This is a genomic window from Flavimaribacter sediminis (assembly GCF_019492055.1).
Classification (GTDB): Bacteria; Pseudomonadota; Alphaproteobacteria; order Rhizobiales; family Rhizobiaceae; genus Flavimaribacter; species Flavimaribacter sediminis.
Genome location: NZ_JAICBX010000002.1, coordinates 567,271 through 681,985, shown reverse-complemented (window position 1 = coordinate 681,985; position 114,715 = coordinate 567,271). Strand labels below are relative to the sequence as shown.

At 60.5% G+C, this 114,715-nt stretch carries 103 protein-coding genes and 1 tRNA gene (2 of these 104 running past the window's edge); 56 read left to right on the top strand and 48 right to left on the bottom strand.

The genetic code is table 11. The annotated features are described in order from the left end of the window. Nucleotides 1–7 carry the 5' portion of a LysR family transcriptional regulator gene (locus K1W69_RS11400; protein ID WP_220228472.1) on the bottom strand. Its footprint begins 875 nt before the window's first position, so 7 of the gene's 882 nt are visible here — the first part of the coding sequence; the start codon lies at nt 5–7; the stop codon falls past the left edge of the window. 143 nt (nt 8–150) lie between these two features. Here K1W69_RS11400 and K1W69_RS11395 point away from each other — a divergent pair, with 143 nt between their 5' ends. Both K1W69_RS11395 and K1W69_RS11390 read left to right on the top strand, forming a co-directional pair. Next, complete coding sequence (locus tag K1W69_RS11395) at nt 151–1,647, top strand: CoA-acylating methylmalonate-semialdehyde dehydrogenase (RefSeq protein ID WP_220228471.1); 1,497 nt, start codon at nt 151–153, stop codon at nt 1,645–1,647. A gap of 176 nt (nt 1,648–1,823) precedes the next feature. Next, nucleotides 1,824–2,309: a contact-dependent growth inhibition system immunity protein gene (locus K1W69_RS11390; RefSeq protein WP_220228470.1), complete on the top strand. Its 486-nt coding sequence runs from the start codon at nt 1,824–1,826 to the stop codon at nt 2,307–2,309. Nucleotides 2,310–2,351: 42 nt separating this feature from the next. Here K1W69_RS11390 and K1W69_RS11385 read toward each other — a convergent pair whose 3' ends face one another. The 3 genes from K1W69_RS11385 to K1W69_RS11375 all read right to left on the bottom strand — a co-directional run bounded on the left by K1W69_RS11385 (nt 2,352) and on the right by K1W69_RS11375 (nt 6,277). Further along, nucleotides 2,352–2,795: an EVE domain-containing protein gene (locus tag K1W69_RS11385; protein ID WP_220228469.1), complete on the bottom strand. Its 444-nt coding sequence runs from the start codon at nt 2,793–2,795 to the stop codon at nt 2,352–2,354. A 5-nt stretch (nt 2,796–2,800) separates the two neighbouring features. After that, nucleotides 2,801–4,426 carry a glucose-6-phosphate isomerase gene (gene pgi, locus K1W69_RS11380; RefSeq protein WP_370688257.1) on the bottom strand — a complete coding sequence of 542 codons (1,626 nt, stop codon included), beginning with the start codon at nt 4,424–4,426 and terminating at the stop codon, nt 2,801–2,803. 126 nt (nt 4,427–4,552) lie between these two features. Then, on the bottom strand, nt 4,553–6,277 hold the full coding sequence (locus K1W69_RS11375; protein ID WP_370688234.1) for a long-chain-fatty-acid--CoA ligase: 1,725 nt from the start codon (nt 6,275–6,277) through the stop codon (nt 4,553–4,555). A gap of 248 nt (nt 6,278–6,525) precedes the next feature. Here K1W69_RS11375 and K1W69_RS11370 point away from each other — a divergent pair, with 248 nt between their 5' ends. The 9 genes from K1W69_RS11370 to K1W69_RS11330 all read left to right on the top strand — a co-directional run bounded on the left by K1W69_RS11370 (nt 6,526) and on the right by K1W69_RS11330 (nt 13,868). Further along, entirely contained in the window at nt 6,526–7,290 is a 765-nt protein-coding gene (locus K1W69_RS11370) for a TetR/AcrR family transcriptional regulator (RefSeq protein WP_258570997.1), read from the top strand. 12 nt (nt 7,291–7,302) lie between these two features. After that, a complete protein-coding gene (locus tag K1W69_RS11365; protein WP_220228467.1) occupies nt 7,303–8,364 on the top strand; it encodes a C4-dicarboxylate TRAP transporter substrate-binding protein in 1,062 nt (353 codons plus the stop codon). A gap of 9 nt (nt 8,365–8,373) precedes the next feature. Continuing rightward, the gene (locus K1W69_RS11360; RefSeq protein ID WP_220228466.1) at nt 8,374–8,946 is read left to right on the top strand and encodes a TRAP transporter small permease subunit; all 573 of its coding nucleotides are present in this window, start codon (nt 8,374–8,376) and stop codon (nt 8,944–8,946) included. Next, entirely contained in the window at nt 8,943–10,253 is a 1,311-nt protein-coding gene (locus K1W69_RS11355) for a TRAP transporter large permease (protein WP_220228465.1), read from the top strand. Before K1W69_RS11360 ends, K1W69_RS11355 begins: the two co-directional genes overlap by 4 nt. Nucleotides 10,254–10,271: 18 nt before the next feature. Continuing rightward, nucleotides 10,272–11,048 (top strand): cyclase family protein, encoded by a 777-nt coding sequence (locus K1W69_RS11350; protein WP_220228464.1) that lies wholly within the window; start codon nt 10,272–10,274, stop codon nt 11,046–11,048. Between the two features lie 34 nt (nt 11,049–11,082). Then, nucleotides 11,083–12,021, top strand: coding sequence for a 3,5-dioxohexanoate:acetyl-CoA acetone transferase (gene kce / locus K1W69_RS11345; RefSeq protein ID WP_220228463.1), 939 nt, complete (start codon nt 11,083–11,085; stop codon nt 12,019–12,021). Then, a complete protein-coding gene (locus tag K1W69_RS11340; protein ID WP_220228462.1) occupies nt 12,021–13,046 on the top strand; it encodes an SMP-30/gluconolactonase/LRE family protein in 1,026 nt (341 codons plus the stop codon). The genes kce and K1W69_RS11340 overlap by 1 nt, the downstream gene beginning before the upstream one ends. Before the next feature lies 1 nt (nt 13,047). Further along, complete coding sequence (locus K1W69_RS11335; RefSeq protein WP_220228461.1) at nt 13,048–13,545, top strand: OsmC family protein; 498 nt, start codon at nt 13,048–13,050, stop codon at nt 13,543–13,545. A 71-nt stretch (nt 13,546–13,616) separates the two neighbouring features. Further along, nucleotides 13,617–13,868, top strand: coding sequence for a hypothetical protein (locus K1W69_RS11330; protein WP_220228460.1), 252 nt, complete (start codon nt 13,617–13,619; stop codon nt 13,866–13,868). Nucleotides 13,869–13,909: 41 nt separating this feature from the next. Here K1W69_RS11330 and K1W69_RS11325 read toward each other — a convergent pair whose 3' ends face one another. The 4 genes from K1W69_RS11325 to K1W69_RS11310 all read right to left on the bottom strand — a co-directional run bounded on the left by K1W69_RS11325 (nt 13,910) and on the right by K1W69_RS11310 (nt 19,061). Further along, nucleotides 13,910–14,614: an NAD-dependent deacylase gene (locus K1W69_RS11325; protein ID WP_220228459.1), complete on the bottom strand. Its 705-nt coding sequence runs from the start codon at nt 14,612–14,614 to the stop codon at nt 13,910–13,912. A 130-nt stretch (nt 14,615–14,744) separates the two neighbouring features. Then, on the bottom strand, nt 14,745–15,176 hold the full coding sequence (locus tag K1W69_RS11320; protein ID WP_258570996.1) for a universal stress protein: 432 nt from the start codon (nt 15,174–15,176) through the stop codon (nt 14,745–14,747). Next, complete coding sequence (locus K1W69_RS11315) at nt 15,173–17,977, bottom strand: TRAP transporter permease (protein ID WP_220228458.1); 2,805 nt, start codon at nt 17,975–17,977, stop codon at nt 15,173–15,175. The genes K1W69_RS11320 and K1W69_RS11315 overlap by 4 nt, the downstream gene beginning before the upstream one ends. Before the next feature lie 112 nt (nt 17,978–18,089). Beyond that, a complete protein-coding gene (locus K1W69_RS11310; RefSeq protein WP_370688233.1) occupies nt 18,090–19,061 on the bottom strand; it encodes a TAXI family TRAP transporter solute-binding subunit in 972 nt (323 codons plus the stop codon). A gap of 336 nt (nt 19,062–19,397) precedes the next feature. Between K1W69_RS11310 and K1W69_RS11305 the strand changes: the two genes are divergently transcribed. From K1W69_RS11305 to K1W69_RS11295, 3 genes are all read left to right on the top strand, one after another. After that, nucleotides 19,398–20,195 (top strand): beta-keto acid cleavage family enzyme, encoded by a 798-nt coding sequence (locus K1W69_RS11305; RefSeq protein ID WP_258570995.1) that lies wholly within the window; start codon nt 19,398–19,400, stop codon nt 20,193–20,195. 77 nt (nt 20,196–20,272) lie between these two features. Further along, nucleotides 20,273–20,614 carry a ferredoxin gene (fdxA, locus tag K1W69_RS11300; RefSeq protein WP_220229306.1) on the top strand — a complete coding sequence of 114 codons (342 nt, stop codon included), beginning with the start codon at nt 20,273–20,275 and terminating at the stop codon, nt 20,612–20,614. 5 nt (nt 20,615–20,619) lie between these two features. After that, nucleotides 20,620–21,489: a dihydrodipicolinate synthase family protein gene (locus K1W69_RS11295; protein ID WP_220228456.1), complete on the top strand. Its 870-nt coding sequence runs from the start codon at nt 20,620–20,622 to the stop codon at nt 21,487–21,489. Nucleotides 21,490–21,507: 18 nt separating this feature from the next. Here K1W69_RS11295 and K1W69_RS11290 read toward each other — a convergent pair whose 3' ends face one another. From K1W69_RS11290 to K1W69_RS11255, 8 genes are all read right to left on the bottom strand, one after another. Further along, a complete protein-coding gene (locus tag K1W69_RS11290) occupies nt 21,508–22,416 on the bottom strand; it encodes a LysR family transcriptional regulator (RefSeq protein ID WP_220228455.1) in 909 nt (302 codons plus the stop codon). A gap of 63 nt (nt 22,417–22,479) precedes the next feature. Then, nucleotides 22,480–23,253, bottom strand: coding sequence for an enoyl-CoA hydratase-related protein (locus K1W69_RS11285; protein WP_220228454.1), 774 nt, complete (start codon nt 23,251–23,253; stop codon nt 22,480–22,482). Further along, on the bottom strand, nt 23,250–24,410 hold the full coding sequence (locus K1W69_RS11280) for a CaiB/BaiF CoA transferase family protein (RefSeq protein WP_220228453.1): 1,161 nt from the start codon (nt 24,408–24,410) through the stop codon (nt 23,250–23,252). Before K1W69_RS11280 ends, K1W69_RS11285 begins: the two co-directional genes overlap by 4 nt. Then, entirely contained in the window at nt 24,407–25,768 is a 1,362-nt protein-coding gene (locus K1W69_RS11275) for an FAD-dependent oxidoreductase (RefSeq protein WP_220228452.1), read from the bottom strand. Before K1W69_RS11275 ends, K1W69_RS11280 begins: the two co-directional genes overlap by 4 nt. 58 nt (nt 25,769–25,826) lie before the next feature. Beyond that, nucleotides 25,827–26,645, bottom strand: coding sequence for an ABC transporter permease (locus K1W69_RS11270; protein ID WP_220228451.1), 819 nt, complete (start codon nt 26,643–26,645; stop codon nt 25,827–25,829). Between the two features lie 2 nt (nt 26,646–26,647). Then, nucleotides 26,648–27,454 (bottom strand): ABC transporter ATP-binding protein, encoded by an 807-nt coding sequence (locus K1W69_RS11265; RefSeq protein WP_220228450.1) that lies wholly within the window; start codon nt 27,452–27,454, stop codon nt 26,648–26,650. A 5-nt stretch (nt 27,455–27,459) separates the two neighbouring features. Then, nucleotides 27,460–28,494 (bottom strand): ABC transporter substrate-binding protein, encoded by a 1,035-nt coding sequence (locus K1W69_RS11260; RefSeq protein ID WP_220228449.1) that lies wholly within the window; start codon nt 28,492–28,494, stop codon nt 27,460–27,462. Between the two features lie 221 nt (nt 28,495–28,715). Continuing rightward, complete coding sequence (locus tag K1W69_RS11255; RefSeq protein WP_220228448.1) at nt 28,716–29,795, bottom strand: glycosyltransferase family protein; 1,080 nt, start codon at nt 29,793–29,795, stop codon at nt 28,716–28,718. Between the two features lie 262 nt (nt 29,796–30,057). Between K1W69_RS11255 and K1W69_RS11250 the strand changes: the two genes are divergently transcribed. The 3 genes from K1W69_RS11250 to K1W69_RS11240 all read left to right on the top strand — a co-directional run bounded on the left by K1W69_RS11250 (nt 30,058) and on the right by K1W69_RS11240 (nt 33,372). Continuing rightward, nucleotides 30,058–31,353 carry a 3-deoxy-D-manno-octulosonic acid transferase gene (locus K1W69_RS11250; protein WP_220228447.1) on the top strand — a complete coding sequence of 432 codons (1,296 nt, stop codon included), beginning with the start codon at nt 30,058–30,060 and terminating at the stop codon, nt 31,351–31,353. After that, complete coding sequence (locus K1W69_RS11245; RefSeq protein ID WP_220228446.1) at nt 31,350–32,111, top strand: DUF2334 domain-containing protein; 762 nt, start codon at nt 31,350–31,352, stop codon at nt 32,109–32,111. Before K1W69_RS11250 ends, K1W69_RS11245 begins: the two co-directional genes overlap by 4 nt. A 64-nt stretch (nt 32,112–32,175) precedes the next feature. Next, nucleotides 32,176–33,372 carry an MFS transporter gene (locus K1W69_RS11240; protein ID WP_220228445.1) on the top strand — a complete coding sequence of 399 codons (1,197 nt, stop codon included), beginning with the start codon at nt 32,176–32,178 and terminating at the stop codon, nt 33,370–33,372. Between the two features lie 21 nt (nt 33,373–33,393). On the opposite strand, the gene K1W69_RS11235 is transcribed toward K1W69_RS11240, so the two are convergent. From K1W69_RS11235 to K1W69_RS11220, 4 genes are all read right to left on the bottom strand, one after another. Beyond that, on the bottom strand, nt 33,394–33,951 hold the full coding sequence (locus K1W69_RS11235; RefSeq protein WP_220228444.1) for a phosphatase PAP2 family protein: 558 nt from the start codon (nt 33,949–33,951) through the stop codon (nt 33,394–33,396). Nucleotides 33,952–33,972: 21 nt separating this feature from the next. Continuing rightward, nucleotides 33,973–34,686 (bottom strand): hypothetical protein, encoded by a 714-nt coding sequence (locus tag K1W69_RS11230; RefSeq protein ID WP_220228443.1) that lies wholly within the window; start codon nt 34,684–34,686, stop codon nt 33,973–33,975. Continuing rightward, nucleotides 34,680–35,408, bottom strand: coding sequence for a GNAT family N-acetyltransferase (locus K1W69_RS11225; RefSeq protein WP_220228442.1), 729 nt, complete (start codon nt 35,406–35,408; stop codon nt 34,680–34,682). Before K1W69_RS11225 ends, K1W69_RS11230 begins: the two co-directional genes overlap by 7 nt. Nucleotides 35,409–35,564: 156 nt before the next feature. Next, a complete protein-coding gene (locus K1W69_RS11220) occupies nt 35,565–36,713 on the bottom strand; it encodes a DUF3095 domain-containing protein (protein ID WP_220228441.1) in 1,149 nt (382 codons plus the stop codon). A gap of 198 nt (nt 36,714–36,911) precedes the next feature. Between K1W69_RS11220 and K1W69_RS11215 the strand changes: the two genes are divergently transcribed. Both K1W69_RS11215 and K1W69_RS11210 read left to right on the top strand, forming a co-directional pair. After that, complete coding sequence (locus K1W69_RS11215) at nt 36,912–37,916, top strand: zinc transporter ZntB (RefSeq protein ID WP_220228440.1); 1,005 nt, start codon at nt 36,912–36,914, stop codon at nt 37,914–37,916. A 68-nt stretch (nt 37,917–37,984) separates the two neighbouring features. Then, complete coding sequence (locus K1W69_RS11210; protein WP_220228439.1) at nt 37,985–38,311, top strand: hypothetical protein; 327 nt, start codon at nt 37,985–37,987, stop codon at nt 38,309–38,311. Nucleotides 38,312–38,321: 10 nt separating this feature from the next. Here the strand turns inward: K1W69_RS11210 and K1W69_RS11205 are convergent, their stop codons facing one another. Genes K1W69_RS11205 through K1W69_RS11195 form a run of 3 tightly spaced genes read right to left on the bottom strand, consistent with a single transcriptional unit; the run spans nt 38,322 to nt 40,770 of the window. Continuing rightward, a complete protein-coding gene (locus tag K1W69_RS11205) occupies nt 38,322–38,933 on the bottom strand; it encodes a LysE family translocator (RefSeq protein ID WP_220228438.1) in 612 nt (203 codons plus the stop codon). Between the two features lie 15 nt (nt 38,934–38,948). Beyond that, nucleotides 38,949–40,334 carry a metallophosphoesterase family protein gene (locus K1W69_RS11200; protein ID WP_220228437.1) on the bottom strand — a complete coding sequence of 462 codons (1,386 nt, stop codon included), beginning with the start codon at nt 40,332–40,334 and terminating at the stop codon, nt 38,949–38,951. After that, on the bottom strand, nt 40,327–40,770 hold the full coding sequence (locus K1W69_RS11195; RefSeq protein ID WP_220228436.1) for a MarR family winged helix-turn-helix transcriptional regulator: 444 nt from the start codon (nt 40,768–40,770) through the stop codon (nt 40,327–40,329). Before K1W69_RS11195 ends, K1W69_RS11200 begins: the two co-directional genes overlap by 8 nt. A gap of 99 nt (nt 40,771–40,869) precedes the next feature. Between K1W69_RS11195 and K1W69_RS11190 the strand changes: the two genes are divergently transcribed. Next, nucleotides 40,870–41,403 (top strand): cytochrome b, encoded by a 534-nt coding sequence (locus K1W69_RS11190; protein WP_220228435.1) that lies wholly within the window; start codon nt 40,870–40,872, stop codon nt 41,401–41,403. Between the two features lie 21 nt (nt 41,404–41,424). Here K1W69_RS11190 and K1W69_RS11185 read toward each other — a convergent pair whose 3' ends face one another. Continuing rightward, the gene (locus K1W69_RS11185) at nt 41,425–42,783 is read right to left on the bottom strand and encodes an MmgE/PrpD family protein (protein ID WP_220228434.1); all 1,359 of its coding nucleotides are present in this window, start codon (nt 42,781–42,783) and stop codon (nt 41,425–41,427) included. A 642-nt stretch (nt 42,784–43,425) separates the two neighbouring features. Here K1W69_RS11185 and K1W69_RS11180 point away from each other — a divergent pair. Together K1W69_RS11180 and K1W69_RS27035 are read left to right on the top strand one after the other, a co-directional pair. Next, nucleotides 43,426–44,007 (top strand): VOC family protein, encoded by a 582-nt coding sequence (locus tag K1W69_RS11180; RefSeq protein ID WP_220229305.1) that lies wholly within the window; start codon nt 43,426–43,428, stop codon nt 44,005–44,007. Then, nucleotides 44,004–44,180, top strand: a complete 177-nt coding sequence (locus K1W69_RS27035; RefSeq protein WP_258570994.1) for a L,D-transpeptidase family protein — start codon at nt 44,004–44,006, stop codon at nt 44,178–44,180. Before K1W69_RS11180 ends, K1W69_RS27035 begins: the two co-directional genes overlap by 4 nt. A gap of 16 nt (nt 44,181–44,196) precedes the next feature. Here the strand turns inward: K1W69_RS27035 and K1W69_RS11170 are convergent, their stop codons facing one another. The 3 genes from K1W69_RS11170 to K1W69_RS11160 all read right to left on the bottom strand — a co-directional run bounded on the left by K1W69_RS11170 (nt 44,197) and on the right by K1W69_RS11160 (nt 46,656). Beyond that, entirely contained in the window at nt 44,197–45,315 is a 1,119-nt protein-coding gene (locus K1W69_RS11170; protein WP_220228433.1) for a YihY/virulence factor BrkB family protein, read from the bottom strand. Nucleotides 45,316–45,478: 163 nt separating this feature from the next. Continuing rightward, nucleotides 45,479–45,554: transfer RNA gene (locus K1W69_RS11165), tRNA-Thr, on the bottom strand. Between the two features lie 115 nt (nt 45,555–45,669). Continuing rightward, nucleotides 45,670–46,656, bottom strand: a complete 987-nt coding sequence (locus K1W69_RS11160) for an NAD(P)H-dependent flavin oxidoreductase (RefSeq protein WP_220228432.1) — start codon at nt 46,654–46,656, stop codon at nt 45,670–45,672. A gap of 219 nt (nt 46,657–46,875) precedes the next feature. Between K1W69_RS11160 and K1W69_RS11155 the strand changes: the two genes are divergently transcribed. The 8 genes from K1W69_RS11155 to phoB all read left to right on the top strand — a co-directional run bounded on the left by K1W69_RS11155 (nt 46,876) and on the right by phoB (nt 56,744). Beyond that, nucleotides 46,876–48,645, top strand: coding sequence for a hypothetical protein (locus K1W69_RS11155; RefSeq protein ID WP_220228431.1), 1,770 nt, complete (start codon nt 46,876–46,878; stop codon nt 48,643–48,645). Between the two features lie 315 nt (nt 48,646–48,960). After that, complete coding sequence (locus K1W69_RS11150; RefSeq protein ID WP_441713348.1) at nt 48,961–50,265, top strand: ATP-binding protein; 1,305 nt, start codon at nt 48,961–48,963, stop codon at nt 50,263–50,265. A 184-nt stretch (nt 50,266–50,449) separates the two neighbouring features. Then, on the top strand, nt 50,450–51,484 hold the full coding sequence (locus K1W69_RS11145) for a PstS family phosphate ABC transporter substrate-binding protein (protein ID WP_220228430.1): 1,035 nt from the start codon (nt 50,450–50,452) through the stop codon (nt 51,482–51,484). Nucleotides 51,485–51,567: 83 nt separating this feature from the next. Next, nucleotides 51,568–53,052 carry a phosphate ABC transporter permease subunit PstC gene (pstC, locus tag K1W69_RS11140; RefSeq protein WP_220228429.1) on the top strand — a complete coding sequence of 495 codons (1,485 nt, stop codon included), beginning with the start codon at nt 51,568–51,570 and terminating at the stop codon, nt 53,050–53,052. Then, a complete protein-coding gene (pstA, locus tag K1W69_RS11135; RefSeq protein ID WP_220228428.1) occupies nt 53,049–54,362 on the top strand; it encodes a phosphate ABC transporter permease PstA in 1,314 nt (437 codons plus the stop codon). Before pstC ends, pstA begins: the two co-directional genes overlap by 4 nt. 55 nt (nt 54,363–54,417) lie before the next feature. Next, nucleotides 54,418–55,236, top strand: a complete 819-nt coding sequence (pstB, locus tag K1W69_RS11130) for a phosphate ABC transporter ATP-binding protein PstB (protein ID WP_220228427.1) — start codon at nt 54,418–54,420, stop codon at nt 55,234–55,236. A gap of 22 nt (nt 55,237–55,258) precedes the next feature. Then, nucleotides 55,259–55,996, top strand: coding sequence for a phosphate signaling complex protein PhoU (gene phoU, locus K1W69_RS11125; RefSeq protein ID WP_220228426.1), 738 nt, complete (start codon nt 55,259–55,261; stop codon nt 55,994–55,996). Between the two features lie 64 nt (nt 55,997–56,060). Beyond that, nucleotides 56,061–56,744, top strand: a complete 684-nt coding sequence (gene phoB / locus K1W69_RS11120) for a phosphate regulon transcriptional regulator PhoB (protein WP_220229302.1) — start codon at nt 56,061–56,063, stop codon at nt 56,742–56,744. A gap of 430 nt (nt 56,745–57,174) precedes the next feature. Here the strand turns inward: phoB and K1W69_RS11115 are convergent, their stop codons facing one another. After that, the gene (locus tag K1W69_RS11115) at nt 57,175–57,693 is read right to left on the bottom strand and encodes a GcrA family cell cycle regulator (protein ID WP_220228425.1); all 519 of its coding nucleotides are present in this window, start codon (nt 57,691–57,693) and stop codon (nt 57,175–57,177) included. A gap of 413 nt (nt 57,694–58,106) precedes the next feature. On the opposite strand from K1W69_RS11115, the gene K1W69_RS11110 reads away from it, so the two are divergent. The 4 genes from K1W69_RS11110 (at nt 58,107) to K1W69_RS11095 (ending at nt 62,547) form a co-directional block, all read left to right on the top strand. Next, nucleotides 58,107–59,294, top strand: a complete 1,188-nt coding sequence (locus tag K1W69_RS11110) for an aspartate aminotransferase family protein (RefSeq protein ID WP_220228424.1) — start codon at nt 58,107–58,109, stop codon at nt 59,292–59,294. 60 nt (nt 59,295–59,354) lie between these two features. Then, nucleotides 59,355–60,281 (top strand): ornithine carbamoyltransferase, encoded by a 927-nt coding sequence (argF, locus tag K1W69_RS11105; RefSeq protein ID WP_220228423.1) that lies wholly within the window; start codon nt 59,355–59,357, stop codon nt 60,279–60,281. Further along, nucleotides 60,278–61,273, top strand: a complete 996-nt coding sequence (locus K1W69_RS11100) for an Hsp33 family molecular chaperone (RefSeq protein WP_220228422.1) — start codon at nt 60,278–60,280, stop codon at nt 61,271–61,273. Before argF ends, K1W69_RS11100 begins: the two co-directional genes overlap by 4 nt. A 131-nt stretch (nt 61,274–61,404) precedes the next feature. Then, nucleotides 61,405–62,547, top strand: coding sequence for a DUF3095 domain-containing protein (locus K1W69_RS11095; protein WP_220228421.1), 1,143 nt, complete (start codon nt 61,405–61,407; stop codon nt 62,545–62,547). Between the two features lie 59 nt (nt 62,548–62,606). On the opposite strand, the gene K1W69_RS11090 is transcribed toward K1W69_RS11095, so the two are convergent. Further along, a complete protein-coding gene (locus tag K1W69_RS11090; protein ID WP_220228420.1) occupies nt 62,607–63,092 on the bottom strand; it encodes a fasciclin domain-containing protein in 486 nt (161 codons plus the stop codon). 256 nt (nt 63,093–63,348) lie between these two features. Between K1W69_RS11090 and K1W69_RS11085 the strand changes: the two genes are divergently transcribed. Together K1W69_RS11085 and K1W69_RS11080 are read left to right on the top strand one after the other, a co-directional pair. Continuing rightward, nucleotides 63,349–64,716 (top strand): efflux RND transporter periplasmic adaptor subunit, encoded by a 1,368-nt coding sequence (locus K1W69_RS11085; RefSeq protein WP_220228419.1) that lies wholly within the window; start codon nt 63,349–63,351, stop codon nt 64,714–64,716. Next, nucleotides 64,713–68,099: an efflux RND transporter permease subunit gene (locus K1W69_RS11080; protein ID WP_220228418.1), complete on the top strand. Its 3,387-nt coding sequence runs from the start codon at nt 64,713–64,715 to the stop codon at nt 68,097–68,099. The genes K1W69_RS11085 and K1W69_RS11080 overlap by 4 nt, the downstream gene beginning before the upstream one ends. Nucleotides 68,100–68,108: 9 nt before the next feature. On the opposite strand, the gene K1W69_RS11075 is transcribed toward K1W69_RS11080, so the two are convergent. Both K1W69_RS11075 and apaG read right to left on the bottom strand, forming a co-directional pair. Continuing rightward, nucleotides 68,109–69,566: a TrkH family potassium uptake protein gene (locus K1W69_RS11075; RefSeq protein ID WP_258570992.1), complete on the bottom strand. Its 1,458-nt coding sequence runs from the start codon at nt 69,564–69,566 to the stop codon at nt 68,109–68,111. Beyond that, nucleotides 69,563–69,955 carry a Co2+/Mg2+ efflux facilitator ApaG/CorD gene (gene apaG / locus K1W69_RS11070; RefSeq protein WP_220228417.1) on the bottom strand — a complete coding sequence of 131 codons (393 nt, stop codon included), beginning with the start codon at nt 69,953–69,955 and terminating at the stop codon, nt 69,563–69,565. The genes K1W69_RS11075 and apaG overlap by 4 nt, the downstream gene beginning before the upstream one ends. Before the next feature lie 190 nt (nt 69,956–70,145). On the opposite strand from apaG, the gene K1W69_RS11065 reads away from it, so the two are divergent. Further along, on the top strand, nt 70,146–70,757 hold the full coding sequence (locus tag K1W69_RS11065) for a CDP-alcohol phosphatidyltransferase family protein (protein WP_220228416.1): 612 nt from the start codon (nt 70,146–70,148) through the stop codon (nt 70,755–70,757). A gap of 42 nt (nt 70,758–70,799) precedes the next feature. On the opposite strand, the gene K1W69_RS11060 is transcribed toward K1W69_RS11065, so the two are convergent. Both K1W69_RS11060 and K1W69_RS11055 read right to left on the bottom strand, forming a co-directional pair. Further along, entirely contained in the window at nt 70,800–71,471 is a 672-nt protein-coding gene (locus K1W69_RS11060; protein ID WP_220228415.1) for a response regulator transcription factor, read from the bottom strand. Between the two features lie 268 nt (nt 71,472–71,739). Beyond that, a complete protein-coding gene (locus K1W69_RS11055; protein WP_220228414.1) occupies nt 71,740–72,153 on the bottom strand; it encodes a hypothetical protein in 414 nt (137 codons plus the stop codon). Between the two features lie 180 nt (nt 72,154–72,333). Here K1W69_RS11055 and K1W69_RS11050 point away from each other — a divergent pair, with 180 nt between their 5' ends. The 4 genes from K1W69_RS11050 to K1W69_RS11035 all read left to right on the top strand — a co-directional run bounded on the left by K1W69_RS11050 (nt 72,334) and on the right by K1W69_RS11035 (nt 76,222). Continuing rightward, on the top strand, nt 72,334–72,678 hold the full coding sequence (locus K1W69_RS11050; RefSeq protein WP_220228413.1) for a DUF952 domain-containing protein: 345 nt from the start codon (nt 72,334–72,336) through the stop codon (nt 72,676–72,678). Then, nucleotides 72,678–73,778, top strand: a complete 1,101-nt coding sequence (locus K1W69_RS11045; protein WP_220228412.1) for a quinone-dependent dihydroorotate dehydrogenase — start codon at nt 72,678–72,680, stop codon at nt 73,776–73,778. Before K1W69_RS11050 ends, K1W69_RS11045 begins: the two co-directional genes overlap by 1 nt. 108 nt (nt 73,779–73,886) lie before the next feature. Continuing rightward, nucleotides 73,887–74,798 carry a 3-dehydrocarnitine:acetyl-CoA trimethylamine transferase BcoG gene (gene bcoG / locus K1W69_RS11040; protein ID WP_220228411.1) on the top strand — a complete coding sequence of 304 codons (912 nt, stop codon included), beginning with the start codon at nt 73,887–73,889 and terminating at the stop codon, nt 74,796–74,798. Next, nucleotides 74,795–76,222: a carnitine 3-dehydrogenase gene (locus tag K1W69_RS11035; RefSeq protein ID WP_220228410.1), complete on the top strand. Its 1,428-nt coding sequence runs from the start codon at nt 74,795–74,797 to the stop codon at nt 76,220–76,222. Before bcoG ends, K1W69_RS11035 begins: the two co-directional genes overlap by 4 nt. A gap of 3 nt (nt 76,223–76,225) precedes the next feature. Here the strand turns inward: K1W69_RS11035 and mgrA are convergent, their stop codons facing one another. From mgrA to K1W69_RS11020, 3 genes are all read right to left on the bottom strand, one after another. Next, nucleotides 76,226–77,254 (bottom strand): L-glyceraldehyde 3-phosphate reductase, encoded by a 1,029-nt coding sequence (gene mgrA, locus K1W69_RS11030; protein ID WP_220228409.1) that lies wholly within the window; start codon nt 77,252–77,254, stop codon nt 76,226–76,228. Nucleotides 77,255–77,350: 96 nt separating this feature from the next. Continuing rightward, nucleotides 77,351–77,989: a peptide chain release factor H gene (prfH, locus tag K1W69_RS11025; protein WP_258570991.1), complete on the bottom strand. Its 639-nt coding sequence runs from the start codon at nt 77,987–77,989 to the stop codon at nt 77,351–77,353. Continuing rightward, on the bottom strand, nt 77,986–79,173 hold the full coding sequence (locus K1W69_RS11020; RefSeq protein WP_220228408.1) for an RNA ligase RtcB family protein: 1,188 nt from the start codon (nt 79,171–79,173) through the stop codon (nt 77,986–77,988). The genes prfH and K1W69_RS11020 overlap by 4 nt, the downstream gene beginning before the upstream one ends. A 358-nt stretch (nt 79,174–79,531) precedes the next feature. On the opposite strand from K1W69_RS11020, the gene K1W69_RS11015 reads away from it, so the two are divergent. Beyond that, nucleotides 79,532–80,428 carry a cation diffusion facilitator family transporter gene (locus tag K1W69_RS11015; protein WP_220228407.1) on the top strand — a complete coding sequence of 299 codons (897 nt, stop codon included), beginning with the start codon at nt 79,532–79,534 and terminating at the stop codon, nt 80,426–80,428. Here K1W69_RS11015 and K1W69_RS11010 read toward each other — a convergent pair. Then, complete coding sequence (locus tag K1W69_RS11010; RefSeq protein ID WP_220228406.1) at nt 80,421–81,788, bottom strand: MATE family efflux transporter; 1,368 nt, start codon at nt 81,786–81,788, stop codon at nt 80,421–80,423. The genes K1W69_RS11015 and K1W69_RS11010 overlap by 8 nt on opposite strands. A 15-nt stretch (nt 81,789–81,803) precedes the next feature. Continuing rightward, nucleotides 81,804–82,073 (bottom strand): DUF6460 domain-containing protein, encoded by a 270-nt coding sequence (locus tag K1W69_RS11005; protein ID WP_220228405.1) that lies wholly within the window; start codon nt 82,071–82,073, stop codon nt 81,804–81,806. Nucleotides 82,074–82,239: 166 nt separating this feature from the next. Between K1W69_RS11005 and K1W69_RS11000 the strand changes: the two genes are divergently transcribed. Together K1W69_RS11000 and pdeM are read left to right on the top strand one after the other, a co-directional pair. After that, the gene (locus tag K1W69_RS11000) at nt 82,240–84,783 is read left to right on the top strand and encodes a ligase-associated DNA damage response DEXH box helicase (RefSeq protein ID WP_370688232.1); all 2,544 of its coding nucleotides are present in this window, start codon (nt 82,240–82,242) and stop codon (nt 84,781–84,783) included. An 18-nt stretch (nt 84,784–84,801) separates the two neighbouring features. Further along, the gene (gene pdeM, locus K1W69_RS10995) at nt 84,802–85,533 is read left to right on the top strand and encodes a ligase-associated DNA damage response endonuclease PdeM (protein WP_220228404.1); all 732 of its coding nucleotides are present in this window, start codon (nt 84,802–84,804) and stop codon (nt 85,531–85,533) included. A 4-nt stretch (nt 85,534–85,537) separates the two neighbouring features. On the opposite strand, the gene K1W69_RS10990 is transcribed toward pdeM, so the two are convergent. The 3 genes from K1W69_RS10990 to K1W69_RS10980 form a co-directional block, all read right to left on the bottom strand. Beyond that, nucleotides 85,538–86,326, bottom strand: coding sequence for a TIGR02186 family protein (locus K1W69_RS10990; RefSeq protein ID WP_220228403.1), 789 nt, complete (start codon nt 86,324–86,326; stop codon nt 85,538–85,540). Then, on the bottom strand, nt 86,323–87,252 hold the full coding sequence (locus K1W69_RS10985; protein ID WP_220228402.1) for a sulfite exporter TauE/SafE family protein: 930 nt from the start codon (nt 87,250–87,252) through the stop codon (nt 86,323–86,325). Before K1W69_RS10985 ends, K1W69_RS10990 begins: the two co-directional genes overlap by 4 nt. A 172-nt stretch (nt 87,253–87,424) precedes the next feature. After that, nucleotides 87,425–91,000, bottom strand: a complete 3,576-nt coding sequence (locus tag K1W69_RS10980; protein WP_220228401.1) for a peptidoglycan-binding protein — start codon at nt 90,998–91,000, stop codon at nt 87,425–87,427. Between the two features lie 335 nt (nt 91,001–91,335). On the opposite strand from K1W69_RS10980, the gene K1W69_RS10975 reads away from it, so the two are divergent. The 5 genes from K1W69_RS10975 to K1W69_RS10955 all read left to right on the top strand — a co-directional run bounded on the left by K1W69_RS10975 (nt 91,336) and on the right by K1W69_RS10955 (nt 98,560). Next, nucleotides 91,336–93,129, top strand: a complete 1,794-nt coding sequence (locus K1W69_RS10975) for an acyl-CoA dehydrogenase C-terminal domain-containing protein (RefSeq protein ID WP_220228400.1) — start codon at nt 91,336–91,338, stop codon at nt 93,127–93,129. A 79-nt stretch (nt 93,130–93,208) separates the two neighbouring features. After that, complete coding sequence (locus K1W69_RS10970; RefSeq protein ID WP_220228399.1) at nt 93,209–94,381, top strand: acyl-CoA dehydrogenase family protein; 1,173 nt, start codon at nt 93,209–93,211, stop codon at nt 94,379–94,381. An 11-nt stretch (nt 94,382–94,392) separates the two neighbouring features. Beyond that, nucleotides 94,393–95,601, top strand: coding sequence for an acetyl-CoA C-acetyltransferase (locus K1W69_RS10965; protein WP_220228398.1), 1,209 nt, complete (start codon nt 94,393–94,395; stop codon nt 95,599–95,601). A gap of 11 nt (nt 95,602–95,612) precedes the next feature. Further along, complete coding sequence (locus K1W69_RS10960; protein ID WP_220228397.1) at nt 95,613–97,823, top strand: FAD-dependent oxidoreductase; 2,211 nt, start codon at nt 95,613–95,615, stop codon at nt 97,821–97,823. A gap of 119 nt (nt 97,824–97,942) precedes the next feature. Continuing rightward, nucleotides 97,943–98,560: a 2-hydroxychromene-2-carboxylate isomerase gene (locus K1W69_RS10955; RefSeq protein ID WP_220228396.1), complete on the top strand. Its 618-nt coding sequence runs from the start codon at nt 97,943–97,945 to the stop codon at nt 98,558–98,560. A 282-nt stretch (nt 98,561–98,842) separates the two neighbouring features. On the opposite strand, the gene mtnA is transcribed toward K1W69_RS10955, so the two are convergent. Further along, complete coding sequence (mtnA, locus tag K1W69_RS10950) at nt 98,843–99,958, bottom strand: S-methyl-5-thioribose-1-phosphate isomerase (RefSeq protein ID WP_220228395.1); 1,116 nt, start codon at nt 99,956–99,958, stop codon at nt 98,843–98,845. Beyond that, entirely contained in the window at nt 99,955–101,244 is a 1,290-nt protein-coding gene (mtnK, locus tag K1W69_RS10945; protein WP_220228394.1) for an S-methyl-5-thioribose kinase, read from the bottom strand. Before mtnK ends, mtnA begins: the two co-directional genes overlap by 4 nt. A 165-nt stretch (nt 101,245–101,409) precedes the next feature. On the opposite strand from mtnK, the gene K1W69_RS10940 reads away from it, so the two are divergent. From K1W69_RS10940 to K1W69_RS10925, 4 genes are all read left to right on the top strand, one after another. Next, nucleotides 101,410–102,975, top strand: a complete 1,566-nt coding sequence (locus tag K1W69_RS10940) for a sugar ABC transporter ATP-binding protein (protein WP_220228393.1) — start codon at nt 101,410–101,412, stop codon at nt 102,973–102,975. A 2-nt stretch (nt 102,976–102,977) separates the two neighbouring features. Beyond that, nucleotides 102,978–103,955 (top strand): ABC transporter permease, encoded by a 978-nt coding sequence (locus K1W69_RS10935; protein WP_220228392.1) that lies wholly within the window; start codon nt 102,978–102,980, stop codon nt 103,953–103,955. A gap of 88 nt (nt 103,956–104,043) precedes the next feature. Further along, nucleotides 104,044–105,075 (top strand): substrate-binding domain-containing protein, encoded by a 1,032-nt coding sequence (locus K1W69_RS10930; RefSeq protein WP_258571081.1) that lies wholly within the window; start codon nt 104,044–104,046, stop codon nt 105,073–105,075. Between the two features lie 210 nt (nt 105,076–105,285). Continuing rightward, complete coding sequence (locus K1W69_RS10925; protein WP_258570989.1) at nt 105,286–106,200, top strand: transporter substrate-binding domain-containing protein; 915 nt, start codon at nt 105,286–105,288, stop codon at nt 106,198–106,200. Between the two features lie 16 nt (nt 106,201–106,216). Here K1W69_RS10925 and K1W69_RS10920 read toward each other — a convergent pair whose 3' ends face one another. Next, a complete protein-coding gene (locus tag K1W69_RS10920) occupies nt 106,217–106,636 on the bottom strand; it encodes a tellurite resistance TerB family protein (protein ID WP_220228390.1) in 420 nt (139 codons plus the stop codon). 204 nt (nt 106,637–106,840) lie between these two features. On the opposite strand from K1W69_RS10920, the gene K1W69_RS10915 reads away from it, so the two are divergent. Continuing rightward, a complete protein-coding gene (locus K1W69_RS10915; RefSeq protein WP_220228389.1) occupies nt 106,841–108,505 on the top strand; it encodes a lysine--tRNA ligase in 1,665 nt (554 codons plus the stop codon). A gap of 40 nt (nt 108,506–108,545) precedes the next feature. Here the strand turns inward: K1W69_RS10915 and K1W69_RS10910 are convergent, their stop codons facing one another. Continuing rightward, nucleotides 108,546–109,412: a hypothetical protein gene (locus tag K1W69_RS10910; protein WP_220228388.1), complete on the bottom strand. Its 867-nt coding sequence runs from the start codon at nt 109,410–109,412 to the stop codon at nt 108,546–108,548. Nucleotides 109,413–109,983: 571 nt separating this feature from the next. Continuing rightward, nucleotides 109,984–111,717 (bottom strand): adenylate cyclase, encoded by a 1,734-nt coding sequence (locus K1W69_RS10905; protein ID WP_220228387.1) that lies wholly within the window; start codon nt 111,715–111,717, stop codon nt 109,984–109,986. Nucleotides 111,718–111,892: 175 nt separating this feature from the next. Here K1W69_RS10905 and K1W69_RS10900 point away from each other — a divergent pair, with 175 nt between their 5' ends. Next, nucleotides 111,893–112,153 carry a hypothetical protein gene (locus tag K1W69_RS10900; RefSeq protein ID WP_220228386.1) on the top strand — a complete coding sequence of 87 codons (261 nt, stop codon included), beginning with the start codon at nt 111,893–111,895 and terminating at the stop codon, nt 112,151–112,153. A gap of 48 nt (nt 112,154–112,201) precedes the next feature. Then, nucleotides 112,202–113,674, top strand: a complete 1,473-nt coding sequence (locus K1W69_RS10895) for a DUF1254 domain-containing protein (RefSeq protein ID WP_220228385.1) — start codon at nt 112,202–112,204, stop codon at nt 113,672–113,674. A gap of 47 nt (nt 113,675–113,721) precedes the next feature. Here K1W69_RS10895 and K1W69_RS10890 read toward each other — a convergent pair whose 3' ends face one another. Continuing rightward, nucleotides 113,722–114,606, bottom strand: coding sequence for a class I SAM-dependent methyltransferase (locus K1W69_RS10890; protein WP_220228384.1), 885 nt, complete (start codon nt 114,604–114,606; stop codon nt 113,722–113,724). 13 nt (nt 114,607–114,619) lie between these two features. Beyond that, a protein-coding gene (locus K1W69_RS10885; RefSeq protein ID WP_220228383.1) for a tautomerase family protein crosses the window boundary here: on the bottom strand, nt 114,620–114,715 show its 3' end. Its footprint extends 132 nt past the window's final position; 96 of the gene's 228 nt are visible here — the last part of the coding sequence; its start codon lies off the right edge, out of view; it ends in the stop codon at nt 114,620–114,622.

The following is a 114,715-nucleotide window of genomic DNA, read 5'->3' as shown; positions in this document are numbered from 1 at the left end:
AGTTCATTTTACCCTTGCCTCCGCATCCCCGGCGCCTGACAATTGCGCCAACAATGAACTATAAAATATGCACAACAGATACGCTGGATTGCGCATTGATTTTCATAAATTAAAGCGCAATGTGCCGGCAATCAATCAAGGAGGACTTCCATGCGCGATATTGGACATTTCATTGGCGGCAAGAATGTCGCCGGAACAAGCGGTAGGTCGGCTGATGTGTTGATGCCGATGGACGGCACTGTGCAGGGCAAGGTCGCCCTGGCAAGCAAGGAAGAGATGCGGGCAGCGGTCGAAAACGCCAAGGCGGCGCAGCCCGGCTGGGCGGCGACCAATCCGCAGCGGCGGGCCCGCGTGCTGATGAAGTTTCTCGATCTCGTCCAGCAGGAATACGATTCCCTGGCGGAACTGCTTGCCAGGGAGCACGGCAAGACCGTTCCGGATGCGAAGGGCGACATCCAACGCGGCCTCGAAGTGGTGGAGTTCTGCATTGGCGCGCCCCACCTTCTGAAGGGCGAGTTCACCGATGGCGCAGGCCCTGGCATTGACGTCTACTCCATGCGCCAGCCGCTTGGCGTCGTCGCCGGCATCACCCCGTTCAACTTCCCGGCCATGATCCCGCTCTGGAAGATCGCGCCGGCCATTTCCGCCGGCAACGCCTTCATCCTGAAGCCGTCCGAGCGCGATCCGGGCGTGCCGATGAGGATCGCCGAACTCTTCATCGAAGCCGGCCTGCCTGAGGGCATCCTCAACGTCGTCAATGGCGACAAGGAAGCAGTCGACGCGATCCTCGACGATCCGGACATCAAGGCCGTCGGTTTCGTCGGCTCGACGCCGATCGCCGAATATATCTACAGCCGCGGTTGCGCGGCCGGAAAGCGCGTCCAGTGTTTCGGCGGCGCCAAGAACCACATGATCATCATGCCCGACGCCGACATGGAGCAGACCGTCGACGCCCTGATTGGCGCCGGCTACGGCTCCGCCGGCGAACGCTGCATGGCGATCTCCGTCGCCGTTCCTGTCGGCCAGCAGACGGCGGACCGCCTTGTCGAAGCCCTGATCCCGCGCGTCGAAAGCCTGAAGGTCGGACCCTCCACCGATCCGAGCGCGGATTTCGGTCCCCTCGTCACACAGCAGGCGCTTGACAGGGTGAAGGGCTATGTCGATCTCGGCGTCGAGGAAGGCGCGCAGCTCGTCGTCGATGGCCGTGACTTCAAGATGCAGGGCTACGAGAACGGCTATTACATGGGCGGCTGCCTGTTCGATAACGTTACGCCCGACATGCGCATCTACAAGGAAGAGATCTTCGGTCCGGTCCTGTCCGTCGTGCGCGCAGACACCTACGAGGACGCGCTGAAACTGCCGACCGAGCACGAATATGGCAATGGCGTCGCGATCTTCACCCGCGACGGCGACGCCGCCCGCGACTTCGCATCGCGCGTGCAGGTCGGCATGGTCGGCGTCAACGTGCCGATTCCGGTTCCGATCGCCTACTACACATTTGGCGGCTGGAAGGGTTCCTCATTCGGCGACCTCAACCAGCACGGCCCCGACGCTTTCCGCTTCTACACCAAGACCAAGACCATCACCTCCCGCTGGCCGTCCGGCGTGAAGGAAGGCGCGGAATTTGTCATCCCGACGATGAACTGATCGACCGGATCAGCATTGCCCGAGACATCAACGCCTGGCGAAAGCCGGGCGTTTTTGGTTTTTGAGTTATTGCGCCGTGTTCTATAGCTCAAAATTCCTCCTATTATGAGTTATAGGCGCGCGATCCAGAACGAGCTGAACCGTTTCGCGATTAGTTTTTGGACCATATTCGAGCCATGGCTACACTCGAACAGCTTGAAAATGACGACTGGGGCGAGACTGACGCTCCCACCTGGCTTGTTCAGGAGTGTCACCGCCTGCGTCGCAAGCCGATAGAGGAATTCAACAACGAAGATCTTCGCATCATGATCGGTCAGAACATTGGACTGAAATATCTTGTGCCCAAGGCGCTGGAGGTCTTGCGCAAGGATCCGCTTGCCGCTGGAGATTTCTATGAAGGCGATCTGCTCAGGGCGGTTATCCGATGCAAGCTTGTCAGCGAACAGCAGAAGGGGTCTGGATTCATTGAGGAGTTGCGCGCGCTTTGCACATCAGCACTGGCTGAACTGCCAAACCAGACGCGGCAGAATATTTTCGGGAATTACAGCCCGGAGGACCTTGGCATGAACCCAGAGGCAGTCAAGGTCGCTGTGGATCAGGCGGTCGAAAAGGAATACCGCCAGTCGCCCTGGAAGGAATACAGGGAATTTACTGGCCACTAATCCTGCTGCAGCAGGCTCCGGCGGAGCACACCAACCTGCTGCTTATCCAAACCTCTCGCCCACACCCATCGCCCCGGCAATGAGCAGGAAATCCTCTTTCGGGATGGCGAAGGAGCCGCGTCGGAACGGCATGCCCCATCGCGTGCGGTCGGATATGAAGGAGAGCTGGTCGAGAAGCGGGCGGATCGGCGCTTCGCGGCACGGAAAGTAGTCGACGTCGCGCCGCACCGGGTGAAAATCTTCAGACTGGTTTGCGCGATAGGCGCTCCCGTCCCTGATCCGGCCGATGGTGACAAAGGCCTGCACCGGGTCGCCGTCGCCCAGTCGTTCGCGCGGCGCGTAATAGACGATGCCGTCGCCGGGAGACAGTCGCTCGACCGGCGCAGCCTTGCCGTGGCCAAGCTGGCAGAAGCCGCCCGCCTCGCCTGCCTTGGCGTGGTCGCGGCTCGCAACGCCGATCCAGTAGCGTGGCGCTGGCTCGGCCATTGCGCTCAACCCTGTTCGAGTACGTACCCGACGAGACCAGCGGTCGAGCTGTCGTGGCCTGCCGCGCTCTCCTTGCCTTCGACGACGGGAAGCAGCGCGGTCGCAAGCTCTTTGCCCAGTTCAACGCCCCACTGGTCGAAGGCGTTGATGCCGAAGAGCTGCGCCTCGGTGAAGACGCGGTGTTCGTAAAGCGCGATCAACCGGCCCAGCGCATATGGGGTAAGCTTTTCGTAGAGGATTGTGATTGAAGGCCGGTTGCCCGGAAAGACCTTGTGCGGCGCAAGTGTCGCCGCGTTCTTGACGCCGGCCGCGTCGAGCATCGCGCGGGCTTCTTCAAGCCTGCGCCCTTTCATCAGCGCTTCCGATTGGGCGAAGCAATTGGCAAGCAGCAGCGCGTGCTGGTGGGCGAGATCCGGCTCGTGGCCGCGGGCGGCCGCGATGAACTCCACCGGAATAATGTCCGTGCCCTGGTGCAGCAACTGGAAGAAGGCGTGCTGGCTGTTCGTGCCGGGTTCGCCCCAGACGAGCGGCCCGGTGGGCGTGTCGACCGCAACGCCGCCGATTTCCACGCCTTTGCCGTTCGATTCCATGTCGAGCTGCTGCAGATAGGCGGGCAGGCGGGCAAGTCTCTGATCGTAGGGAATGATCGCGCGCGAAGGATGGCCGCAGATCACCCGGTGATAATATCCGAGAAGTCCCAGCATCATCGGCAGGTTTTCAGTCGCCGGCGCTGCGCAGAAGTGCCGGTCGAGATCATGCGCGCCTTCAAGGAAATCGACAAAGCGCTCGTGGCCGATCGCGATCATCAAAGGCAGCCCGATCGCCGACCAGATGGAATAGCGGCCGCCGACGAAATCCCAGAAACCGAAAACGCGGTTCTCGTTGATGCCGAAGGCGGCGACCTTTTCGAGCGCCGTGGAAACGGCGACGAAGTGATGTTGCACGGCCTCTTCACCCAGCGCGTCGGCCACCCAGCGCCGCGCCGTTGCAGCATTCGTCATGGTCTCGATGGTGGTGAAGGTCTTCGATGCGACAATGACGAGGGTGGTTTCGGGGTCGAGCGGACCAAGCGTGTCGGCGATATGAGCGCCGTCGATATTGGAGACGAAATGCGTCTTGGGACCGTCGGCGTAAGGGGCAAGCGCCAGAGCGCACATGGCTGGTCCGAGATCCGATCCGCCGATGCCTATGTTGACGATATCGGTGATCGCCTTGCCTGCCGCACCCTTGATTTTCCCGCTACGGACTGCCTCGGCGAAATCGCCCATATCGTCGAGCACGGCCAGAATATCCGGCATGACGTCCTGACCGTTGTCGTAAACGGCTTCGCCGGAACGGTTTCGCAGCGCGGTATGCAGTACAGCGCGGTCTTCCGTCGCGTTGATATGCGCGCCGGAAAACATCGCGTCGCGTTTCGCGTCGATCTCCGCGACAGCAGCAAGTTCGGCCAGCAGCGCCACTGTTTCGGCGTCAATGGCGCATTTGGAAAAGTCGAGAAGCAGGTCGTCGAGGCGAATGGAAAATTGCTCAAACCGCTGAGGGTCGGCGGCGAAGGCCGCGCGCATGTCCATTGGCGCGTTGGTTGCGCGATGATTGCGAAGTTGTTTAATCGCCTGCTCTGGATTGCCCATCATCTGCATCCTGTCCGGAAAAGTTAGACCCAGCTCACGGGTCTAACCCTGCCCGTCGTGGCAATCAAGGTCGCGCGCCGCTGCGCCGCATCAGCGGCGTAGCGGTTGAAAATCTCCAGTCGTCTGTCAGGCTGATTTCTTCTGTTCGCCTTCACGCAGTTCGCGGCGCAGAATCTTGCCGACATTGGATTTCGGCAATTCATCGGAGAATTCGATGTATTTCGGACGCTTGTAGCCGGTCAGGTTTTCGCGACACCATTCGCGCACGTCGGCTTCGGTGAGCGCCGTGTCCTTCCGCACGACGAACAGCTTGACCACTTCGCCGGAATGTTCGTCCGGGACGCCGATCGCCGCCGCCTCGAGCACGCCCTCATGGCTCACCACGACCTCTTCGACCTCGTTCGGATAAACATTGAAGCCGGACACGTTCACCATATCCTTTTTGCGGTCGACGATGCGGATATAGCCCTGCTCGTCCATCGTGCCCATGTCGCCGGAGCGGAAATAGCCGTCTTCCGTCATCACCTTGGCGGTTTCTTCCGGACGGTTCCAGTAGCCGGTCATCACCTGCGGGCCGCGAATGCAGATCTCGCCGATCTCTCCAAGCGGAACCGACTTGCCGTCTTCGTCGCGAATATCGACGTCGGTCGAAGGAATGGGGAGGCCGATAGAGCCGGTGAATTCCGGGCTGTCGAAGCGGTTGGACGTGGCGACCGGCGACGTTTCCGAAAGCCCGTAACCCTCCGAGATCTTGCAGCCGGTCAGCTTCTGCCAGCGTTCGGCCACCGGCCGTTGCACGGCCATGCCGCCGCCGATCGTCAGCAGCAGGTTGGAGAAGTCGAGTTTCTGAAAGTTTTCGTCGGCCAGCAGCGCGTTGAACAGCGTGTTGAGGCCGGGCAAAACGTGGAACTCATACTTTCCCAGTTCCTTCACGAAACCCGGTATGTCGCGCGGATTGGGAATGAGCACATTCTCGGCGCCGCGATCCATGCCCATGATCATGTTAATCGTGAGCGCAAAGATGTGATAGAGCGGCAGGCAGCAGATATAGACGAGCGGATCGGGAATTTCCCGCTTCAGCTTCAGCGCGTCCAGCCACAAATCGTTCTGCACCATGTTGGACAGAATGTTGCGGTTGGTCAGCGTCGCGCCCTTCGAGACGCCGGTCGTGCCGCCGGTATATTGCAGGAACGCGACGTCATCGAGGCCGACATGCGCCGGCTGGAATGTCTTTGAATGGCCCTCGGCAAGGGCTGTGCGGAAGGTGACGTGGCCCGGCAGCGACCATTCCGGAACCATCTTCTTGATCTTGCGCACCACGAAATTGACGAGGTGGCCTTTGAGGCCGAGCATGTCGCCCATCGAGACGACGCAGACATGCTGCAGGACACTGTGACCGATCGCGTGTTGCAGGGTGACGGCGAAATTCTCGATCACGAAGATCGCCTTGGCGCCGGAGTCCTTGAGCTGATGTTCCAGTTCGCGCGGCGTGTAAAGCGGGTTGACGTTCACGACCGTATAGCCGGCTTGCAGGATTGCGGAGGCGATGACCGGATATTGCAGGATATTGGGCATCATCAGGGCGACGCGATCGCCCTTTTCCAAACCGCGCGATTGCAACCAGGCGCCGATCGCGCGCGCGTGGTCGTCGAGTTCACGATAGGTGATCGATTTGCCCATGCAGGTAAAAGATTTGCGATCAGCAAACTTCTTGCATGATTCCCGAAACAGCTCGCCGACCGAGGCGTATTGCAGGGCGCCGATTTCAGCCGGCACGTTTTCCGGATAGGTTTTCAGCCAGACTTTGTCCAGCGTAGCCGTCGCCGTGATATCGGATGATTGAACAGACACTGCTTCCTCCCGAGAAACGACCGTCAAAAAAGAACAGGATACACTGCTTGCGGTTCGAGCGATATATCCCTTTTGCAGTGGGTATACTGCACTGCGCGAATGCGGCAGGCCATAAAGCATGATCCATCTTACGTAAAGGTAAGAATAGGCGGTCTGGCGCACAAGATGCGCGTCACTTGTTCGCATCATGGAATGAAAACAAGCTCCGAATAAAATCCGCTTGACAATTCGATGAATTTATCAAACGTTTGATTAACAGGATCGCCGGGAGGAGCCGCGATCCGCCAGACGCGACGCCAAGCTCGCGCTGCAAGGGAGGCCCGAAACTGTCGAAGTCGCTCAAGAAAGACGTGCGCAATCCGCAGAAAGCTCGCGAGTCGATACTCGACGCGGCAGAACGCGCATTTGCGGAATTCGGCTACGGCGGCGCCTCGATTAGGGGCATTGCCCGCGACGCCGACGTCAATCAGGCGATGATTCACTATTATTTTCAAAACAAGGATCAACTCTTTGACGAGGTGATCGACCGGCGCGCCGGCGCCGTTAATGCGCAGCGCAACGATGCGCTCGACAGGCTGTTCGCCGAAGGCGTTCCCACGCTCGAGGAGCTTATGGAGGCGCTGCTCAGGCCGACCATCGAGATGGGGCACGATGAAAGTCGAGGCGGCAGCGCGTATGCGCGTCTCGTCGTGAGTTTCAGCAATTCCGCGGATGAGCGTTCCAGGAATATGGCTATCGAGCACTATGATCCGATCGCTCGGCGCTCAATCGCGGCAATGCGCCAGGTGCTGCCGGAACTCGATACGGCGGCCGCTGTGCGCGCCTATCTCTTTTCGATCAGCGTCGCCCTCTCCGTCATGGCCCGCACAGGGCGCGCCGCACGGCTGTCGGGCGGGCTGTGTAATGATTCCGACACGGAAGAAACGGTCAGCACAACCGTCGCATTTTCATGCGCCGGCATCAGGGCGCTGGCGAAGCAGGCAGTCAACCAGTTCGACGAGAATGTTGAATAACAGGAGGAAAACATGAGAAAGCTTATTCTGACTGCGCTTGCAACGACATTGTTTGCAAGCGTCTCGGCCGTCTCTCAGGCCGAAACCATCAACGCCACGGTCGTAGCCGGACACCCGCCGGTGTTCCGCTGGGTCAGGCTGGTGCCGGAGGTCTTTATTCCTTCGGTCAACAAGCAGCTCGAAGGCACCGAATACACCTTCAACTGGGATGAACAGTATGGCGGTTCGCTGGCCAAGGTCGGCGACGAGACCGAGGCCGTCGAGGAAGGCTTGGCCGAGCTCGGCGTCATTTCGTCGGTGTTCGACCCTGCGAAACTGTCGTTGCAGAACGTCAGTTACTACACCCCCTTCGTCTCGTCCGATCCTGATATTGTCGTCGAGACCATCGACAAGCTTCACGACGACAATCCGAAGATGCTCGAGACATGGCTCGAAAACAATCTGCAGTATCTCGGCGCGCCGTCCGGCATCGACGACTATCTGCTGATGACCACGTTCCCTGTCAATTCCATGGAAGATCTTGAAGGCAAGAAGATCGGCGCGCCCGGTCCGGCCGTCAACTGGCTGGAAGGAACGGGCGCTGTCGGCGTTTCCGGCAATCTCACCACCTACTACAACGAGATCAAGACGGGTGTTTACGACGGCGTGATCGTGTTTGCGACGGCTGCGCTTCCGGGCAAGCTCTACGAGGTTGCTCCCTATATCACCAAGGTTGGTTTCGGCGCGCAATACGCCGGTTCGCTCGCCGCTAACAAGGAGTGGTTCGACAGCCAGCCGGAAGTCGTTCAGCAGGCGTTGTTGAAGGCGGGCGACGACTTCAAGGCCGCCTACCTCGCCGATCTCAACAAGGCGATGGTCGCAAGTCTCAAGGCCATGGAAGAGCAGGGCGCCACCATCACGGAAGTCGACGACGCGTTCCGCAAGCAGTGGGCTGACGGCATGGACAATGTCGCGCAGACCTGGGCCGCCCAGGTTGACAGTGAAGGCAAGGCCGGCACCGAGATCCTGAAGGCTTACATGGACGCCGTGCGGGCCGCCGGCGGCGCGCCTGTTCGCAACTGGGACCAGGAGTAACCGGTCACCATGACAATGGAAACCACGCCGGAGCCTTCGGGCTCCGGCACGGCCGCAAAGATTCGCAGAGCCGCTGACGGAATTTCGAACACGCTGAACGTGATTGGCACGATCATGATTCTTGGTCTCGTAATTCTCGTCAACGCCGATGTTATCGGCCGCAACGCCTTCCTGGCGCCGATATCAGGCGTGCCTGAAATTGTCTCGATGTCCATTGTCGCCATTGTTTTCCTGCAGGTGTCGCAGGCTTTTCGCATGGGGCGCTTCACCCGCACAGACGCGCTGCTCGACGCCGTCGCCCGCCGCTCCAAACGTGCGCGCAACGCGATGGAATTTATCTACGTCATTGCGGCCTTCGTGTTGATCTGGCTGCTGTTCTCGGCCAGCGTGCCGCTTTTTGATAAGTCATGGCAACGCCAGTCCTACGTCGGAACCGTCGGCGACTTCACTTTTCCGGACTGGCCGGTCAAACTGGTTATCCTGATCGGCTGCGCCGCTCTTTTGATGCAGCTTGCAATTTCCGGCGCTGTCGCGCTCTGGGGCATATTCCATCCCGCTGAAGACGACGGAGCCGGCCAATGACGTCTTTTGAAATCGGCCTGGCGACGCTCGGCGCCATGATGGTGCTTGTCTACGCCGGCCTCTGGGTGCCGATCGCCCTGATGTTGTGCTCCTATGTCGGCGTGTGGATGATCAAGGGGTCTCCGCTCCTCGCCGGCAAGCTTCTGGCGCTCGCCGCGTCAGAAACCATCTCTTCCTATTTTTTCGGCGTCGTGCCGTTGTTCGTCCTGATGGGCTTCCTCGTCTCGGTGACCGGCCTCGGGCGCGACGCCTACGACGTCGCCAACCAGCTCTTTCGCCGGGTCAAGGGCGGTCTCGGCGTTTCCACCGTCGCCGCCAATGCAATATTCGCCGCAATCACAGGCATCTCCATCGCATCCGCCGCCGTCTTTACCCGCATCGCCGTGCCGGAAATGGTGCGTCATGGCTATACCGGGAAATTCTCCGTTGGCGTTGTCGCTGGGTCTTCCGTCCTCGGCATGCTGATCCCGCCGAGCCTGCTGCTCATTCTTTACGGGCTTCTGACCGAGCAATCCGTTGGGGATCTGTTCCTCGCAGGGGTCCTGCCGGGCATCCTGCTGGCGATTGTCTTTGCCGGCGGCGTCATTTCCATGGCGTATTTCTGGCCCTCCTTTATCGGCGAGAACCTGTCCGAGGATACCGAGCACGATATGGGTTCGGCGGAAATGGCGAAGAAGGGCCTGCCGATCCTCGCGCTTATCCTGCTTGTGCTTGGCGGTATCTACGCCGGCGTGTTCACGCCGATCGAGGCCGGAGCGGTCGGATGCCTCGGCGCCATCATCATCGGCCTGTTTCGCCGCACGCTCACCCTGCCCAATTTCTGGGAGGTGTTGACGGACACTGGTCTGGTGACCGCGTCGGTCTGTTTCCTCATCATCGCCGCGCAAATGTATTCGCGCATGCTTGCGCTGTCCGGCGTGCCGCATGAATTCGGGGTCTTCGTCGCGACGGCCGATATCGGCTTCTGGGGCGTTATCATCGCCTACGTGGCGTTACTTGTCGTCATGGGCACGATCCTCGACTCCTCGTCGATCATGCTGATCATGGTGCCGCTGATGCTGCCGGTGATACAGCCGCTCGGCGTCGACCTTGTCTGGTTCGGCATCGTGACGGTGATCGCTGTTGAAATTGGTCTGCTGACCCCGCCCTTTGGCATATCGGTCTTCGTCATCAAGTCGACCCTCGATGACGATTCCATAAGCCTTGGAGAAATTTTCCGTGGCGCGGCCCCCTTCGCCCTGATGATGGTGGTCGTGCTTCTCGCGGTTCTCGTCTATCCGCCGCTCACAACGGCGCTCATACAATAGGTTCCGGAAGGACATTCAATGGCAAGACGTATTATCGACCTCTCAGTTCCGCTTGAAACCGGAATTGCTTCCGACCCGCCGATGGCGTTGCCCGAAATAGAGTATTTCGATCACCAGGCGACGGTCGAGCAGATAACGACTTTCTTTTCCGGTCTGACAAAGGAAGGTCTGCCGGGCGGCGAGGGCTGGGCGGTCGAGCAACTCACCATCTCGACCCACAACGGAACGCATCTTGATGCGCCGTACCATTATCATTCGACGATGAACAACGGCGAACGCGCCATGACCATCGACGAGATCCCGCTCGACTGGTGTTTCCGTCCGGGCGTCAAGCTTGATTTCCGCCACATGGAAGACGGCTATGTCGCGACCGCAAACGATGTCGAGGCCGAACTGAAACGCATTGGCTACGAGTTGCAGCCGCTCGACATCGTCGTCGTCAACACGGCGGCGGGCGCACGTTACGGAGAGAGCGATTTCCTTCTGCGCGGTTGCGGCATGGGGCGCGAGGCGACGCTTTATCTGCTGGAGCGCGGCGTCCGCGTTACCGGAATCGACGGATGGAGCTGGGACGCGCCTTTTGTTTACACCGCAAAGAGATTCGCGGAAACGAAGGATCCCTCAATCATCTGGGAGGGCCATCGCGCCGGCATGGAAATCGGCTACTGCCACATGGAAAAGCTGACCAATCTCGATCAACTTCCGCCCTTCGGATACGAGATTTCCTGCTTTCCGTTCAAGATCAAGGACGCCTCCGCCGGGTTCATTCGCGCGGTAGCGATTTTCGAAGACTAGCGTTCACAAAAACAACTGAAAGGGAGGAGCCGTCATGGCCCGAAAAATGGATAAAGTCATCATCACCTGCGCCGTGACCGGAGGCGTGCACACGCCAACGATGTCCGACGCTCTGCCGATCACCCCGGATGAAATCGCCCGTCAGTCGATTGATGCGGCCGAGGCCGGCGCCTCGATCATCCACCTGCATGCGCGCAACCCGGAGGACGGCCGCCCGACGCCCGATCCGGAGGTCTTCATGCAGTTCCTGCCGCGCATCAAGCAGGCGACGGACTCTGTGATCAACATCACCACCGGCGGCGGTCTCGGCATGACCGTCCAGGAGCGGCTGGCGGCTCCCTTGAAAGCCGAGCCCGAAATGTGTTCGCTCAACATGGGCTCGATGAACTTCGCGCTCCATCCGCTGGCGGGCAAGTACAAGACCTGGAAGCATGAATGGGAGCAGCCCTTTCTGGAAGCCAGTGAAGACTTCATCTTCCGCAACACCTTCAAGGATATCCGCTACATCCTGCAGCACCTTGGCGAAGGCTGCGGCACCCGTTTCGAGCATGAATGCTACGATATTGGCCATCTCTACAATCTCGCCTATTTCGTCGACGCCGGCATGATCAAGCCGCCTTTCCTGGTGCAGTCGATCTTCGGAATCCTTGGCGGCATCGGCGCCGAGATGGAAAACGTCATGTTCATGAAGCAGACGGCCGACCGTCTCTTCGGCGATGAATATGTCTGGTCGGTCCTCGCCGCCGGCCGCTACCAGATGCCGTTCATCACCCAGGCCGCCATGCTCGGCGGCAATGTGCGTGTCGGCCTTGAGGACTCGCTCAATATCGGCAAGGGCCAGCTTGCCGATTCCAACGCCCAGCAGGTCAGAAAAATCCGCACCATCATTGAGGAACTCGGCCTTGAAGTCGCGTCGCCCGCCGATGCGCGCGCAGCGCTCGACCTCAAGGGCGGCGACATGGTCAAGTTCTGATGGGCGACAATCCGATAAAGGGTTTCGTGGTCGATCCGGCGGAGATCCGCACGATCGGCCACGACCTGCAGCGGCCTGAATGCATCCTCGCCGAGCCGGACGGATCGCTCTGGTCGGCGGACGCCCGTGGCGGCGTCGTTCACATCTTTCCGGATGGCCGGCAGGAGATCATAGCCCAGACCGAGCAGACGGATTTTGCGTCTGCGACCGACGACGCGGCGCGCTTTACGCAGGGCACCCTGCCAAATGGCCTCGCCTTCGCCCGCAACGGCGACATCCTCGTCTCCAATTTCGGCACCGACCGGCTGGAGTTGATGAAGCGCACCGGCGAGAGCGAAGTGCTCTACGACACGATCGACGGCCGGGCGATCGGCAAGGTCAATTTCGTGTTGCGGGACAGCCGCGACCGGGTCTGGCTGACCGTCTCGACCACCATCCCAAACTGGATGGAGGCGATAAGCCCCGATCTGAAAGACGGCTTCGTCGCCATGGCCGACGAGAAGGGGCTGCGCATCGTCGCCGACGGGTTCGCCTTCACAAACGAGATCCGCTTCGACGCGAAGGAAGAGTGGCTCTACGTCGTCGAGACGACCGGCAAGCGCATAACCCGCCTGCGGGCGCACGAAGACGGCTCGCTGACTGACCGGGAAACCTTCGGGCCCTCCGATCACAACGCCTTCATCGACGGCATAGCCTTTGACGCCTTCGGCAATCTCTGGGGCACCCATGTGATGACCGACCGCATCTTCGCCATCACCCCTGAAGGCGACTTGCAGATCATTCTCGACGACGATCACGGATCGGCCGCCGGCAAGGAACTGCTCAAGGCCTTCGGGGAGGATCGCGTCACGCCCGATCTGCAAATGGCGTGCGGCGGATCGATCGCGCCCTGGATGGCGAGCGTCACCTTCGGCGGTCCGGATTTGAAAAACGTCTATATCGGCAGCCTGCGCGGAACGACGATCCCGTATTTCCGCTCGCCTGTCGCAGGTCTTCCCATGGTTCACTGGAATGAAGGACAATGACATGAGCGATTTTTCTGCAATGCCCGACCGTACGGTCGTCCAGTTCGACTGCCAGGGAAAGGCCGTCGGCAAGATGCGCAACGAACTGGCCGTCCAGATGGTCAAACCGTCGCTGGAGGAATTTGAACTCGCCACCGACGAAGGACCGTTCCACGGCGGAGATGCTTCCGCGCCGCCGCCGCTTGCCCTGTTCGTCGGCTCCATTACCGGCTGTATCATGACGCAAATCCGCGCCTTTGCGAAACGGCTGGGCGTAACGCTCAATGATCTCGACGTGCATACCCGTGTTCAGTGGAACTGGAAACAGGCGGGCCGGGTCTATGAGACGGCGCCGAAGAGCTTCGAGATCGACGTGCTGATCGACAGTCCCGATCCGGAAGACAAGGTCATCGAACTGATCGAGACAGCGAAGAAGGGCTGCTTTATCGAGCAGACGCTGGGTCAGGGCAACGCCATCCACCACCGCATGAAGACGCCGGACGGCTGGAAGGAAGTCTGATTGCTGCGCGCCAGGTGGTTGAAGGCGCGCAATTCCCGTGCTTTGATTGATCTCCTTTCAAGGAGATCAACATGCGATCCTGTCAAACCGCCTGCGCCTTGCTTTTCCTGCCTTTGGCAATCGCCGCGTCGACGGAGGCTTTTGCCGTAACCGACGACCAGAAACAGGCTTTGCGAGCCAACTGCCGCGGTGATTTCATTGCCCACTGCAGGGGCGTTTCGCCGGGCGGGGTGGAAGCCTTTCAGTGCCTTGCGAAAAATTCGCAGGAGCTGTCTTCAGCTTGCCATGCCGCCGTCAAGGATGTCGATCCGGATGTGAAATAGCGGATGCGCCCGGCCAGCTGGCCGATTTCGTCCAAAACTGGTCACGTAGTCAGCAATCGCTCCACATAGGCCGGCACCACCTCGGTCGCCTTGCCGTGGATCGCCTCGTCGAACATGGAAATGCCGGATGACGGCTCCAGATTGAGCTCGACCGTGTGAGCGCCTGCCGAGCGCGCCTCGGCGACGAAGCCCGCCGCGGGGTAGACGTTGCCGCTGGTGCCGATGGAGATGAACAGATCGCAATCGGCCAGCGCCGCATAGATCTCTCCCATGCGGTAGGGCATCTCGCCAAACCAGACAACGTCGGGGCGTATCCCGCCGCTCATGTCGCAGGCCGCGCATACCATATCCACCGCCAGATCGGTTTCCCATGGCGCGCGCGAACCGCAATGCATGCACAGGGATTTGGCAATCTCTCCATGCATATGGATGAGGTTTTTCGTGCCCGCCATCTCGTGCAGCGGATCGACATTCTGGGTGACGGTGAGAACCTTGCCCGGATACTCCGCCTCCAGCCTGGCAAGCGCCCTGTGGGCCGCGTTTGGCTGCACGTCGCCATGACTGCCGCGGCGGGTGTTGTAGAAGGTCAGGACCCTTTCGGGATCCCGCTGGAAGGCCTCGGGCGTGGCCACGTCCTCAATCCGGTGTTTCTCCCAAATGCCGCCCTTGTCCCGGAAGGTGGAAAGTCCGGATTCCGCAGAAAGCCCGGCGCCGGTCAGGATCATGATGCGTTCAAAGAGTGCCATGGCGTCAGTGTTAGCATCGGGGGATGACAGGCAAAAGACCGGCTTCAATCAAACCGTCTTTCCGGGCTCGCGGTAAATTACGTATCTAAAAAGACATTCTGTCTCTTTTAGACTGGAATCGAATGCGTCTTCAGTTCCTCACCACCAGCACCGACTGGTCGGCGTGGCGCATGACGCGGGCTGCATTTGGGCCGAGCAGGTAATCCTCCAGCGCCGGGCGGTGCGACCCCATGACGATGAGATCGACCTTGAGTTTGTTTGCGGCCCTGATGATCTCCTCATAAATGCTGCCATGGGCGATCACATGCTGCAGCGGCGTTCCCTCCGGAACTGTCTTCGCGGTGAAGGCGTGCAGTTCGGTCTGTGCGTGTTCGATGAGCTCGCTTTCGTGCCCCTTTGGAAAAAAGGTGCCGACGATGCTCAACCCGTAATCCGGCACCACGGTGATCACATGCAGCGTGTCGCCGTTGCTGAATACCTCCAGGGCGCCGTCGATCACTTTTGTCGAGGTTTCCTGATCGCCGAGATCGACGGCGGCAAGGATGTTGCGGAACATGGTCATGACGAAGCTCCCTGTCCGGCGGTCTTGGATGTGGTTTCCGGTTCCGCGCGTCGCGTCTGAAGCATGTAGATCAGCCCCAGCAACAACAATGCGGGAATGTAGAACAGGTATTTCGACGGCTGGTTGGACGGCACAAGCACCGAGTTGATGACCTGGTCGAAGTCAAAGCCCGCCGCCTGGGCCGGTGAATCGTAAATCGCGTTGTCGACCAGCACCTTGCCGTCATCGTCATAGGTTTCGAGCCCGAAGGCTTCCAGCCGTTCCTCGCCGGTTGGCTCGTCGCCCACATGGATGATCATCGTCAGGGTAATCGGTTCGCCGACATCGTCCAGACCGTCGACGATCGCCCTGATTTCGGACCCGGGCGGCGCCGCGCCCATGGCTTGCGCCAGTTCGGTTGGCGGGACGGGCTTGTAGGGCGGATAGACGTAGTCCATCCAGAAGCCGGGTCTGAAGAGGGTGAAGGCGATCACGATCAGCGCAATCGATTCCCAGATCCGCGACCGGGTCATAAAGAACCCTTGCGAACCGGCGGTGAATATCAACATCGCCGCCGTCGCCACAATGAACACGAACACGCCCTCGTACCAGGTCACGTCGATCAGCAGGATGTCGGTGTTGAAGATGAACAGGAAAGGCAGCAACGCCGTTCTGAGCGAATAGAAGAAGGCGACGAAGCCGGTGCGGATCGGGTCGCCGCCGGAGACAGCCGCCGCCGCGAAAGAGGCGAGCCCCACCGGCGGCGTCACATCCGCCATGATGCCGAAATAGAAGACGAAAAGATGGACGGCGATCAACGGCACGATCAACCCGCTCTGCTGGCCGAGCGCCACGATCACCGGCGCCAGCAAGGCCGAAACGACAATATAGTTCGCTGTCGTTGGAAGGCCCATGCCGAGGATGAGGCTAAGGATCGCGGTAAAGATCAGGATCAGCATGATCTGGCCCTGGGACAGGAACTCCACAAGGGCTGCAAGCACGGAGCCAACGCCGGTCTGGGACACCGCGCCGACAATGATGCCGGCGGCGGCCGTCGCAATGCCGATGCCGATCATGTTTCGGGCGCCGGTGATCATGCCGTCGATCAGTTCGCTGAAGCCGCGCTGCGTCGTGCCGGCCGTCGATTCGCCGCGGAACATCGCGAAGAGCTGCCTTTGGGTGATCAGGATGAAGATCATGAAGGCGGTCGCCCAGAAGGCCGAAAGCGAAGGCGAAAGACGCTCAACCATCAGGCACCAGATCAGGACGAGAACGGGAAGCAGGAAGTGCAGACCCGATTTGATGGTCGGTCCGGGTTCCGGCAGTCTCACCACCGGCTCGTTCGGGTCATCCAGCTCCAGTTCAGGAAAGGCCGAGCAGAACCGCACCAGTCCCACATAGGCGACGCCAAGGAGCACAGCGATGATCCAAGGCGTTGCGTCGCCGGCGAAGCCGCCGATGAAGTCGAGCAGGTAGAAAACGAGGAAGGCGGTGATTACTGCAAAGCCCAGAACCATGGCGCCGGTGGACAAGAACCGGCCGCGCCCTTCCTCGCCAAGCCGGGACCGGATCATCGCGAAGATGGCGATAATGATCGCCAGCGCGACGATTGTGCCGATGAGCGAAAGACCGGCCGATTGCGCGGCCTGGAAGGCGGCGAAGAGATAATAGACCGCGCTTGCGGCGGCCAGGATCACCGCCATCGTTATGCCGAACGAGATCAGACCCCATTTCAGTGGCTTCGGTTCGCTTGCCCGCGGCAGGCCGGCCATGTTCTGCTTCTTGGCTTCCAGGTGAACGATATAGACCAGAGCGATATAGGAGATGATCGCCGGCACGAAGGCGTGCTTGACCACCTCGAAATACGAGATCCCGATATATTCGACCATGAGAAAGGCGGCGGCGCCCATCACGGGCGGCATGATCTGGCCGTTGACGGAGGAGGCGACTTCGACGGCGCCGGCCTTTTCGGCGGAAAAGCCCACCCGGCGCATCATCGGAATGGTGAATGTTCCGGTCGTCACCACATTGGCGATCGATGAACCGGAAATAAGGCCGGTCATGCCGGAGGCGACGACGGCCGCCTTGGCCGGTCCGCCGCTGAAGTGGCCCATCATCGAGAAGGCGACCTTGATGAAGTAGTTGCCGGCGCCCGCCTTGTCGAGCAATGCGCCGAACAGCACGAACAGGAAGACCAGATCGGTGGAGACGCCGAGCGCGATGCCGAACACGCCTTCAGTGGACAGCCACTGGTGATAGGCGACGGCGTCGAAGCTCGCGCCTTTCCACGCCAGGAACCCCGGCGCATAGGGGCCGAGGAACGTGTAGCCGAGAAAGACGATTGCGACGATCATCAGAGGCGGCCCGAGCGCCCGGCGCGTGGCTTCCAGCAGTAGAATGATGCCGACGACAGAGACCGTCACGTCGAGCGTATCGGGGTTGTTGGGCCGGTCGGAGAGCCTGGTTCCGAGGATCCCGTCCATGAAGTCTGTGTCGAACAGGAACAAATAGAAGGAGCAGAAGGCGGCGACGATTGCGAGCACCCAGTCTGACACGGGCACAACGTGACGCGGCGAATTCTTGAAAGCGGGATAGGCGAGATACGCTAGAAACAGCGCGAAAGCGAGATGGATCGGTCGCGCCTCGCCGCTTGAAAACACCCCGAAACCGGTCGTGTAGGGAACCGGCGAAGCGATCCATATCTGGAAGATCGACCATGCGAGCGCCACGCCCGCGATCAGAAGCACAACGATTCGGTTATCCGGACTGCGGCCGCCGGTATCAGTCGACGCAACGAGATCGTCGAGTTCGTCACTGTTCATTTTTGTTGTTGCGGACTCGGATTCCTGGCTCATCGTAACGCCCCCGTGGCCTTCCCCGTTTTATTATTTTTGCGGCGGGCGTCCGTGAAAGACGCCCGCTGCTGGCTGAGGATTACATCCAGCCCTGTTCCTTGTAGTATTTGGCCGCGCCGTCATGCAGCGGCGCCGACAGGTTGTTCTTGATCATGTCTTCCTGATTCAGATTGGCGAAGGCGGGGTGCATCTTCTTGAACCGGTCGAAATTCTCGAACACCGCCTTGGTGATTTCATAGACCACTTCATCAGGCGTATCGGTGGAGGCGACGAAGGTTGCGCCGACGCCGAAGGTTGTCGTGTCGTCGTCGGTTCCGGCGTACATGCCGCCTGGAATGGTCGCCACCGCGTAGAAGGCGTTGTCGTTTACGAGCTTCTTGGTTGCGTCATTGTCGACGCTGATCAGCTTTGATTCGCAGGAGGTAGTGGCCTCTTTGATCGAACCGTTCGGATGGCCGACGGTAAAGACAATGGCGTCAACCTTGTTGTCGCAGAGCGCCGCCGACTGCTCGGAGGACTTCAGCTCGGAGGCGAGGGCGAAGTCGTCCATCGTCCAGCCCATCTCCTTCATCAGCACTTCCATCGTGCCGCGCTGACCGGAGCCCGGATTGCCGACATTGACGCGCTTGCCTTTCAGATCATCGAAGCTGTCGATGCCGGAATCGGCGCGCGCGACCACGGTGAACGGCTCGGGATGCACAGAAAAAACAGCCCTCAATCCCTCGAATGCTCCGTCGGGAAACTGTTCGGGCGCCGTGCCGTTATAGGCGTGGTACTGCCAGTCGGACTGGGCGACGCCGAGGTCAAGATCGCCGTTGCGAATTCCGTTGATGTTGGCGACGGAGCCGCCGGTCGTGTGCGTGCACTTGATGTCGTGGTCCGACGTGCCGCGATTGACCAGCCGGCAGATGGCGCCGCCCACCTGGTAGTAAACGCCGGTTTGTCCGCCAGTGCCAATCGTCACGAAGGTCTCGGCGGCTGCATAACCGCTTGAGAAGGCCAGTGTTGCGGCGAGCGCCGATCCGGCCAGAATTTTACGTGCTAACATCATATGTGCTCCCTGATTGATGTTCGTTGTGACGCTGGCCGGTCATTTCCGGGCCGGCGCCTATGTGTCTTCGCCTCCGTTGTCAGCTTTCTGGCTGGACGCCTTTCGCGACAGGGGAGAAAAAGAACCGGGTGTCGTCCTTCCGGACAAAAGGGGGGGCTGGCTTGGCAGGCTATTTCTGTGTGCGATCTGGTGGTTAACGGAAAAAAGACTGTCCACACTCCCGCTCCTGCGAGTTCCCTTATTGGTAGGGAGGAAGTCTTCCAAACAAATCATACGTTGTCAATCAAAGGAACTTGAGTATGATCCGGCGCTGTTCCAGAGCCTGATGTCCAAAAAATGGAGTCCTCTCTGCCCCTGCACAGCCTTCCGCGCATCATGGTCGCGCCCACCGGGGCGAGGCGCACGAAAGCCGATCATCCGAAAATCCCGATCATGATAGACGAAATCGTCGCTTGCGCGCGCGCCTGTTTTGAAGCCGGCGCAGGTGGTCTTCACGCCCATGTGCGCGACGCCGCAGGCGCTCATGTTCTGGACGCCGGTCTCTACCTGGAACTGATCGCCGAAATGGCGCAGGCGGTTCCCGAGATGCAGGTTCAGATCACCACCGAGGCGGTCGGCCGCTATTCGCCGGATGAGCAGCGCCGTCTTGTGCGCGACGTCATGCCGAAATCCGTATCCGTCGCCTTGCGCGAAATGATTCCTGTCACGGAGGATGTTTCCGCCGCTTCTGAATTCTATCACTGGGCAGCGGATGAGGGCGTGCAGGTGCAGCACATCCTGTACGATGCTGAGGATCTCGGTCGTCTGATAGGCCTTTTGGACTCCGCCGTTCTCCCGGCAGGTAATATTCAGCTGCTCTTCGTGCTTGGACGCTACACCGTCGGTCAGCAGAGCGCGCCGGAAGATCTCGATCCGTTCCTGTCGTTGTTCGAGGGATCAAGTCTTCAGAACAACGGCGCCGAATGGGCGCTGTGCGCCTTTGGATCAGGAGAAACCGACTGTCTCCTTGCGGCTCTGAGCCGTGGTGGCAAGGCGCGCATCGGCTTCGAAAACAGTCTCTGGAACCGCGATGGCGCGGTGGCGGAAGACAATGTCGAACGCATCCGGGAGCTTGTGTCGCTGGCCGGGAAGTGATCGGATTGCCGAAACGGCAACAGATTTAACGAAAATTGGCTCTTTATTGGAACGGTTTCCAGTGCCATGGTCCGGACATGGCCTATATCATTACCGAACCCTGCGTGGATGTGAAGGATGGCGACTGCACCGACGTGTGCCCGGTCGATTGTATCTATGAGGGCGGCCGCATGTTCTATATCCACCCGGACGAATGCGTGAATTGCGGCATTTGCCTGTCTATCTGTCCGGTCGACGCCATAACCTGGGACGGCGAGATCACTGCGGACATGCAGCATTACGAAGCCATCAACCGCGAATATTTCAACGAGAACGTCTCTGGTCTGGGCTCGCCAGGCGGCTGGGATTCATCTAACACCACCGCCAGTGATCACCCGCTCGTTGCAGCACTTCCCATCCTCCACACAGCGCAGGCATAGAAATCATGACTTTACACCGGCTGAAGGGCGTTGTCGCTGCCGTTCCGACACCGCTCGATTCCTCCTTCCATCCCGACCTCGAAGCCTTCACGGCGCATTGCCGCTGGGCGCTCGACAACGGGTGCGACGCGCTGAACGTTCTCGGCTCGACGGGCGAGGCGAATTCCTTGTCCGTGGTTGATCGCAAGGCCGTGATGACGGCCGCTTCGCGGGCCTTTGACGGATCGAAGCTGATGGTCGGCGCCGCAACGCCCGATCTGGCGACGACGGTCGAACTCACCCGGTATGCGCATGAATGCGGCTTTGCGGCGGCGCTCGTCCTGCCGCCCTGGTACTACAAGCCGGTGACCGATGACGGCCTCTACGCCTGGTTCGCGCGGCTGGTGGAGGAAACGTCTGCAACACCGATTGCCATCTATCTCTACAATTATCCGCAATTGACCGGGATCCGCTTCAGCGAGGATCTGGCGCGTCGCCTGTCGGCTTCCTTTCCTGAAAGAATTGTCGGAATGAAGGATAGTTCCGGCGATCTCGACTATGCGGCCGCCATGGCGAAGATCGACGGCTTCGATGTCTTCCCCAGCAACGAGGCGGCGTTGGCGAATTGCGATCGCGACGGGTACGCCGGCTGCATTTCCGCAACCGTCAACATCGATCCCGCCGGCTCTGCCGCGCTCCTTGCAGACCAAGGCAATTCGGATCTGCTGGACTCCGTTCGTCACGTGCGCACGACAGTGTCGTCCTTCCCGCTTGTACCAAGCGTGAAATACCTTGTCGCCAAACGTCTTGGGAAAGCCTCTGCGGCCATGCCGCTGCCGCCTTTCCTGCCGCTGACCGACGCGCAACAGGCTGATCTCGTCGAGCAGATTGGGTAGGCGCTGCGCGCCGCCTGATCAGGGAACGGATTTTTCGAGTTGGGCCAGCGCGGCGCCTATTTGCTCGATCATGGCGTGGGATGCCCGGGTCATCTGACGGCGTTTCGGAACGAGAATGCCGAGCCGCAATGCGCCCAGACGCGTTCCCTTGAGCGGCACCCCGACGATCTCGCCGGAACTCAGTTCCTCGACCAGGCCGATCGGCGTGTAGAAGGCGACCCCCAACCCGTCCTTCACCAGTTGCCGCAGCAGCATAATGTGGTTGCTGGTGACGAAATTGCGTCCGCTGCGGTGAAGCACGGACAGCTCAACCTCGATCAGGGAGCGGATCGGCTCCGTATCGAGTTGGAGAAGCAGGTTGTACTGCGCGCACTCGCTCAGTGTCACGGCCGGCGAACGCGCCAACGGATGGTCTTTCGCAACCATGGCTTTGAGAGGCATGGAGATGTCGTGGATGAGCTGCATGTCGTCGGGCGGCGAGATGTTGAAGGTGATCGCGAAATCAGCCTCTCCATCGGCCACCAGGCTGGTCACCCGGCCATGTGCGCCGGTTTGCACACGAAAATTGACGCCGGGATGCGCCCTGTGGAACCTGCGGATTTCAGCCGGGAGAAAATGCACAAGCAGACTGTCGAGGCAGGCGATCCGCACCTGGCCGGTTTTCATGCCCTTCAGCGCGCCGAGTTCGCCGGTCAGAACATCGAATTCCTGCAGGGTGCGGTCTGCGTGGGCAAGCACGATCTCGCCGGCGCGCGTCAGCCGCAGACCTTTCGGCAGTCGCTCGAAAAGCGGCGCGCCGAGTTCGTCTTCCAGTTTCTGGATTTGCCGGCTCAGGGCCGATGTCGCGACATGCAGTTCTTCCGAGGCCTTGCGGATCGAACCTGACCGCGCGACTGTCGCGAAGTATCTGAGAATGGCTGCGTGCATGAATCGGCCTCCGGGTTCACGTTAGTTCCGGAGGCCGGGAATTGGAAGCGGCGCTGATCCGTATCAGCGACCGCGCCACACTGGCGCGCGTTTTTCGCGGAAGGCTGCGACGCCTTCCTCGGCGTCCTCGCTGGTAAGCGCCGCAACCAGCGCCGGCGTCTTCAGCGCCTGCGCTTCCGCAGGCGTCAGATGCGCCGTTCGGTTGACCGTCTGCTTGATTGCGCGCAGAGACAGCGGCGCGCCGGCGAGAATGTCCTTGACCCAGGCGTCGACCGCGTCGTCGAGCGCTTCAGGTTCGGTCACTTCATTGACAAGGCCGTAGCGATGGAGTTCTTCGGCGGAAACCTGCCGACCGGCGAGCATGACTCCCATGGCGAGATTGTGCGGGATTTTGCGCTGCAGGAGCACCATGCCGCCGTCGAGCGGCATTCGTCCGACGCGCGCTTCCGGCAGTCCGAAACGGGCTGTTTTCGAAGCGACGACGATATCGCAGCCCATCACCATCTCGAAACCGCCGCCCAGCGCGTAGCCGTTGACGCGGGCGATGACCGGAATGTCGAGGCTTGTTCGGAAGCTCAGTCCTCCAAAACCGTTCGGGCGCGTCTCCGCCCAGTATTCCAGTCCCGAGGATCCGGTTCCCTTCATGTCCGCGCCGGCGCAGAAAGCCTTCTCGCCGGCGCCGGTTATGACCACGCAATAAACATCCGACCGGCTTTCCAGATCAAGCCAGATCGCCTCCAGCTCCGCCGCGGTTGCGGCGTCGACGGCGTTAAGCCGTTCGGGCCGATCGAGTGTCACGCGGGCGACGCCGTCCTCAACCGAATAAAGGACGTTCATGACGCCTTTGCCTCGGCCAAATTATCCTGCCGGGAAAGGTACTCGTCATTGTGCTCGCCGAGTTTCGGAGGCTTCAGCCGCACAGTGACTTTGGCGTCCGACATGTCGATCGGCGATCCGATAAGACGGACCGGTCCCGCCGGTGTTTCGCCGGCTTCCAGGATCAATCCGTTGACGATGGTCTGTTCGTCTTCAAGAGCTTCAGGCAGTGTCATGACCTTCGAGCACAGGATATCGACGCCTTCCAGTCTTTCGATCCAGTGTGCGGATGATTCCTGGGCGAAACGCTCCCGGAAGATCGCCTGCAGTTCCGGACGATGCGCCATCTGAGAATCGAAATCGGCGTAGCGTTCGTTCTTCGACAGGTCATCGATTTCCAGCGCTTCGCAGATGTCGCGCAGAGGGTTTTCCTTGAACGCGCCGACCATTGCGACGGGACGATCCGTCGTCTCGAACACGCCGGTCAACGGAAACGCCGCCCAGTTCAGGTCCTTGCCGCGCATCATGTGGACGGCGGCTTCCTGCATCTGCATGGCGATCATCGACGAATAGAGGCTGACGGAGAGAAGCTGGCCCCGTCCTGTCTTCTCGCGTTGAAGGATCGCCAGCAAAATCCCCTGGAAGAGGTGCATCCCAGCGGAATAATCGCACAGCGTGGTCGCATAGATCGCTGTGGGATGCGTGGGATCGGCCTTGCGCGCCATTGCGCCGGACATCGCCTGGGCGAGCACGTCCTGTCCGCCTTTGTGGCGGTAGGGACCGTCGATCCCGTAGCCGGTGCCGACGGCGTAGATCAGTCGGGGATTGCGCTCTTTCAGATCCTCATAGCCGAATCCCATACGCTCCATCACGCCGGGCCGGAAATTGCTGACCACCACGTCGGCGCTGTCGATCAGCTCCAGAATCTGCTGGCGAACCGTCTCGCTCTTCAGATCGACCGCGACGCTCTTCTTGTTGCGGTTCAGTGAACTGAAAACCGGATTGTTGAGGCCGTCCGGGTCGGAGCCAAGCGACCAGCGCGACAGATCGCCGATCTTCTGCTTCTCGATCTTGATGACCTCGGCGCCATAGTCGGCGACCATCTGCGTGCAGCTGGGGCCAAGCATGACCTGCGTGAAGTCGATCACCCGGATTCCGTCGAGTGGCAATGGGGTCATTCTGCGGCCTCCTGCAGGCTGGCGTTGGTCGAAGGCGCGTCGCCCGGATCGGCGCCCTGGGCGCGCATCTGCTTCTGGATCGCACGGATATCGGCCTTGCGCACGGATGTTCCGGCGTTGAGCGCAACGGTGGCCGCCACGCCGGCTGCTTCGCCCATGGCCATGCATGGCGGGATCTCGCGGCTGGATTTCTGCGCCTGCGGCGTGGCCGAATAATGCCGGCCGGCCACCAGAAGCTGTTCGATATCCTTCGGCACCATGGCGCGATAGGGCGTGTAATAATCGCGGCCGCGACACACCGTGTCGGGGAAATGCCGGCGGGTCATCACGTCGTCCTTGGTCACCACATACTCGCCTTCGAGCAGGCGCGTCTGGCGTACGCCGGTCTGCGGCGCGAAATCCACTACATAGGCGTTTTCGAAGCCGGGCAGGTTCTTGCGGGCAAAGTCCAGCAGTTCCTCCATCCGGCGGCGTCCCTCGAATTCCACGCCGGTAAGATCGTTCACCTTCAGGCCGTCGAGCTTCGGAATATGCGGGCAATTGAGCCAGACCACGCCCGGCAACGGCGTTTTCAGCCACCAGTAGTTCCAGCAGCCGCCGATAATGCGCTTTGCCTCATGGTCGAGTTTGGCGAATTCTTCGACGTGTTCATACTGGAAGCGTTCGGCCTTGTCTGTGTCGACGCCGCCCCAGCGCGAGACCGGGGTGAGAATGAAGGAGCCTTCCTGGAAGCGCGCGCCGGCGCTTGCGGCCACGTCGAGGTCGCCGGTCGTGTCGATGACCACGTCGCCCATGATCGCCTGACGACCTTCCTTGGATTCCACGACGACGCCCTTGATTGCGCCATCCTCGATGATCGAGGAGGAAAACCAGGAATGCAGCCGCAGCTTGACGCCGGATTCCTGGATAACGGCGTTGGCCGCGCGCTTGTAGCCGTCCGGATCAAACGCGGCGGAATAGCAGACCGGATGCGGCATGGAATGGGTGTGAAAGTCGAACACGCCCCAGCGCGACCATTTCTCCCACATCTGCTGGGTTTCCCGAACGTCGGGCTGGCGATCGCGTTCTGGCGGCGCCACGCACAGCCCCATCTTTTCCATGCGTTCGATCATTTCCATGCAGATCCCCTGCACGGTGATTTCCAGATCGTTGTGCATGTCGTCCAGCAACAGCACCATGCCGCCGGAGGCGAGACCGCCGAGATGGTTGTAGCGTTCCAGAAGCGTGACGCTGGCGCCGTTGCGCGCAGCAGAAACCGCAGCCGATATGCCGGCGGGGCCGCCGCCGACCACGACCACGTCGGAGCGGTCGACGACCTTTGCGGCGCGTGGCGTTTCCTGAATGATTATGTCTTCCATCTTGACCTCCGGGGGCTGTGGCGAGTCTGGTTCTGTAGCGGTTTTTCGGGACGCCGGCTCAGTGAACGGCCGGCGTTTTCCATTTGATCATGCGACGTTCGGCAAAGCTCACCATAGCGAACAGGAACACGGCAAGCAGCGAGGCCGAGAAGACGGACGCATAGAGCAGGGGCGCGTGATAATTGTAGGAAGCGAGCAGGATCAGCGCTCCGAGCCCATAATTCGAACCGATCCACTCCGCCACGATCGCGCCGACGACACATGTGGTGGCGGCGATCTTGAGCGCCGCGAAGAGGAAGGGCAGGGAACTTTGCAGCCGCACTTTCCAGAAGATTTCCGCGTCGCTCGCCGACAGCACCCGCATCAGGTCCAGCGTCGCAGGGTTTACGGCCTTCAGGCCGCGCACCATGTTGACCAGCGTCGGAAAGAAGCAGATCAGCGCCGCGATGATGATCTTCGGGGAATAGCCGTTGCCGAATATCAGTACGAGGATCGGAGCGACGGCGATGATAGGTATAGTGTTGATGAACACCGCGATGGGGAAGAAAGCCCGTTCCGACGTGCGGTTATGGACAAAGGCGACCGCCATCAGAATGGCTATCAGGTTACCGAAGACGAACCCGAGCGCTGCTTCAAGAAAGGTCAGCCAGAAATTGAGCCAGAGCTTTGGACCGTCTTCGATGAATGCGCCTAAAACTGCAATCGGTCCCGGCATGATGAATGGCCGGATCGAAAATATCCAGATGATGAGTTGCCAAAGAACCAGCATGCCCACGGCTGTGAGCAGCGGCAACAGGCGGTCGCCGCTCTTGGCCAGCCAGGCGGAGCCGGATTTGCGATCATTGGCGCTGGCCTGGCTCTGTGCAATATCGGCCATTGTCAACACTCCTCGAGCATCTTGCGCAGATGCGCGGTGATCTTGATGAATTCCACCGTATCGCGAACCGGCAGCTGGCGCGGATAGGGAAGGTCTACCGTCATGTACTCCTTGACGCGGCCGGGGTGCGCTGCAAGCAACAGCACCTTTTGGCCCAGGAAAACGGCTTCGGGAATCGAATGAGTGACGAACAGGATCGTTGTCCCGGTCTCGTTCCAGATGCGCAACAGTTCTTCATTGAGATTGTCGCGGGTGATTTCGTCCAGAGCGCCGAAGGGTTCGTCCATCAGCAGGATGCGCGGCCGCGTGACCAGCGCCCTTGCAATGGCGACGCGCTGGCGCATGCCGCCAGAAAGTTCGCCGGGAAGCGCTTTTTCGCGACCCTTCAGGCCGACGAGTTCAAGCAGCTCCATCGGATCCGCATGGGCGGGTCCGGGTTTTCCGACTTCCAGCGGAAGGCGCACATTGTCGATCGCGCTGCGCCAGGGCAAAAGCGTCGCGTCCTGGAATACGAAAGCGAAATCGCGCTCTTTGCGGGCTTCTTCCGGCGTGCGCCCATGCACTTCTATTCCGCCCCGGGAGGCCGGGACGAGATCGGCGATTGCACGCAGCAGGGTGGACTTTCCGCAGCCGGAAGGTCCGAGCATGGTCACCAGTGCGCCTTCGGGGATGTCGACTTTGACGTCCCGGAGCGCGGTCACGGCTGTTTCGCCTTCACCGAAGGTTACGTCCAGTCCGTCGACGCGCACCGCGAAGGCTGTTTCTGCATCTGCGGAAACAGCATCCTTGACTGCGTGCATGGTCGCCATGTCGATTATCCGACTTTCTTGCGCGTCTCGGCCGTAGCGTCGAGGATCGCCAGCGTCATTACGTCGTCGACAGTCGGAACGTCGCCCTTGAACTGGTCGAGCGACGCATAGGTCTCGATCTGCTCCTGCCAGTTTGCCTTGGTCATGGCGCCCCAGCCTTCCTTGGCGGTGACGTCATTGAAGTTGAAGCCAATGACGCCTTCGACGGCCGCCAGTTCGCTGGGCTTGTCCAGATTCGGATATTCGGCGACCAGCATGTCGACAGCTTCTTCCGGATTCTCCCTGGCGTATCCCCAGCCGCGGGCGGAGCCGCGCAGGAAGCTGGCCAGAGTGTCGGCGTCATTCGCCAGCGAGTCGTCTGTTGCGAAATAGACGTTGGCGTAGAGCTGGATTCCGGTGTCCCAGAGCATCAGGTCGACGCGGTCGTCGCCGAGAACCTTCAGGGCGCTGGCGTTGGTCAGCCAGCCGGTTACGGCCTGCGCCTGGCCTGTCATCAGCTGATTCATGTCCGAACCCATGTTGACGATCGTGACGTCGTCTTCGGAGATGCCGTTCTTCGCGAGCAGCGCCCGCAGCAGGATGTAGGCGGTCGGCTGTGTCGCGATCGTCTTGCCAACCATGTCCTTCGGTTCGCGGATGGCGTCTGCTTCGAGCGAGAAGTAGGTGAAGGGGTGCTTCTGATAGCCGGCTGCGAACGCCTTGATCGGGATGCCGGCGGAACGCGCGAGCATGACGGACGGGCTTGAGGACGTCTGACCGAGGGTGGACTGGCCGGCTGCCACGCCGCCAACGCCGTCGACGTTTGGTCCACCCGGAATGACTTCGAGTTCGACGCCCTCTTCCTTGTAGAAGCCTTTGGATTGGGCGACGACTTCACCCAGGATGCCGTTGGATGCAAGCCAGCCGAGCTGCATGCGCACGGTCTTCATGTCGGACGCCTGTGCAGGAAATACGCTGATAAGGCTCTGCGCGGTCGCCAATCCCCCGATTGCGCCCATTCCTGCGAGCAGGCTGCGACGATTCAGTTTCAGATCATTCATGTTCCAACCTCATTTTTGGGTGCCTGTCATGTTGCGGAATGCGAGCGTGCCGGACAGGCGAATGGAAAGAATGACTCTGAGTTGTGTTCGAATAAAGAACTATTTTTCGCAATAGTGATTGCCGAAACGGCAACGCTCACCGCACCGTCAATCCGAATAGGCGTCGGTAGTCAAAGAGCGGCGACGCAGCGGGAAAACGATATTTTCGCGCATCAGAGCAATTACGCCCGGATAACTCTTCCGGCTTCGCGCATCTTTACTTGGCTCCAGAGTGTTTGCGATAGCTCGGCCAGGCGGTCATGGTTCCACTCCTGCCGTCCCTGGAGGATCCATTCCGCGATTGCGCCGGCCGTGTCGGGCCACTCCACAAGAGGTCCGGCCTCCGCGAATGTCTCGGCAATCCATTGTTCCACGGAACGGGATGTGAGCTGGTGCGTGACTGAGGCAAGGCCAAGGTCGTGAAGCACCATCGCGTTGGAGAGTTGCTCATGGTGATCTTCGACGGGAACGAGGAGCAGTCTCTTGCCCGCGCCCAACGCTTCCGTCGCAAGAAGAAATCCTGCCGAACATATGACGCCGCTCGCCGATGCAAGAGCGCTTTTGAAACCCTCGCTGTCAAAGGGCCTTGTCTCTACATTGCCGTGCCTTTGCGAACCGGTTGCATGGCGTGAGTAGATGACAAATCGGCCGAAGTCGACCAGCCGAAGGATGTCGACGATCCGCTCCGGTGAGAATGTATCCAGATAAACGACCACGCTTCCGTCCGGTTCGGAAACGTCAAAGTCCGATTTCCGGTAAATAGGGGGAACGATGTCGTTCTGTCCGTAACAGCCCCAGTGGGGATGGATCTTGAGGCCTGCGGGACTGATGAAAGGGAGGCGATCTCCCAATCCCAATTTCTTCTTGGGAATTGGCTTCTCGTAAACCGTGAGGTGTGTGACGCTGATCGAGAAAGTATTCTTCAATCGCGCGGCAAAGGCGGTCACATATTCGGAGTCAGTCAGTACGAGATCATAGTCAGTGAGCTCCAATCGACCAACCTGGCGCGCGACCTGCGCCACATTCGCAGCGAGGCTGGCGTAATAGCCCATCTGGTTGAGCTTTCCGTCGGTGAAAGGCACATCGGCGCCGCGGTGCGTCGTGTAAGGCCTGAGTTGCGGCAGGTCCGGCAGCTGCGACGGATCACGTCCGCACAGGTAGCAGGTTACGTTGGCGCCCCTTTGTTTCAGTTGCGGAACAAGAGCGAGCGCCGCCGAAAGATGGCCAAATCCGATTGTATGAACGCCGTACAGGATTTTCATTCTTCAGTCTCTCGACAAGGTGCGTTCGGAATGGTTCCGCGCGACGGAACCCGGTCATTAATCTGCAGGCGGAATCGGGAAAGCGGCTCTGTTAATTGATCGGCGCCATGATATAGTATTCTCGTTAAGGTTGTCGATAACGCCAGAAGCGGAATCTCGGCCATGAGGCCAAAATCAATAATGTCGGTGTTGTGGTGAGGTGCGAAGCCGCCATTGCCGATGGCGCAGGCAGGCTGGCTCCGGAGTTTGCGGATCGGTTTTCATGAGTCTCGCCCTGGCAGGATGGAGATTGTGCGGGCCGGCCTTGGCGCCCCTGCTCGAGCGCATCGATTACCCGAATGACCAGACGCGCAAAGCTGAAAAACGCGGCGTTCCCGGTTTGCAGCGCCCGGTCGGTCGCGTCATCTGGTTTCACGGCGTCAGCGCGGGCGAAATCCGGGCCTTGCAAACGCTTTGCGACCGGGTGGAACGGATATTGCGTTCGCGATCCGGAGATCCCGTGACCATTCTGCTTACGACCCGGACGATTTCCGGCGCCCAGATGGTCGCATCTTTCGCAGGCGCTGGCGTAATTCACCAATACGCGCCGGTCGACGTCGACGCCTGTGTGGAGCGATTTCTCGACTACTGGGACCCGGACCTCGCTGTCTTTGCCGAAAACGAGATCTGGCCGGCGACCAAGCTGGCGCTTCGCCGTCGCGGCGTTCCAATCGCCATCGTCAACGCCGCGCTGGACCCGCGATCTTCCCGCGTCTGGCGAACATTCGGAACATCGGCCAGGCCGGTCTTCGAAGCCATCGACCTCGTGGTGGTCAGGCATTCGGACGAAGCGGCCGCCTTCCGGCGGCTCGGCGTGCGCAATGTTCTGGCAGGCGCAGAGCTCAAGGTCGACGCGCCGGACCTGCCTGCCGATCCGGACGAGTTGGCGCGACTGAAAAAGATCATCGGCGATCGCCCGGTCTGGCTGGCGGCTTCCGTCCATCCCGGCGAAGAGATCGCCATCGCCCGAACCCATCAATATCTTCTTGGCTGGCATCCAGATCTGCTGACGATTGTCGCGCCGCGTCGTCTGGATGAAAGCCGGCGGATGATCGGCAAAATCGAGAAACTGACCGGTCATTCTCTTTGTGTGCGTTCGGTGTCGGGGCCGCCCGGCAAGGGCGCGAGCATCTATTTTGCCGACACCTTCGGTGAACTCGGGCTGTTCTTCCGGATCGCGCCCATAGTGTTGATGGGCGGCTCATACATCCCGAAAGGCGGGCACAATCCGTATGAGCCGGCCAAGTTCGGGGCCGCCCTCCTGCACGGTCCGCATGTCAGGAATTTCGAGCGAGCCTATCGCGACTTCGGGCGGGCCGATGCCTGTCTTGAGATTTCGAAGACGTCGGACATCGGGCCGGCAATCGACAAGCTCCTCACGGACAGCGATCATTTGAGACAGATGGGAGAGGCGGCGAAATCCGCCGAAGAGACACTCCGGCAAGCTGTCCGGGAGACGACGAATACGATCGCCGATCTACTCGTGGATCTTTCGCTCTCAAAGGCCGCGGGTTCATGACACGATCACCGCAAAAACGTTTCCTCGCGGAACTCCATGACGTGCACCCGTCGATGCCCGTTTCGATCGGTGATATCCTCAAGACATTTCCGGATGTTCCCGAAGGTTTCTGGGCGTGGCTCGTGGTGCCTGACTGGTACGACGAGGAGCCGTTGCAGGAATACCGTTCCTTCGTCAGTCGACTGCAACAATCTCCGGCGGCCAAGGTGCTGCATGGATGGTCGCACCTCAGGGGTCGAAGTCTATGGCACAAGATCCTGTACGATATGGAAGACCGGTCGGAATTCGCTGCATTGAACGCGCAGGAGGCGCAAGAGCGCATAGAGCGGGGAAGGGCGCTGCTCAGCACCGCTATGGGCGTGAGGCCCGACTGGTTTTGCGCTCCGCGCTGGACGCTCGGCAAGGCGGCGCGCCGCGGGCTCGCCGCGTCGAACCTGCCGGGCGTGATGGGATTGCGCGACCTGACCTGGAAAGGCCAGGGCATGTCTGCGCCCGTGCTCAATTTCGATGTCGGCGGGCGACTTGCGCTTCGCCGGCTAAATCATCGAGGCCTTCAGCGCAGGCTCTCGCAGATGCTGGGGGATCACAGTCTTGTGCGGTTTGTCGTTCACCCGATCGATCTGACATTCCCCGAGACCCGTGACGTCATGCTGAAGGTGTTCAGCCGACTGATCGACGAGGGATGGGCGCCAATCTCGCTCGACGAGATCGAGAAGATGATTGTCGGTCGCAATACTTTGCCGCAGTCGGGCCGGTAAGGTGTCGGGGAGCAGCGCCGGGATGTCGAAATCCTTGCAAAATCGCCGGTCGTTGCGATTGCCAATGATCGGATATCTGCTTGCGAACCTGTTCGAGGCGCTCGGCGCGTCCTTTCTCCAGCTCTCGCTTCTGTGGTGGGTTCTTGAAGTAGCTGACGCCGGTCATCTCGTCGGCGTGCTCGCGGCATGTGTGATTGTTCCAAAATATGCAGGCGCGTTGATCACGGGGTTGGTCGTATCTCGCTTCGGGGCGCGCCGCACCTTGGCGCTGTCGATGTTCGGGGCGTCCGTCGGTTCCATCATCCTGTTTCTGTTGCTTGTTTCCGGCGCCTTGAACAGCGTCGCCCTGATTGTGTGTTGCCTGTTCACCTACGGATTGATTGCGCCGTCCATTGGAGCGGCCAGTTCCCGCGCCGCCGTGATCGCCAGAGCCGCCCGGGTCAGATTGTCCTCCATGGCGGCGGTGAGCAGCGTGCTCATGCTGTCGAGCTATATTATCGGCCTTGCTGGTGCTTCAGCGGTGATCGAACTCCTGTCTCTTTCAGGCAGCGTAGCAGTGGGAAGCCTCTTCATCGTTCTTTCATTCCTCACCATTGCGATGACATTCCCGCGGGACGGCACACCAGTAAAGGGCAAAGCCGAATGGCCGAACTGGGTCGCCTCCACGCACAAGTCAGTCGCTGAACTCCATCGGCTCAAGGTCGCTGGCGCAATGCTCATCGCCGCCGCCCTGATAGCCGGCGCCCAGGACGCCATGGTTCAAGTCGCCATGCCGCTTGCGGCCTCGGCGTCCGGCGCGTCGCCCATGGCCCTGTCGGCTGCGTTGAGCCTTTGTGCTGTCGGGACAGTTGGCGGCTCGATCGCCTACCGGTTCGTGGAGGGCAACGTCGCCACGGAGCGGATGATTGTGCTCGGCGCCCTGGCGACGCTGGCGACGTCATCGGCGGCGATGATTCACTCCGGATATGAAACCTTCGTGGGCGCTGCGGTTTTTGCAACCATAGTCAGCAGCCTGCTTCGAACCGGCGTAAGGGTCCAGCTGGAACTCGGGATGCCGGCTCCGCTAAAGGCCCATGCGATCGGTCTCTGGCGCAGTGTTTTGTTCGTTGCGACATTGCTCGGTTATATGTGCATATCCCTCGCTAACGCGATTCCGGGACTGCCGCCGCTTGCAGGAGCTGTTTTTCTGCTGGCGGCGGCAATCCTTGTCGCCCTCTTCCGCCGGTCGCAAATGCGGGTTCCGTTGCGGCGAGGCGTATAGACAGGCGTAAGGCAAAGCGTCTCAAAAGATCGCAAGACCTGCTGCGGCGGTGGCGGCGCCCAGCGTCCAGCCGGCGATGATGTCCGTCGGATAGTGGTGTCGCAAATAAAGTCTCGACCAGCCGACAGCCGCAATGACGGCGAGCGCCGGAAGCCATGCAGCCTCCGATCCGGCTGAGGCGGCAAGCCAGCCCCATACGGCTGCGCTCAGTTGGGCGTGTGCAGAAGGAAACGCGAATTTCCCTTCTATCGTTTCAACCGGCGTCGACGACTTCGGCGAGGGTCTTGGACGGCGGATCCGCCGCTTCAGAACCCAATTCAGGATCTCCGACGCAAGGACCAGACAAAAGACAGCAAACGCTGCTGGCGGATCAACAAAGGCGAGCCCTGCGGCGAGCCAGAGGTAGCTGAAAGGCTTGCCCAGCTGCGTCAGGACCTTGGCGATGCTGTCAGGTGCGGCCCCGTGCGGGATCGATCGTCCGAAAGAATGGCTGGCCAATTGAATCTGATGATCGAGGTGCTGGAGCCAGGTCAGAAATCCTGGCGCGGTGGGGAGGTCGTCTGATCCTGCGTCGTTCATTTCAGATGGCCTCATCCCGTTTCAGAATCTCGAGCGTCTTCCATAGTAGTTGATGAATTTTCTGATCTCGTCGATCTTCCAGCCCATGATGATATTCGATGCGGCGATATCCCGGTTTTCTACGGCGGAGAGAAGGGTAGTCGGCTTCGTGACGTGGACGTCCCATTGCCAGCACCGCCTGCGAAGCGCCATTCTGAGGTAGATACTGCGGTCGTCCGGTTCGGTGACGGCCGTCTGGACGCCACCAACGCCGATATCGTCGAGTTTATCAAGGAAACGATTGACTAATACTGTCTGGAGGTTCTGGTTCTGTGCGGCTGGGCCGAGATTGATGTGCCATTGCGCCGGGTAGTCATCGGAAGGGAAATCAGGAATTTCCCGCCAGGATCGGGTCAGCACCCAGCGGGCAAACCGGTAGCTCGCCGCTGTGCGATAGCGCCTGCCTGTGATTTGCCATATCAGCGTTCCGACGACGCGCGGCCCGATATGCCGGGACATGTATCTGAAGAACGCCCTGTAATCCGTACTGGCGAGCCAGTATCCGACAACGTCGCCATGGTGTTCGACGACAAGAGAGTGCTCTGGATTCACGTCGGTGTAGTATTTGGTCCAGTAGTCCGCGAATAGCTCACGGTCTTCGAAAAACTCCGAAACGTCGCGGCCAAATGCGTTCTGGCAGCAAATCTCCCGCACCGAAGGCCGATCCTTCGGCTCGTAGCCGCGTACATTCAGCACCGTGCTTCGAATTCTGCTCTGGCGTGAGGGGGAACGGTCAGGGAGCGACCGACGCGCGACAGTCTTTTCAGAAGCGCCATATTCGATTGTCGCGTCTGAGTGATGTAGACGCCGCGATTGATAGACTGCCGGTTGTGACGCCGGTTAAAGTATAGTCCTTCGCCACATTCCCTGAATCCGAGCTTGGCGTTCAGGCCAAGAGTACTGTGGTTGGTTTTGTCGATCACGGCAACTGCTTGAGGCACATTGCAACAGGTCAGGCCGTGATCCAGCGCCAGAATGGCTGAACAGACCATGTATCTGGTTCCCCAGAATTTCCTGAACGCCCGTCCGCCCCAATCGATTTCCCCGCGGCGCTCGCTAAAGCCGATGAAGCCGATAGGTTCGCCGGTTTCCAGGACGTATCCGACCCACCTTGAATGGCCGAGCGTCTTTTGTTCGTGCTGGAAGCGCTCGATTTCCAGGGCGGCCGCGTCCGCGGTTCGCGGTTTTCCGTCGCCTATCAAACGCATGACGTCGGGATCGGCGATGAGCCGGGAATACCATTCAACATCGCTGCTGTGCCATTTTCTGAGTCTGACCAAATCCACAATCGAATCAGAAATGTATTGGAGGTTCAACCGAGCCAATTCAGCATTCACCAAGGCAAGCCTCACAGTCAGGTGAGAAGATGTGAAAATTAATAAACGGCTAAGCAGTAAGACAGTTGCAAAGGTTAACATGTTGGTCAATGCACGGTTGTATAAATTGGAGATATATGGCGATCAAAAAGGGTAAAATTATCTATCATCCAGGACATCATTCGTGAGTATCTACGACAGTAATAGCAATTATTACGTGTATTTCGCGCGTATACGGTCTGTTTGTGAACGCGCTGATCAGGCAGGGCCGGGATTTGCTTCCTTCATCAGGCTCGCAGCGCGCGTATACCCGCCGCCGGCGCCGTCCACGAAATGCACATGGTCATTGCGGGTCACGGAAGGCACGATGCAGGTCATGATCGCTTCCGGCTGTTCGGACAGGCCGTATCGGATGAGGCCGGCTTCGGACGCCTTTTTAAGCAGCGCGGTCAGTTGCGCCTGGGTTTTTGCGTCGCAGTCGATCGTCATCTTGAGGCCGTCGTCGAATTTGCGGAAATCCGCATTGGCGGCGGTTACCTCCACATACTCCTTGGGATCGAAGGCGCCGGCTTTCCAGCCGGTCTTGAAGAAGATCAGCGCGATGAAGGTCGCTGCGAGAAGTTTCATCTTGTGGACGGCGAAGGATGTCTTTCCGCGTGTCGCGGCTACCTCCAGATCAAGTCCTTCAGGCGGCCAGCGATAGCCGGGGCCACTTTCGGGAACCGGATGTCCGGCGCGCTCCAGACTTTCCTCAACGGCGACGATATTGCGATAGAGGCGGGCCAGTTCCTCGGCGTCCGCGTCTTTCTCGGGCAGCACGAGCAGCGACAGGATATTGCCCTTCTGTGCGCGGACCGGCGTCCACCGGCAGGAAAGCCCCGTCAAGTCCGGGCGCACGCCGGCGGGAGCGGCTTCAAGGCGGAAACTGCCTTCCTTCATCTCACGATCCGCCCACGCCATGCCGCCGCCTGCAAACATCGCATAGTCCACGCCCTTCGAGGCGCGATAGCGGGCGACGGCGACGTCCAGACCGTTGTCCCGGATCGTTGCCACGGGAATGACGGCGCCGCGCATTTCTAGATCAAACTCCTCCCGCGCCCAGCGGATAACCGCGGCAAGCGCCTTCTCTGCGGTGTCTCTGTGATCTCCCGGCAGGGCGAAGGCCGCGCCGTCGCCGCCAAAGATATAAGGAAAGCGTAACGCGCCGGCGGCATTGATCTGCGCGGAAATGACTGCCGCCCCAACTGTGTTGACAACCTTGTAACGACCTCTTTCGATTTCCCCGGTGGAGCCGACGACGTCGGCGACGCCGACGAACCAGTCGTCTGGCAGGGGCGCATAGGTCTTTATCAGGCTCATGGTTTCGAAATCGTCGTGGACCACAAGCCTGTCGTAGAAGGTTTCCATTCCTTCAGAATTTGCTGGGCTTGCGGATTGCGCCATCGATATTCTATCCCGGTTAACAGCTTTGCGACCGCACCGCAGAATGGACGAGCCGTTGCGCTCTGTGCAATCGTCGTTAAACGAGTCGGATTTCCGGTTGGTTCTTCGGTTCGCGGTAAAATCGCAATGACAATCTGTTGATTACGAGACACATTGGCGCCCATGGCGAACAAAACGAAATCATCCAAACGCAAAACCGAAGTGCCAGGCAGCACGGTTTTCCTGTTCGACGGGACGGGTCACGGCACAAGATTGACGCTGGACGAGCTCGACCAGGCCGACACCAGCGCCCCGGGCGCATTCACCTGGGTGCATCTCAATCGCATGAACGAGAAGGCGTTGCAGTGGTTGAGGAAATGCGGGATAGACCTTCACGTTTTCGAAGCGCTGACGGCGGCGGAAACACGCCCGCGCTGCACGCTCCATGAAGACGGCGTCCTCCTCAACCTGCGCGGCATCAATATTAATCCGGGGGAAGAACCGGAAGACATGATCGATATCAGGCTGTGGATTGAGGATAGCGATGTGATCAGCCTTGGCTGGCGGCCGCTCGCCGCCGTTCGCGATCTGATTGAAGCGATCAAAGCCGAAAGGGCGCCGACCTCGCCCGGCGATCTTGTTTCACGGCTGGCGTTGCGGCTAGCCGATCGCATCGATCCGACGGTTTTGGAACTCAACGAACAGATTGACGATATTGAGGAACAGGTTCTCGACGATATCGACGAGGTTTCGAGGCCGCTTCTGGCCGACGTCCGGCGGACGGCCATCGTTCTGCGCCGTTACATGTTTCCCCAGCGAGACGCGCTGTCGACGCTTGAGATCGAGGACATAGAATGGTTGAGCCTGCGGGACCGCAGCCGTATTCGTGAGGCGGCCGAGCGCATGATGCGTCTTGGCGAGGAACTCGACGCAATCCGCGATCGGGCGCAGGTCGTGCACGACCAGGTCATGGACAATCGGGCGGAACGCATGAACCGCCAGATGCTGGTGCTCTCTGTCGTCGCGGCTCTTTTTCTGCCGCTCAGTCTACTGACCGGTCTGTTGGGCATCAATGTCGGCGGCATGCCTGGCCTGAACGACCATTGGGCTTTCGCCGTCGTTTGCGGGATCCTCGTGGTGATGGGTCTTTTCGAGATATGGCTGTTCCGCAAGATCGGCCTGTTCTGAGCAATCATGGAGAGACCGGAATCCGTGTTATAGTCTTGAGATCGGATTCATGAACGGGCGGCTATGCGATGACCAACAGTGAAGAAACACCGGAACGCGACGATCGGATGAAGGCCGCCTTGCTCGATCCGGAGGCGGTTTTCGGCGCGCCGGAAAATGTGCCTGGCCATGCGGATTATTCGAAAGATGAGAAGATCGCGATCCTCCGCCAGTGGGAATATGATGCGACCGAGGAGGACGTCGCCCTCGAGGAAGGGATGCCGGGGGACGAGAACGGCATGCTGCGGCGCGTTCTCATTGTGCTCGGCGAGCTTGCCGGTCCGCTGGACATGAAGCGGGTCTCGCCTACCAAGCAGCACGGCCTGAGAAGCACAAAGAACGGCGACTCGGATTAGGCTTGGGATCTTACCGGTCTGAGAGGGCCAGCCGCAGTCCCAGCAGTCCGAAGGAGGCCGCGAAGGAGCGTCTCAGCCACAGCATCACCCGCGGGCGGGCGATGACATAGTCTCGCGCAAGCGAAGCGCAGGCGCCGTAGCAGACAAAGATCACGAATGTCAGCGCCATGAAGATCAGCGCCAGCCACAAAAGCACAGGCGTCGGATGAAGCGTTCCTGCCGGAATGAACTGCGGCAGGAAGGCGAGAAAGAACAGCGACAGCTTCGGGTTCAACACGTTCAGCAGGACGCCGTTGCGAATGATGCGCACGGCCGGAATCTGCTGGCGATCGGCCGAGACCTGCAGCGCGCCGCCCTCGCGCACGATGTTCCACGCCATGTAGAACAGATAGATGACGCCGAGATATTTGACGACCTGAAAAGCCAGCGCGCTGGCGTGAAGGATGGCGGCAAGGCCCACAATACTCGCCAGCATGTGCGGCACGATCCCCAGCGTGCAACCGAAGGCCGCGATCACGCTCGGCCGGAACCCGCGGCCAAGGCCGATGGCGAGCGTATAGAGGACGCCTGTGCCGGGCAGCAGGACGACGACAAGGGATGTGATAAAATATTCGATGCTCACGGCGCAGCGGCTCCTTCAGATGCCCTGGAAGTGATGTCTTATCAGCAAATCGCTACCGGCAAAAGGTCTGTCATCGGGGTCCGGGCCGTGACCGATATGCCAGGTGGCGGGCCAGTGGATTTTCTCCAGGCCCCAGGGCGAGCGGTGTTCGAGCGACGACCATGCGTCGTCGTCGCTCCGCCTCCAGATGAGCCCGCCCGGACCCATGCCGCCATGAAGCGCCAGCTGCAGGTCGAAAGGGCGTCCCGGATCAAGCTCCGGTCCGAACCAGTAATGCGGACTGTTGTTGGGATAGGGTTGCAGAATGACCGTCAGTTTCTGGCATGCGCCGGTGAGCCCGATCCAGACCGGTTCTGTTCCCGTCGTTGCATCCAGCGCCGCAAGCAATGTCTGTTTCGGTCCGCCGATCTCCGCGGCGCGTCCGCGGAAACGAAAGCTCAGGATCGCAGGCGTTTTGGCGGCTGCGTCCTGATATCCCTGCAGCGGCGCGGCCATCTCGCCTTTCGACAGGATCATCCACTCGTCAGACGGCGGATGCCGCAGCGGCCAGGCGAGCCTTTCGCGAACCGCGCCTTCATCATCGATCACCTGGTATCGCAATCCGTCCTCGTCGAGCGCAGCCTGCACGCAGTGCAGGTATTCGATGCCTTTTGGCATTCTCTCGGCCGTTCCGGCGCCGGCGGTCAGGATCTGCAGGACGCCGTCATGAGCCTGCGCGTCGAACAACAGCAAATGGCTGCACAGATAGGCGAAGACATCGTGCCGCTTCAGAGTGTTCCGGAACGCGTCGACATAATCGTCGCCGATGGTGCGCTGATAAGGGCCTTCATAGCCGTTGGCGGGAAAGGCGGGGTGATGGCCGACGACGAGTTTCCAGCGCGCGTCGTCATTTGCCGCGAGCGTTGCGTCGAGCCAGTCCGTTTCCACGTGGCCTTCGCCGCCCATCGCCTGCGACAGCGTGTGGACGAAGACGATCAGAAGATCGTCGCGCCGTATGAAATAGCTGAGGCCTTCCTGACCGGCGGCGCCGTTGCGCGGCAGGTGAGACAGCACGTCGGCGAAGACCCGTTCGCTCATTATGCTGTAGGTCGTGTGGTTTCCGGTCGCATGATAGACGGGTATGTCAGGATCGAGCCAGGCCATTTCCGTGCCGAGGAAATAGGCCCATTGCCGCCGCAACTCCGCCTCGTCGTTCGTCAGTCCCATCACCTCGTCGCCGGGATAGATGATGAAGTCCGGCTTTGGGGCAAGGCGCGACACGACGCGGTTGACCCGCGCCAGCGTCTGTTCGTGCGGCCCGCCGGGAACGCCTGAGCAACTGTCTCCGTAAAGGACGAACTGGTGTCCGCCTCCTTTCGGAAGCAGCGCCCCGAGCGGCGTGCGATCGCTATCGTCAGGCATTGCCGGTCTCCGGTTGCAGCGTGGCAATGACGCGGCCCATCAGGTCGAGAAATTGCGCCTTCTCCGTTTCTGACAGATCGGCAAGCGCAATGTCATTGATCGATCCCGCGGCGTCAGTCGCCGGCCCCTCAAGCTTTTTCGCCTTCTGCGTCAGCCAGATCTGCTGAGAGCGCGCATCGGCCGGGTTGGGCTTGCGCCGGATCAGGCCGTCGCGTTCCATGCGCGTAAGCGTATTGGCCATTGTCGCCTGTTCAACATGAAGCTTTTGCACCAGAGTTTTCTGGGTCTGGCCGTCTTCGCGCCATAGTTCCAGCATCGTCATGAACTGCGCCGGCGCGATCCCGAGATGGCGAATGGCGTTTTGCAATTCGGATGCGAAAAGCCGCGCAAGATGGTTGGTCAGGTAACCGGCCGATTTGGACTTGTCGAATTCCATATTGTCTCAGCTACTCTTGTATAGCAAGCTATGCAATAATATATAGCATGCTATATTAATGGGGCGTCGCTGATATCGGCGCCAGTCAGGAGAACGAAAATGATGATCAAGAGTACGCCCGCCGCTTATGGCGCAGTGGCCATTGCGCTGCACTGGACTATCGCCCTGTTCATTGTAATCGCGCTTGCTTCGGGCTTCGCCGCCGATCAGATCGGATCGGACGCCTATGCTGCGCTTCGCGTCCACGTCGCCTGCGGTCTTGCCGCCGGCATTCTGACGCTGGTTCGCATCGGTTGGTGGTGGCTGGCCGACAAGAAACCGGATGCGGCGCCGAATACAGAAGGCGTGAAAGGCGTTCTGTCCCGCAGCGTTCACATTCTTCTCGTCATAATCCCGCTCGGCATGCTGGCGAGCGGCGTCGGCATGATGGTTCTGTCCGGGGCGGGTTCGGTGTTGTTCGGTCTGGTCTCGGGTCCGTTGCCCGATTTCGACCGGTTTCTGCCGCGCGGTCCGCACGGCGCCGGCGCTTTCGCGTTGCTGGCGTTGTTGGTCGCCCATGTCGCTGCGGCTCTGTATCACCAGTATGTCCTGCGGGACGACCTGTTCAAACGAATGAGCCTGCGTCGGTCCTGATTGGTCCCGTGAGGTCTTCGTCTACAGCCCGCCGGAGAGTGAATTGCGGCTGTCGAGCGACAGTATGTCGTCGGCGAGCCGGGCGGCGCGTGCGTCGAGCACCGGTTCGGCGAGGCTCATGAATTTTGCCCGTATGCCGGCGGTGTCGGGAAAGGTCTTCGGTTCGCCCGGAGGATCCTCGACCCTGAAGTCGAAACGGCCTTTCGACGTGTCCGCGCTGACCGTCGCGCCGAAAGGATGGTCGAGACCTTCCAGGCTCTCGTCGCGTCGGACGTCGATCCGGTCCGATATGGCGTCGAGCGCGGGATCGCCGATGCGGCGATAGTCGTCCCAGCCGAAGCGCCCCTGGTCGATCATGACGGCGGCCGTGAATGGCATGGAGAACTGTCCGGCCACGATGCTGCGCACCCTCCGCTTTTCCGGCAGGGAATCGGCCGTCAGCGTAATGCCGTTGCGGTGGAGGCCGATCGTGACGTATTCGAAATCCGACGCTTCCAGCGCCTCGGCGTCGCGGAGATGCGCAAGCGCGTCGAGCGCCGCATGGGTGTAGCGGCAACTTGGATAGGGCTTCATGCCGATATGCATGGTCTCCCATACGCTTCCGAGATCGGCCACGGCCTTTTCGGGGTGCGGGTCGTCCGTATAGCCCTTCAGCAATCCGGCGCCGCCTTCGATCGGTTCGGTGGACGCGATGAAACCGTTTTTGGCGAGCGCCGCCGCAAGCACGCCGTTCATGGCTGCTTCGCCGACCTGCCATCGCTTGTTCCAGGCGCCGTTGGCGAGAAACTGCAGCGAACCGGCGGCCTGGCTGCCCGCGACGCCGAAGGCCGTGGCGACGCCCGCGGCGTCGAGGCCGTAGAGCTTGCCGGCAGCAGCCGCCGCGCCAAAGGTTCCGGCGGTCGCCGTCGGGTGAAAACCGCGTGCGTAGTGCGACGTCGGATCGAGCGCGTTGCCGAGCCGGCAGGCGACTTCATAGCCGGCTATGATTGCCGTCAAAACGTCGCGCCCGCTGGCGCCGGTCTGTTCCGCGACCGCAAGCGCGGCCGCAACGACGGGCGACGAAGGGTGGAGAGAGCTCGCCGCGTGGGTGTCGTCGAAATCAAGCGAATGGCCGAGCATACCGTTGACGAGGGCGGCTGCGGGCGGCGCAAGCCGCCAGTCTTGCCCGACGACGGACGCTGCGCCCGGACCGTCGAGTCCGACCGTCGCCAGCGTTGCTTTCAGGGTTGGCGTTGAATCGGCTTCGCTGCCGGCCCGCACAATGGAGCCGGCCAGATCGAGCAGCAAATGCTTTGCTCTTTCGGTGCATTCGCTCGGTAAATCATCGTAGCGAAGGTCGGCCACGAAGGATGCGAGCGGTTCGGTGACGGCGACAGTCATGACTTCAGGCCTCCCATGCGGATCGCTTCCCTTCTGTCTACAGCCAGTTCCGCCTCCGGCCAAGCGCGCAGACCGAAACCGGCCGTTCGACACGTTACAGCAAGAATATCGACGATAGGCTGCCGACCTTTCATGGCGGCAAAAAACTGCGTCAATCAGTCATGAAAATTTGAAGCCGGCTGCAATTTACAAAATTTCTCCGGTGTCGGTTGCAGATATGGAGTCGGCCGTGAAGACCATACTCAAAATGATTGTCGGCGTGGCGTCGGTTGTCGTGCTTACGTCATGCGTGCCGTCGACCTGTAGCGGGCCCGGCGCCCAGCGACAGTTCCTGGAGGCTCGCTATCAGTGCCTCAGGGAAGTCAAGACTATCACGAACTCCTATGGCGGCTACGGGATCTATCGCGGCGGTCTCAACGTCTATAGCGGCCCGTCCTGCGGTGAACTGGCGTCCTGCATAACAAGATGGACGAGAACGGCAGGTTCTCCGTTCCTCCGGACCAGGAGGTCTGGTGTGTGCGCTAGGAGCGTGGATTTTATATGATAGCGCCTGTTGCCTTGCGCCCGCCCGGCTATAGTTGACCGAAAGCCGGTTGCTGGCCGGCGTGAAGCTGGGAGGCGTCAATGTCTGATAATGGTCGTTTGCGAAAGCTGCAGAGCCAGGGAGTCCATCATATAACTCTTGTGGGGGCGGATCGACGAACGTCGATCGATTTCTGGGAAGACGTGCTGGGCATGCCATTTGTCTTCGAACAGCCCAATCTCGACAATCCCGGCGAAAGCCATCTTTATTTCGATCCTGGCGACGGCCGCCTCATCACCGTGTTCACCAACGAGGCTCGCAAGCCCGATCGGGCGCGGACCTCGACGGGGCAGGGCGCCGTGCATCATCTGGCCTTCTCGGTCAGCCAGGCGACCTTCCGCCAGGCTGTTCAGCGGCTCGACGAGCGCGGCGTAAAGCATTCGGGTCCGAAGGATCGCGGGTTCATGGATTCGATCTATTTCGAGGATCCTCTGGGACTTCTGATCGAGCTCGCTTCCTACCGGTTCGAACCGCCGTTCGGCTGCAGCCACGCCGATGTGATGATCGAGGCGCACAGGATCCGCGTCGCGCGCGGCGACTACAACATCGCCGAGGAACATCTGGCTGATGCCATCGAATTGCTGGTCGAGCGGCGTCAGCAATCGCTTTCTGAGGACCGGACGGCGAAAAAGCCGTATTGAGCCTGCTTCGAGCCGATCCATCTCATCAGTCGGCGGGTCGTCCAGCCGCCGGCGCGCCGCATCGCGAAAAGAGGAACACGATGGCGAGCCATGGCTGTGTAAGATTGACCAACCGGGATGCGAAAGAGCATGCTCATATGGTCAGTCAAGGCGTGAGCGTCCATTTTGAATAGGCTGATGAAGAGACTGTCATTTCTTGCGGCTGGAAAGCCACCAGGCGCCGAGAACCAGATAGGCGAACAGCAACTGGTTGGTCGATAGACCCTTTCGGGATCCGTCGCTCCTGCTTCCCGCGGCCGGTGGCGCCTCGAACTGCTGATGCGAAGGCGTCGTGCCGTTCGCCGACACGCCGATGGTATCCGCAACGACCGCGCCTCGTTCGCCCATCGGCTGCTCGGCGCCCGTCGTTGAATCGACGAGCGTCTGGTGCTCGACCTCGGCGTTAAGCTCTGCGCCGACCAGCAGCACGATGGTCGAAATCCATATCCAGGTCATGAAGCCGATGATGGCGCCGAGCGAACCGTAGGTGGCGTCGTAGGAGCCGAAATTGGCGACATAGAACGAGAACGCAAGGGACACGGTCGTGATCCCGATCATGGATACGATCGTTCCCGGAGTAATCCATTTCCATTTGGCGTCCGCGCGGCTCGGTCCCCAGCGGTAGAGCAATGAAATGGAGATCGACATCAAAACAAGAAGGGCAAGGAGCCCGGCGATGCGGATCGCCAGGTCTGCGCCCCTCTGCAGACCCAGATATTCAAGTCCCAGCGGCAGCAGGCCAAGCAGGCCTATGGAGGCGATCAACCCGGCGACGAGACCGAATGTGAAGGTCATCGACGTCAACGTGTATTTGATGAAACTTCTGCTTTCCGTTTCGTCGTAGGCGACGTTCACCCCGTCGAAAAGCGCTTTCATGCCGGAATTGGTGCTCCACAGCGCCAGTCCGACGGAGGCCACAAAGGCGAAACTCAAAGCCGATTCATTATGGGAAGTCAGTCGGTTGAGTTGTTCGTCGATGATGTCCAGCGCCGCGTTTGGCGCGACGCCGTTGAAGAACGAGGTGAACTCGCGAAGCGATTGCGGATCCGAGAAAAGACTGAATATCGAAACCAGCGCCGTCAGCGCCGGAACGAGGGCGAGCAGCAGGTAGAAGGTGATCCCCGCTGCGATAAGCATCAGGCGGTCTTCGAACAACTCGCTGTAAACGCGCAAAAGTATGTCTTTCCATCCTCTCGCCGGTATGACGCCGGGCGATGAAGCCGTACGGCCACGTGGAGGATGACTTGCCTCTGTCGATGAGGAATTCATGGGTGATTTTCTTCAAAAGGTGGTTGCGGCGCTCTATCTCAATGCGCCGCGGTCGATTCGGTTCCATCGCACATTGCAGCAGGAATGGATTCGCGATCGTGTCTCACTGGAACAGCTTGCTGCGGCGTCTAGATCGGCGCGTCCAATCAATCATTGGGGATAGTGGTGCCGCTTGTCAGACTCGAACTGACGACCTCCGCATTACGAATGCGATGCTCTACCAACTGAGCTAAAGCGGCCCGTCGCCGCGACGATGAACGGCGAGACGAATGCACGGAACAATGGTCCCCTGCAACGCGGCGCTGCTTAACCCCATTCATCGGCGAATTCAAGCCAAAAGCGTCGTGCGCGCAATCAAACCGCCTGTCGCGCGTCCGCGGATGCGCTGTCCAGCGCAAGCGACCGTCGCGCGTCGAGATACTCGGCCTCCAGCCGGTCGACGAGATCGGCGACCGACTGAACCGACTTGATCGCGCCCACGCCCTGTCCCGACCCCCAGATGTCGCGCCAGGCCTTGGCGCCCTGCGATTGATCGAAATTCATTTTCGTGACGTCGGCTTCCGGCAGATTGTCCGGATCGAGCCCGGCTGCGATGATCGACGGTTTAAGATAATTGCCGAGCACGCCGGTGAAATAGTTGCTGTAGACAATGTCCGTGGCGTTGCTTTCGACAATCATCTGCTTGTAGGCGTCGACGGCGCGGGCTTCGTTGGTTGCGATGAAGGCGGAGCCCATATAGGCGAGATCCGCGCCCATCGCCTGCGCCGCCAGAATCGACCGGCCGTTGGCGATGGCGCCTGACAGCAGTAGCGGGCCGTCGAACCATTCGCGGATTTCCTGCACCAGCGCAAAGGGAGACAGCGCTCCGGCGTGGCCGCCTGCGCCGGCGGCGACCGCGATCAGGCCGTCAGCGCCCTTGTTGATCGCCGAATGGGCGTGCCGGTTGTTGATGATGTCGTGGAGCACAATCCCGCCATAGGCGTGCACGGCCTGATTGACCTCGGGCGCCGCGCCCAGCGAGGAGATTACGATCGGAACCTTGTATTTCTCGCATAGCCCGAGATCATGTTCGAGCCGCTTGTTCGAACGGTGAACGATCTGGTTGACGGCGAACGGCGCAGCCTTCCTGTTCGGATGCCTGGCGTCGTGATCGGCAAGCCCTTCAGTGATCTCCGCCAGCCATTCATCGAGTTGGGCTTCAGGGCGCGCATTGAGCGCCGGGAAGGAACCAACCACGCCCGCTTTGCATTGTGCTAAGGTCAGGGGCGGATGAGAGATGATGAACAGCGGCGCGCCGACGACCGGCAGACGCAGGTTTTTGAGGAGTTCGGGAAGGGCCATGGGAAACGATTCCAAACTTTGACGTTTTCGTAAACGTCAATGCAAATATCAGAACGCGTATTGGCTGAAAAGGCCGAAGCGGGTCTTGCGAAATGGAATCGCTTGTGTCTTTGACCACATTTGTATTGGAAAAACCCCTCTACTTGTGTCATTTGGCAGGTGCCCGTTTGGCGACAGGGCCAAAAGGACGTTTGGGACGTCAGAGACTGGAGTGAATTTGTGAAGGGACTGGAAACGGCGATCGTCAAGGCTTTGAAAGAGGCCGGACAGGCGGATGCCCAGACCCGCGCCAAAATCTACCAGTCGGCGCGCGACGCGCTTGGCCGGGCAATCTCCAAACAACAGCTCGACGGCTCCGATGCGGCCATAGAACAGCATCGTAAACTCGAAAAGATCATCAACTCCGTCGAGGCCGAGTACCAGAAGGCGCAGATGCGCAAGCACGAGCCTGAACCCGAGCCGGACATCTTCGATCTTGAGCCTGAAGAATTGCTGATGCCGGAGACGGTTCTCGATCCCGATGATCTTGTCCTGCCGGAGGAAAGAGAGCCGCGCAGATCGCGTCCCGCATCGCGTGACGACGATCTGATGGAGCCGGCGCCTTTCACAACAGTTGATCTGGATTTCGACCGTCCCGAGCCGAAGCCGCGAAGCGAGGCGCCTGCAGCGCGAGGCGGGCGCGCCGAGCAGGATATGCGGGCCGAACCGGAGCTTCGCGCCGATCGGGACGCGCGCAGTCGCGCAGAAGCGCCTGCGCCGCAGGCCCCTCGTCCCGACCGACCGAACCGGCGACGCGAAAGCGAAGCCCCTCCGCGCCGCAACGCTGACGGCCCGGCCCGGCGTCCGCGCGCGCCGGTTCGCAAAGAAACACAAGACCCTGAATTTGAGGACGTCTTCGTCCAGAACGAACGCCAGACGCCGCGCAGAAGCAGCGGCGCCCAGCCGCAGTCGGTGCGCCCCGACTGGCCGGAATATGACGACATCGACTGGCAGGATCCAGGCGATCGCCGTCAGAAAGGGCCTCGCAGGCCGAAGACGCCGGCGGCCGAAGAGCCGCAATGGGAAGGGCTGGACGCGGCGCCGGAACCGGTGTTGCGGCATGACCAGCAGGACTGGGATGCCGCAGACGCGCCCAGACCGGTCCATCGCAATGGCAAGCGCCAGCGCAACCGGCCTGATCCGCAAGCCGGGCAAACCGGCCGGCCGCCGCGCGCCAGAAAGCGTATGCGCCAGGATCCGCCTCCGCCGCGTGCGTCCGGACATCAGCCGAACAGGCCGGTGCGATGGGAGGAACCGGAGGTCGACGCCGGTCGTGGGGGGCGTCGTTCAGCGGGCCGCAACGGCAAGAAACGCAGATTCCCGATTTTTTCGCTTGTTCTCGTTCTGGCGCTGGCCGTGGCCTTCGTCGGCATCGGCGTCTGGTGGTTCATCGTCGGCGGGCTTGGCCTGTCGAGCGAGGAGCGCGACATGAGCGTTCCAAATCCGCCAGCGCAGGTTGAAAGCGAGGATTTCGCGGGCTCGCCGAGGCCCCAGGGTCGTTTCTCGGATGACTGGGTGCGGGTCTTCTCGCCGGATGACATCACGAATGTGTCGGCGAATGACGACGCTTCCGTCGAATTGCTTGACGAGGGCAGCCGGGCCGCCCTGCAGATCACTTCCGCCAATGCGGACGAAGCGGGCGAAGTGAGTTTCGAACTGGGTCCCGGCGTGCTTCAGATGATGCAGGATCGGGAATCGCTCGTCGCCATTACCCTGCGCTCCGCCAGCGAGGAACCCACGCAGATTTATATTCGCTGCGATTTTCCCGGTCTTGGCGATTGCGGGCGTCGTCGTTTCGACGTGGCCTACGAGCTCAACGACATCATATTCAATGTCGATCTGCGCGGCGCCGCCGCCACCGGGTTGCCGGGCTACATCTACATCAATCCGGACGTCACGGGCGCCTCCAGGAGCATCGACATTTACGGTATCCGCATCCGGCCGGAATAATATCCTTGGTTGAAACGCCCGTTCGGCGGCGGCGCGCCGCCGGCGATCCCGGCCATCGTAAATCCTTGAGAAAACCTTTTTTGAAGCGCGCGGTCTTTCTTGCCGGTTGATGGCGATTTCCACAGCCCTGCCGCACATTTTTGCCAACGCTCCGTTTCTTCCGGTCCTCTTTTTCCTTTACCATCGAGGCGCGTCGAATTAACGGGAACCGTCCGTCCACAACAATGGCGGTCCGGTCATGACAGTGTCATCCGCCGTCTCTAGGTCAAACTCTTGGTTCGCGATCGGACGGCGGCGGTCAATGCAGACAGACATATGTTGAAGAAAAACGACAGCGAGAAGGAAGACCTGCGGGCAGAAATGCCGGCTGTTCCAATGCGTCTTTACGATGCGCGTTACACCCTGATCGCCGCCGTGTTCCTGGCCATGGCGCTGCTTGTCTTCGACGATGTGACGCACTGGCATGTCTGGCTCGGCCTCGGGATTATCGTTATCGCCGCGGCTCTGCCCGTGCGATCGCGGATGATTCGCAAACGCGAGAGGATGCTGAGACAAACGGGTTTCCAGACGCCGGTCGAGGACGTCGTCTTTGCGAGTTGCGAGGCGCTTGACGATCCGGCGATCGTGCTCGCGCCCGGCAGCATCGTCATCTACCAGAACCACGCCGCAATCGAGAAATTCGGGCCGATTGCCCGCGGATCCCATCTGTCTTCCCGGCTGCGCGCGCCGCAGATCCTCGAACTGGTTCACGAAGTCGCCGGCGATCATCGCACGAGAACGATCAACCATGTGGAAAAGGTGCCTTCGGAAAGGTGGTACCAGGTGCGTATCGCGCCGATGCGCGAGGTCGCGCGTTTGAACGGAGGCGGCGAATTCTTCCTCCTGACGTTCCGGGACCAGAGCGAGTCGCGGCGCATGGACCGCATGCGCACGGACTTCATCGCCAACGCCAGCCATGAACTGCGCACCCCGCTGGCGTCGCTTACGGGGTTCATCGAAACGCTTCAGGGTCCGGCGCGCAATGACCGCGAAGCCCAGGAACGTTTTCTCTCGATCATGAGCGAGCAGGCGGGTCGAATGACGCGACTGGTCGATGATCTTTTGTCGCTGACCCGTCTGGAAATGAAGGCGCACATGGCGCCGACGGCAGAGGTCGACCTGGTTCCGCTGATAGGCCATGTTCGCGATACGCTGCGGTCAATGGCCGAGGATCTGGACGTCGAACTCCGGCTGACAACGCCCGAAGAGCCTGTGCCGGTGACGGGAGACTATGACGAACTCATCCAGGTCTTCGAAAACCTGATCGAGAACGCCTGCAAATACGGGCAGAATGGCGGCCGCGTGGACGTTACGATCAAGGATCCTTCGCCGGCGGCGCAAGGCATGATTGACGTTTCGGTCAAGGATTACGGACCAGGCATTCCGTCCGAGCATGTGCCGCGGCTAACGGAGCGTTTCTATCGGGTCAATGTGGAAACAAGCCGGTCCAAGAAGGGCACGGGACTGGGACTTGCGATCGTCAAACATATCCTGACCAGGCATCGCGCAAGGCTGATCGTGAACTCCGTTCTCGGTGAAGGATCGGAGTTTGTCGTAAGAATCGCGCGGCGGTCTTCCTGATTTCGTTATAAACTACAAAAAATACAAAGATATCAACGATATAAATTGTCATAAAACTGTAAATGCTTCGTCATAAAAGTGCATTGCCCAGGTTGTTATGAGTACCACGCCAGTAACACTACGGGCTGCGCCGCAACGAAGGCGTATACACACCGCTATTACACCGCTCAGACGGGAGAGATTCATGAAAACCCTTAAACTGACAGCAGCCGCACTGGTGGCGTCGGCTGCCTTCGCCGGTACGGCCGTTGCGCGCGACCAGGTCCAGATCGCCGGTTCCTCGACGGTTCTGCCTTACGCGAAGATCGTTGCCGAAACCTTCGGCGAGACCTTCCCGAACTTCAAGACGCCTGTCGTTGAATCCGGCGGATCCTCCGGCGGTCTCAAGGAATTCTGCAAGGGCGTCGGCACCGACACCATCGACATCGCCAACGCTTCGCGCAAGATCCGCGACAAGGAAGTTGCGGCTTGTGCGGACGCTGGCGTCACCGAGATCCAGGAAATCCGCATCGGTTACGACGGCATCGTCTTCGCCACCGACATCAATGGCCCTGACTTCGTTCTCGAGCCTGCCGACGTCTACAAGGCGCTGGCTGCCCAGATCGTTGTCGACGGCAAGCTGGTCGACAATCCGAACAAGAAATGGTCGGACGTCGATGCGAAGTTCCCCGAGTGGGACATCGCCGCCTATATCCCCGGCGAAAAGCACGGCACGCGTGAAGTTTTCGAAGAAAAGGTTCTCGCAATCGGCTGTGAAGAAACCGGCGACCTGAAAGCCAAGATGGACTCCGGCATGGACGAAGACGCCGCAGAGGATTCCTGCATTGCAGTCCGCAAGGACGGCGGCGCTGTTGATATCGACGGCGACTACACGGAAACCCTGGCCCGTATCGACGCCAACAAGACCGGCGTCGGCGTATTCGGCCTGGCCTTCTACGAAAACAACGCCGACAAGCTCAAGGTCGCTACGATGAGCGGCGTTACGCCGAGCACCGAGTCGATTGCTTCCGGTGAATATCCGGTTTCGCGTCCGCTGTTCTTCTATGTCAAGAAGGCGCATCTGGGCGTTATCCCGGGTCTTCAGGAGTATGTCGAGTTCTTTACGTCCGACCAGATGGTTGGCCCGGACTCTCCGCTCGCCGAGTACGGCCTCGTCGCCGCTCCGGAAGCAGAGCGTGAAGAAGTTCGCCAGAACTTCGTAGACGGAAAAATGCTCTGATTGGGCATGGAACATTCAGGCCGGCGCAATTGGCGCCGGCCAGTTTTCCTTTCCGTGGCTGACCGAAATCCGGAGCTGGATGTATGAGCACCGCGACCACACTTTTGATCATTATATGTCTTGGCGTTATTGGATATGTCGCTGGTCGTATCCGCGCAGGACAGCTCGTGCAGGGCGCTTATTCCGCGCTGCATTCGCGCCCGGGGTATTACGGCGCCTTCGTGCTCGTATGGACCATTCTGCCGTCGGCGATTGTTCTGGCCATTTGGCTGGCCGTCAGCCCGGCCATCATCAATAATCAGGTCTTTCACTCGCTGCCGCAGTCGATTCAGGACATGTCCGCCGCGGACCGGTCGCTGGAGCTCAGCAAGATCAACGCCATCGCCGGCGGCCTGTCGGATCTCACGGACGAAGACCGCCAGAAGCTCGAATCCGGAAGCATCACCATGCGCGAAGCGCTCGCCGACAAAGGCGTCGCGATTGCCGGCGAGGTGGATGAATACATGCCGGCCGCGGCCGAAGTGTACAACGGCCTGAGCTCTGCAAGCGCCCTTTACCGGACGATTCTTGTTCTGTTGGTGGCTGTCGCGGGCTTTGTCTACGCCTATTACATGATCAGCCCGAAGATGCGGGCCCGCAACAAGGTCGAGAGGGTCATACTCGGCATTCTCATTGTTGCCTCGAGCATCGCCATTTTGACGACGGTCGGCATTGTCTGGTCGATGCTGTCGGAGACCGGCCGCTTCTTCGCCAGCGTCCCGCCGCACGAGTTCTTCTTCGGAACGGTCTGGGATCCGCGCTTCGCCGCTGCGGGCGCCGAGGATTCGGCGGGCCAGTTCGGCTTGATCCCCCTGCTTGCCGGCACGCTCTACATCGCCTTCGTGGCCATGGCCGTCGCAGTGCCGATCGGCCTGTTCGCCGCCATCTACATGGCGGAATATGCGAGCAACCACCTGCGCGCCATCGTCAAGCCGCTGCTTGAGGTGCTGGCGGGTATTCCCACCATCGTCTACGGCTTTTTCGCGCTGGTTACGGTCGGGCCGTTCCTGCGCGATCTCAGCACCCAGATCAGCGGCATCGTAACCGGTAACGCTTTCGCATTCATTCAGGCGCAGAGCGTGCTGACGGCGGGTTTCGTGATGGGCATCATGCTGATCCCGTTCGTTTCGTCGCTCTCCGACGACATTATCACCGCCGTTCCGCGCGCCATGCGCGATGGATCGCTGGGGCTCGGCGCCACGCGATCGGAAACCGTCAAGCGGGTAATCTTCCCGGCGGCTCTTCCGGGCATTGTCGGAGCGCTGCTGCTGACGGCGTCGCGCGCAATCGGCGAGACGATGATCGTCGTGCTTGCGGCCGGCGTCGCCGCGCGTCTGACCATTAACCCGTTCGAGCCGATGACCACGGTCACCGTGAAGATCGTCAACCAGCTTACGGGCGACCTGGAGTTCACCTCGCCGCAGACGCTTGTCGCCTTTGCGCTGGGCATAACGCTGTTCTTCATCACCCTTATCTTGAATTTCTACGCGCTTTACATCGTGCGCAAATACCGGGAGCAGTACGAATGACGGATACAACCGCATCAGCGGCGCCTGGAGCTGTCGAGAGCCCTTTCAAACGCGACATTGGCATCAAGCGCCGTTACGCCTCAGAGAAGCGCTTTCAGGCCTATGGGCTGATCGCCATCTTCCTTGGCCTGATATTCCTGCTCCTGCTGCTCTGGTCTGTCGTCTCCAAAGGCTACACCGCCTTCGAGCAGACATCGATCAACCTGCCGATCACATTCAGCCAGGATATCATCGACCCCAAGGGCGATCGAAGCGACACCGCGCTCCTGATGGCCAACTATCCGAAGCTCGCCACCGATGCGATCGTCAAGGTATTGGGTATCAATCCAGACGACAAGACCGCCGTTCGGGAAGCCGGTCAGATGATCTCGGCAAGCAGCCGGACCCAGCTTCGCGACATGGTGCTCTCCGATCCCGACATCATCGGAAAGACCGTGTCTGTATGGGTGCTCGCAACGGACAAGGTGGATACGGCGCTTAAAGGTCAGGTCGACCTCTCGGTCGATGAATCCCGCCGCAAGATCAGCGACCAGCAAGTCCAGTGGATGCGTGAGATGAAGGCGGACGGCGCCATGAAGATGCGCTTCAACACCGGGCTTTTCACAAACGGCGCATCCAGCCGGGCCGAATCCGCAGGCGTAGGCGTGGCCATAATCGGTTCGCTCTACATGATGCTGATCGTGCTCGTACTGGCGCTGCCGATCGGCGTCGCCGCCTCCATCTATCTGGAGGAATTCGCGCCGAAGAATCGCTGGGCGGACATCATCGAGGTCAACATCAACAATCTCGCGGCCGTGCCGTCGATCGTGTTCGGACTGCTGGGCCTCGCCGTGTTCATCAACTTCGCCGGCCTGCCGCGCTCGGCGTCTCTCGTCGGCGGTCTGGTGCTCACATTGATGACGCTGCCCACGATCATCATTGCAACGCGCGCGGCGCTGAAAGCCGTGCCGCCGTCGATCCGGGCTGCGGCCCTTGGCCTCGGCGCGTCGAAAACGCAAATGGTGTTCCACCATGTCCTGCCGCTCGCGGCTCCGGGCATCCTGACCGGCACCATCATTGGTCTCGCCCAGGCCCTCGGCGAAACCGCGCCCCTCCTGCTGATCGGCATGGTGGCTTTCGTGGTCGGCTATCCGGCCAGCCCGCTCGATCCTGCGACGGCGTTGCCTGTGCAGATCTACATGTGGGCGAACGAGGCGGAACGGGCTTTCGTGGAAAGAACCTCCGGCGCCATCATCATTTTGCTGGCTTTCCTCGCCGTAATGAACATTACCGCCATTATTTTGCGCCGGCGATTCGAACGCCGCTGGTAACAATCGCCGAACTGGCCAAATTGCACGGTTTGAATGCCGCACAAGAGGTGTAAGGATGAATATGATGTCAGAAGCAGCAGTGGAACAGGCTGTCAATACAAAGGCCGGAGCAACGGTCCCCGTCAAGATGAAGGCGCGCAAGGTCGGCGTCTTCTACGGAGACAAGCAGGCGCTCTTCGACGTCGATCTCGATGTTCGGGAAAAGCACGTCACCGCGCTTATCGGTCCGTCGGGCTGCGGCAAGTCCACCTTTCTCAGGTGTCTTAACAGAATGAACGACACGATTGACGGCTGCCGCGTCACCGGTGACATCACCATGGACTCCGCCAATATTTACGATCCGTCCGTCGATGTCGTGGAACTGCGCGCCAGCGTCGGAATGGTGTTCCAGAAACCCAATCCCTTTCCGAAGACGATCTACGAGAACATCGTCTACGGTCCCAAGATCCATGGTCTGGTCTCCAGTAAGGCTGAAATGGATGAGGTTGTGGAAACCAGCCTGCGGAAGGCGGGATTGTTCGAAGAGGTCAAGGATCGTCTGCAAGAATCGGGCACCGGCCTCTCCGGCGGCCAGCAGCAGCGTCTGTGCATCGCGAGAGCAATCGCAGTGAGTCCCGAGGTGATCCTCATGGACGAACCCTGTTCGGCGCTCGACCCGATCGCCACGGCGAAGGTCGAGGAACTGATCGACGAATTGCGGGAAAACTACACGATCGTAATCGTCACGCACTCGATGCAGCAGGCGGCGCGCGTTTCGCAACGGACCGCCATGTTCCACCTCGGCAATCTCGTCGAGGAAGGCGCGACGGATCATATGTTCACCAATCCGGACGACCAGCGCACCCAGGACTACATCACCGGTCGTTTCGGCTGACACAACACGGGATCAAAGCATCATGCCCGAAGAATCAAAAGTATCGGCGGCATCCGCACACACAGTGTCTTCCTATGACGAGGAACTGCAATATCTGGTTCGCCGCATATCAGAAATGGGCGGCGTTGCCGAACGAATGGTCGAGCAATCTGTCCATGCGCTCGTCAATTCGGACCATTCGCTTTCGCAGAAGGTCATTTCCGACGACCTTCTCGTTGATGAAGCCGAACGGCAGATTGACGAGAAAGCTGTCCTGATCATCGCGCGCCGTCAGCCCATGGCTTCGGATTTGCGCGATATCATCGGATCGATCCGTATCGCCGCGGATCTCGAACGGATCGGCGATATGGCCAAGAATATCGCCAAACGCGTCATCGCGGTCGAAGGTCTGGGCCAGCCCAAGAAACTGGTGCGCGGTCTGGAACATCTGACCGAACTCGCGCTCAACCAGCTAAAGGACGTTCTGGACGCCTATTCCAACCGTTCGCCGGAAGCGGCCTCGATCGTTCGTGAGCGTGACGAGGAAATCGACGCAATCTACACGTCGCTCTTCCGTGAACTGCTTACCTACATGATGGAAGATCCGCGCAACATCACGGCCTGTACGCACTTGCTGTTTTGCGCCAAGAATATCGAGCGTATTGGCGATCACGCGACCAATATTGCAGAGTCGATCTACTATATGACGACCGGAACACAGCCGGATAACGAGCGTCCGAAGGACGACGAGACGGCGTCGGTTTCGGTTTCGGCCAAGTAATTTTCGTACAGGGTATCGGCGACGGAGGTAGGGCCAGAGGTATGGTCAGAGGTAGAGAATGGGCATCGCACCGCAGATAACAGTTGTCGAAGACGAAGAAGCGTTGAGCGTTCTGCTCCGGTATAATCTGGAAGCGGAAGGCTACGATGTGGACACCGTCTTTCGTGGCGACGAGGCCGAATTGAAACTGCAGGAGCGACTGCCGGATCTCCTGATCCTCGACTGGATGCTTCCAGGCCTCTCCGGCATCGAACTGTGCCGCCGCTTGCGCGTGCGGCCCGAGTCCGAACGGCTGCCGATCATCATGCTGACGGCGCGCGGCGAGGAAAGCGAGCGCGTTCGCGGACTTGCAACCGGCGCCGACGATTACGTGGTAAAACCGTTCTCCACGCCGGAATTGATGGCGCGCGTGCGCGCGCTCCTGCGCCGCGCAAAGCCGGAAGCGATTTCCACGGTGCTCAAGAGTGGCGATATCGAACTCGACCGCGAAACCCACCGCGTTTATCGCAAGGGTCGCGAAATCAAGCTCGGTCCGACAGAGTTTCGCCTGCTCGAATTTTTCATGGCGTCGCCGACGCGGGTCTTCTCGCGGTCCCAATTACTCGACGGCGTGTGGGGTCACGACATCTATGTCGACGAACGCACGGTCGACGTCCATGTCGGACGGTTGCGCAAGGCGCTCAATCTCGCCAATATGAAAGACGTCATCCGCACCGTCCGCGGCGCCGGCTACTCGCTGGAAAACTGACCGCCCTTCACTGCAGCCCGTGTGTTTGGAAGCTGCATTTTTTGGCTGTTTGTGTTATAATGCTTTTCGGGTCTTGAGCCTTTGCAGCTGGATCGCGGCATGGGATTGCGAATAATGGCGTTTCCCGAAACAAAGCCAAGTTGGCGCCAAAACAGCAATTCCCGAAACGAAGCCAGATTTGCCGCGTGGTTCCGGAATCCCGAAACAAAGCCAGATCGAAGCCGAAACTGCCAATTCCCGAAACAAAGCCAGTGTCGGCGAACGGTAGTTATGGACGCCAGATAACTAATGGCGCCGCCTAACTAATTGTAAGTAAACAGAAAATTACGCGATCGCATAAGCAATCGCCCCGCGCCGCGCTTCACGCGGCGTGGTGCGAAAGGCGCCAGGATGCTTTGATTGAACTGCGAGCGCGCCTGACCTTGATCGGTCAGCCCTTCGATCGGCGGCGATCCGCGGCCGGCTGGAAGGCAAGCTTGGAATGATATGAGCAGTACGGGCCTGATTCCTCGCAGTCGCTGCCGCAGAAATAGAAACCCTCCTGAAGCGGATCGCCGATCGGCCATTTGCAGGTCCGCTCGGTCAGTTCCGTCAGCACCAGTCTCTTGGATATCGGAACGACAACGTCCTCGACAGGCCTCGTATCCAGTTCGGTCACGGCGTCTGCGATGATATCCGCTTTGAGAGCGGTCGCGCCGCTGGTGCGCATGACCGGGCGCGGACTGGCGGCCCGCGCGGTAAACGAACTGCGGGTCGCGGTTGTCGTTCTCTTGTTGCGGGAAGCCGACGATCCGCCGGATTTGGCCCGTCCGGGCAGATTCAGCCGATGCACTTTTCCAATCACGGCGTTACGGCTGATGCCGCCAAGCTGGGCCGCAATCTGACTGGCGCTCAGGCCGTCGCCCCACAATTGTTTCAGTTTTTCGACGCGTTCGTCAGTCCAGCTCATGCTTCACGCCCTTCGTTCATTGTATCGGGCGGCGGAATCCTCCATCATGCGCCGGTATCGCTCCGGCGCCGGAATCCGAGACTTCAGTGAATAGTTCAGGTCCGCCGCATGCAGTCCAAATTCGCCTCCCTAAGGTAGTGGGCGCGGGACTCGGTGACAAGAGTCCGGCGAATCAAGACGATTCCTTTTTCAGGTTTTTCCCCAACTTGAAGTCAATAGTGGAAATTGAGCTGCCTGATTGCGGCGTGCCGCCCGCGTTCGTCATCGAAGTTGTTGATTGATGGCGCACCGTCCGGTATAGAAGCGGCAAAGCTGCCTTGGGGCAGCTTTTGTTTTTGGTCGGTACTGTAAATCCGTCAACATCAAAGCCGTTCAGCTAATCTGCGGCGACAGGCGGCAAGGAGTAGGTTGCGATGTCCCAGACTGCATCGCTGTTTGATACATACAAGCGCATTCCCGTCCGCTTTGAAAAAGGCGACGGCGTGTGGCTTTACGCCGAGGATGGATCAAAATATCTCGATTTTGCCGCGGGCATCGCCGTGAACTCGCTTGGCCATTCACATCCGCATCTCGTTTCGGCCCTGAAAGACCAGGCCGACAAGCTGTGGCACCTTTCCAACTTGTACGATATTCCCGGTCAGACGCGCCTTGGCGATCGTCTTGTCGAGGCGACCTTCGCCGACAAGGTGTTCTTCACCAATTCCGGCGCCGAGGCGCTGGAATGCTCCATCAAGACCGCGCGGCGCTATCACTATGAAAACGGCGACGCCGGACGATACAAGATCATCACCTTCGAAGGCGCCTTTCATGGACGCACGCTGGCGACGATCGCCGCCGGCGGCCAGGAAAAATATCTCGAAGGCTTCGGACCGAAAGCGGAAGGCTTCGTCCAGGTTCCGTTCGCCGATCTCGAAGCGGTGAAGGCCGCCATCGACGATGAAACGGCCGCTGTTCTCGTCGAGCCGATCCAGGGCGAGGGCGGAATCCGCGTCGCTCCGGAACAATGGCTGCGCGATCTGCGCGCGCTGTGCGACGAGCATGGCGTTCTGCTGGCTCTCGACGAGGTCCAGTGCGGCGTTGGCCGCACCGGAAAACTCTTCGCCTATGAATGGTCCGGGATCACACCGGATATCGTCGCGATCGCCAAGGGCATCGGCGGCGGGTTTCCCGTCGGCGCCTGCCTTGCCACGGCGGAAGCCGCCAAAGGCATGGTCGCCGGAACCCACGGCACGACGTTCGGCGGCAATCCTCTGGCAATGGCCGTCGGCAACGCCGTGCTTGACGTCATTCTGGAAGAGGGATTCCTGCAGCATGTCGTCGACGTCGGTCTCGTCTTTTCGCAAGGTCTGGCCGCGATCGCCGACGAGTTTCCGGACATCGTCGAAGAGATCCGTGGCCGCGGTCTGATGCTGGGGCTGAAAGCCGGGATTCCGAACGGCGAAGTGCTGACCGCGATCCGCGACGAGCACATGCTCGCAGTCCCGGCCGGAGAAAACGTCATCCGCCTTCTGCCGCCGCTGACCATCACGGTCGAAGAGGCGCGCGAAGGACTGTCACGCCTGGAGGCGGCGGCCCGCAAATTGTCGACGGCCGCAGACTGACATAGTCTAAGGTTACGAGGGGCGTTTCCTCGACATGCAACACACGAAATGGAACCCGACATGGCCTTGAATGGCGAGTTTCGTCATTTCCTAGATCTTTCCGCAGTGGCCTCCGGCGATTTGCGGGCGATCATCGATCATGCCCACACGCGCAAGGCCGACACGCTGAAGGGAACAGCGGACAAGCCTCTCGAAGGCAAGATCCTGGCGATGATCTTCGAAAAGCCGTCGACGCGCACGCGCGTATCTTTCGATGTCGGCATGCGTCAGCTCGGCGGAGAGCCGCTTCTTCTGTCAGGACGCGAAATGCAGCTCGGTCGCGCGGAATCGATTGCCGATACGGCGCGCGTCCTGTCGCGCTACGTCGACGCGATCATGATCCGCACGACCAGTCACGATCGTCTTCTGGAACTTGCCGAATACGCCACTGTGCCGGTAATCAACGGCCTGACCGACGACACACATCCCTGCCAGATCATGGCCGATGTCATGACCTTCGAGCAGCATCGCGGCGATATCCGGGGAAAGACGCTGTCCTGGGTCGGAGACGGCAACAATGTGCTGCATTCCCTGGTCGAAGGGTCGGCGCGCTTCGGCTATACGATGAAAGTCGGCGTTCCTTCCGGGTCCGAGCCGGAAGCCCGTTACATTGATTGGGCGCGCGCCAACGGCGGAACGATCCACCTGACCGCGGATCCTGAAAAGGCGGTGCAGGGATCCGATTGCGTGATAACCGATACCTGGGTGTCCATGGGTCAGGAGCATCGCGCCCGCGGCCACAATGTCTTCCAGCCCTATCAGGTCAACGAGGCGCTGATGGAAAAGGCCGGCGATGACGCCTTGTTCATGCATTGCCTGCCGGCCCATCGCGGCGAAGAAGTGACCGACGGTGTGATCGACGGCCCCAATTCCGTGGTCTTCGACGAGGCGGAGAACCGGCTTCACGCCCAAAAGGCGATCCTTGCCTGGTGTTTTGGTCGGGTATGAGCGATCAATCCCCACAACTTGGCGAAATCGGCCATGCCGGCGACGACATGGTGGTGCCTTTCCAGGCCGAGGGGCTCGACGTGCGCGGTCGGGCCGTGCAGATCGGCCCTTTGCTCAACACCATTCTTGACCGGCACGACTACCCTGAACCGGTGGCGCGGCTCCTGGCCGAAACGGTCACGTTGACCGTACTGCTCGGCACGTCCCTGAAGTTCGAAGGCAAACTGATCGTGCAGACCCAGGGCGATGGCCCCGTCGATATGCTGGTTGCGGATTTCACGACGCCCGACAGCATGCGGGCCTACGCCCGTTTCGACGAGCAGCTGCTGGCGGAGGCGGTCGCCCGCGGCGCGCTAGAGCCGCAGGACCTTCTGGGCAAGGGCATCCTGGCTTTCACCATAGACCAGGGCAAAAGCATGCAGCGCTACCAGGGCATTGTCGAACTCAACGGCGCGAGCCTCGAGGAGATCGCCAAGGCGTATTTCCGGCAGTCCGAGCAGATACCGACCGAAGTTCGTCTGGCTGCGGCGCAGCTCTATGCGATGGACGAGGACGGCGGGCGCACCCACCAATGGCGCGCCGGCGGCGTGGTGGTCCAGTTCCTTCCGGAGTCGCCCGAACGCATCCGGACCCAGGACCTTCCGGGCGGCGACGTTCCCGACGAAATCGATGATGTATTCGAGATGGAGGAGGACGAGGATTGGCAGGAAGCCCGCGCTCTGATGGAAACAATCGCGGATGACGAACTGGTTGATCCTCAAGTCAGTTCCGAGCGGCTGCTATACCGTTTGTTTCATGAACGCGGGGTGCGTGTCTTTGACCCGATCCCGGTCCGCGACAACTGTTCCTGCTCTCGTGAACGCATCAAGTCCGTGCTTGAAGGATTTGAGGCGGAAGAGGTTGCTGAAAGCATTGAGGACGGCAAGATTACCGTCAAATGCGAATTCTGCTCCAAAAGCTACGAATTCGATCCGGATGAAGTCGGCGGCTGAAGCGAAACGGTTTCCTGTCGCGAAGAGCCGCGATCATTGTTCTCCGGGTGATCCGGGAGCACGTTATTCTGCGCAGAAGCCCAGACAGTCAGGTGGCAGACCGAGGGTGATCGAAACCGGAGAACGTCGACGTGGAAGATGACTGGTACAAATCAGTGGCCGTCATCGAAGATTTCGTGAATGTGACGGATCAGTCCCGGTTCGTCGGCTTGCCCGATGACTGGCATGTCGGTGTATCCGATATCGTCAATTCTACCGAAGAGATCACAAAAGGACGCTACAAAGCTGTGAACCTGGCGGGCGCGGCCACGATCAGCGCCGTTTCGAATGCTTTGAACGGTGATCTCAGACTGTTCATTTTCGGCGGCGATGGAGCGCGTTTCGCGGTTCCCGCCCGGCATAGACAGAAAGCCGCCGACGCCCTGTCGCGTGTTGCGACCTGGGCAAAACAGGAACTTCAGCTTGATTTGCGCGTCGGCATGGTCAGTATCGATGCGATCCGAAATGCAGGCGTCGATGTTCGGGTAGCGTTCTGGAAAGCCTCGAGCCATATGCAGTATGCGTCGTTCATGGGCGGCGGGCTCGAATGGGCGGAAGAACAGCTCAAGAACGGTTCGTTGCGTCTTGCGCCGGCCGCCTCTGGGCAGGAACCGGATCTCACCGGCCTCTCCTGCCAGTGGGGTCCCGTCGAAGCGAGTGGAAAAATTCTCTCTTTGATCGTCAAACCTGCGCAGGGCGTCTCGCAAGTCCGTTTCGCCGAGATCGCGTCACGCGTCATAGATATACTTGAGGGTAGCGAGCGTCTTAACCCGGTGCCGCCCGATGGTCCGCGTGTAAGGTGGCCCGGCGATGTTCTCGATCTTCAGTCGCGTGTCGCCGGCATGGGAAAGTCCAGGCCTTTGCGGCTGATCCGGGTCTATTTGAATGCTGCCTTTGCTTGGACTGTATTCCGGCTGGGGCTGAGAGTGGCGGGGTTTCGCCCCGCGCGATACCGGCGTGAGATAGCGGAAAACTCGGACTATCGAAAATTCGACGACGCGCTGATGATGACAATCGACTGTTCGCCTGAGGTCATCGAAAAGGCCCGCGAGGTGCTGGATATGGAAGTGACGAAGGGCGTGGTCAGATATGGAATGCACACCCAGGACAGGGCTCTTATAACCTGTGTCGCGCCATCTGTGCGCGCTGCCGATCATATGCATTTTATTGACGGCGCCGGGGGCGGGTATGCCGAGGCTGCGAAACAACTCGCGAAAACAACGACGTCGAATTGATCGACAGGAACGAGGGGAACATGGGGGCCAAAATAGTTTGGCCCCCACGCTTAATGGTCTTATTCGGGCAGAACGACGGCGTCGATCACGTGAATAACGCCGTTGTCGGCTTCCACGTCAGCGGTGACGACCATCGCTTCGTCCACCTTCACCCCATCGGTTGCATCGATGGAAAGCTTTGAGCCCTGCACTGTGTCGACTTCCATCGTCTTGCCGGCGATGTCGCCCGACATGACTTTGCCAGGGATGACGTGATAGGTCAGGATTGCGACCAGCTTGTCCTTGTTTTCCGGTTTCAGCAGATCTTCAACCGTGCCAGCCGGCAGCTTGGCAAAGGCGTCGTCGGTCGGGGCGAAAACTGTAAACGGACCTTCGCCCTTCAGAGTGTCGACGAGACCGGCTGCCTGAACCGCGGCGACAAGCGTGTTGAACTGACCGGCGCCGACCGCCGTGTCGACAATGTCCGCGGCTTTGGCGGCAATTGACGTAAAGGCAAGCGGTGCGATTGCGGCGGCGGCGATGATGGTGTTACGCAGATTCAGCATAGTTATCTCCTGTGGTTTGGTTGACGTATACGGGTTCTTACGGAACAGGAGGCCGGTTTGGATCATGCGGTAACGCGGATATCACCGCTTTGTGAAAGACGGCGCGTTTGGCTGTTCCCTGGACAGATCGGCGATAGGCGTTACAGAATGATACAATTTTGATTTTGCAGTCGTTTTGTGAGTGCAATACTGTCGGGGCGTGGAACAAGTCCGCCCTGACGGCCTTCAGGTGAACATAAAGCCAGACAACGAACCAATGTTGAAATCGCTGGAAGAGCAGGCGGAGAAGCCGCCCACGGTAAAGGCCCCATCAGATCCTGCAGCGCCGACGCGTCGCAATGGTCTGCGCGTCATCGCGCAGATCATACTCATGATCGCAGTGCTCGCCGGCTCGTTTGTGCTGATGAATCGCATCATCGGTTCGCGGCCCGAGCCGGTGGCCCGCACGCCGCGTCCTCCGGTCTACGCTGTCGAGACTGTGACAGCCGTCGCAGCTGACAATCAGCCCGTCCTGCATCTCTACGGCGAAGTCCAGGCGTCGCGGTCCGTCGAGCTTCGACCGCTCGTCGGCGGCGAGATCGTCACGGTCAATCCGCGGCTGCGCGCCGGCTTTCATGTCGATCAGGACGATGTGCTGATCGAGATTGATTCTTTCAGCTACAGCGGCGCGCTCGCCGAAGCGCGGGCCAACCTCGCCAAGGCCAGGGCGGCTCTCACAGAAACGGAAGCGAACATCCCGGCCGAACGCGAGCAACTCGAGGAAGCCCGGATTCAGCTTGGCCTTGCCCGCAGCGACCTTGCCCGCGCCGAGTCCCTCGTCAAGAACGAGACGATGACGCAGAAGCAGGTCGAGGAGCGCAGGCTCGTCGTTTCCCAGCGCGAGCAGGCGACAAGCCAGCGGCGCAACAATCTGGTCATTTTGGAGGCGCAGCGGGTCCAGCAACTCGCCAATGTCGACAGCCTGCAATGGCGCGTCGACGAGGCGGAGCGCAACCTGGAAAACGTCCGCCTGACGGCGCCCTTTCGCGGCGTGGTCAGTTCCGCCAATGCGGAGGCCGGACGCAATGTCAGCGTTTCCGATGTTGTCGCGACTATCTATGACGACGAGAATCTCGAGGTCCGGTTTACCCTCACCGATGCCCAGTATGGCCGGATCGTCGCCGACCGCGATCCGTTGATCGGTCGCAGGATTGAGGTGCGCTGGTCGGTTGGCGAGAGCGATTTTCGGTATTCGGGAACGATCGACCGGATAGCCGCGGAGATCGCTTCGGCGCGCGGCGGCGTGGAAGTCGTCGCCCGTCTCGATCCTGCTGGCGACGGCGTCCGCATGCGGACGGGCGCTTTCGTCGAGATCAGCGTTCCCGATCGAACATACGACGGTTCCTTCCGGATCCCCGAAACTGCGCTCTATGACGGTGTCTCCGTTTTTGTCGTCAACGATGGCCGTCTGACGGAGCGCAGCGTCGCCGTCGCCGCTTATGACGGAGACGATGTGATTCTCGGAGACGGCCTTGAGGAGGGCGATGTCGTGCTCGTCACCCACCTGACCCAGGCCGACGAAGGCGTCAGGGTGCGGTTGCCCGGGGAGCGCGCCGGGGCCGACGGCGCGGAAACGGGACAATGAGCGAAATCGACCGCCAGGATGAGGACGGTGTAGGCGGATTGAACGGCCTTGTGCGCCTCTTCATCCGGCATCCGAACGCCGCCAATCTCCTCATGGCGCTTATGATTCTCGCCGGCCTGTTTTCCGTCTTCAAGATCAACACGCAGTTTTTCCCGAGCGTCGACCGGCCCAACATCGATGTTACAGTCGTCTGGTCGGGGGCGAGCGCGGAGGACGTCGAAGCCAATGTGCTCGCGCGTATCGAGCCCGAAGTCCGGTTCATAGACGGCGTCGATCGCATGGATTCCACGGCGCGAGAGGGCTCCGGCTCCGTCAATCTCGAATTCGAGGACGGAACCGACATGCAGAAGGCTCTGTCCGAGGTCGAGGCCGCGGTCAAGGCGATCACCACCTTGCCTGCGGACGCCGAACAGCCAACGATATCGCGCCAGACCTTCTTCGACCGCGTCGCCTATCTGTCGCTAAGCGGTTCAGCGCCCGAACGCATCAAGCGGGAATGGGCCAAACGCATGAGGGACGACCTCATCGATCGCGGCATCGACAAGATCGAGTTCAACGCCATGCGGGAACGCGAGATCCGGGTTGATATTGGCAACAAGGATCTGCGCCGCCTTGGCTTGACAATAGAGGACGTCGCCAACGCCGTTTCGGCAAACAGCAACGATCTCCCGTCGGGAAGCCTGGACGGGGACATCGAACGACAGTTGCGGTCGCTGGCGGACGCGGATTCGCCGCGCGCCGTCGGCGCGGTCGAGGTGCTGGCGCTGCCGACCGGTGAAAAAGTCTATCTGCGAGATATGGCGACGATCTATGAGTCCTTCGACGATGACGAGACACGCGGCTTCAGCGAAGGTTCGGTGGCGATTGAGCTCGACGTGAAACGCGCGACCTCCGCCGACACGCTGGCCACGGCCGCCATCCTGGACAATTACGTAACCGAGATACGGCCCCGACTGCCCGAAAACTTGGAGCTGCATGTCTATTCCTCGGCGGCCGATGCGCTTTATGAACGCATCATGCTGCTTGTCAGGAATGGCGTGGGCGGCCTTATCCTTGTGGTGATTGTGCTGTTCATCTTCCTCGACGCCCGCGTGGCGCTCTGGGTCGCGGCCGGCATTCCCATCGCCATGCTTGCTACGGTCGGGTTCATGTATGTCTCCGGGCAGACCATCAACATGGTGTCGCTGTTCGGCCTCATCATGATGCTCGGAATTGTCGTGGATGACGCGATCGTGGTCGGCGAACACACCAATACCCGTCTTGAAATGGGCGACGCGCCGATGGTGGCCGCCGAACGCGGCGTGGGCATGATGCTGGCGCCTGTGCTTGCGGCGATGACCACCACGATCGCCTCCTTCGCCCCGATCACCTTGATCCGCGATACGATCGGCCAGATCATGGGCGTGCTTCCGCTGGTTGTCGTCGCCGTCATTATCGCCAGCCTGCTCGAATGCTTTTTCGTGCTGCCAGGCCATCTCGCCCACTCGCTGGGCGCGCGTTCGAATCCACGCTGGTCCTATTGGCGCCAGTTTTTCCTTGCATTCGCCATTACCGCGCTCGCAGTCGGCTCGATGTCGCCGCTGGCCGCCAGCGCGGGCCCGATTGCGCTTCTGATCGGCGACAGGCTGGCGCAACTTCCGCCTGTCGCGGCGGCGGTCCTCATCGCCGTTGTCGCCCTGGCGGCCGCGAGCCTTATTGAGGCGGTGCTTCTTCTGATCCGCCGCAAGACCACCTCGTCGCGCGGCGAGAACCGCTTTCGCGACTGGTTCGATGGTGGGTTCCAGAAGCTCCGCGATGGACCCTTCGATCGTCTCGTGACGCTTTCCTATCGCTGGCGCTACGTCACGCTCTCGATCGCGATGGGTTTGATCCTGGTCATCGCCATCGGCTTTACCGTCGGAAAGCGCGTCGAGTTCGTCTTCTTCCCGTCGCCGGAGGCGGAAAGCATTCGCGGCAATGTCAGTTTTGTGGCCGGACTTCCGGAAGCCGATGCGTTGGCCGCAATTGATCGCATAGAAACCGCCTTCCGCGATATCGAACAGGAACTGACGGAGGGCCAGGAAAAGCTGGCCACCTCCATCGTGACGCTCTTCAGCAAGGCCAGCCGTTTCGGTGGAACAAGCGCCTCCATCAAGGTGCAGCTGACGGTGTCCGAGAATCGCACCGTGCGCACCTCGGATATCGTGCGCGCCTGGGCGGCAGCGGCGCCGGATATTCCGGGCGTGACGCGTTTTTCCGTGTTCCAGTCGCGCGGCGGCCCGCCGGGACGCGATATCGACGTGGTGCTGCTGGGAGACCGCGTCGCCGACCTCAAGGCGGCGGCTGCGGAGGTGATTCCGGTTCTGTCGTCCATCAACGGCGTGTCCGGCGTCGACGACAATCTGCCTTTCGGCAAGCCCGAACTGGTCATTGAAATGCTGCCGCGCGGCGCTGCCCTCGGATTTACCGCCGAAAGCATCGGCCGTCAGCTTAGAAACGCATTTGACGGCGAGATCGCCCACCGCTTCGCCGACGGCGACGACGAAATAACGGTCAGGCTCTATCAGCGCATGCGTGATCCGGGAACCGGCGCCCTGCGCAATTTCGAGCTGAGGAGCCCTTCGGGCGTCTTCGTTCCGCTGACCGAAGTGGCCGAACTGCGCGAGCAGCAGGGATTCGCCTATATTTCCAGGCGAGACGGCAAGACCCGCATATCGATTACCGGAGACATCGACAACGAGATCACCACCACGGACAATGTGATCGAGGAACTCGAACACAGCGGCACGGTGGAAAGGATCGCCTCGAAATACGGTTTGCGCTACGAGTATGCCGGCCGTTCGGAGGAACAGGAAAACGCCTTTGCGGACCTCGAGCTCGGCCTGCTGGTGGCGCTCTCCGTCATTTACATTATTCTCGCCTGGGTTTTCGCCAGCTACTGGCGGCCGTTCGCCGTTATGTTGATCATCCCCTTTGGCATCGTCGGCGCCGTTTTCGGCCACTGGATCCTCGGCTTTCAGCTCACCATCGTCTCCATGGCCGGGCTTCTTGGATTGAGCGGCATTCTCGTCAATGACTCCATCATCCTCGTCGCCCGCATGGACGAGCGGCTGGCGGATGGCGACACAGTCGATCAGGCGGCGATCGGCGCAAGCCGCGACCGCCTGCGCGCAGTGCTTCTGACATCACTCACCACGATCGGCGGATTGCTGCCATTGCTGTTCGAGAAGAGCCAGCAGGCGCAGTTCCTGCTGCCAATGGCGATCACCATCGTCTTCGGTCTCGCCATGGCGACCCTGCTGGTGCTGTTCCTCGTGCCGGCGCTGATGGGCATCGGCTACGACATCCGCGCCGCCTTTGTCGCCCTCTTCGGTCACCGGCGCGCGCAGTCGCCGGCCGAGTAATTCTGAGATTCAGTTTCGCCAGAAGCGCGGCAGGAACAAGACCAGGATCGTGAACAGTTCCAGCCGGCCGAGCAGCATGCCCGCCGACAATATCCACTTCGCTGTGTCGTTCAGCGGAGCGTAGTTGCCCGCTGGTCCGATGACTTTGCCTAATCCGGGCCCCACATTGGAAATGGCCGATCCGGCGCCTGAAAGCGCCGTCGTTGTATCGAGCCCCGTCATCAGCAAGGCTGCGGCGATAACCCCGAAGCTGATGATGTAGAGGAACAGAAAGCTCATTACCGAGGCGATGACCGCCATTTCGATGGGGCGACCGTTGAATTTCGGTCGGAAAATGCCATGCGGGTACATGACCTGGTTGATATGCTGGCGAACCGCCTCGAAGACCACCTGGAAGCGAAAGATCTTGATGCCGCAGGAGGTCGAGCCGGCGCAGCCGCCGATGAACATGATGACAAAGAAGAACGATGTCGCATGCGGACCCCATATGGCGTAATCCGTTGTCGCGTAGCCCGTACCCGTCAGGATGGACACCACGTTGAACGCCGCGAAACGCAGGCCCTCCAGGCCAACGTGGAACTGGCCGTAATGCGCCATCAGCCAGGCGATGATCGTCGCCGTCAGCACGGTGCCGAGAAACACATGAACCTGGGAATCGGTAAGGATTGGCCGCAGCCGTCCCTGCAGCGTCTGTACATAGAGCACGAAAGGGATCGAGCCGAGGATCATGAAGACGATTGTGATCCAGTCTATGGCTGCGCTCTGATAGTGGCCGATCGATAGGTCCTTGGTGGAGAATCCGCCGGTGGCGACGGTCGTCATGGAGTGTATTACGGCGTCGCCGATCGGCATTCCTGCCGCCGCGAACAATGCGCAGCAGATGACGGTGAAGGCGATGAAGACAAGGGTGATCGAGCTCGAGATCTGTGCTGCCTTCGGCAGAATCTTGCCCGCCGTGTCGAAGGCTTCAGCCTTGAACAGCTGCAGACCGCCGATTTGAAGCATCGGCAGTACGGCGATCGCCATGACAATGATGCCAAGACCGCCAAGCCATTGTAAAAGTCCGCGCCAGAACAGGATGCCCGGCGGCGCCGCGTCGAGATCGACGATGACCGTCGCCCCCGTCGTCGTCAGGCCCGACATCGATTCGAAAAAGGCGTCGGTGTATCCGTCGACAATGCCGGACCACATGAAGGGCAGGGCGCCGAAGGCGACCAGGGCCAGCCACGATACGACGGTCATCAGCAGGGCCTGTCGCGTGGAGAGGCCTTTCGGCGTACCCCGCGCAGCCATGAAAAGGCTGAACCCTACGAGCGAGGTCAGCATTGATGACGCCAGAAATACCCTCCAGTCGGGATTGCCCGCCGCCAGGTCGACGATAGCCGGCAGAATCATTGCAACGCCAAGCGTGGTCACAAGAGTGCCGGTGACCAGGATAATTGGCCGTAAATCCAGACCGCGCTTCAATTGATTGTTCTCGCCGTGCCCGGAATGTCCAGCGAGAACGCTGGTATAGCCACGGAGAGTTCCTGACCGTCGGCGCGCGCCATAAGATAGTTTCCAACCATTGTGCCGGACGGGGTATCCAGTGGGCAGCCGGATGAATATTCGTAGCTGTCGCCAGGATCGAGTATCGGCTGTTCCCCGATTACGCCCGGACCTGAAACTTCTTCGACATGGCCGTTCTGATCAATGATCTTCCAGTATCGCTCGCGCAACTGGACGCGGTGGCGCGAATGGTTGGTGATGTTGATGCGATAACCCCATACATACCGGCTGTCATCCGGACGCGACTGCTCTTCCAGGTAAAACGGCTCCACGGTGACTTCTATATCGTGTGTTTGCGCTCGATACATTGTCCTGTCGCCGGAGTGGAAAAACCGACGCTTTCCGGTCCCAATCTATAAGCATGAACCGTCAGACTGGTAAACTCTTTTGCGATTTCGGGATTTGTGAAGGCTCGACCTACACACAGGATTGTGAGAAATCGCGCTTTCCGACCGGGCAGGAATTGAACTACAGCGAATGCGAACGGAAGAGAGACTGATGCTCGACGGCGAAGTCAGAAAATTGATAGATCCGGCGCTTGAACGCATCGGCGCGCGTCTGGCAGCCGCCGGCGTGAGCGCGGATTCCGTCACGGTCGCCGGCGGCGCCATCGGGCTGGCGGCGGCCGCCGCCATCGCCTTCCAGTTCTATCTGGCCGGCCTCGCGCTTCTGCTTGCAAGCCGGCTTTGCGATGGCCTCGACGGGGCCATCGCCCGGGCGACAAAGCCGTCAGATTATGGCGGTTATCTCGACATAGTGCTCGATTTCGTTTTTTACGGCGCCATTCCGCTCGGCTTCATCATCGCCAATCCGGCCGCCAATGCTGTCGCCGGCGGCGTGCTGATCTTCTCCTTCTACATCAACGGATCGACCTTTCTCGCTTTCGCAATCCTCGCCGAACGCCACGACATGATCAGCAACAGTCGCGGAGACAAGTCGCTCTACTTCACCACCGGGCTTGCAGAAGGAACGGAAACGATCGCCGTATTTTCGGCTTTCTGCCTGTTTCCAGGTATTTTCCCGATTCTGGCTTATGTCTTTGCGGCTGTATGTTTCTACACAGCCCTGTCGCGGATCGTGCTCGCGGGACGTCAGTTCGGCAGGCGATAAGATTGTCGGCAAAGCGGCGGAAATAACGGGGAAGTCCGGGCGTTACGTTTGCGAGACGACGGCGCCGCTTTCCCTGTCCAGCCCCTCTGTCCCGATCCGGGAATACTGAATGACCGCCTGTGTGCGGCTGTCAACTGCCAGCTTCTGCAACACCGCCGAGACATGCGCCTTGATTGTAGCTTCCGAGACCCCAAGCTCGTATGCGATCTGCTTGTTGAGCAATCCTTCCGCCAGCATGCCCAGCACCCGGCTTTGTTGCGGAGTCAGAGTTTGCAGTCTTGCGATCAGATCGGCCATCTCGGGATCGCTTTCGACGCCGGGGTCGAAGCCGCCGGGCGTCCAGATATTGCCGTCGAGAACCGACAGGACGCCGTTGCGGATTTCTTCAAGGCTTGCGGATTTGGAGATGAAGCCGGATGCTCCAAGATCGAGAGCGCGGCGAATCGTCGCCGGATCGTCGGTCGCCGATACGATGACGACCGGGAGGCTCACATATTCCGCGCGAAGGGAAATCAGACCTGACAGACCGCTCACACCCGGCATCGTCAGGTCGAGCAGCAGGATGTCCGCCTCGGGATATTCGTCCGCAGCCTTGCGGACAGCGTCGAAATCGCCGGCCTCCACGATTTCCAGATCATCGCCCATGTTCGACAGGGCCTGCCTGAGGGCGCCCCGGAACAACGGGTGATCATCTGCGATGATGAATGTCTTCATGAATTACCAAGCCCCTCCCAGAAACTTACCGTGCGGCTTTCCTCCCCATACCGAACAAACCCGGTTTCCAAGGAAACGATAGAGCGATCCCTCCCGGACACCCGGGCCCCCTTATGCACAAGCCGTAAGAAAATCCCAATATGCACATCAACTGTCCCGCGCACCCGACGATATATGTCGCACGCATGAACGGCATGATACCGCTACCGGCGTGAGTTCGATAGTCCAACATGGCTTGTATTCTGTGGGCGCGCGATTCAGGCGGCGATTATTCGCTTTCTCCGGCATTCGGAGCGGGATCGGTCCGGTCCGTTTCAAGGTCATCGACCAGATCGTTGAAACGACGGAACATATTTTCGACGAAGCCCATTGTCCGGTCGAGATCCTCCTGGCTCGGAAATCCGCCGCGGTCTCCGGATTCCGATGCCGCGAGCTCTGTCTGCAGTTCGTCGATCCGTTCCTGCAGCAGCTCGATCTGCTCTTCCAATGCCCTGCGTTCGTCGGCCGTCATCCGACAGACAGCCTGATCATTGACGACGCGGCAGATCGAAATCTCACCCGTTTTCGTGTCGAAGCGCACATATCCATCGTCGTTGGACTCGAACACGAAACGCCCCTCCTGACCAAAGGCTGATCCGAGGATAGACAATGACATGAATGCGGCCAGGCAAATGCGAACCATGATGCGCTCCCGTTGCAACAATAGATGGAGGCTAACACCGGATTGCCGCCAAACTGTGATAATGCGCAAAATGCCGGGAAAACCGGTACCGCGCCCGCCGTCTGGGCATCGACTTGCTTTCAAGACCGGCGCAAAGGCGATAGACCGTGTTTGAAAAGCAATACAGATAACGACACCCCCATGCGCGAGACCATATACAAGATCGTTCCCCGGCAGCTTTGGCGCGCAGCCGAAGAACACGGCGTTTTCGAGGGCGCGCCTGTCGATCTCACCGACGGATACATCCATTTCTCGACCGCCGGCCAACTTGCAGAGACGGCGGCGAAACACTTCGCCGGACAGGACGATTTGCTGCTTGTCGCGGTTGACGCCGAAACTCTGGGCGATGATCTCAAATACGAACCGTCGCGAGGCGGCGATCTGTTTCCGCATCTCTATGCAACCTTGCGGACCGGCGCTGTTCTCTGGGTCAAGCCTATGCCCCTCGGTTCCGACGGACGGCACAGTCTGCCGGATCTCGCCTGATGGATCACCTCTACCAGGCGATCGGCCGCAAATTGCTGTTTACGCTTGATCCGGAAACCGCGCACGGCCTGTCCGTGCGCGCTTTGCAGCGTGGCTTAGTCCCACGGTCAAAGACGCGTCGCGCCGCCAGCCTCGTTGTGCGCACAGCCGGGTTGGTGTTCGCCAATCCGGTGGGAATGGCGGCGGGCTTCGACAAGAACGCCGAGGTTCCCGATGCGATCCTGGACCTCGGTTTCGGTTTCACCGAAGTCGGCACGGTGACGCCGCTCGCCCAGGACGGAAATCCGAAACCCCGGATCTTCCGTCTTGCGAATGACGAGGCGATCATCAATCGCATGGGTTTCAATAACAATGGGCATGAAGCGGCGCTGGCCCGCCTCAAGGGTCGCGCGCGCAGGCGCGATGGCCCGGTGGGCGTGAATGTCGGAGCAAACAAGGACAGCGCCGACCGCATCGCCGATTATAGGCTCGGCGTCGAGACCTTCTACGATGTCGCCGACTATTTCACAGTCAACATCTCATCGCCGAACACGCCGGGCCTTCGCGATCTTCAATCGCGTCAAAACCTTGCGCTACTGCTGCGATCGGTCAGTGACGCGCGCGCGGCGCGCACGGATGCGGGAGCAGACTACCGGCCGATTTTCCTGAAGATCGCTCCCGATCTTGTCGAAAGTGATCTGGATGACATCGCCGCCGAAACGACGACGAGTTCTATCGACGGCGTGATCGTGTCAAACACGACCCTGTCGAGAAAGGGCCTGTCCGACGTGTCCCAAGCGTCGGAAAGCGGAGGGCTTTCGGGTCCGCCGCTGTTCGAACGCTCGACGATCGTGCTTGCGAAGATGCGCCAGAGGCTCGGACAGAGCTTCACCCTGATCGGAGTTGGCGGCGTCGATTCCGCCGAATCCGCCGCGACGAAGATCTGGGCCGGCGCAAACCTGGTCCAGCTTTACACCGGCTTTGTCTATCAAGGTCCCGTGTTGGCGCAGCGAATCACGGACGGTCTTCATCAGATTGTAAAACGGTCCGGACGCGCCTCGATCCATGATCTGGTGGGCGCCGACACACAGGAATGGGCCTCGCGGCCAATCCCGGATTGAACTTAAGGCGAATCAAACTGGTCGAAATCCGGTAACGGATGTCTCTTTCAGCATGGCGCGCGACGGATTTTCGAGGTTCAGTACCGCTTTGTACACGGGAGGCGATCAATGCCGCTAGATATGAACAGGGACGTTTTCATTACCTGCGCCGTCACCGGCTCGGGCGGAACGCAGGACCGCTCGCCGCATGTGCCGCGTTCGCCCAGGGAGATCGCGGCGAGCGCGATCGATGCGGCCAAGGCAGGCGCCGCAATTGTGCACTGTCATGTGCGCGATCCCCAAACGGGCGCGCCGTCGCGCGATCCGGCGCTCTATCGCGAGGTCACCGAACGCATTCGTGACGCAGAGGTCGACGTGGTATTGAACCTGACCGCCGGCATGGGCGGCGATATCGTGTTTGGGTCGGCGGAAGCGCCGTTTCCATTGAATGAGGCTGCGACAGACATGATCGGGGCGGCCGAGCGCGTGGTCCATATCGCTCGATGCCTGCCGGAAATCTGCACGCTTGATTGCGGCACGATGAATTTCGCCGAAGCCGATTATGTGATGACCAATACGCCGGGCATGCTCAGGGCAATGGGCAAGGCCATGACGGAGCTCGGCGTCAAGCCCGAGATCGAAGCCTTCGACACCGGACACCTGTGGTTTGCGAAGGAACTTGTGCGCGAGGGAACGCTCGCCGGGCCAGCACTCGTTCAGCTTTGTATGGGCGTGCCATGGGGCGCGCCGAACGATCTGAACACTTTCATGGCGATGGTCAACAACGTGCCAGATGGCTGGCTCTGGTCGGCGTTCTCGCTTGGTCGCGATCAGATGGCCTATGTCGCTGCGGCGGTGCTTGCCGGCGGAAACGTTCGTGTCGGCCTCGAAGACAATCTCTATCTGGACAAGGGGGTCCTGGCCACCAACGCGCAACTCGTTGAACGCGCGGTTGGCATCATTGAACGCATGGGAGCGCGAGTCATCGGCCCGTCCGCCGTGCGCGAAAAGCTGGCTCTGACAAAACGGGCGCCGTCATGAGCCGGACAGCCGCGATCATCGGCGGCGGCGTGATCGGCGGAGGCTGGCTTGCCCGCTTCCTTCTCAATGGCTGGGACGTAAAGCTGTATGATCCGGACCCGGATGCCGCCCGCAAGATTGCGGCCGTGCTCTCCAATGCGCGCCATGCGCTGCCGATGCTCTATGAATCGCGCCTGCCGGCCGAAGGACGACTGGACATATGCGACACGCTTGCCGAGGCTGTCGCCGGTGCGGACTGGGTGCAGGAGAGCGCGCCGGAACGGCTTGACCTCAAGCATCGAATTCTGAGCGACATCACCACCCATGCTGCGTCGGGTGCGATCATCGGATCGTCCACCTCCGGCTTCACGCCAAGCGATCTCCAATCCGGGGTCGATTGGCCGGAGCGGATCATCGTCGCCCATCCGTTCAATCCGGTTTATCTGCTGCCGCTCGTCGAACTGGTCGGCTCGAAAGACAACGCCGCCGATGTGATCGAACAGGCTTCTGCGATCCTTGTCTCGCTCGGCATGTTTCCCTTGCAGGTGCGCGGCGAAATCGACGCCCACATTGCAGATCGCCTGCTGGAGGCCGTCTGGCGCGAGGCGCTGTGGCTTGTCCACGATGGCGTCGCCACCACGCAGGAGATCGATGACGCAATCCGCTATGGCTTTGGTCTGCGCTGGGCGCAGATGGGTCTGTTCGAGACCTACCGCATTGCCGGCGGAGAAGCCGGCATGAAGCATTTCATCGAACAGTTCGGCCCGGCTCTGAAATGGCCCTGGACGAAACTGACCGACGTTCCGGAATTGACCGATGATCTGGTTGCGACCATCGCCAGCCAGTCGGACGCTCAGTCCGGGCGCCTGACGATCAATGAACTGGAGCGGCTGCGCGACCACAATCTCGTCGCCATGATGCGGGCGCTCAAGGGCCAGGACAGCGCTGCGGGGCGGATCCTCAACCGGCACCAGAAACAGATCGCGGCGCCGACGGCCTTCACGCCCGGAAACCCGGTCGAAACCGTATCACGGGTGATCCCGATCGATTGGACCGACTATAATGGCCACATGAACGAAAGCCGCTATGGCCAGGTGTTTTCCGACGCCGCAGACGCGGTCATGGTCATGATCGGCGCCGATGAAACCTATGTTGCAAGTGGTCAAAGTTTCTTCACCGTGGAGACGAAAACGGCGTTTCTGGACGAAACCATAGCTGGAGACCCGATCCGGGTCGAGACGGTCGTTATGGAAGCAGCAGGCAAAAAGCTGCGTCTTCGCCACCGCATGCTCGACGCCAATGGCGGCGCACTCGCGTCCTGCGACCAGTTGCTGATTCATGTCAGTCTGAAAACACGGCGTTCCTCGCCGCCAGCGCCGCAAGTCGAGGCGCGGATGCGGGAATTGGCGGCCGGCCACGCCGATCTGGCGCGGCAGGCTGAATAAGGGTTAGCTGTCAGATGATCGCGCCCACAGATTGATGTCTTCTTCCCGGGCATAGTCGTCGATCAGCTTCAGTTCGTCCTCGGAAAATTCAAGATTGGCTACCGCGCCGACGCAATCCGTCACCTGTTCGGGCCTGGACGCGCCGATCAGGGCCGAGGTAATGCCTTCGTCACGCAGCACCCAGGCGATCGCCATCTGCGCAAGGGTCTGGCCACGCGCCTGCGCAATCTCGTTCAACTTGTTGAGGTGGGCGATCGCCTTTTCATTGAGCATTGAAGGCCGCAGCGATTTGCCCTGGGTTGCGCGCGAGCCTTCCGGAATGCCTTTGAGATATTTGCCGGTCAGCATACCTTGCGCCAGCGGCGTGAAGGCGATCGATCCGACGCCGAGTTCGGCGAGCGTTTCCTTCAGTCCGTCTCGCTCCACCCACCGGTTGAGCATGTTGTAGCTCGGCTGATGGATAAGTAGCGGCGTGCCCATCTCGCCCAGAATGCGGGCAGCCTCGCGCGTCCGGTCGGAATTGTAGGAGGATATGCCGACATAAAGCGCCTTGCCTTGCCGGACGAGGCTGTCGAGCGCGCCCATTGTTTCTTCAAACGGCGTTTCAGGGTCGAAACGGTGGGAATAAAAGATGTCGACATAGTCCACCCCCATGCGCCTCAGCGAATCTTCGCAGGAGGAAATGATATACTTTCGGCTTCCCCATTCCCCGTAGGGGCCAGGCCACATGCCGTAGCCGGCTTTCGAGGAAATGACGATCTCGTTTCTGTATCCCTTCAAATCCGTCTTGAGAATTTCGCCGAAAGCTTCTTCGGCGCTTCCCGGCGGCGGGCCGTAATTGTTGGCGAGGTCAAAATGGGTAATGCCGCAATCGAAGGCTTCGCGGCAGATCGCGCGCTTGGTCTCATGATTGGCGTCCTCGCCGAAATTGTGCCAGAGGCCGAGCGATATTGCCGGAAGCTTGAGACCAGAGACGCCACAGCGACGATAAACCATCGCGTCATAGCGCGAAGGTGAAGGGGAATAGTTCATCGAAATCTCCTGTTTGCTTCCGGACGCGTTGCTCCGTCCAAATGGAGATATTGGCGTTGAACCAGAAAGTAAACCGCCGGTAGAGGCGGGCGCGCGCTACACCTCCTGGAACCTTTCTCCCTTGAAGCAACGGACGGGATTGCCTCGCTCCAGTTCCTTGTGACGCTGGTTGCGGCTGGCGCCCGCCTGCTGGCTGCGGTGCAATGCCCGCAGGGCGAGTCTGGCGCTCAGTCGCTCGACTGCAACCTCGCGGTTGCGGTGCTGGGAACGCTGGTCGCGGGAGACAACGGATATGCCGGTCGGCTCGTGTGTCGCCCGGACTGCGCTGTCGGTCGTATTCTGGTGCTGACCGCCCGGTCCTCCGGCGCGAAACGTCTCAAAACGGATTTCATCGCTTTGAAGACCTGTTGCGATCTCCGGTCCTGTGTCGAGCGTTGAGACGCCAACAAACCAGTTTCGTCGCTTATGGTGTGGACGAAAAGGGCTCTTGACTGTCCAGCGGATTGTCCCCGTCCAACGGCTCGCGAATTCACGGGCTTTGCGGCCTTTGAGTTGCACGAGCGCCGAGGGAGGATGCCGGACATCCGCGCCGTCGGGCAACTCGATGGCGCAGGTCACGCCATCTGCTTTCGCTTCGACACCGATCCGCCGCACGACGTGGGCGACCGCAAGGCGGCATTCGGATGGTCCGTCTCCGCTGGTGACCAGCAGGCTGATCAAAGGAACGGCATTCATCGCCATTTCCTCCCATGATCTTTTCTCTGTCTTTTCCAGGATTCCGTTCCTTCCGGCTCCGTAGCCTTCTTGAACGTAATCAGAGGCTGCAGGGAGGCGACGCACGTCGCGAGACCATGCGACACCAGATCATCGCAAACATGGGCCGAATTCTTGTAGGCGTCCGGCGCTTCCTCGATAAGTAACTGACGGTCGTCGCAAATCACGCGGCCGCCGAAGGAAGTCCGCAAAAGCCGTTCACGGTCCGAGCGGGTGCTTCCGACCCGGCCCAGCATTGACTTCCTGTCGTATTTCCGGCCTGAACCGTGGGAGAGCGAGGCAAGCGCTTCCGGCTTACACCCGGTTGGCTTCAGCAGGAAACTGAGGCTGTCCCGCGAACCCGCCAACGGAACGAGCGGCGTCGTTGCGACCGCCGCCCCCTTGCGATGAAGGAAGAGATCGCCCTGCCGCTCCACCACATTGTGGGGACTGTCGACGACCGTCCGGATGTCCGCCCTTAGCGCCACCGCCGCCCGTAGTGCGATAATCCGCCGGTTGAGCGACGCCCATGCCACGGCCCTGTCGTGATCATCGAGATAGCGGTTTGCGGCGGTCGACCCTTGCTCCAGACCGTCTGCGAAACGTTCCACGACCGACCGGAACACATGCGTTCCGAAACCACGCGATCCCGAGTGGACGAACAGCAGCAGCGTCTGGGGCGCCAGGTCATGCCCCGACGCCGCGTCATCCGTGATCTCCTCGATCACCTGAAGCTCGCAGAAATGATTGCCGCCGCCGATCGAACCGATCGCTTCCGAGAAGGCGTCCGACGGCAGGCCAGCTTCCGCCAGATAGCCGGCAGCGTTGCCTGACCAGGCGCTTTCTAGAACCCTCAGCTTTTGCGCCGCCCTGTCGAGGCGCAGTTTGCTTCTCGGCAGATCGAGTGCAAAAAGTGACATGCCGCAGCCAATGTCGTTTCCGATCAACTGCGGATAAAGCCTCTCGGAAAGCACCGCGCATCCGATCGGTCCGAAGGTCCCGGGATGCAGATCGGGAAAGGCGGCGATCTGCCGAACTCCCGGAAGGTTTGCGACTTGTCGCAGCTGTTCTGTAGCCGCACCCTCGATCCAAGAGCTTGCAGTGTAGAATTCATGAATGGACGCCGCCGTTTCGGCAGGCGCGCCATCCCTTTCAGGATTGCCCATGATAGTACCTGTTGCACGAGTAGAATTGCCAGGGCGCGCGGCCCCGTTCCTTCAAACCCGGCTCCACCGCAAAGACGGCTTCAGCGCAGGGGGCTTGCCTCTGTGGACAAGCGGACGATGTTCGACATGTCCGGTTTCCCGTTTGCAACAGTTTTCGATGGCTATGACGCCATCGGCGACGGACACTTAGAAACGATATCCTGTCTGTTCAAGCCAAAGTTGCGTCTCCCAAGGCCAATGCCTCGCCACTGTTGCGCTGCTGCAACAGGAGTGTTTTGCTTTCTGCGCCGTTTTCGCGTATTGCGCGGCGCAAGATCGCCGACATCAACAGTCCGCCCGTAACAGTCCGCAAACGCCCATGTCCAACCCGCGCCTCGTCTCAAGACTTGCCGCCGCGTCCATTGCGGTCTCCATCGCGGTGATGGGCATCAAATTCGTGGCCTGGGAGTTGAGCGGATCGGTCGCGCTTTATTCGGACGCGCTTGAATCGATCGTCAATGTGATCGCTGCGCTCATCGCCTGGTTCGCGATCCGCATGAGTCAGAAACCGGCCGACGACACGCATCAGTTCGGACACCACAAGGCGGAGTATTTCTCGGCGGTGTTCGAGGGCGTGCTCATTGTGCTGGCGGCGCTTCTTATTTTCCGCGAAGCCTGGATGGCGCTGGGTCGCGAGCATGCCCTTGCCGATCCGGGACCGGGCATGATGGTCAACGCCGTTGCCGCGTCCATCAACGCGGTATGGGCCTTTATTCTGATCAAGGTCGGCCGCCGGGAAAAATCACCGGCTCTGACCGCCGACGGACGCCACATCTACGCCGACGTCATCACCTCCGTCGGCGTGCTCTTCGGTCTTCTGGTCACCCTTGCGACCGGTTGGATCATTCTTGACGCCCTCATGGCGTTCATCGTGGGCGCAAATGTTCTGTGGGAAGGCTGGCGCGTGATCTCGTCATCCGTGAACGGCTTGATGGATGTCTCTGTCGATTCGAAAGAGTCGGCGCTGATCGAAAAAATCATCCTGGCCAATGCGACTGGCGCGATGGAAGCGCATGACATCCGCACCCGGATGGCGGGACCTGTGACGTTCATCGAATTTCACCTGGTCGTCGAGGGATCGATGTCGGTCTCGCGGTCGCACCAGATCTGCGATCATATCGAGGCGGAGTTGCGCAAGGCGATTCCGAACGCCCGGACGATCATTCATGTCGAGCCCGACCACAAGCTCAAGGACGAGGGCATCGCAATCAGCTAGACTGGAACGTCGCGTTTGCCCGCGTTCCGACCAGCAGGTAGAGGCTGATGCCGCGAATGCCCAGGAAGATCAGCAGCGATATCCACAGGCCGTGATTGCCGAAGAGGGGCGTCAGCGTCCACAGGCAGGCGACATAGATGATAATCGACAGAAGCATCATGTTGCGCATGTCCCGCGACCAGGTGGCGCCGATAAACACCCCGTCCATGGTGAAGGCGAGGACGCCGGCAAGTGCCGTGAAGGACGCCCAGACGAGATAATCCTCAGTCGCTGCGCGCACGTCTTGCGCCGTCGTCATCAACTCCACGACATTGGTTCCGAAAAGCAGAAAAAAGGCCGTGGTGAGGGCTGCGAGCCCAAATCCCCAGATCGTCGAGAGCGTTACCGCGCGGTCGAATGCCGGCCTGTAATTGGCGCCGACCGCACGCCCGGCGAGCTGCTCCGCCGCCGTGGCGAAGCCGTCGAGATAATAGCCGGCGACCATGAAAAAATTCATCAGCACCGCATTGGCGGCAAGTGTGACGGCGCCGAACTGGGCGCCCTGGCGCACGAACAGGGCGAAGGCGATCAGCAGTGCAAGCGAGCGGATCATGATGTCCCGGTTCAACGCCATCAGTTTCATCACTGACGGCAGGTCGGCGATTGTCCGCCAGGAGGGCGCCTTGGCGCGATCGAACCGCAGCCAAACATAAGTGAAACCGGCGACAAGTCCGACGAATTCTCCAACAACGGTGGCCCAGGCGACGCCCACAATGCCCCATTCGAGAATGAGGCCGAGCCAGATAGACAGGGAAATGTTGACGCCGTTGATCAGCATCTGGAGCAGGAGGCCTGTGATGGCCTCGCCGCGTCCGAGGACGAAGCCAAGGACCGAATAATTGGCAAGACCGACCGGAGCCGACAGGATGCGAATCGTGAAATAGGTGCGCGCGGCTTCCGCCACGCCGGGGCCAGGCGCCATCAGCCACATGCCGACAAGCAGGATCATTGGAGACAGGATCAGCAAAGCGAAACCGCAGATCAGTCCGGTCAGCATCGAACGCCAGAAGACCGCCTGTTCCTCGCGCGCGTCATCTCTGCCAAACGCCTGGGCGACGAGGCCTGTGGTCGAGGCGCGCAGGAAGTTGAAAGTGGTGTAGACGACGTCGAAGATGATGGCGCCGATCGCCAGTCCGCCGATCAGTTCAGCCTGCCCGAGCTGGCCGATGACGGCCATATCGACGATGCCCAGAAGTGGTGTCGTCAGATAGGCGAGCGTCATCGGAACAGCGATGGCGAGAACCATGCGATGGGTTACCGAAAACGGCCTGACGACCTGTCCCGCCGCGGATCGGGCGGCGTCCGCTAGCGCTTCTGTCATCACGCCGGCCTCTGGTTAACTGTTGCGGTAACTCAGAATGCGCAGGATCAGGAACACGGGGATGACGACCACGGCTCCGAGAATGAGATAGTCGCCGAAGCGGCCAAGGGCGTCAAAGCCAAGATTCCAGAGATTGACGAGGAAATCACGGATCGCATGAAGAATATCGATCGGGTACCAGTTGAAGGCGCTCATCACCGCGCCGACAATCAGGGAAATCACCAGGAGCTTTACGACCGTACGACCGGGTGAATCCCCCAGGAAGCGGTTCAATCTGCTCGACATGTGACGACTCTCCGTGTTCCGGCAACGCCCAGACAGTAGTGATCCGCTGTGACGCTTTCAACTCGTCTCTCCCGATATCGAGCATGGACCGGACAATCAACCGGATAATGACGTCGTTCGGCTATTGCTGTTTTACCGCCGCAAATTCTGCACTAGGTTTTCTTCCGTGACACGCGATTCCATCAGCGCCGAACCGGTCTCTTCCGAAATTCTGCCCGCCGTCTTTACAGACTGGTTCCGGGCCAGAAAGTGGCGTCCGCGCGCCCATCAGCTTGATTTGCTCGCTCTTGCGGAAAAGGGACGCTCGGCCTTGCTTATTGCGCCCACAGGCGCGGGCAAGACGCTTGCCGGATTCCTGCCGGCGCTGGCGGATCTTACCCGTCGCGGCCGGGTGCGCCGTCAGCCCGGCTCGACGGTGGACCGCGGTATCCACACACTCTACATTTCGCCGCTGAAGGCGCTCGCCGTGGACATCGAGCGTAATCTTGCAACGCCGATCCGCGAAATGGACTTGCCAATAAACGTCGAGACCCGAACCGGCGACACTCCGCAGTCCAAACGGCAGCGCCAGAAACTCAATCCGCCGGACATCCTTCTGACGACGCCCGAACAACTTGCCTTGCTGATCGCCAGCGGCGACGCCGAACGGTTCTTCAAGGGGCTGCGCTACATCGTGCTCGACGAACTGCACTCGCTGGTCATTTCCAAGCGCGGGCACCTGTTGTCTCTGGGGATTGCCCGGCTGAGGGCGATGTGTCCGCGCCTTCAGACAATCGGCCTGTCGGCGACGGTGGCCGACCCGCAAGCCCTGCAGGCCTGGCTGATGCCGCAGGAACAAGACAAAGCTCCACTGCTTTCGGAGCGTATCGTCGTGGAAGGCGGCGCAAAGCCGGAAATCACCATTCTCGACAGCCGCGACCGGGTGCCCTGGTCTGGCCATTCGGCCCGCTACGCCATGCCGGAAGTCTACGAGGCGATCTGCCGACACGCCACCACACTGTTGTTCGTCAATACGCGCAGCCAGGCCGAGTTGCTGTTTCAGGAACTCTGGCGCATCAACGAGGACAACCTGCCGATCGCGCTACATCACGGATCGCTCGATGCAAGCCAGAGGCGGCGCGTCGAAGCGGCGATGGCCGACAACAGACTGCGCGCCGTTGTCGCAACCTCGACGCTCGATCTCGGCATCGACTGGGGCGACGTCGATCTTGTCGTTCATGTGGGCGCGCCCAAAGGCGCCAGCCGGCTCGCCCAGCGCATCGGCCGGTCGAACCACCGCATGGACGAGCCGAGCCGCGCCCTGCTGGTGCCGGCGAACCGCTTCGAAGTGATGGAGTGCCAGGCCGCGCTCGACGCCAATTATCTCGGCGCCCAGGATACGCCGCCGATTGGCGAGGGAACTCTGGACGTACTGGCCCAGCATGTCCTCGGCATGGCCTGCGCCGCCCCTTTCGACGCAGAAGATCTCTACCGGGAAATTGTCTCCGCATTCCCCTATTCAGCGCTCCCGCGCTCCCAATTCGACCGGGTCGTCGAGTTTGTCGCGACCGGCGGATACGCGCTGAAGACCTATGAGCGCTATGCCCGAATCCGCAAACGCGCCGACGGGCTGTGGCGGGTGAGCAATCCACAAATCGCACAGCAATACCGTCTGAACATCGGAACTATCATCGAGGCGGCGGAGCTGACGGTTAGGCTGACGCGCCAGCGCGGCCGTGGCGCCAATGTGCGCGGTGGGCCGGTGCTCGGCAAGATCGAGGAATACTTTGTCGAGATGCTCGCGCCCGGCGACACATTTCTGTTTGCCGGCAAGGTCCTGCGCTTCGAGGGGATTCGCGAGAACGAATGCATCGTCTCTAAAGGCGGCCAAGGCAATCCAAAGATACCCGCCTATGCCGGCGGCAAGTTTCCACTTTCAACCTATCTTGCCGAACAGGTTCGCGGCATGCTGGCAAGCCCAGAACGATGGAACGAACTACCGCCGCAAGTGCGCGACTGGCTGAAAATCCAGAAGGAGAAATCGGTTATTCCGTCGCGAGAGCAGCTTCTGATCGAAACCTTTCCGCATGAAAACCGCTTCTACATGGTGACCTATCCATTCGAAGGGCGCCTGGCCCACCAGACGCTGGGCATGCTTCTGACGAGGCGCCTTGAGCGCGCCCGCGCGCGCCCGCTCGGTTTTGTCGCGACCGACTATTCGATGGCGATCTGGGGCCTTCGCGACATGGGGCAGATGTTCGAGAGCGGCGAGCTCTCGATGGAAAACCTGTTCGACGAGGATATGCTGGGAGACGATCTGGAAGCCTGGCTCGCCGAATCCTGGATGCTCAAAAGAACCTTCCGAAACTGCGCTGTGATTGCCGGGTTGATCGAGCGTCGACATCCAGGAAAGGAAAAGACCGGCCGCCAGGTCACGGTGTCGGCGGATCTTATCTACGATGTGCTGCGTAGTCACGAACCCGACCATATTTTGCTCCAGGCGACGCGGGCCGACGCTGCCGCCGGCCTGCTCGATATCCGCCGGCTCGCCGATATGCTGTTGCGCATCAAGGGCCGAATCATGTTGAAAAGGCTTCAGCAGATTTCGCCGCTTGCAGTTCCGGTGATGCTGGAAATAGGCCGCGAGCCTGTGGTGGGAGAAGCCCATGACGACATACTTGCGCAAGCCGCGGACGAAATCATCGCGGAAGCCATGGGCGGCGTTGAATGATGGAGGCGGCTCCGGAGCATGAACCGGGTTACAATGGCGGTCGAAGCAAACCTGAGCGAGACCGTCCGCATGACGCAGATCGTGACATCGGGAATAAGCGCCATTTGTGACCCGCTGGGCGCATTGTGGCTGCCTGACAGCGGCATGCTGGTTGTCTCCGACTTGCATCTGGAAAAATCGGCGGCGTTTGCGCGAAGGGGCATGTTGCTTCCGCCCTACGATACGGCGCTGACCCTGAAACTGCTCGCCTCGGTCATCGACCGTTACCGACCTGGCTGTGTGATCAGCCTCGGAGACAGTTTCCATGACAAGGAAGGGGCGGCCAACCTCAACGAGGGCGATGCTGAGCGGCTCAAAGACATGATGAAGGGACGCGACTGGTACTGGATTGCCGGCAATCACGATCCGGACCGACCTTCAGGGCTTCCGGGCGATTGCGCGGAAGAGCTCTATTGCGACGGTCTCGTTTTCCGGCACGAGCCAGCTGCGGATCGCGCCGACGCCGTTGGCGAGATTGCCGGGCATCTGCATCCGGCGGCGCGTGTTGTGCGGCAGGGCAAGGGGGTTCGGCGGGCCTGTTTCGCAGGCGACGGCGAGCGGCTGGTCATGCCTGCGTTTGGCGTCATGACCGGCGGGCTCAGTCTTAAGCATCCGGCGCTGAACCGGCTCTTCGATCAGCAACGCCTTACGGCGCATCTGCTCGGTCGCGACCGTGTCTATTCAGTGCCCTTTTCCAGACTGGTCGCCTGAGGCTTTAGTCCTTTCGGAATAGAACGCTGCCCAGCCAGCCGGTAAGCATCGCGAGTAGCACGGCGAACAGGCCGTAGATCAGGCTGTGCTGGTGTGCGTATTCGAAGATGAACTGCTCCACACCGGTTTTGACGACGCTGAGCGGCAGTTCACGCTCCATGACGAATTTGCCGCCCTGAAACAGGAAGGCCCTCAGCTTGTGTTCGCCGACAGGCACGTTGGCCGGCAGCCGCAGCGTCGCCCGAAACAGGCTTGAGCTGACATATTCCACGCCGATTGGATCGCGCTGGTATAGGCCATCGGCGGTGCGCAGCCGCAACAGCGCGTTTTTGAATTCCGGGATGGCGCTACCGTCTCCGATCGCTCCGGTAGGCGTGAGGCGGATATACTGAACGCCTATGCCGAGATCGCTGAGCTCGATGGAATCAGCGATCAATTCGATAGGCAATGTGCTGGACAGCGAATAGGACACGGGCGCCGGCTCAAACCGCATCGAACTGCGATTGATCCAGATGCCAAAGACGCGGGCCTTCTTGCGGACAACGGATTCCAGTGACGGCCCTTCGAGCGTCACGACGACATCGTAGAAATCCGCGCGCAGCAATTCCGGGTCGGCGCCGTCTATCGCGCCAAACACAGTCAGATCCTCTCCGGCGAAATCCGATGTGATGGGAATGATGTTGGTTGAGATGCCGATATCAAGGCGCGGCGTCCGCGACTGGGCGGATGCCGGCGAAGCCAGCAAGCCCGCGGCGATCAGCGCCGCGGAGACAATGGTCAACAGCGCCCTCACTGGAAACCCACCATCGTCGTCGCCACGGAGTAGAGTTCCTGTGGAGTAGCAACCAGATCGTAGCCCAGCCGGACGCCGGTGCCGAGCACCAGAAGCGCCAGGCCGGCGCGCAGTTGTTCGCCGCGCAGCTTGCGGCCAGCCCTTACGCCGTATTGCGCGCCGATAACGCCTGCAATCATCAATAGCCCGGCCAGAAAAACGTCGACTGACTGGTTGGTCGTCGCCTGTATGACGGTGGTGAAGGCGGTCACGAAAATGATCTGAAACAGCGACGTGCCGATAACCACATTGGTCGGAATGCGCAGAAGATAGATCATGGCCGGAACCATGATGAATCCGCCGCCGACGCCCATGACCGATGTCAGAATGCCGATCGCAAATCCGAGCGCGACGACCGGTATCGCGCTGAGATAGATCTTCGATTTCTTGAACCGCATTTTCAGGGGCAGGCGATGAACCCAGTTGTGCTGGCCGGGTCTTCGCAGCGAAACGGGCTGGTTGGCCCGCGCCCTCAGAAGCGATCTGATGCTCTCCCACAGCATCAACCCGCCGATTGCGCTGAGGAAAGTCACATACATCAACGAGATAATGAGATCCAGCTGACCGATGGTTCGCAGGAAACTGAAGACGAAGACGCCTACAGCGGCGCCTGCAATACCCCCGACAAGCAGGACAAGACCCAGCTTGACGTCGAGTGTGCCGCGGCGGAAATGCGAGAGCGCGCCAGAGAAGGAAGACGCGACAACCTGGTTTGCGCCTGTCGCCACAGCGACGGCCGGAGGAATGTTGTAGAAAATGAGCAACGGCGTGATCAGAAAGCCGCCGCCTACGCCGAAAATGCCCGAAAGGAACCCGACCGCAGCGCCCATTCCCAAAATGACGAAGGCATTTACGGAAATCTCCGCTATGGGAAGATAGATTGTCATAAACGGACGGCTACGGTTTCACGGAATGGACAGGCGCGGCGAGACGCAGCCCTGTCATGCTCCTTTACCAATCGTGAGTCAATTCCGCACAACCGGCGCGGAAATCATAAGTTTTTGAAACCGGCGCCCGGGTTCGCCCGGGAACGCGTTCCGTAGCCCGGCGACCCTGTTTCTATCCGTTGCGGGCGAGCAACTCCTTGACCAGCTGCTCGGTCACTTCGCCCGTCGGCTCCATGCCGATCGAACTCTGGAAGTCCCTGATCGCCATGATCGTCCGGTCGCCCATGATGCCGTCGACGCCGCCGGTGTCGAAGCCGTTCTTCGTCAGGATCGCCTGGATGTTCTGCACGGCTTTTTTCATATCGATGGAAGCAGTGGTGGTTTCGTCGCGCTTCCACTCGTCGGGAATGGCTGTTGAGTTTGTGGCGTCGTCCAGCGGCGCGGGCTCCCAGTCTTCGACGCGTTTGCGGGCTTCCTCAAGCTGTTCAGGACGCAATGCGTTCGCCACCTCGTCGCGCTTGCGCGCGGCGTCCTTGTCGCCGGACTGGGCGACAATGGCGAACCATTTGTAGGATTCGATCAGGTCCTGGGGAACGCCGTTTCCACGTGCGTGCAGAATGGCGAGATTGTACTGGCTGTCTCTGACGCCGAATTCAGCGGCTCTCTTGAACCAGACAGCGGAAGAATCGTAGTCGGATACGCCCTCGTGTTTCATCGCGAAGAGAACGGCGAGATTATGCATCGCGCTCGCATTGCCCTGCTCGGCCGCCATCTGGTACCAGGTTTGAGCTTTCTTCAGGTCACGTTCGACCCCGTTGCCCTTTTCATAGAAATTGGCGAGCCTGTATTGCGCCGGAGCAAATCCGAGATCTGCGGAGAGTTGATACCACTTGGCTGCTTCGGCATGATCAACGTCAACGCCGTGTCCATCGGTATAGCGTGCGCCGATCTCGAAAAGGGCCAGGCTGTCGCCATCCGCCGCGGCCTTGCGCAGGGCCAGGGGGCCAACCTCTTCAGGCGGCGTCTCGATCACCGGCGCGTCCATCTGCGTGGCGGCGGTGACGGTCACCGCGTCGACGCCCGCTGCAGCCTGGGCCCCTGCGGCGCCTTCAGTCGGATAGGAATAGAATCCGCCGACGGGCTGTACGCTGTTGTCGCGCGACATCTGCCATTCGCCGTTGTTTTGCTTAACGGTAATACCGGATTGCGGCGTCATTTCAGGCGTTGACGGGGATGTTGACGCTTCGGGTAAAGTCGGCGCGGAATCCGTCGCCATTTCTTCCGTCACCGGCTCGGCGCCGCTGAAATCCTGCGTCAGCCCTGCGCCTTGAACAGCCTTTTCGGCTATTTCGGGTTCGGCGGTCACTGGCTCCGAAATTTGCGTCTCGGATTCGACTGACGCAGTCTCGATCGGAGACGGTCCTGCGAAGAAATCCATGAGAAGCGGATAGGTTACGACCGCCAGCAAAATGGCGCCTGCAGCGAGGAAGAAGGGGCGCTTGCTGCGTTTGCCGCCGCCTTTCGCCTCGCGCTGTTTGCGTTTGTCGGAAACATCCTCTGCCGAAACAGCCGCGTCTCCAGCCAGCATGGTGTCGCTTGCCGCGGCCCTGGCGGCCCGGCGCGCTGCGGCGATGAAATCGGCTTTGCCAGGTTTGTCTTCACCCGTTTCGTCGTCTGGATGCGCATGCCGCCCCAGTTGCTGGCCATGTTTCTGGGCCTCACGCACCTTCGCCATGATGCTTTCGATGTCGGGAGCGCCCGAACCAGGCTCCAGCGGGGTGTCGTCCTCATCCCCGACTATATGATCAGCCGGGTCGATGGAGGGTGTGGCGTATGACCCCTCATCGTAACGATCATTCGGCAGAACGATCACGTCGTGCTTTGTGTCGACGTCGTCCTGGCTGAGTTCTTCGCGCGGCAATTCCGCATTCGGCGTCAGTTCAGCCGATGCATCCGCAGAAGAGGCGTTCGCATTCAGCGCTCGGTGAGCGGGTTCGGCGGGATTGCCGTATTCCATCGATTCCAGGCGGTCGGCAATCTTGACGAGCGTGTCATCCACGGCGTCGAATGTGCGCGTATTCTTTTCTTCGCTGCGGCGGCTCAGCTCTTCCAGCGACCGCAGGTCCGACACGAGGTTCTCGACCATCGAGATATCCGACGCGGTGGCTCCGGACTCGCGCCAGGAATCGATCGCCGCCTCGGCGGCTTTTCTGGCGGCCTCTATCATCATGTTCTGATGATCAGCCTGACTTTCGCTCAAACGTTCTTCGATTGCGGCAAGACGCGGCGCGAGATCGTTCGAATCCGCCGGCGCTTGAGCGGTTTCCGAAAGAAGGCGCGAAAAATCGGACACCTGTTCTTCAAGCGCTCGAAGCGCTTCGCCATCGTCGCTCTGAGGCGCCGTGACCTCGTCCAGCCGGGCCGCGATATTGGCGAGACCCGTCTCGATGCGGGACAGGTCGACGGCTTGTCTTTCTGGCTCCTGCTTTCCCATCAGACCAGCAAGGTCTTCCAAACGGCCGTAGAGCATGTCCTGGTTGCCGGTTGCGGCGGTCAGATCGCTCGTCATCGTATCGATACGGCGCGACACGTCGTCCAGCTTGTCGGCCAGCGCGTCATTCACGCCGTTCAGATCGAGAGAGCCGACCTTGCTGGCAAGCAGTTCGAGATGCTCGTAGAGGCGTTCGTCGACGGCCGGCGCAGGCTGGGCTTCAAGCATCCGGGACAAGTCGTCGAGCCGTTCCATCAAGGTGACGGTGTCGCGGTCGCCAGAGAGTTCATCAACCTTGCCCGACAGCGCGTCCAGCCGTTCGGCGACTTCATTGTAGGAATGTGTCTGACTGATCGCGTCGAGTTGCTCGAGCAGCGTATCGAAGCGCCGCTCCAATCCCTCGACGAGACGTCGGTCCGGTTCTCCGTCGCGGGTGGCGTTCGTCGCGACGATTGCGCGGCTGATTTCGTCAAGCCTGTCTTCTATACCGGCGAATCGCTGGTTCAGTTCAGGATCGTTCGAGCCGGTCTGACGGCAAATCGCATCGATCGCGCCCACCAGCATCTTGATCTTGTCTTCAAGCGCATTCAGCGGCAGAGCCGATGGAAGCTGGCCGATCGACGACCTGATGTCGTCGAGGCGGTGAGACAGCATCGACAGCTCTTCCCTCAGCGCCGTCGCGTCCATGCCGGCGATACGGTTTTCAAACCCGTCCCAGCGCTGCTCGAGGCGGCGCATGGAATCTTCTCCAGGCAGTTCACGCACCATGCTGCGCAATTCGTTCAGCTCGGCGTGCAGGCCTGCAGCGATGTCCCGATCCTGTGTGTGCGATCCAAGACCACGGCTGATGCTTTCGGACAGATCCTTGCGCAAATCCTCGCGCAGGGCGACAAGAGCCTCGGCGATATCGCGCGCGCCGGCGTCCGGTTTTACGGTGGCCGGCTGAAATCCGCGATCACGGTCGAACGACCGCTGGCGGTTGTCTTGCTCCGCCCAGTAGTCGCGGGCGTTGACTTGCGCCTCCGGTTGCTGGAAGCGCTGGGGTTGATAGAAGTCCGCATTACTCTCTGTCGACCGAACCCGATCAGGTTGGCGTTCAGGACGCGGCGTCTGCGATTGATTTTGGGGCGAGCGGCGATTGCGCGCGTTCAGTCCCTCGATCCTCGCCTCAAGGTCGGCAATGGTCCGACTGAGGGAATCGAGCGGATCTCGCTCCTGATAGTCGGTTCTGTTCCCGGAGGATCGTGACCTGTTCATGTGATTGCCCGCATTGTTCCCATCGCCGAGCATCCTGACGCCAGGCCGAATGAAAAATTCGACTGTCGGCATATTCCGCCCGGCGGATTCAGGCCTGCAAGAAGCGGCGCCTGACGCCGGACATTCGGCAAATCAGCGCCCGATGTCTGAGAACACCTTTTCCAATCATGGTAAACAACCCGTTAACCTGCCCCGATTTTGTTTGGTCGCCGGGCTTTTCGGAGGCAAAATGCGTCAAAGAAACAGATAACGAAAATTTTGACGTTTACGGAAACGTCAATTATTTGTATAGAGCGGCCAACACGCACACCAGCAGGACATATGCGAGTATATCCATGCCAAGCTATCAAGCCCCCATCAAAGACACTCTCTTCATTCTCAAGGACGTGCTCGGCTACGAGCGCTACAACAATTTGCCCGGCTTCGCCGACGCTTCGCCAGACATTGTGGAAGCCATTCTGCAGGAAGGTTCGAAGCTCGCCGAAGAGGTGCTTCAGCCGCTGAACCAGGTTGGCGACCAGGAAGGCTGCGTTCGCCACGACGATGCGACCGTGACGACGCCGAAGGGTTTCAAGGAAGCTTACGACCAGTACCGCGAAGGCGGATGGATGGGTCTTGCGGCCGATCCTGAATATGGCGGCCAGGGATTGCCCATGCTGCTGCACTCAGCCGTCGGTGAATACTTCTCCTCCGCCAATATGGCGCTGATGATGTATCCGGGCCTGACGCTGGGCGCCGTCGCCGCCATTGACGAACATGGCGATGACGAACAGAAAGCCAAGTGGCTGCCGCGCATGATCGAGGGTGTGTGGACCGGCACCATGAACCTGACGGAACCGCATTGCGGCACCGACCTCGGCCTGCTTCGCTCCAAGGCGGTTCCCCAGGAAGACGGTTCCTACAAGATCTCCGGCCAGAAGATTTTCATCTCCGCCGGCGAACACGACATGTCTGAAAACATCGTCCACCTGGTGCTTGCCCGTATCGAGGGCGCGCCGGAAGGCGTCAAAGGCATTTCGCTGTTCATCGTGCCAAAATACAAGGTCGATGAGGACGGCAATGTCGGCGAGGCCAACGGCGTGTCCTGCGGCTCCATCGAGGAGAAGATGGGCATTCACGGCAACGCCACCTGCGTTCTCAACTACGACGACGCTGTGGGCTATCTCATCGGCGGCGAGAACAAGGGCCTGAAGGCCATGTTCGTGATGATGAACGAAGCCCGCCTCGGCGTCGCCATGCAAGGCCTCTGCCAGTCGGAGGTCGCCTATCAGAACGCAGCCGACTATGCGCGGGAGCGCATTCAGGGTCGCGCGTTGACCGGCGCCAAGGAGCCGGACAAGAAAGCCGATCCGATCATCGTGCATCCGGATGTCCGCCGCACGCTGCTGACCATCCGTTCCTTCAACGAGGCAAGCCGCGCGCTGGTCCTGTGGACGGCTCTCCAGGCCGATATCCGCCGCCGCTCCGAAATCGAATCCGACCGCGAAGCTGCCGAAGACATGCTTGGCCTGATGACGCCGGTGCTCAAGGGCGTGCTGACCGACCGTGGTTTCGACAATGCGGTCGCGGCCCAGCAGATGTATGGCGGCCACGGCTATATCGAGGAATGGGGCATGAGCCAGTTCGTGCGCGACGCCCGCATCGCCATGATTTACGAAGGCGCCAACGGCATTCAGGCGCTCGACCTGGTCGGCCGCAAGCTGCCGGCCAACAATGGCCGCGCAATCATGGCCTATTTCAAGGAAGTCGGCGATTTCTGCGAGGAAAACCGCGAGGACGAGGCGCTTTCCTTCTTCACCAAGCATCTGAAGAAGGGACTGAACGAACTGCAGGCTTCGACCATGTGGCTAATGCAGAACGCCATGACCAATCCCAACAATGCGGGCGCCGCCTCGACCGACTACATGCATCTCTTCGGCGTCGTGGCGCTTGGATACATGTGGGCGCAGATGGCGAAAATCGCGACGCAGAAGCTGGCCGAAGGCGCCGACGAGAAGGAGTTCTACGAGGACAAGCTCCTGCTCGCCCGCTTCTATATGGAGCGCATCATGCCGGAAACGCTGATGCGCCGGCAGCGTATCGAGGCCGGATCCGAGACGATGATGTCGATGGAGGCCGCCAGTTTCTGACGGCGGTCTTGCAACGGAATATCCGAACGACACATAGTGGTTGGAAAGCCGCGTTATAAGGCTTCATGGAGGAACCAGAATGAGTGAAGCGCCTGCCGGGATTCTCGGCGTTCCCGCTCCCGAATGGATGGACGACGAACTGGTCATGCTTCAGGACATGGCCACCCGCTTTCTCGAAAACGAGATCGCGCCGAATTACGAGCGCTACGAGAAGCAGGAAATCGTCGACAGGGAAGCCTGGGAAAAGGCCGGCGCAACGGGACTGCTCTGCGCCTCCATGCCGGAGGAGTATGGCGGTTCCGGCGGCACCTACGCCCACGAAGCGGTGATCGCCGAGGCGCTCGGCCATGTCGGCGTCGACGGTTTCGGCATCGCTCTGCATAATGCGATCGTCGCGCCCTACATCCTCCATCACGGATCGGAAGAGCAGAAAAAGAAGTGGCTGCCGAAGCTCGCTTCCGGCGAGATGATCGGCGCCATCGCGATGACGGAGCCGGGCGCCGGTTCCGACCTGCAGGGCGTCAAGACATCCGCACGCAAGGATGGCAACCACTATGTGATCAACGGATCGAAGACTTTCATCACCAACGGCCAGAACGCCAATCTGATCATCGTCGTTACCAAGACGGATCCAGCGGCCGGCGCCAAGGGAACGTCGCTGATGGTGGTCGAGACCGACGAGGTGGAAGGTTTCGAGCGCGGCCGCAACCTCGACAAGATCGGGCTCAAGGCGAACGACACGTCGGAGCTGTTCTTCAACGATGTGCGCATTCCGACCTCGAACCTGATTGGCGCGGAAGAAGGCCTGGGCTTCATCCAGCTTATGACCGAACTGCCGCAGGAACGCCTGCTGATCGCCAACCAGGGCATCGCCATGGCCGAGCGGGCGCTGGCGATCACCATCGACTACGTCAAGGAACGCAAGGCCTTCGGCAAGGCGGTTATCGAATTCCAGAACACCCAGTTCAAGCTGGCCGAACTGAAGTCGGAAGCGACGATGGCGCGCGTCTTCGTCAACCATTGCGTGGCCGAGCATCTGAAAGGTCAACTTACCCCGACGACCGCCTCCATGGCGAAGTATCTGATCACCGACCTTCAGTGCAGGATCATCGACGAGTGCCTGCAACTGCATGGCGGCTACGGATACATGAACGAATATCCGATCGCCCGGATGTACCGTGACGCCCGCGTCCAGCGCATCTACGGCGGAACCAACGAAATCATGAAACTGCTGATCGCACGCAGTCTTTAAGGGAGACCGATATGGCCGACGCCTATATTTACGATCATGTCCGCACGCCGCGCGGACGGGGAAAGAAGGACGGCAGCCTGCACGAGGTGCCTTCGGTGCGTCTCGGCGCGACCGTTCTGGAAGCCGTGCGCGACCGTAACGGCCTCGACACCAAGACAGTCGACGACGTGGTCTTCGGCTGCGTCGACGCGGTGATGGAAGCCGGCGGCGACATCGCGCGCGCATCCATCTTCGAGGCTGGCTACGAGACCGAGGCGCCTGGCATCCAGATCAACCGCTTCTGCGCATCCGGCCTTGACGCTGTCAACCTGAGCGCCGGCAAGATCGCGCAGGGCGCAGACGACGTCGTTATCGCCGGCGGCGTGGAATCGATGTCGCGCGTGGGCATCGGCATGGCCGGCGGCGCCTGGTTCATGGACCCGTCCGTCAACATGCCGGCCTATTTCATGCCGCAGGGCGTGTCGGCCGACCTGATCGCCACCAAGTACGGCTTCTCGCGCGACGACGTCGACGCCTATGCGGTGGAAAGCCAGAAACGCGCGGCCCATGCCTGGAAGAACGGCTACTTCAAGAAGTCGGTCGTGCCGGTCAACGACCAGAACGGTCTGACCATCCTCGACCACGACGAACACATGCGTCCGGAAACGGACATGCAGAGCCTGGCTTCTCTCAACGCCTCCTTCGCCATCATCGGAGAGATGGGCGGCTTCAACGCGGTGGCCGTGCAGGCGCATCCGGAAGTCGAAGCCGTCAACCACGTTCACCACGCCGGCAACTCTTCCGGCATCGTCGACGGCGCCGCGGCCGTGCTGATGGGATCGAAAAAGGGCGGAGAGGCCATGGGTCTGACGCCGCGCGCGAAGATCAGGGCCTTCACCAATATCGGCTCCGACCCGGCGCTGATGCTGACCGGCCCCGTGGACGTGACGAAGAAGCTGCTCGAGCGCAACAACATGACAGTCGACGACATCGACCTGTTCGAGCTCAACGAGGCCTTCGCCTCTGTGGTTCTGCGCTACATGCAGGCCTTTGACATTCCGCATGACAAGATGAACGTCAATGGCGGCGCGATTGCCATGGGCCACCCGCTGGGCGCCACCGGCGCGATGATCCTCGGCACGGTTCTCGACGAACTGGAGCGTCGCGACCTCAACACCGCCCTCGTCACGCTGTGCATCGGCGCTGGCATGGGCACGGCCACCATCATCGAACGGGTCTGAGGGAGACGGACATGACAACCTACACGAACTTCACCGTCGAAACCGACAGCGACGGCATCGCTCTCGTCACCTGGGACATGCCTGACAAGTCCATGAACGTCTTCACCCAGGAGGTGATGGACGAACTGGAAGCAATTCTGGACTCCGTGACCGCTGACGACGCGGTCAAGGGCGCGGTCGTCACCTCCGGCAAGTCGACCTTCTCGGGCGGCGCGGACCTGACCATGATCAACGGCATGTTCGACCTGATCCGCCAGGAAAAGGCCACGAACCCGCAAGGCGCGGCGAAGATGATCTTCGACCAGGTGGGCCGCATGAGCTGGCTTTACCGGAAGCTCGAAACCAGCGGCAAGCCGTGGGTCTCCGCCATCAACGGCGTATGCATGGGCGGCGCGTTTGAACTGTCGCTCGCCTGCCACGGTCGCGTGGCCGCGGACAGCGACGCCGTGAAGATGGCGCTGCCGGAAGTCAAGGTCGGCCTGTTCCCGGGCGCTGGCGGAACACAGCGCGTGCCGCGGCTCACCAATCAGCAGGAAGCGCTGATGATGATGACCACCGGTCAGAACCTCAGCCCGAAGAAGGCGAAGTCAATGGGCCTGATCCACGAGATCGCCCCGCCGGACGAGCTCATCGCCGCGGCCAAGAAAATGATCCTCGACGGCCTGAAGCCGGTTCAGCCCTGGGATGAAAAGGGCTTCAAGCTGCCGGGCGGCGCGATCTGGAGCCCGCAGGGCGCCCAGCTCTGGCCGGCGGCTTCGGCAACGCTGCGCAAGCAGAGCTACGGTAATTATCCGGCCGCTTACGCGATCCTGAAATGCGTCTTCGAAGGTCTTCAGGTGCCTTTCGACACCGGGCTCAGGATCGAACAGCGCTACTTCACGGAAATCCTGCAGACTCCGGAAGCCTTCGCCATGGTGCGCTCGCTGTTCGTATCGCTGCAGGAACTCGGCAAGGGCGCGCGCCGTCCGGCAGGCGTCGAGAAGACCAGCTTCTCAAAGGTCGGCGTCGTCGGCGCGGGCTTCATGGGCGCAGGCATCGCCTATGTGACGGCGAAGGCCGGCATTCCCGTGGTCCTTATCGACCGCGACCAGGAGGCCGCCGACAAGGGCAAGGCCCATTCTGAAGGGCTGGTCGCCGCCGCCGTCAAGAAAGGCCGGATGAAGCAGGAGGACGCAGACAAGCTTCTTTCGCTGATTACGCCGACCACCGACTATGCGGCGCTTGACGGCGCGGAGCTCGTTGTCGAGGCCGTGTTCGAGGACCAGGGCATCAAGAAGGCGGTGACGGAAGCAGCCGAAGCCGAGCTGAAGGAAGGCGCAATTTTCGCTTCCAACACCTCGACGCTGCCGATCACGGGTCTTGCGAAGAACTCCAGGCGTCCGAATGATTTCGTCGGCATTCACTTCTTCTCGCCCGTCGACCGGATGATGCTGGTCGAAATCATTCTCGGCGAGGAGACCGGCGACAAGGCGCTGGCCGTCGCGCTCGACTATGCGCGGGCGATCAAGAAGACGCCGATCGTCGTCAACGACACGCGCGGCTTCTACGTCAATCGCTGCGTCATGCGCTACATGGGCGAGGCCTACAGCATGGTCGTCGAAGGCATTCCGCCGGCGATGATCGAGAATGTGGCCAAAATGGCCGGCATGCCGGTCGGACCGCTGGCGCTGAACGACGAGGTGGCGATCGACCTGTCGCAGAAGATCAACCGCGCAACGATCGCCGATCTTGGCGAGGGCGCCGTCGATCCCCGTCATGTCGAGCTGATCGACACGATGGTCGATGAGCACGGTCGTCATGGCCGCAAGAACGGCAAGGGCTTCTATGACTATCCCGAAAAGCCGGCGAAGAAGCATCTGTGGCCGGGCCTGAAGGATCTCTATCCCCAGCAGGCCGCCGACGACATCTCGGTCCAGGAACTCAAGAACCGGTTCCTCGCGACAATCGCGCTGGAAGCCGCCCGCACCATGGAGGAAGGCATCGTCACCGATCCGCGCGAGGCCGATATCGGCTCGATCCTCGGCTTCGGTTTCGCGCCCTACACGGGCGGGGCGATCTCCTATATCGACTCGATGGGCGTGGCTGAATTCGTCGCCATGTGTGAAGGCCTGGCGGTCGAGCACGGCAGCCATTTCGAGCCGACGCCGCTGCTCAAGGAGATGGCCCCGAAGGGCGAGACCTTCTACGGCCGCTTCGGCGAGAAGACGCAGATGGCCGCCTGAAGAAACAGGCCAAATCATTTATCGCTTACGGGCCTGCGGGCCCGTTTTTCTTTTGCGGCATGCTTGTCAGCCGTCGCGCAGGTGATACATCTCCTTTCACATGTTAAGGGAGGGAGACCATGCCGGTAATTGACTATTATTTCGTCGGCATTTCGCCGTATGTCTATCTCGGACACAGGGCGCTCGTTGATATGGCGGAACGCCGTGGCGCGACGGTCAACTACAAGCCGGTAAGACTGAAGCGGCTCTGGGCGAAGTCCGGCTCCACGCCGCTTGCGGAACGGCCGCCGGTGCGCCGTCGCTACCGGTTTCTCGAATTGCAGCGCCACGCCGAAGCCCGCGGGCTGCCGCTCAACCTGCAGCCGAAGCATTTTCCCGTGGACGCCTCGCTGGCGGAACTTTCAGTCATCGCGATCGCCGAGCAGGGCGATGATCCGGCGGATTTCATGGAGCGGGTGTTTTCCGGCGTGTGGGCCGAGGACGCCGACGTCTCCGACCGCGACACGGTGGCCGGCTATCTGACTGCGACGGGTTTCGACGCAGAGGCGATCCTGGCGCAGGCCGGGTCGGACAAAGCCTTGGCGCTGCGTGACCGATACAGCCGTGAGGCGGTGGAGGCGGACGCCATCGGCGTGCCGGCCTATGTGCTCAATGGCGAAGTGTTCTGGGGGCAGGATCGGATTGACCTGTTGGAAAGCGCGATTGTCACCGGACGGGAGCCTTACGGACAGCCGTGAAATTTTCTAAGTGATTGAATTATAATAATAAATAGAAATTTGGCTTTGTTTCGGGATTTGGCCGATTTTCAAATGCCCCGATCTGGCTTTGTTTGGGGAATCTGCGCTTTCGGCCAATCCGGGTTTGTTTCGGTAAACCTGGGTTCGTTTCGGGAATCTGATGTTTTCACCTTGGAAGCATAAATCGACTGGACCGAAACACCAGCGATTATAGGCATGGACGACCGTCGTTCAATTGCGAGATATCGCATTGACGGACGCCCCGCCCGAAGCCCGCAAAAGCTACACCGCCTGTTTGGGCTGGTTCGCCATCTCCGGGAACAATTTGGCGAGGCCGGCGCGACTGGCGCTGCAGACGCCGCGTTCGGTCACCAGCCCGGTGACGAGCCGTGACGGCGTGACGTCGAAGGCGAAATTCGAGACCGGCGTCGTTTTCGGACAGATCAGCACCTTCGTATCCTTGCCTTCATTATCTACGCCTGCGATCCAGGAAACCTCCTCGCCGTTGCGTTCCTCGATCGGGATTTCCTTCAGTCCGTCATGGATCGTCCAGTCGACAGTGGAGGAGGGCAGGGTCACGTAGAAGGGCACGCCATTGTCGCGGGCGGCGAGCGCCTTGAGATAGGTGCCGATCTTGTTGCAAACGTCGCCGCTCGCCGTGGTGCGATCGCTGCCGACGAAGCACAGATCGACCTTGCCGTGCTGCATCAGGTGGCCTCCGGCGTTGTCGACGACGAGCGTATGCGGCACGCCGTGCCGGCCGAGTTCCCAGGAGGTCAGCGAGGCGCCCTGATTGCGCGGACGCGTCTCGTCGACCCAGACATGGATCGGGATACCGAGTTCATGCGCCTGATAGATGGGCGAGGTGGCGGTGCCCCAGTCGACGGTGGCGAGCCAACCGGCGTTGCAGTGGGTGAGCACGTTGATGGTCTCGCCGTCAGGTTTGCGCGCGGCGATCGCCTTGATCAGCCCCAGCCCGTGCGCGCCGATGGAATGATTTGTCTCGACGTCGCTGTCGCAGATCTCGGCGGCAAGCGTCCAGGCGGCGTCGGCGCGGCTACCCACGTCGATCGGCCTGATGTTGCGGATGACTTCGTCGAGCGCCCATTTCAAGTTGATCGCCGTCGGCCGGGTCGCGTGGAGAATGCGGTAGGCCTCGTCCATTGCGGCGTCGGAAGCGTCCTTGCGCAGCGCGATCGCCATGCCGTAGGCGGCCGTTGCGCCAATCAGCGGCGCGCCGCGCACCCACATGTCGCTGATGGCGACCGCAGCGTCGTCCAGCGTTTTCAGCGGACGCGTTACAAAGGCGTGCGGAAGCCGCGTCTGGTCGATGATTCCGACGGTGAGGCCGTCATCTTCCGCCCAGATCGAGCGGTAGGAGGTTCCATCGATTTTCATGCGCTTGCTCCAGTGCTTTCAATGCGCTTGGCCAGTTCGCAGAGCTGCTTCATGCCGGTGAATTTGGCACGGTCCACGAGCAGTTCCCGGCCCATGGCCAGCGCCTTTGCCTCGCAGGATGCGCGCCGGTCCGGATCCTCGATCGACTGCATGTCCTCGACATGGGCGAGACCGACCAGGCGACGGATCATCTTCGCGCCGGCGAAGCCGATCGTGTCTTCCTGCAATTGCTTCAGGAAGCTGTTGAGCGCTTCCTCGGCTCCGATGGCGTCTCCCTGATCTTCAAAGATCGAGCGAGGATAGAGGACGCCGGTGCGTTCATTCACCCACAATTCGCGGAAACGCTCTTCGAACACGTCCCAGGTTTCGATGATCGTTTCAAGAATCCACGCGCGATACTCGTTGCGAGCGCCAGGCTCCGGCTCGTGCCCGGCCTGGGAGAAATAGGACAGGAAGTAGTTGGCGATCAGCGCGCCGACATCGAAGCCCATTGGCCCGTAAAAGGCGAATTCCGGGTCGATCACCCGCGTGTCGTCCGCGTTCACCATCACCGATCCGGAATGCAGGTCGCCGTGAACCAGCGCTTCCGTATGCGTGACGAAGCGCTGCTTCATCTGAGAGGCCGCGATCTTCAGGTCGCGGTCGCTGCGCAGGCCGAGCGCCAGTTTGTCAAGTTGCGGCGTCGTCCAGCTGTTGAGCTCCGCATCGTGATAGGGATCGGTGAAAACGAGGCTTTCAGTGATGTCGCACAGTTCGACATTGTCGCTGAACAGCGCCACGTCCTTCTTCTTCTCGCCCGCATCCATATGCAGGTCGGAGGTGCGGAACAGGGTCTCCGCCATAAACAGCCCAAGGTCACGGGCGATCTTCGGGTAGATTGTACCGGCGATCAGCCCCTTGCGCAGAATGATGTGGTGGGAGAGGTACTCCATCGCCACCAGCGCATGCGCGTCGTCGTAAAGGAAGATTTCCGGCACCCGCGCCGTCACGCTGCAGGCTTTTGCCTGCCGCACCAGCGCATTGTATTCGAAGAAGGAACGCTTCAGCGGCAACGGCCAGGATTCGCCGACGAGGCGCACATAGGGCAGGGCCTGTTTGATGATGACCGTATCGTCCGGTCCCTCGACGATGAAGACCAGGTTGAGATTGCCATCGCCTACCTCTGTGGCCTTCAATTGCGACGCATCGCCGCCGAGCCTGTTCATCAATTCCGGTTTGTCGGCGATATAGTCCGCAATCGTGTCGACGGAAAAGGCCGTATAGCCAGCCGGTGTCTCAATCGTCATTGCCTCTCCCCGCGAAATCTGGCCTTCAGTCTCTCCGCACGCGACCGGTCTTCGCACTGCTCTATTGTTCGACATTCAGGTTAAGGCGTCAATTTGAATAATGTCAAGGTATATTGACATTTGACAATTTACTTGCAACGATCCATGTCCCGGGGGAGAGGAGACATGGCGGAAACGTCGCAAAATCAGGCGTCGAAGAACAATGTGCTGGACCTAAAGGATGTTGAAAAATCCTTTGGGTCAAACCGCGTTTTGCAGGGCGTCAATCTCTCCATATCGGCTGGCGAAGTGGTCGTGCTGATGGGCGCGAACGGCGCCGGCAAATCGACCCTCGTCAAGATCATCGCCGGCGTTCACAACGCCGATTCCGGCTCGCTGACCCTTGACGGCGAACCCTTTCTTCCCGCCACGCCTGCCGACGCCCTGCGCGCCGGCGTGTGCATTGTGCACCAGGCGATCAACGATTGTGTGGCGCCTGACCTGTCGGTCGCACAGAACCTGCTTCTCGATAGGCTGTGCAACGGCGAAACGGGCTTTTTCTTCGGACGCGGCCGCGCTGCGCGCGAAGCCGGAAAAATCGCCGGCGCGCTAGACCTGGAACTCGACATGAACAAACCGGTGCGCGAACTCGACCTCGCCGACCGGCAGCTTGTCGGCATCTCGCGGGCGCTCGCCCAGAACCCCAAGCTTCTGATCCTCGACGAGCCGACCTCGTCGCTGTCTCAGCGCGAGGCGGAGCGGCTGTTCGGCATTATCGACCGGTTGCGACAGAGCGGCGTCGCGATCCTCTATATATCGCACCGCATGTCGGACATTCGTCGCCTGGCCGATCGCATCATCGCCTTGCGCGACGGCAGGATCACCGGCGTATTCGAAAAACCCCTGAATTACGAGGCCGCCGTCAACGCGATGCTCGGCCATGGAATGGAGGTGTCGAAGAAGATCGCGGTCACCCGCGGCGCAAAGATCTTCGAGGCGCGTGACGTTGTCCTGAAAACCGGATGCGATCCGTTTTCGTTTTCCCTTTCCGGCGGAGAGATCGTGGCGATCACCGGGCTTGTAGGAACCGGCAAGAGCGAGCTCGCGGAATGTATGTTCGGGCTGCGCCAGCCGCAGGCCGGATCGTTCCTGCTTGACGGGAAACCCTATCAGCCGCTGAACAATCGAGACGCCGTGCGACAGGGCGTTTTCATGGCGGCCAAGGACCGGGCGAATTCCTCGATGATTCCCGGCTTCGACATTTCGCAGAACCTGACGTTGCCCTTCCTGCCCGATTTCACCGCCCTCGGCACGGTGCTGCGACGGAAAGAACGCAACAAGGCGAAAGAGATGATCGACTGGCTGGGCGTTGTCTGCCAGTCGGAACAGGATATGCTGAGTTCGCTTTCCGGCGGCAACCAGCAGAAGGTCGTTATCGGCCGCTGGCTTTCCAGGGCCTGCCGTCTTCTCGTGCTGGACGAGCCTTTTCAGGGCGTCGACATCCGCGCACGTGGCGATATCGGCAACAAGCTTCGCGAGACCGCAGGCGATCGGGCCACGTTGTTGATGACGGCGGAGCTCGACGAGGCGCTGGAAGTTTCCGACCGCATCCTTGTCATGAGCAATCACACCATCGTCGGCGAACACCGCACCGACAGCGTCGACATGGATCTGCTTCTGTCGCAGATTTCCGGCGCTGTCGTCTCACCGAACGCTGCAGCCGGACACTTCCGAAAGGACGGAATACAGTAACCATGCGTAATTTTGCGATCCGCTACGGATTTCTGCTGTTGCTTTTGGCGATTATCGTCTTTTTCACGATCATGGAGCCCGCCTTCATGTCGCTGCGCTCGATGGTGTTCGTCTTCCAGTCGGTGTCCATCACCGCGATCCTGGCGCTCGGCGTCACCGCGACGCTGGTTGTCGGCGGCTTCGATCTGTCGATCGGGTCCGTCGCCGCCTCCTCGATGATGGCGGCGTCCTACGCCATGGTCATCTGGGGCGCCGGTTCGGTCGAGGCGGTGGCGCTGTGCCTGGCGCTTGGCCTCGCTGTCGGTTTCTTCAACGGCGTCCTCGTCGTCTACGCCCGCGTTCCGGATCTGCTGGCGACGCTTGGCACGATGTTCCTGCTGCTCGGACTTCAACTCATTCCCACTGCGGGGCGCTCGATCGCCAAGGGCATGATGCTGCCGGACGGATCGACCGCCGAAGGCGCATTCGATCCGGGATTCCTGTTTCTCGGCCGTCACCGCCTCTACGATATTCTGCCGGTTTCCGTGTTGATCATGCTGGTGCTGGCGCTCGTCATCTGGTTCTTCCTCGAATTCACGCGCTGGGGCCGCGTCATGTATGCGATCGGCAGCAACGAGCTTGCCAGCCGCCTTGCTGGAGCCCCTGTCAATCGCTACAAGATAGCCGCCTACATGATTTCCGGTTTTTCCGCCTCTATCGGCGGGATCCTGCTGGCGGCTCGCGTCGGGCGCGGCGACGTCAGCTCCGGAAACAACCTGCTGCTGGATGCGGTCGCCGCGGCGCTGATCGGCTTCGCCGTTCTGGGCGCCGCGAAGCCAAATGCATTTGGCACCCTCGTCGGCGCGATCTTCGTCGGTGTTCTACTGCAGGGCATGACGATGATGAATGCGCCGTACTATACGCAGGATTTCGTCAAGGGAGCGGTGCTCGTCATCGCACTGGTATTCACTTTCAGCCTGACAAAGGCTGCACGCAACTGACGCGGACGAGCGTCAGAAAGACAACCGGGGCCGAAGGCGCCGGACAACAACGGAGGAGATTGGAATGCTGAATAATCTGACCAGACGCATGGCCGTCAAGCTCGGCGTCGCCGCGCTGGCCGCCGGCGCAACCATCACCGGCGCCCTGGCGCAGGACAAACCCGCGCCGTTCGACGATCCGGGCGATGTGAAGATCGCGCTGGTGCGCTACCTGTCCACCGGCGACTTCTTCCAGGCGTATCTTTCCGGCGTCGAACGCCAGGCCGAAGCCCTTGGCGTCGACCTGCGCGTCTTCGATTCCCGTCAGGACGCAGCCCTGCAGGCCGACATGGTCGACCAGGCGATTGCCCTTGGCGTCGACGGCATCGTGGTTCAGCACGGTCTGACGGAATCGATGACGGAAGCCGTGCAGCGCGCTGTCGACGCCGGCATCAAGGTCGTCGCCTTCGATGTCAACGTTGAAAACGACGCCGTCCCGCAGGTCGAGCAGAGCGACCAGCTCCTTGCGCAGCTCGCCCTCGAACAGGCGATCAAGGACAACGGCGAAAGCTTCACCGCCGGCTATGTCTATGTGCCGGGCATCGCGCCGCTCGATCGCCGCGATGAAAAGTGGCGCGAATTCAAGGACAAGTACTCCGGCATCAACGAGGTCGCCCAGTTCGGCACGCTCGACAATCCGATCGCCAATTCGGTCGCCAACCAGGCGTCCGCCGTCCTGCGCGCCAACCCGACGATCAACGTGATGTTCGCTCCCTATGACGAGTTCGCCAAGGGCGTGAAGATCGCTGTCGACGAGGCCGGCCTCAACAACGACATCAAGATCTACAGCGCCGACGTGTCTTCGGCCGATATTCAGGCCATGCGTGAAGACGACAGCGCCTGGGTCGCGACCGCCGCCACCAACCCGGCCGTTGTCGGCGAAGTGTCCGTGCGGGCGCTCGCCATGCTGCTTGCCGGCGAGGATCCGGGCCAAAGCGTCATCGTGCCGCCGACCCTGATCACCCGCGACATGCTGATGGATCTCGACATCCAGAACATGGAACAGCTTTCGGCCAAGCTGCCGCAATTCGCCCATGCCGATGTGGCGGTTCCGGCCTGGATGCCGCTTCCCGAGCGTTGATCGCGCGGGCATTTGAAAACCTCCCGGGGGCGGCCATTGGCCGCCCCTTCTCATTGACAGGCAAAGCTCTGCGACTCTATCGGTAGGTTCGGAGCAAGGCTGAAGGGACAGTGGGATGAGGCTTGTCAAGAATCCCGATAGGATGATGGCTCACCCGCGCAGACGCGCGGGTACTGGATTCCAAATCAGGTCCGGAATGAGGGAAGTTATTTGAACCTGCTCCCGCCCCCCTTCAATGCGGGCTTGACCTGCAATCCGGCAGCGCGGCGTCTGCGGCGCGCATGGACCGGCAGCATCTCCGCGTTCCTGTTTTTGCTGTTGGCCTTCGCCATGCTCTCTCCGGCGGCGGCGCAGCAGGTCACAGCGCCTTCCTATTGGGACCCGAACGAGCGCATCGGCGTTCCGGACCTGTCGGCGCGCGGGCGGATCCTCTTTGTCACCACGGCCGATTTTCCGCCCTTCAATTTCCTCGACCAGCAGAACCGGCTTGCAGGCTTTCACGTTGAACTGGTGCGTGCGATCTGCGAGGAACTGAAGGTGCTCGACCGTTGCCAGATCCAGCTCCTGCCTTGGGAAGAACTGGAAGCGGCGATTGCCGACGGCAAGGCCGACGCCATTGTCGCCGGCGTCGCCATTACGGCGGAAGCTCGCGAAAAATACGACTTCACCCGGCCTTTCCTGAAGCTGCCGGCCCGGTTCGCCCGCAACGAAGCGGTGGCCATCGACGGCGATGACGCCGCCGCCCTTGCGGGCCACAGGGTGGGCGTCATCGCCGGAACCGCCCATGAAGCAATGCTGCGCGCCTTCTTCCCGGAGGTCCAGCCGGTGATTTTCGACAAGCAGGAATGGATGTATGACGGTCTGAAGAAGGGCGACGTTGACGCCGTCTTCGCTGATGGCGTGCAGCTTTCCTTCTGGCTCGGAAGCCAGGACGCCGATGGCTGTTGCGCCTTTTTCGACGGACCCTATCTGTCGCGGAGCTATCTTGGCGAAGGCCTGGCGATCGCCGTCAATCCGAAGGATCCCGAACTCGTCCAGGCGCTCGACCACGCGCTGTTGGCCATGACGCGCAACGGCCGGATGACCGAGATCTACCGGCGCGCCTTCCCCTACGGCCTCTACTGAGAACCTGTCTGGAGAATCAATGCTCGATTGTGCGGAAGCGGGCGCGCGCGCCGCGCTCGATGGCGGCGCAGGTCAGCTTGTCGAGGCTGAGGCGATCGCGCAGGATCTGCAACAGCCGCAGTTCCTCCTGCTCGACATGCAGGTCGGCGGCGGCCACTTCAACCGCCAGCGCATAGGCCGTGTCGTAGAGATGGTGCGGCAGGGCGTCGTGGACGATCAGCATCACCGTATCGAGACCGTCGTCCTCGCTCAGGATCGCGCCGCAATCGCGCGAGATGCGCACCAGCCGCTCCTCGTCGAAATCATCGAAGATCGGCAGCGTCCGCGTGATGTTGCCGATCTGGGCAAGTTCGCGGTCGGTCATGGTGGAATCCACGGCTGACATGGTGACCATGATGTAGATGAGGGCATCCTGGGTGGTGATCGGTGCGGACATAAGGATCTCTTGCAGCAGAATCGATTGGTTGCCGCTAACCTATGTATCGCGGTGTCCGAGTGCAAGCGCCTTTGAGGCGCTTCCAAATTCCGCGCCTCTCATTGACCTTGCGAAGCATCGGGACTAGGGTCCGCGCGCCCGGCCGGAGCCCCGAGATTGCGGCCAACCGGGCGATGTTCATTGAAATAACCGGAAAGCAGAAAGATGAGTGAAAACCGTCTCACCGAGATCGATCTTAACGAAGATATGATTGCGGCAGCGGCTGAATCCAAAGCCTGGCCGTTCGAGGAGGCGCGCAAACTCGTCAAACGCTACGAGAAATCCGGCTACCCGGAGCGGATCCTGTTCGAGACCGGATACGGCCCGTCGGGATTGCCGCATATCGGCACATTTGGCGAGGTGGCGCGCACCTCCATGGTGCGCCACGCCTTTCGCGTGCTGACGCGCGACGCCGCGCCGACGAAGATCCTGTGTTTTTCCGACGACATGGACGGCCTGCGCAAGGTGCCGGACAATGTGCCGAACCGCGAGATGATGGAAACCTGGCTCGGCAAGCCGCTGAGCCGTGTCCCCGATCCCTTCTCCGACGACGGCGTATCCTTTGGCGCCGCGAACAACGCGCGGCTGCGCGCCTTTCTCGACCGCTTCGGCTTCGATTACGAATTCGCGTCCGCGACCGACTACTATACGTCGGGCCGTTTCGACGAGGCGCTCATGCGCATGCTCGCCGTCTATGACGAGGTGATGGCGATCATCCTGCCGACGCTTGGCGAAGAGCGCCGCGCCACCTATTCGCCCTTCCTGCCGATCTGTCCGCGGACTGGCGTCGTGCTGCAAGTGCCGATGATCGCGCGCAATCCGGAAGCCGGCACGGTGACCTATGTCGATCCGGAGACCGGCGAAGAGGTCGAGACCGCCGTCACCGGCGGCAAGGTGAAGTGCCAGTGGAAGGCCGACTGGGCGCTGCGCTGGTTTGCGCTCGGTGTCGACTACGAGATGGCCGGCAAGGACCTGATCGACAGCGTGACGCTGTCCTCCAAGGTCTGTCGTGCGCTTGGCGGTCCGCCGCCGGAGGGCTTCAACTACGAACTCTTCCTCGACGAGAACGGCCAGAAGATCTCGAAGTCCAAGGGCAACGGCCTTACCATCGACGACTGGCTGACCTACGCCTCCGAGGAGAGCCTTGCGCTCTACATGTTCCAGAAGCCGAAGACGGCGAAGAAGCTCTATTTCGATGTCATCCCGAAGGCTGTGGACGAGTATTTCACCTTCCTTTCCGCCTATGGGCGGCAGGACTGGAGAACGCGTCTCAACAATCCGGTCTGGCACATGCATGACGGCAATCCGCCTGCGATCGACAATCCGGTGCCGTTCGCGATGCTGCTGAACCTTGTCAGTGCGTCGAATGCTGAAAACAGCGATGTGCTGTGGGGTTATATCACCCGCTACGCGCCGGGCGTGACGGCTGAAAACCACCCGCAGCTCGCCCAACTGGTCGGCTACGCGATCCGCTACTTCCACGATTTCGTCAAGCCGACCAAGGTCTTCAGGCCTGCCGACGATGTCGAACAGGCAGCCTTGCGCGGCATCGATGAAAAACTGGCGGGTCTTGCCTCCGATGCCGACGGACAGGTCATCCAGAACGCTATCCTCGACGTGGCGCGCGCCATCGAGCGTTATCAGGATGCGTCGAAAAAGGGGCCGGACGGCGGCGTCGGCGTATCGGGAAGCTTCTTCCAGATGCTGTACCAGGTGCTGCTCGGCCAGGAGCGCGGACCGCGCTTCGGCTCCTTCGTGGCGCTCTACGGTATCGACGAGACCCGCGCGCTTGTTCAAAAAGCCTTGGCCGGAGAACTCGCGGCTGCGTGACGACAGCATCCGGCAAGGTGACAGCCGGCCTTGCCTGTCGCTATACGCCGGCTATGGATATGCGCAGGAGATCGAGGTTTACGTTCATTCCTGCCCGACCCGTCGGAGATTTGGCGCGGCCGGTCAACGTTGCCGTGACGATCAGGGTATCTCCGGCATTTGCCTCGCCAACTCCGCTCTCGGAAAACAACGGACGAAGCCGGAAGGTCTGCCCGACCATTCCGATCCATGTATTGACGACCCGACCGATCTGACGGCGTCTGCGCCAGTTTTTGTTCTGGGTGACATTGAACGTGTGGATGTCGATATCGAGTTCTACATCCGCATTGCAAAAGAAACCCCAGGCAGTCACGAAATCGCTCACAAGACGGAAATCGAAAGTGGGCGATAGTGCAGGGTTGTCCTTGCGTGCGGTGAAGGTCTGACCAAGCGAGCAGCGCGCCCATTCCCAGTCCGTCAGCCCGCCGGTTTCGAAGCGCAACCGCATCCGTCCGGAACCGCGATCCGCGAAAGACATCCCTGTGCCCTGGTCTTTTTGCTCCTCGGCTTCGGCGGAATAGGCAGGACGTTTGACGTAACTGACTCCGGCCGGAAGCGGCAAGGTCATGACGCCCCAGTCTCGCAAATGTTCCAGGGTGACCGGCTCCATCTGGTTTTGCAGGTCCAGGGTCTCCGACATGCGGTTGTGAATCTCCATCAGGGAATCCGTGTGCGGTCCTTCCGGATGGGATCCTTCCTGTCGCGCACGATGTTCCATCTCTTCGGCCAGGCGGCTTTCGGCCTCGAAAGCTGCGCCATACAGCTCGTTCGTTTCGGCCATGTCGGCGTCAATCGTGGATTGTATCCAGTTGGCTGCAGCGTCAGTGTCGAAAGGATCAGTATCATTCAATACTATACTTATTGCCATTTCACCCTCCTGATTACGAATAATAGAAATAGAAGTTAGTCAGATTATTATAGAAAGTAAACCTTAGATTGTAATTGTATTATATATTCAAATATTATCTATATTCTATTGTAATAGATATGATTGTGACTGATATTCAATATCAAGGGCCGCTGGTATTACGATGGATGAGCGACTGTCTCGAGACTCCTCGAGACGGCCGAGCACCGGTAATTCGGCGATCAAGGTACGGGCGGTGACGTCCATGTCAGCATCAAGGTCGGAGAGTTCCTTTCGCAATGCCTCCAGCAGCCGTACGTTACTCTTCGCAGTGCGTCTTGAAGCACGCTTCTGTCGAAGGCGTTCGGCAACCATTATGACCATTCCTTGCAAAAACGGGCTCGCTGACAGGCCCAGGCGACTGTTCGGGTTCAACGACCGGTCGGTGGGGAGCCGGACTCATCCACGGGCTTGAAAACCCTCGGGTGGGTCCAGTCTCCCAACAATCTCCGCAATCCGCGCAATACAAGATGTCGTTCGAAGCAAGTTGCAAGGGAGAGGAGATATCGCCAAAACCGCTGAGCGCGGGCCTCTACCCTGCTGGTTGTGTTTGCGCAGGATGCGATTCGGGCTCCGGCGGGACCTCGATTCCGATTTTCCGAAAGCCGTCGGCGATATGACGCTGATCGGCGCGGGGGATGCTTCGGTTGGAAAGTTCGGCCCACAGGTTCGGGATGAACCGTGGTGACTGTTGCATCAGTTCGTCCGCGGCTTCCCGCGCCTTTTTCTCCTCGCCGGTCTGCGCGTAGATGACAGCGGCGACACCGTGATAGACGGGCGCCTGGCGTGCATCCGATTTGGCGATGGCCGACCGCGCGCACGCGTAGTCTTCCTGCATGTAGCAGATGATTGCGAGCACACCCAGATAGAAGCCGGACCTGTCGGGATCGAGAGCCAGTGCTTTTTCGATCAGCTTTCGTCCGCGGGCCTTTTCGCCGGAGAGGCCGAATACCTGTCCGGTCTGGCCCAGCAGGTCGCTGTCGTTCGGGTTGAGCTCGAGAGCCCGTTCGGCGTATTCACGGGCCTCGGCCGGCTTTCGGGAGAAAAGCGCAATTGTGGCAAGCGCCTGGAAGGCGCGGCCGTTTCCGGTATCGATGGCGACGGCCCTCTGGGCGGCATCGTAGGCGCGCTCTACGGCATTCGGACGCTGATTGTATCCGAAACGCAGTTCGTCGATACGGAGATGCGCGAGCAGGGCCCACGCCGTCGCATAGTTCGGAAAGCGATCGACGGTCCGTTCAAGGCATTCGCGGACGTCAAGGTGGGCCTGCGGCGACGGATTGCTGCGATAGAGGTAGTAGCTGAGACTGCAAAGATAGGCGTCCAGATTGTCCGGCGGCCTCTCCAGACGGTTGATGGCCTCCGCGTTCAGCACCACGCCGCGTGGTTGCGCCACGGCCGCGGCAACCGCATCGGCAGTGGAGGCCGGGATTTCGAAGAGATTGCCGGCGGTAAGACCCGTGTCGTAATTGGCCGACCAGAGGACCGCCTGGGTTTCGGCATCGATCAGGCGGGCGCCGACCCGGACCGACGATCCGGCCGTTCGGGCGCTGCCTTCCAGCACATAGTCGACCCCGAGTTTCGAACGGAGTTTGTCCATGTCGAGGCCGTCTGCGGCGCGCGATGTCTGGCCGCCGAAGACCGATATCTCCTTGAAGTGGGCGAGAGCGCCGATCAGTTCGTCGGTAATGGCCGCGGCATAAAGGACGGACGTGTCGCTGTCTCCGAGATCGGCAAAGGGCAGGACGAGGATCTTCGGCCCGAATACGTCGTCGGACGTTGTCCGCGAAGGTGCGAACACATAGACCAGAGCCGTCGCGATCAGCAGCAGAACGGCGGCAGCCATGCCCCCGATGACGTACCGGGAAGAAAACCCGGCGAAATTCCCGTTCGCGACGGGCGGGTCGGCAGGCGCATTGTCATGCCCGAAGGAGAAGGTCGGAACGTATCCGCCTTTCGGAATGCCGATGACGACGGGATCGTTGCTGCCGGACGTCAGGTAATAGCGCTCGAGGGCGCGGCGAAGACGCGCAGCCTCGATCCGCACGGCGGGATCGTTTCTTGCGTCGAATGTTTCGTCGCGCCCGAACACATCGACAGCCACGGTAAAGGCTTTGATACGGTCCGCACGTCCCTCGAGGGTCTCCTCGACGATGTATCTGAGAAAACCGGCGGCGCGTTCCGTGCCGGTGAAATCCGCGCTGCCGACGATTCGCTCGACCGCATCACGAATTTCAGTCGCCTCTGGATGGCTCTTCTTCTGCATCACACAGTTGTCCCGGCGTTAAAAACCTGCATGGCAGCCACTTACGGTAACGATACGCAATAACGGATGATCATGCGTAGATTCCACGTAGAATCTGTCTTGTCACTTCCTGATTGTTCTTTGTCTTGCATAACATGATCGCGCCGGAACAGGCGAACGGTTCGGGATGGTGTTCATGGAAAAGACCGTGACGGCTGTCGTTCAGCGTTTTCCGCATCTGAAGGACGAGATTTTAAGACTGGTGAAGCTCAGCGAGACGTTTCAGGAGGTGTGTCAGGATTACCTGGATGCGGCTGAAGCGTTCGACTGGTGGAGCAAGGCGTCTGACGCTGCCGCCCGCGATGTTCGCAGAGCCGAATACAGGATCCTGGTTGATGATCTCGCCCGTGAAATACAGCAGATGCTCAATGCGCAACGACCCGATTCCTCCGTTTGACCGATCCGGAGATGTTTCCTGACCAGACAAACCCTAGAGGAGGTTTCCATGTCTGCAATCGGTACCGCGGTGTTTCGCGGGTTACGCAACCTGACAATGTCTGCCGCCGTCGCGACCGCAGTTGCCATCAGTCCGGCGTCGGCCCTTACCCAGGACGATGCAAATGCCATCGCCACCGAGGCCTATCTGTATCTCTATTCGCTCATGACGATGGAAATCACCCGCGAGCAACTGACCAATGTGGAAGCCGGCTCAGCCTCCTATGGAGGTCCGCCGAACTGGTTCAACAATGTCAGGACCTATCCGACGGCGGAAGACAAGACAGTGGTCCGCCCGAACTTCGACACGCTGTATTCGAGTGCGTGGCTGGATCTGACGGATGAGCCGGTCGTCATCTCCGTTCCCGCGACGGACGGGCGCTACTACCTTTTGCCGATGCTCGACATGTGGACCAACGTCTTTGCCTCTCCCGGCTGGCGCACGACGGGCACCGAAGCCCAGACCCTGTTGATCGCCCCACCGGGCTGGCGGCCTGATCTTCGCGACAGGCTCGCAGAAGAGTTAAAATTGCCCGAGGGCACGCAGCGCATCGATGCGCCGACCCCGCATGTTTGGGTCCTGGGACGCATCAAGACCGACGGTCCGGACGACTACCCCGCCGTCAACAAGATCCAGGACGGCCTCAAGATCAGTCCGCTGTCGAAGTACGGACAGGATCTGGAGGCGCCGAAAGTCACCGTCAATCCGGACATCGACATGAAGACCCCGACCAAGATCCAGGTGGACACCATGACCGGCGACGCGTTCTTCACACGGGCGGCCGAATTGCTGAAGACCTATCCGCCCCATGATACGGACCAGCCGATCCTTGCCCGCATGGAAAGGCTGGGGATCGAACGCGGAAAGAGCTTCGACGCGTCCGGCGCCGATCCTGTCGTGAAGAAGGCGATCGAGCGCGCGCCGAAAGCCGCGCAGGAACTGATGGCCTGGAAGTTGCCGAGACTTGCGTCGGTCGTAAATTACTGGTCGATGAATACCGACACGATGGGCGTCTACGGCAACTACTACCTGAAGCGCGCCATCGTCACGCAGGTGGGCCTCGGTGCGAACCAGCCACAGGATGCGATCTATCCGCTGAATATCGCCGACAGCGAGGGCAAGCCGCTCGAGGGAAGCAACAACTATGTTCTGCACTTTGAAAAGCCGGAGCTTCCGCCAGCAAACGGTTTCTGGTCGATCACCCTTTATGACAATCAGGGCTATCAGGTGGCGAACAGCCTGAACCGGTTCGCCGTCTCGAGCTGGATGCCGTTCGAGTACAATACCGACGGCTCGCTCGACCTGTACTTCCAGCACCAGAGCCCCGGCAAGGACAAGGAAGCCAACTGGCTGCCCGCTCCTGAAGGCGCCTTCAACCTTACCATGCGGCTTTATGCGCCGAAGTCGGAGGCGCTCACAGGCAAATGGAACCCGCCCGCGGTTCGCAAGGTCGACGCGCTGCCGCGCATCACCGGAGAGTAATCGACACGACATGTCCGGCCGGCGGGTGCTTTGCCCCGCCGGCTCATTCAGGAGGCATTGGCCGGAGAACCCGCCGCGGCGTGAGCCGCGGATTTTTTCATTTCCCAGATCACCACGCCGGGCAGGCCGACCCAAGCGGCATGATTGGCCTCGGGCAACTGTTCGGCGGCGGGCGTCATCGCGGCTTCGGGCGTCAGGCGCGGTTCGAAACAGGCGGTAATGCTCAAGCCGGCGGCCAGGCCGGCTGCGCTGTATTCCGACAACAGGTGCGGATGGATGCGCATGAACCCGGCGTCGTCATCGATGGTCCGGAATTGCGCCTGCCAGCCGAGCATGATCGGAAACGGATGGACGTCGCTGATGACGAGCCGTCCTCCCGGCCGGAGCACCCGCGCAAACTCCCGCATGGCGCCGTCGATTTCTTCAAGGTGGACCAGCGCCAAGGCGCACACCGCCGCGTCGACGGATTCGTCCTCCAGCGGCAAGGCCGTCAGTTCGCCCTCGCGAAACTCGGCCCCGGGTACTTTCGGCCGCGCCCTGGCGAGCATCTCTGCAGACGCATCGACGCCGATGACGCTGTGTCCGCCACGCGCAAGCACTTCGCTGTATCGTCCTGTGCCGCAGGCCGCGTCGAGCACGGTCGAGGGCGGCAGTCGGCCGATGAGATCATGCATGACGGGCTCTTCGATCGGAAAGAGGCGCAAGGGTCGGTCGTAGGTCTGCGACCAGAGCGCATAGCCTTCCGACCGATCGTATTCGGGGCCTGCAAGCGGAGCTGTCAGGTCCGGTTTCTCATCGTAGTCTGCGAGCAGGGACCGGATCTCGTCGATGCGCGCGCGGCGGGCGCCGGCGTCGTCCGTGAAAGCGAGCCGAAGCAGGGCCAGGCCCTCGGTGCCAAGCAGGATTTCTCCAAGGCTCGGGCGGTTCGTCATCGCGGTTTGCTCCTCACATCGTGTATCCGGGCTTTTTGTAGAGCTTCTCGGGCTCGCCCATGATCTCGGGCAAATAGACGGTCTCGCGCCACTGCTCCCTGTCGATCTC

Bases quoted from the DNA above. Each gene is read 5' to 3' on its own strand.
- K1W69_RS11395 (WP_220228471.1), top strand. From the start codon at position 151: ATGCGCGATATTGGACATTTCATTGGCGGCAAGAATGTCGCCGGAACA.
- K1W69_RS11390 (WP_220228470.1), top strand. From the start codon at position 1,824: ATGGCTACACTCGAACAGCTTGAAAATGACGACTGGGGCGAGACTGAC.
- K1W69_RS11385 (WP_220228469.1), bottom strand. From the start codon at position 2,795: ATGGCCGAGCCAGCGCCACGCTACTGGATCGGCGTTGCGAGCCGCGAC.
- pgi (WP_370688257.1), bottom strand. From the start codon at position 4,426: ATGGGCAATCCAGAGCAGGCGATTAAACAACTTCGCAATCATCGCGCA.
- K1W69_RS11365 (WP_220228467.1), top strand. From the start codon at position 7,303: ATGAGAAAGCTTATTCTGACTGCGCTTGCAACGACATTGTTTGCAAGC.
- K1W69_RS11360 (WP_220228466.1), top strand. From the start codon at position 8,374: ATGACAATGGAAACCACGCCGGAGCCTTCGGGCTCCGGCACGGCCGCA.
- K1W69_RS11355 (WP_220228465.1), top strand. From the start codon at position 8,943: ATGACGTCTTTTGAAATCGGCCTGGCGACGCTCGGCGCCATGATGGTG.
- K1W69_RS11350 (WP_220228464.1), top strand. From the start codon at position 10,272: ATGGCAAGACGTATTATCGACCTCTCAGTTCCGCTTGAAACCGGAATT.
- kce (WP_220228463.1), top strand. From the start codon at position 11,083: ATGGCCCGAAAAATGGATAAAGTCATCATCACCTGCGCCGTGACCGGA.
- K1W69_RS11340 (WP_220228462.1), top strand. From the start codon at position 12,021: ATGGGCGACAATCCGATAAAGGGTTTCGTGGTCGATCCGGCGGAGATC.
- K1W69_RS11335 (WP_220228461.1), top strand. From the start codon at position 13,048: ATGAGCGATTTTTCTGCAATGCCCGACCGTACGGTCGTCCAGTTCGAC.
- K1W69_RS11330 (WP_220228460.1), top strand. From the start codon at position 13,617: ATGCGATCCTGTCAAACCGCCTGCGCCTTGCTTTTCCTGCCTTTGGCA.
- K1W69_RS11325 (WP_220228459.1), bottom strand. From the start codon at position 14,614: ATGGCACTCTTTGAACGCATCATGATCCTGACCGGCGCCGGGCTTTCT.
- K1W69_RS11320 (WP_258570996.1), bottom strand. From the start codon at position 15,176: ATGACCATGTTCCGCAACATCCTTGCCGCCGTCGATCTCGGCGATCAG.
- K1W69_RS11315 (WP_220228458.1), bottom strand. From the start codon at position 17,977: ATGAACAGTGACGAACTCGACGATCTCGTTGCGTCGACTGATACCGGC.
- K1W69_RS11310 (WP_370688233.1), bottom strand. From the start codon at position 19,061: ATGATGTTAGCACGTAAAATTCTGGCCGGATCGGCGCTCGCCGCAACA.
- K1W69_RS11305 (WP_258570995.1), top strand. From the start codon at position 19,398: ATGGAGTCCTCTCTGCCCCTGCACAGCCTTCCGCGCATCATGGTCGCG.
- fdxA (WP_220229306.1), top strand. From the start codon at position 20,273: ATGGCCTATATCATTACCGAACCCTGCGTGGATGTGAAGGATGGCGAC.
- K1W69_RS11295 (WP_220228456.1), top strand. From the start codon at position 20,620: ATGACTTTACACCGGCTGAAGGGCGTTGTCGCTGCCGTTCCGACACCG.
- K1W69_RS11290 (WP_220228455.1), bottom strand. From the start codon at position 22,416: ATGCACGCAGCCATTCTCAGATACTTCGCGACAGTCGCGCGGTCAGGT.
- K1W69_RS11285 (WP_220228454.1), bottom strand. From the start codon at position 23,253: ATGAACGTCCTTTATTCGGTTGAGGACGGCGTCGCCCGCGTGACACTC.
- K1W69_RS11280 (WP_220228453.1), bottom strand. From the start codon at position 24,410: ATGACCCCATTGCCACTCGACGGAATCCGGGTGATCGACTTCACGCAG.
- K1W69_RS11275 (WP_220228452.1), bottom strand. From the start codon at position 25,768: ATGGAAGACATAATCATTCAGGAAACGCCACGCGCCGCAAAGGTCGTC.
- K1W69_RS11270 (WP_220228451.1), bottom strand. From the start codon at position 26,645: ATGGCCGATATTGCACAGAGCCAGGCCAGCGCCAATGATCGCAAATCC.
- K1W69_RS11265 (WP_220228450.1), bottom strand. From the start codon at position 27,454: ATGGCGACCATGCACGCAGTCAAGGATGCTGTTTCCGCAGATGCAGAA.
- K1W69_RS11260 (WP_220228449.1), bottom strand. From the start codon at position 28,494: ATGAATGATCTGAAACTGAATCGTCGCAGCCTGCTCGCAGGAATGGGC.
- K1W69_RS11255 (WP_220228448.1), bottom strand. From the start codon at position 29,795: ATGAAAATCCTGTACGGCGTTCATACAATCGGATTTGGCCATCTTTCG.
- K1W69_RS11250 (WP_220228447.1), top strand. From the start codon at position 30,058: ATGAGTCTCGCCCTGGCAGGATGGAGATTGTGCGGGCCGGCCTTGGCG.
- K1W69_RS11245 (WP_220228446.1), top strand. From the start codon at position 31,350: ATGACACGATCACCGCAAAAACGTTTCCTCGCGGAACTCCATGACGTG.
- K1W69_RS11240 (WP_220228445.1), top strand. From the start codon at position 32,176: ATGATCGGATATCTGCTTGCGAACCTGTTCGAGGCGCTCGGCGCGTCC.
- K1W69_RS11235 (WP_220228444.1), bottom strand. From the start codon at position 33,951: ATGAACGACGCAGGATCAGACGACCTCCCCACCGCGCCAGGATTTCTG.
- K1W69_RS11225 (WP_220228442.1), bottom strand. From the start codon at position 35,408: ATGTTAACCTTTGCAACTGTCTTACTGCTTAGCCGTTTATTAATTTTC.
- K1W69_RS11220 (WP_220228441.1), bottom strand. From the start codon at position 36,713: ATGGAAACCTTCTACGACAGGCTTGTGGTCCACGACGATTTCGAAACC.
- K1W69_RS11215 (WP_220228440.1), top strand. From the start codon at position 36,912: ATGGCGAACAAAACGAAATCATCCAAACGCAAAACCGAAGTGCCAGGC.
- K1W69_RS11210 (WP_220228439.1), top strand. From the start codon at position 37,985: ATGACCAACAGTGAAGAAACACCGGAACGCGACGATCGGATGAAGGCC.
- K1W69_RS11200 (WP_220228437.1), bottom strand. From the start codon at position 40,334: ATGCCTGACGATAGCGATCGCACGCCGCTCGGGGCGCTGCTTCCGAAA.
- K1W69_RS11195 (WP_220228436.1), bottom strand. From the start codon at position 40,770: ATGGAATTCGACAAGTCCAAATCGGCCGGTTACCTGACCAACCATCTT.
- K1W69_RS11190 (WP_220228435.1), top strand. From the start codon at position 40,870: ATGATGATCAAGAGTACGCCCGCCGCTTATGGCGCAGTGGCCATTGCG.
- K1W69_RS11185 (WP_220228434.1), bottom strand. From the start codon at position 42,783: ATGACTGTCGCCGTCACCGAACCGCTCGCATCCTTCGTGGCCGACCTT.
- K1W69_RS11170 (WP_220228433.1), bottom strand. From the start codon at position 45,315: ATGAATTCCTCATCGACAGAGGCAAGTCATCCTCCACGTGGCCGTACG.
- K1W69_RS11160 (WP_220228432.1), bottom strand. From the start codon at position 46,656: ATGGCCCTTCCCGAACTCCTCAAAAACCTGCGTCTGCCGGTCGTCGGC.
- K1W69_RS11150 (WP_441713348.1), top strand. From the start codon at position 48,961: ATGTTGAAGAAAAACGACAGCGAGAAGGAAGACCTGCGGGCAGAAATG.
- K1W69_RS11145 (WP_220228430.1), top strand. From the start codon at position 50,450: ATGAAAACCCTTAAACTGACAGCAGCCGCACTGGTGGCGTCGGCTGCC.
- pstC (WP_220228429.1), top strand. From the start codon at position 51,568: ATGAGCACCGCGACCACACTTTTGATCATTATATGTCTTGGCGTTATT.
- pstA (WP_220228428.1), top strand. From the start codon at position 53,049: ATGACGGATACAACCGCATCAGCGGCGCCTGGAGCTGTCGAGAGCCCT.
- pstB (WP_220228427.1), top strand. From the start codon at position 54,418: ATGAATATGATGTCAGAAGCAGCAGTGGAACAGGCTGTCAATACAAAG.
- phoU (WP_220228426.1), top strand. From the start codon at position 55,259: ATGCCCGAAGAATCAAAAGTATCGGCGGCATCCGCACACACAGTGTCT.
- K1W69_RS11115 (WP_220228425.1), bottom strand. From the start codon at position 57,693: ATGAGCTGGACTGACGAACGCGTCGAAAAACTGAAACAATTGTGGGGC.
- K1W69_RS11110 (WP_220228424.1), top strand. From the start codon at position 58,107: ATGTCCCAGACTGCATCGCTGTTTGATACATACAAGCGCATTCCCGTC.
- argF (WP_220228423.1), top strand. From the start codon at position 59,355: ATGGCCTTGAATGGCGAGTTTCGTCATTTCCTAGATCTTTCCGCAGTG.
- K1W69_RS11100 (WP_220228422.1), top strand. From the start codon at position 60,278: ATGAGCGATCAATCCCCACAACTTGGCGAAATCGGCCATGCCGGCGAC.
- K1W69_RS11090 (WP_220228420.1), bottom strand. From the start codon at position 63,092: ATGCTGAATCTGCGTAACACCATCATCGCCGCCGCCGCAATCGCACCG.
- K1W69_RS11085 (WP_220228419.1), top strand. From the start codon at position 63,349: ATGTTGAAATCGCTGGAAGAGCAGGCGGAGAAGCCGCCCACGGTAAAG.
- K1W69_RS11080 (WP_220228418.1), top strand. From the start codon at position 64,713: ATGAGCGAAATCGACCGCCAGGATGAGGACGGTGTAGGCGGATTGAAC.
- apaG (WP_220228417.1), bottom strand. From the start codon at position 69,955: ATGTATCGAGCGCAAACACACGATATAGAAGTCACCGTGGAGCCGTTT.
- K1W69_RS11065 (WP_220228416.1), top strand. From the start codon at position 70,146: ATGCTCGACGGCGAAGTCAGAAAATTGATAGATCCGGCGCTTGAACGC.
- K1W69_RS11060 (WP_220228415.1), bottom strand. From the start codon at position 71,471: ATGAAGACATTCATCATCGCAGATGATCACCCGTTGTTCCGGGGCGCC.
- K1W69_RS11055 (WP_220228414.1), bottom strand. From the start codon at position 72,153: ATGGTTCGCATTTGCCTGGCCGCATTCATGTCATTGTCTATCCTCGGA.
- K1W69_RS11050 (WP_220228413.1), top strand. From the start codon at position 72,334: ATGCGCGAGACCATATACAAGATCGTTCCCCGGCAGCTTTGGCGCGCA.
- K1W69_RS11045 (WP_220228412.1), top strand. From the start codon at position 72,678: ATGGATCACCTCTACCAGGCGATCGGCCGCAAATTGCTGTTTACGCTT.
- bcoG (WP_220228411.1), top strand. From the start codon at position 73,887: ATGCCGCTAGATATGAACAGGGACGTTTTCATTACCTGCGCCGTCACC.
- K1W69_RS11035 (WP_220228410.1), top strand. From the start codon at position 74,795: ATGAGCCGGACAGCCGCGATCATCGGCGGCGGCGTGATCGGCGGAGGC.
- mgrA (WP_220228409.1), bottom strand. From the start codon at position 77,254: ATGAACTATTCCCCTTCACCTTCGCGCTATGACGCGATGGTTTATCGT.
- prfH (WP_258570991.1), bottom strand. From the start codon at position 77,989: ATGAATGCCGTTCCTTTGATCAGCCTGCTGGTCACCAGCGGAGACGGA.
- K1W69_RS11020 (WP_220228408.1), bottom strand. From the start codon at position 79,173: ATGGGCAATCCTGAAAGGGATGGCGCGCCTGCCGAAACGGCGGCGTCC.
- K1W69_RS11015 (WP_220228407.1), top strand. From the start codon at position 79,532: ATGTCCAACCCGCGCCTCGTCTCAAGACTTGCCGCCGCGTCCATTGCG.
- K1W69_RS11010 (WP_220228406.1), bottom strand. From the start codon at position 81,788: ATGACAGAAGCGCTAGCGGACGCCGCCCGATCCGCGGCGGGACAGGTC.
- K1W69_RS11005 (WP_220228405.1), bottom strand. From the start codon at position 82,073: ATGTCGAGCAGATTGAACCGCTTCCTGGGGGATTCACCCGGTCGTACG.
- pdeM (WP_220228404.1), top strand. From the start codon at position 84,802: ATGAACCGGGTTACAATGGCGGTCGAAGCAAACCTGAGCGAGACCGTC.
- K1W69_RS10985 (WP_220228402.1), bottom strand. From the start codon at position 87,252: ATGACAATCTATCTTCCCATAGCGGAGATTTCCGTAAATGCCTTCGTC.
- K1W69_RS10980 (WP_220228401.1), bottom strand. From the start codon at position 91,000: ATGAACAGGTCACGATCCTCCGGGAACAGAACCGACTATCAGGAGCGA.
- K1W69_RS10975 (WP_220228400.1), top strand. From the start codon at position 91,336: ATGCCAAGCTATCAAGCCCCCATCAAAGACACTCTCTTCATTCTCAAG.
- K1W69_RS10970 (WP_220228399.1), top strand. From the start codon at position 93,209: ATGAGTGAAGCGCCTGCCGGGATTCTCGGCGTTCCCGCTCCCGAATGG.
- K1W69_RS10965 (WP_220228398.1), top strand. From the start codon at position 94,393: ATGGCCGACGCCTATATTTACGATCATGTCCGCACGCCGCGCGGACGG.
- K1W69_RS10960 (WP_220228397.1), top strand. From the start codon at position 95,613: ATGACAACCTACACGAACTTCACCGTCGAAACCGACAGCGACGGCATC.
- K1W69_RS10955 (WP_220228396.1), top strand. From the start codon at position 97,943: ATGCCGGTAATTGACTATTATTTCGTCGGCATTTCGCCGTATGTCTAT.
- mtnA (WP_220228395.1), bottom strand. From the start codon at position 99,958: ATGAAAATCGATGGAACCTCCTACCGCTCGATCTGGGCGGAAGATGAC.
- mtnK (WP_220228394.1), bottom strand. From the start codon at position 101,244: ATGACGATTGAGACACCGGCTGGCTATACGGCCTTTTCCGTCGACACG.
- K1W69_RS10940 (WP_220228393.1), top strand. From the start codon at position 101,410: ATGGCGGAAACGTCGCAAAATCAGGCGTCGAAGAACAATGTGCTGGAC.
- K1W69_RS10935 (WP_220228392.1), top strand. From the start codon at position 102,978: ATGCGTAATTTTGCGATCCGCTACGGATTTCTGCTGTTGCTTTTGGCG.
- K1W69_RS10930 (WP_258571081.1), top strand. From the start codon at position 104,044: ATGGCCGTCAAGCTCGGCGTCGCCGCGCTGGCCGCCGGCGCAACCATC.
- K1W69_RS10920 (WP_220228390.1), bottom strand. From the start codon at position 106,636: ATGTCCGCACCGATCACCACCCAGGATGCCCTCATCTACATCATGGTC.
- K1W69_RS10915 (WP_220228389.1), top strand. From the start codon at position 106,841: ATGAGTGAAAACCGTCTCACCGAGATCGATCTTAACGAAGATATGATT.
- K1W69_RS10910 (WP_220228388.1), bottom strand. From the start codon at position 109,412: ATGGCAATAAGTATAGTATTGAATGATACTGATCCTTTCGACACTGAC.
- K1W69_RS10905 (WP_220228387.1), bottom strand. From the start codon at position 111,717: ATGCAGAAGAAGAGCCATCCAGAGGCGACTGAAATTCGTGATGCGGTC.
- K1W69_RS10900 (WP_220228386.1), top strand. From the start codon at position 111,893: ATGGAAAAGACCGTGACGGCTGTCGTTCAGCGTTTTCCGCATCTGAAG.
- K1W69_RS10895 (WP_220228385.1), top strand. From the start codon at position 112,202: ATGTCTGCAATCGGTACCGCGGTGTTTCGCGGGTTACGCAACCTGACA.
- K1W69_RS10890 (WP_220228384.1), bottom strand. From the start codon at position 114,606: ATGACGAACCGCCCGAGCCTTGGAGAAATCCTGCTTGGCACCGAGGGC.